Raw genomic sequence first — 88,850 nt, forward strand, 5'->3', positions numbered from 1 at the left:
AAGAACTACGGCGCGATTGTGCGTCCAATGTACTTCTGGAACGACGTTCACTCCACCTGGCTGGAAGCGGGCTATCAGCGCGTAGATTACGACAACGGCGGGGATAACCACGGCTGGAAACTGACGCTGTCGCAGAACATGTCGATCGCCATGGGACCGGAGTTCCGCCCGATGTTGCGCTTCTACGTCACCGGCGGCAAGGTGGATAACGATCGCACCGCGCGGGTCAACGGCACGCAGGATGAAACGCTGGACGACTTTAACCTTGGTGCCATGTGGGAAGCATGGTTCTGATTAGTGAGTCGTGAAGTGCCGGATACGGCGAGAACGCCTTATCCGGCGAACAACACCGAGATTATTGCATACCTTTTATGCGAACTTTCGCTGCCACCAAAAGCGCCGTCAGCAGCATCAGGCTGCCGGAAAGCATCAGGGGCGACAGCAGTCCGAGGGTATCGAGCGCATAGCCTCCCACCGCTGCCCCGCAGGTATTGGCAAGCTGGATCACGGCGACCTGGACGGATCCGGCTTTTTCTGCCTGATCGGCAAGCGAACGGGTGATCCACGTCGACCAGCCGACCGGTACCAGCGCAAACAACAGCCCCCAAATAATCGCAATACCCGCCGCGACCACTTTGTCGCTGCCCCACAGGATCAGGACCAGCGCACTGAGCGCCAGCACCAGTGGCGCACCGGCTAACGCCAGTTTGACCGAACGCTTCAAAATCATCGACGAGAACGACGTACCAACGAAACTGGCAATACCGAAGCTCAGCAGCACCAGCGTCAGGCCATCAACGTCAAAGCCCGCCAGATTCATATAGATCGGGCGAATATAGGTAAAGAAGGCGAACTGACCAGCAAAGGACATGAAGATGGCAATCATCCCGGCCATCACCCCTGGACGCTGCAACAAGCTGAACATGTTTTGTTTCTGATGCGAAGGTTCACCAGGCAGCGAAGGCAACGCTCTCACCACCCAAATCGTGCACAGCACGCCCATTACCGCCGCCGCATTAAACACGTTACGCCAGCCGATAATGCCGCCCAAAAAGCTCCCCAGCGGCGCGGCAATTACCAGCGCGATGGAGACCGCGCCAAAAATAACCGACAGCGCTTTCGGCACCGTACGTGCAGGAACCAGACGCATGGTCAGCGACGCCGACATCGCCCAGAAGCCGCCAAGCGCCAGACCGAGGCAGGCGCGGCCAACGAGCAGCAGCGAAAAAGAATTGGCAAAGGAAACCAGCAGACAAGAAAGCGTCAGTAGCACCGAAAACAGAATCACCACGTAGCGACGATCGGTCGCCTGAATAATTTGCGTCACAAACAGGCTGGCGAACATGGCGACAAATGCCGTCACGGTCACCGATTGCCCGGCCACGCCTTCAGAAATCCCCAAATCCTGCGCCATCGGCGTTAACAGGCTAACGGGGAGAAATTCAACGGTTATCAGGCAGGCAACGCAGAACGCCACGGCAAATACCGCCGACCAGTTAGGTCGGGAATTTGCCTCAGCGCGGGATTTTTGTTCAACAGCTTCACTCATTTTGTTACCTGCGTGGGGTTATTGTAGAAAAGTTACGCAGTGTAACATTAAATTTGTGACGTAATTAACGTTTTGACAACTATTCACCAGAGATCGGCTGCGCCTTATCCGGCCCAGGACAGAGAGCCCTTTCTGGCTCAATTAAGCGTCACGCGCAGCCCGGGCCAGGCCGGTTATCCACTCCTGGTGACCGTTGATCATCGGATTGGGCAGCGTACGTGCCAGTTCTTGTGCCGGAACGCCAATTTGTGATTCCTGGGTCAGAATACGTACGCGCCCGCCGGGTAAATCCTCAAAGAGCCAGGCGTGGATCACATCCAGACGTGTAGTGGCATCGCCTTCCGCCCAGCCATGCCAGGCAACACGCGCGGCCTGGCCGTCAACCGGCGGCACATACTCGGTGATTTGCGCTTCGATGGGGAAACCAAAAGTCGTAAAACGAAAACGGGCATCCATGCTTAACAATAGACCGGAACCGTCGTGAAAACGGATATCCGCCACGTTGCTGTAATACGTCGGCCAGCGCGTTGTGTCATTAAGCTGTGCCCAGACGGCACGGGCGCTCAGTCCGGCAACGATAATTTCATTTGAGGCAAAGTTATCAGTCGTCCCCGGCAGATACGCTGCAGGCCAGATAATTGCACGTTGTTGAGTCGCTTGATTCATGATGTACCTCGTCGTGTGAGTTAACGAGGTACATCATGCTTTCGCGTAAGATATAAAGATAATGACGATTCAAAATAGTCGTCATCATAAATTTTGATATCAGTGCAGCCAGTGCACGCCATCCTCGGGCTGGAAAAAGGCGTTATAGCGCATCTGGAACGCATTAAGCTCCTGCATATCCGGCTCCATCTCGCGCAGAAAACCGAGCGCCAGACGCACCTGCGCGTCGGTAATCGGTGCAGCCAGCCGGGCTTTTTGCAGCCAGCGGTGCCATTGCAACAAGTTCTGCTCACTGCCGTCGACAATAACGATTTGCCAGATCAACAGCACCTGGGCAGCATTTTGTAGATGCGATTCATCAGGACGGTGGAGGTACTGTAAAAAAGCCTCACCCTGTACTTTTCCCATCTGATCGATCATCGATTCTACCGGCACGACATCAATGTTCAGCCGCTCGCTCAGACGGCGAATTGCCCGCCGCGACCCGGACGTTAGCACCCGAAATCCCACCACAAAAACAACCACCAGCGTGGCCAGCATTATCCAAATCATGCGCACATCCATTACCAGACAGGACACCCATCATAGCGGCAAATTCACCTCTGTCGACGACTGAACGTGTCATAATGTGACTTATCGAACTCGCAGGCAGACATCATGAAATCTGATATCAGAACGCTGGATCTCAATCTGTTAAAAACGCTGGATGCCCTGCTGGATGAACGCAGCGTAACCCGGGCGGCACAGCGGCTGTCGCTCACCCAGCCTGCAGTAAGCGGTATGCTCAACCGCCTGCGCGACTATTTTGACGATCCGCTGTTTAGTCGCACACCGCATGGCATTGTTCCGACGCTGCGTGCCCAACAGTTGGCCGCCCCGGTCAAACAGATCCTCAGCGATATCGATATCCTGCTTAAACCGACACAATTTGACCCGCTCACCGCAGCTCTCACCTTTACCGTCGCCGCTACGGATTACGCGCTCAAAGCGGTTATCGTGCCATTTATTGCCGCGCTTCGCGTGCGCGCACCGGGCATTCGTGTACGAGTGATCCCGGTTGAGCCAGTGCTGCTCACCACACAGTTTGAGCAGGGGAAAATCGACCTGGCATTGCTGACGCCGGATTCCACGCCCGACAACCTGCATAGCCGGGCGTTATATGATGAAGAGTACGTTTGTCTCATGCGTCATGCGCATCCTGATGCGGGGCAACCGCTGACGCTCGATCGCTTCTGCGCGCTGGAGCATGTGCTGGTTTCTTATGAGGGTGAAAGTTTCTGGGGCGTCACCGATGAGGCACTGGCAAGCGTCGGACGCCAACGGCAGATTGGTTTGTCGGTTAGCAGCTTCCTGGTATTGCCGGACATCCTCGCTATCAGCGATATGATTGCCGTTGTTCCTGCCCGTCTGGCGTATGACGACACCCGTATGCACGTTTTACCGCCCCCGCTGCCCATAACCGGTTTTACAAAAAGCATGGCCTGGCATGAACGCACGCACCGCGATGCCGCTCATCAGTGGCTGCGCAATCTGGTACATGAAACCAGCCAGTTTAGAGTATAAAAAAGCCCGCCATTAAGGCGGGCAAAAGTTACCAATGCACACTTAACTTAAGCTACTTTCAATTGTTGAATCTTTTTCTCGCGGCGAATTTTACGTTCTTCAAACACAGCCACGATGGCCATCAAACAGATACAACCGATAGCGGCAGCATCCAGCGCGGCGAAAGTGCCTGCCCAGCCGGTCAGCCCGAAAATCGGCGTGCCGTCGGCAATCATCCCCAAACCGAGCTTGGCGAAGCTGTCACCAATCAGATAAGCGAAAGTGCCTTTAATCCCATCGGCTGCGCCGATCGCTTTTTTCGGCACAAACCCGACTGCCGCAACGCCGATTAACAGCTGTGGGCCAAACACCAGGAAGCCCAGCGCAAACAGCGAAGTCAGATAAACGTACTGGTTGCTGGCGTGCTGATAAACGCCCAGAGTGGCGATAATCAACGCCAGCGCTACACAGGCCACCAGCGCACGACGACCGTTAGCCAGGTCGGAGAGCCAACCCCACATCAGCGTGCCAACCAGCGCGCCCACTTCAAACAGGGTAAAGCCCTGAATCGCCACTTCTTTGGAGAGCTTCAGCTCCTGGAAAGCGTAGACGGTGGACCACTGGTCGATACCGATACGCACTACGTACAGGAAGATGTTCGAGAAACATAACAGCCAGATCACTTTGTTTTTCAGCACGTACTCAACAAAGATCTGCCATTTGGTCATCTCGTTTTCTTCGGTTTCTTTGTCTTCTTCGCTGATCTCCTCACCGAACAGCTCTTCGGCTTTACCGAGGCCATAAGATTCCGGGGAGTCGCTGCCGTAGCGCAGGCCGATAAAGCCAACAATCAGAGCAATAATCGACGGGAAGATAAACATACCGATGACGTGACCGTCGAACAGATAGTTAGCGCCAAACAGCGCCACGCCCGCCGCACCCGCACCGCCGAGGTTGTGGGAGATATTCCACATGCCGAGGTAGGAACCCCGCTTGCGACGCGGCGTCCATTTAGTAATGGTGGAATAGCTACATGAGCCGCCAGTACTCTGGAAGAAACCGCTCAGCGCGTAGAAAGCGATCATCAAAAACAGGCTGGTTGAACCCGCGCCCATGCTGGCGCTGAAGCCGAGCATACAGATGGCGGAGAGGATCAGCATAAACGGCAGGAACTGCTTGGTGTTTTTACCGTCCGCGTAGTAGGAAACCAGCGTTTTACCCACGCCGTAGGTGATGGAGAAGCCCAGGCCAATCATCCCCAGCTGCGTCATGCTCAGCCCGTAGGTGGAGATCATGTCGTTCTGCGCGATGTTGAAGTTTTTGCGGATCAGGTACATGGTCAGGTAGCCGATAAAGACCACCAGATAGGACTGCATGAACGGTTTGAACCACATTTTGCGCCGCACATCGAGCGGCAGAACCAGGGTCGGCTTGCGCACCTGGTTTAGAAAGGCCAGCATTTGACACTCCCGAGCTAATTTTTATACCTGCGAATGGCAGGCATTGTAAAAATCAGCCGGAAGACGCGCCTGAGACAGCGTCCAGGTGAAACCGGGAAAATTTCTTAGTTTTGCTCCACTCGGGGCAAAAAGGTGAGGTACATCACGCTTCGTTGAGTTCGCGCGGAGCCTGGGCGTTTAAAAACGGCAGCAGCAGTAGCGCGGAAATTCCCGCCGCAATAGCGATCACCACAAAGAATCCGGTCCAGTGCCAGACCTCCATCACCTTCGCCAGCGGCCAGCCGGAGAGCGATGCCCCCAGATAAGCAAACAGCCCGACAAATCCGGTTGCCGCGCCCGCCGCCTCTTTGTGCGAACACTCCGCCGCCGCCATGCCGATCAGCATCTGCGGGCCGAAGACGAAGAATCCGGTGGTGAAGAAGCACGCGGCCTGCATCACATAGCTGGCGAACGGCATTAGCCACAGCGAGCCAACGGAGAGCAAAATTCCGGCGGCGAAAATCAGGTTCATTGGACCGCGGTTGCCGTTAAACAGCTTGTCCGAGCCCCAGCCCGCGACCAACGCGCCGATGAAGCCGCCCAGTTCGAACATGGTCACGGCGGTATTGGCGGTCACCAGATCCACGCCGAGCGTCTCCGACATGTACAGATTGCCCCAGTCGTTAATCGCGGCACGGACCACGTACACCAGCACATAACACAGTGACAGCAGCCAGATATAAGGATTCAGTAGCACATAACGGGTGAGGATCTCTTTGCGGCTCAGCCCAGCACCTTCCTGCTGTTGGGCAATTTCCAGTTCATCATGCCGCCAGTCGCCAATTGGCGGCAGACCAATCGCCTGCGGCCTGTCTCGCAGCCGCCAGCAGAGAAAAACCCCCACCACAATCGCCAGCAGCCCGGCGATCATCATCCCGGCGCGCCAGCCGTAGTGCAGCGCTGTCGCCGCCATCACGATAGGGATCAGCGCCCCGCCGACGTTGTGCGCGGTGTTCCACAGCGCCCACCAGCCGCCGCGTTCAGTACGCGAATACCACGCGGTCAATAAACGCGCGCAGACCGGCGATCCCCAGCCCTGGAAAAAGGCGTTCAGCGCCCACAGCACCGCAAAGGCCCATAGCGAGGTGGAGAATCCAAACAGAATGTTTACCACGCCGGTGGCAATCAGTCCGATGCCCATAAAATAGCGAGCGTTGGATCGATCGCTGACGATACCGGAAACAAACTTCGACAGGCCGTAGGTGATGTAAAACAGCGTCGCCAGCAGCCCAATGTCGCTGCGAGTCAGCACGCCGCTGGTGAGGATATCCGGTACGGCAGCATTGAAGCTCTTGCGTGTGAAATAGAACAGCGCGTAGCCGAGCCAGATGGTGGTCAGGATATGCCGCCGCCAGTAGCGGTAGAGGGCATCCACTTCACGCTTATCAGTAATGAGCGGCGCACTGGCCGGAGCTTTTAAAAACGAAAACATGACCGCGCCTTACACATATCGCTGGGGTAACGACACGCTGACCCGCGTGCCATGCGTACAGGAAATCGAGAGCGATCCGCCGAGGGCGCTAATCCGTTCACGCATCCCAGTGAGGCCAAATCCCTGTTGATTCGACCCTGGCGGCAGGCCGCTGCCGTCATCCTCAATTACCAGCATTAGCCGTTCATCCTGTTGCCAGCCCTGAAGCGTCACCGCGCTGGCGTTGGCGTGCTTAACGATGTTGTTCAGCCCTTCCTGACAGACGCGAAACAGCGTCACCCGCTGGCTTTCGCTAAGTGCAGATTCATCAATTCGCCAGTCGAGATGGCTGACGATACCGCGACTTTCCAGCTCCATTTCGCGCATCAGTGAGCGGATGGCCTGCTCCAGCGTGAGATCGTCCAGTTGACGTGGTCGCAGACGGCCTAACAGGCGACGCACCGAATCGTACACGCCGAGAGAAAGTTGTTCGATGTGCGCCCCGCTGCGCTTCACCCCTGCGTTTTCCGGCGCCAGCCGCTGGACAATGCCCGCCTGGGTGCGAATGGCGGTGATGGTCTGGCCGATATCATCGTGCAGTTCGCGCGCCACATCCCGGCGCACGCTCTCCTCGGTCTCCAGCAGGCGTTCCGCCAGACGATGGTTGCGTGCTAATTCATTTTGCAGCGACTGGTTAAGTTCGCGCAGACGCTGAATACCCGCACCGAGCAGCAGCCCGGTCAGGCTTTGCACCAGCAGCGAGAGCAACAGGTCAACGGGATGATCGTGCCAGGTCTGGCTGGCAATCAGCGCGATGGCGTTCATCAGCGTCGCAATCAGCGCCCCCTGCCAGCCGTAGTGCCAGGCCAGCGCAATGATCGGCAACGCGAGGCAAAACGGCGTGAAGCGCGAAAGCTCGGCGGGTAAACCGAGCTGTAGCCACAGGCTGACGCTAAACAGCAGCAGGTACCAGACCAGATGCCGCCCGCGCCAGTTCACCGGCTGCGACACCACCGCCGGGCCCAGCGGCAGCCAGGTCGTGCTGGTCAGATAGTGCCAGAACACCAGGCAGATCGGCGCCAGCGTTAATCCGCCGGTGAGCGTCAGCAGCAGCGCGTTCCACGCCTCTTCACCTTGCCCAAGCCAGGGCAGCGATTGCAGCAACGCCGCCGCCGTGAGCGCCGCGCCCTGCAACAGCAGCGTGCGCCAGTCGCGCTGATGGCGGTATCGCGAAATCAACATCACCGGGAGTAACGTGAGGAAGCTGCCGATCATCAAAAGTGGTAAATGGACCAGCGCCACTTCCTGCGCCAGCCAGAAAAGAAGCAGCCATTCCGCGCCCAGCAGCACCGGCCAGTAGCCGCGCGGACATTGCAGCATCAGTCCCAGACGCAGGCCAAACGGAAACAGCAGTACCGCTAGCTCCGGGCGCTCAACCAGATGCAGGCTGATGCTCCACAGGCAAAACCACGCGGCAGAGAAGATAAAGAAGCAGGCAACAACGGTGATTAACCGGGAACAGAACGTGTTCATTGCCAGCCGTCAAACATCCGGCGGGCCAGTTCGACGTCGTTGCTGACCCCCAGCTTTTCCATCAGGTTGGCGCGATGCACGTGCACCGTTTTCGGCGACAGACCCAGTTCAGCGGCAATCTCTTTGACCGCCATACCTTGCGCCAGTTTTTCCGCCACCTGACGTTCGCGTTTGGTGAGCGGATCCTGACGACCGGCCGCCAGTTTGACGGCGATGTCCGGCGTCAGGTAACAGCCGCCAGTCGCTACGGTATGCACCGCCGCGATCAGCTCATCCGGGCTACAACGTTTAGAAAGGAAACCACGCGCGCCCGCGTTGAGCGCCTGCTCCACCAGCGCCGGGCTGTCGTGGACAGAGAGCATGATAATCGCCATTCCTTTTGGCAACTGGCTTAACAGTTCAAGACCGGAGATATCAGGCATCGAGATGTCGCAGATACACACCTGCACGCCGCGCCCCGGTAATCCCGCCAGCGCCTCACTGCCTGAGCCAAACTCAGCGACCACCTGCAAATCAGGTTCCAGCCCCAGCAGTTGGGCAAAGCCGGAGCGGACGATGAGGTGGTCGTCAATAAGGGCAACGGTAATCATGGGTTCATCCTGGCGCTAAGGCATGCCTGATGGCGCTACGCTTATCAGGCCTACGGGCGGGTGCCGTTGTAGGCCTGATAAGGCATTAATGCCGCCATCCGGCAAAAGCGCTTACCTTAACGATAAGTGCTTTGGTGTTCAAGCCTTGAGCGATCAGGCTATGCCAGTTGTGACTGTAAATGTCCGGGTGTGCTGCGGTTCTATTTCAATCAAGGTGCCATTGCGTTGTGCTGCCAGGAATCCTTCAGGTCGACAGGTTGCAGGCAAGGCGAATGCCGCAACCTGTTGATCGCCGTTATAGAGGATCCAACGCGTCACATAATTCAGCTCCGTGCTGGAGAAACGCGTAACGAACGTGGTGCCATCAGGCGCGATCATGCTAAATTCTGGCTTATCGGTGTACCTGTCCAGTTGGTCAGCAAAGAAGACAATTTCCGGATCGTAAAAATGCGGTTCATTGAGCCGCGCCATAGAAGCCTCGCCCTGAACAATCCGCTGATTAAACGCCAGCCACTGCTCAGTCGGCTTAACATGCGCGGGTATCGACTCACGCAGCTTCATGGCCTCATCCGGAATATTCTGGCTGAAGGTAGCTTCCGGTACGTAGGCATAGTTCATATGGCACATGTACTGCAACGGCATTGCCACTGAGGCGAGGTTGGTAACCGCCATCTGAATATCAAACAGCGCGCTCGCTCTGTGCATTACCACCGCAGGATGCGCCTGATAATGATGACCGAACCCCATCACATACTCATAGCGTCCAGCCACGCGCAAATTCTCACCCTCCAGCTCCAGCCAGGCTTCATCCATCGTGGCACAAGCCATTTCACCGTGCAAAGGATGTGAATCCTCTGGTGATGGGCAGCCATTTGCCAACAGACCTGAGTGGAAGGCAAAACAGCCGTAGGTCGCCACCACTTCCGCCGCCGGTTTCGGCTGACTGAACATGTTACGCATGGTCAGGTCATGGCCATCAAACTGAGCATCCCAGATCATCTGCCCCATCCAGGGCAGAATAACCAGATGTCCACGACTGTTTTCTACCTTCAGCCCTTCCACTCCGCTGGCGTAACGAAATGCGGTAACTGTGAAGTCGTTATTCTTCAGTAAGATTCGCGGATGCTCTGCAAAGAGTTCTCGCCACAGCGTTATACGTGTTGTCATGATCGCTCTCCTCAGGAAACTGTCGCTTCAGCCAGGTTGTTGCGCACTTTGCTTTCACGCCAGAAGTAGATACCGACGTACACGAAGCACAGCATGGAAACCAGGAACGAAAGTTGCAATGAATGGAACATATCGGCCACATAGCCCTGAATCGCCGGAACCACCGCCGCGCCGACAATCGCCATGACAATGACGGCACCCGCCATTTCGGTATGCTCGTTATCCACGGTATCAAGCGTACCCGCATAGATTGTCGCCCAGCAGGGTCCAAACAGGACACTCACCAGCACTGCGACATACACAGCGCTGAAGCTTGGCGCCAGTGCAACATAGACGAGGAACAGCGCACCAATAATGGAATAGAGAATCAGCACTTTTTCCGGATTGAAGCGCGTCATCAAAATGTTGGCGATAAACTTGCCGATAAAGAAGCAGGCGAAGCTATAGACCATGAAGGTTGAGGCGTCGCGCTCGTTGATATCACCTAATTCCAGTGCCAGACGGATGGTGAATGACCATACCGCGACCTGCATCCCCACATAAAGAAATTGCGCCACAATTCCACGACGGAAACGGGCATTGCTGGCCAGATAACGCAGTGTATCCATCGCTGACGGGCGTTTATGACTCGTGGTTTGCGCGACTTTACAGGTCGGGAAGCGAGTCAGCAGGAATAACACCATCACCACAACCAGTACCATAATCATGTACTTGTATGGCTCAAGGGTATTTTCCAGCATCAACACTTTAAAGTTATGGATCTGCTCAGCGTTCATCCCGGCCATCTGTTTTTCCAGGCTTTCACCTTCAGAGAAGACCAGATATTTACCCAGCAGAATGCCAGCAGCCGCACCAATAGGATAAAAAGTCTGACTGATGTTCAGGCGTAAAGTGGCATACGCTTTTGGGCCGATCATTGAGCTGTAGGTGTTGGCTGCTGTTTCCAGAAAGCTCAGACCAATCGCAATCGCGAAAATCGCCGCAAGGAACATGGTGTAGGTGGCCATGTGCGATGCCGGGAAAAAGAGCGTACACCCAACGATATAAAGGGTCAGCCCCATTAAGATGGCGACTTTATAACTGGTCTTTTTAATCACCAGAGATGCTGGAATCGCAATTAAAAAATAACCGCCATAAAAGGCACTCTGAACTAATGCCGAGGCAAAGTTGCTGAGTGAAAATACGCTTTTAAATTGCGTAATCAGAATATCATTTAATGCGGCTGCGCATCCCCATAACGGGAATAAACAGGATAACAAAATAAACTGGAACAGAGGGGTCTTATTCAAATAGCCGTCAGGCATCTGAATGATGTTTTTATCGTTCATAGTGCTACCTTTTACAGTGCAGGAGTATTATTCGTTTAAGGTAAGAAACTCATTAAATTGTTCGATGCTTGGATAAGATGATTGAGTGCCTTTCCCGGTAACGCTGAAAGCAGCGAAGAGAGCGGCTTTTTTCATGGCGGCTTCCACATCACCGCTTTGAACGTAATAGTGAGCAAAACAACCGATGAAAGCGTCGCCTGCGCCACTGGTATCGACAGCGTTCACTTTAAACGCTGGAACATGGACTTCCTGGTCACGCGTCATCCACAGCGCACCTTTCTCACCCATGGTGACGATAATATTGTTCAGACCTTTATCAACCAGAGAACGTGCCGCTGCGCGAATATGGTCATAAGTATCTACTGGCATACCGGTTAATATTTCCAGCTCGGTTTCATTCGGCACAAAAAAATCACATTTACAGGCATAAGACATATCTAATTCCCGTAATGCAGGGGCGGGATTCAGTAACACTTCAATACCGTATTTTTTGCCAAATTCAATCGCGTGATAAACGGTTTCCAGCTGCACCTCCAGTTGCAGGACAATAAGCTGACATTTTTTCAGATCTTCCGCCGCACGATCGATATCTTCCGGGGAGAGAAATTTGTTCGCTCCTTTAATAATCAGAATACTGTTGCTGGAGTTGGCATTAACAAAGATCGGTGCGACACCGCTGCTGGTGCAGGGTACCTTTTCGACATAGGTAGTATTAATTCCCCAGGATTCGAGATTGCGAATAGTGTTATCCGCAAAAATATCATCACCGACTTTTGTCAGCATCAGCACTTTGGAATTGAGCTTAGCGGCCGCAACGGCCTGATTTGCGCCTTTGCCCCCACAGCCAATTTTGAACGCCGGTGCTTCCAGCGTTTCCCCTTCTTTGGGCATCTGGTTGATGTAGGTGATGAGATCCACCATGTTGGAGCCAATAACCGCGATATCCATTTTACTACCTCTCAGAAACAATCACACAATAATGATATTAAAATAACATTATCATGTTACTTTCGTATCATTTGTGACTAGGATCGCGATTGGAAGATCATTTTATTGTTTATTTATTGCACTAAATGTTACACCCACATCACAATACAAATGATAAAGTTGCTTACAATTGACTGAAAATTAACTGGATATAATCAATAAAACGTGAAAAAACACGCTTTTATTTCCGGATAGTCAGACGTATAGTAATGCGGCAATGTCATGTTCTCAGAAACACAAAAATGTTACTGAAGGAACATGGGAACATGATTCGTGGAGAAGCACATGGAAACTAAGCAAAAAGAACGTATTCGACGTCTGATGGAATTGTTGAAGAAGACCGACCGAATCCATCTGAAAGAGGCGGCACGAATGCTGGAAGTTTCCGTGATGACTATTCGTCGGGATCTCAGTCAGGATGACGAACCGTTACCACTCACGCTGCTCGGTGGTTACATTGTGATGGTGAACAAACCTGCTGCCATCGTTAACGCGCCACTCCCCGCACAAAAACAGTATCACCGCGACGATTTACCGGTTGCCATTCTGGCTGCGGGACTGGTGAGTGAAAATGATCTGGTCTTTTTTGATAATGGTGCGGAAATGCCGTTGGTGGTCAGCATGATCCCGGACGATATTTCCTTTACCGGGATTTGCTACTCGCACCGGGTGTTCGTAGCGCTAAATGAAAAGCCCAACGCCACAGCGATTCTTTGCGGGGGGACCTACCGGGCGAAAAGTGACGCCTTTTACGACACCAGCAATCCCTCCCCGCTGGATGCACTCAACCCACGGAAAGTCTTTATCTCCGCCAGCGGAGTCCATGAGCATTTCGGCGTTAGCTGGTTCAATCCGGACGATCTGGCCACAAAACGCAAAGCGATGGAACGCGGATTACGCAAAATTCTGCTGACGCGCCACGCCCTGTTCGATGAGGTCGCCCCCGCCAGCATTGGTCCACTCTCCACCTTTGACGTACTGATAAGCGACCGTCCGTTACCGGCAGATTACGCAACCCACTGCCGGAACGGCTCTGTCAAAGTGATCACCCCGGATTCAGACGGCGACTAACTCACTCAAAGAACACGGTAATTTTGTTAAACATCGACGGATCGGACTGGTTGCGGGCCACTTTCACCACATCTTCCAGCTTGTCGATCTGGCTTATCATCTGCTCAAGACGTTGATCGTCGTTGACCAGTAGCCAGATGCGGCTCTTATCGCTGTCCTGAATCGGTAGACAGAGAATGCCTTCTACGTTGAACGCGCGGCGGGCGAACAGCCCGCAAACGTGAGTCATTACGCCCGGATGGTTGCGTACGGTGAGTTCCAGGATTACGTTGTCATGAGTCTGCTGTTGCATGGCTTATTCCCCCACCATTTCTGTGTTTGCCGCACCCGGCGGCACCATCGGGTACACTTTTTGTTCGGCATCGATGCGCACGTGGATCAGCGCAGGCCCAGGACGATTAATAATCTCCTGCAACGCTGCCTGTGGGTCCGCTTCGTTATTCAGATCGCAGGTTTCGAGACCAAACCCGGCGGCTATCTGCATAAAGTTAATCATCCCCGGATAGGTCGCGGCAAAAACACCCTGCTTATAGAACAGACTCTGCTGCTGATACACCAGACCCAACGCTTCGTTATTCATCAGGATGATTTTAATATCCAGCTGATTTTCGCTGGCTGTCGCCATTTCCTGAATATTCATCATCAGGCTGCCGTCGCCGGAGAAGCACAGCACTTTCTTGTCTGGATTGGCCAGCGCCGCGCCAATTGCCGCTGGCAGGCCAAAGCCCATAGTTCCCAGACCGCCGGAGGTCAGCCACTGACGCGGACGATTCAGCGGATAAGCCTGTGCCGCCCACATCTGATGCTGGCCTACGTCGGTGGTGATAATGGCGCTATCGTCTACGCAGGCAGCCACGGCGTTGATCAATCCATAGTGGCTGAGCGGGTCGCTTTCCTGCGGAATAGTGCAAGGGAATTCACGTTGTAAATCGGCCACCGTCTGATGCCACGACTCTCGCGGCTGCGCGTCAATTAATGGGATCAATTGCGCCAGAACCTCATCGACATCCGCCTGAATCGCCACGTGCGGTTGTTTGATTTTACCCAGCTCCGCGCGGTCGATATCTACGTGAATGATTTTGGCGTTCGGGCAGAACTGCTCCGTTTTACCAATCGCCCGGTCATCAAAACGTGCGCCCAGAACAATCAATAAATCCGCTTCTTGCAGAATAAAGTTAGTGCTACGCGCGCCGTGCATGCCCAGCATGCCTAACGACAGCGGATGGGCTTTCGGCAACATACCGAGCGCCATTAAGGTCATAGTGGTGGGCAGCATCGCTTTTTCCGCCAGTTCACGCACGCGCTCAGGTGCGTTAATCACGCCGCCGCCGAGGTACAGCACCGGACGCTGTGCGGCGTTAATCATGGCTGCGGCATCGCGAATGCTGTCCTGACTGAACGCTGGTGCCTCCATTTTCTGTGCAGGCTCCGGCATCTCTTCAATGTCAAAAACGGCGGTTTGAATATCCTTAGGAATGTCTATCCACACCGGGCCTGGACGTCCGGACTGCGCAATGCGGAACGCATCGCTCATGACCTGCGGTAATTCACTGATATGGCGGACCAGATAGTTGTGCTTAGTGATGGGGATAGAGATGCCGTAGGTGTCGACTTCCTGGAAGGCGTCGGTGCCTATCATTGAGGCCGGAACCTGCCCGGTGATACACACCAGCGGGATGGAATCCAGACGCGCATCAGCAATGGCGGTCACCAGATTGGTTGCGCCCGGTCCGCTGCAGGCCATACAGACGGCGGGTTTGCCATCGGTTCTCGCCATTCCCTGCGCGATAAACCCTGCTCCTTGCTCGTGGCGCGCCAGGATATGACGGATTTGCGTGCTTTGACTTAAGGCGTCATAGACGGGAAGAATCGATCCGCCGGGAATACCGGTAACAACCTGAATTCCCTGGCGTTCCAGGAAATGAACGATGAATTCTGCGCCCGTAAAACGCGTACGCTTGGATGTTATGCCCGAACTTGCCATGCTCCAGTCCTTTTATTCTGGGCCTTTGCTCCGGGCAGGTCTCTGAAACGAAAAACCCCGCCCGGTTTGCGCCGGCGGGGTTTTGGAATCGTGTGTTGATTCGGACCCTACGGCGCATTGCCGACGACCACCACCACACGCACGACGACCGCTGCGCGAGATGGCGCAGTTTTTAGTAGGGTCGCAGTCAGCATGGAAGGGTTCATTAGGGACCTGTCTGTTTGTTGATTAACTGGATTTATACAAACACAGGTTTTTCAGCGTGACAATGGAAAAATTTTCATCTGCATAAAAATGCGTCAACGATCACATTTCGTTGTGCATTGCTGAAAAACAAAAACCCCGCCGGAGCGAGGTTTTTTTCAGTGCTGTGCGGTTGGTAGCCGCCGAACACACTGTGTTATGTCAACGAAAAAAGTATACGCGTTCTGCGAAGAACACGCAATTTCGGCACGAATTTTGATGGTTTTGAGTATGGAACATGAATAGCGTAACGTCTATAAAATACTGTTAATTTATACAGTATTTATCTATAATGTCTCGGTACGCAATGTGTTATGCGGGGGCCGCATCGTAAACCGGCGCATCAAAGTCCTGGCTGAAACGGGTGGTGCCGTCAGCGCCTTAACCCCCGTGTGAGCACACTGTGTTATGTCAACAAAGGTGCTGGCAACAGGCAGCGGCGAGGTACGTCAGCACCGTGCTCCTTGTACCAAAAGGAGAGCGTATGAGCCTCGTGGATATCGCTATTCTTATCCTCAAACTCATTGTTGCAGCACTGCAACTACTTGATGCCGTTCTGAAATACGTTAAGTAATTCGGATTCAAGTCGCACCTAAGGGGGGCGGGTAACACTCCGCTCCCCTTTCACCTTCTCCCTGGTGCTTGTGTCGCGCCAATATGTTACGTTTTTATGACATTCTCAGGGAAGAATTCCACCATGACGCTTTCTGTTTTCTGCATTTTGCTGTTCGCCGCGCTGCTGCATGCCAGCTGGAATGCCATTGTTAAAGCTGGAAACGATAAACTGTACTCAGCGATCGGTGTCAGCGGTTCTGCTGCAATTATGGCATTGATTTTCTTACCCTTTGCGCCGCAACCTTCCGCCGCCAGCCTGCCTTTTTTAGCCGTCTCAACTGCGTTGCAAATTGTATATACCGTCCTGGTCGCCAAAACCTATCAGGTTTCGGATATGAGCCAGACCTATCCGTTAATGCGCGGCACAGCGCCGCTGCTGGTCGCAATTATCAGCGTCCTGTTTCTTGGCGATAGCCTCTCTGTTCTAGCCTGGGTGGGGATTGCCACGATCTGTCTGGCGATCCTCGGCATGGCGTTTAACGGACGCAGCAGCTCGCAACGCGGGATCGTGCTGGCGCTCATTAACGCCTGCTTTATCGCCGGATATACGCTGGTTGATGGCACCGGCGTACGTTTATCAGAAACCGCGCTGGGTTATACGCTGTGGACCTTCTTTCTGAACGGCTCCTGCCTGCTGGGCTGGGCGATGATTGCCCGACGCCGGGAAGCGTCGCGCTATCTGGTACAGCAGTGGAAGAAAGGTATTCTTGGCGGGATTGGCACAATGGGTTCTTACGGTCTGGCGCTGTGGGCCATGACTCAGGCTCCGTTGGCGGTAGTCGCTGCGCTGCGTGAAACTTCCATCCTGTTTGGCGCGCTGCTCGCGTGGCTGCTACTGAAAGAGAAGGTTGCCGGAATACGTCTTGTTGCGGCTGGAGGCATTGCCATAGGCGCAGTTTTGCTACGCTTATCATGACCTCTGTAAACCCGATGCAATCCGGCAACATTTGTTGCCGCTTTTTGTTTACATTTCCTGCCGTTCATCGTTTAAACATTCCAGCCCACTATCTGGCCTTCTTTTTCTGTTGTGGTAGATTCCACGCGCATTTACGGGAAAGTGCAGCACCTTATTCTTATTTTTTCACTTTTTGAAAAGTAATCAGCGAAATGAAAAGGCATAGAAGCGTCAATTTGTTGTTGATGTTGGTATTACTGGTGGCGGTAGGTCAGATGGCGCAAACCATTTATATCCCCGCGATTGCTGATATGGCGCGTGAACTGAACGTTCGCGAAGGGGCGGTGCAAAGCGTGATGGCCGCCTATCTGTTGACCTACGGCCTGTCACAACTGATTTACGGCCCACTTTCCGATCGCGTTGGCCGCCGCCCGGTGATCCTCGCCGGGATGTCCATTTTTATGCTGGCTACGCTGGTCGCCATAACCACCCACAGCCTGACGGTATTGATTATCGCCAGCGCAATACAGGGGATGGGAACGGGCGTCGGCGGTGTGATGGCGCGAACGTTACCGCGCGATTTGTATGAAGGCACGCAGTTACGCCACGCTAATAGCCTGTTAAACATGGGGATTCTGGTCAGCCCACTGCTGGCACCATTGATTGGCGGTATGCTGGATACCCTGTGGAACTGGCGTGCCTGTTACATCTTCCTGCTGGTGCTGTGCGCAGGCGTCACGTTTAGCATAGCGCGCTGGATGCCGGAAACGCGCCCCGCAGGTGCGCCGCGTCCACGGCTTATCGCCAGCTACAAAACGCTGTTTGGCAACAGCTCTTTCACCTGTTACGTGCTGATGCTGATCGGCGGCCTGGCGGGCGTTGCGGTCTTCGAAGCCTGTTCCGGGGTGTTGTTAGGCGCGCGTCTCGGCTTAAGCAGCATGGTGGTCAGTATCCTGTTTATTCTGCCCATTCCGGCGGCGTTTTTTGGTGCCTGGTTCGCCGGTCGCCCGAATAAGCGTTTCTCGACGCTAATGTGGCAGTCAGTTATCTGCTGTCTGGTCGCCGGTTTGATGATGTGGATCCCTGGTCTGTTCGACGTGATGAACGTCTGGACGCTGCTGGTTCCCGCCGCACTGTTTTTCTTCGGCGCCGGGATGCTGTTTCCGCTGGCAACCAGCGGCGCAATGGAGCCTTTCCCGTTCCTGGCCGGTACTGCTGGTGCGCTGGTTGGTGGATTACAGAACATTGGTTCCGGCGTGCTGGCGTGGTTCTCTGCCATGCTGCCGCAGACCGGGCAAGCCAGTCTGGGCCTGCTGATGACCCTTATGGGGCTGTTGATTTTTGTTTGCTGGCTTCCGCTGGCGTCACGCGTGTCGCATCAGGGACAGGCGGTTTAAGCGTATGATGGCCCGGCTTCTCGCCGGGCTTTTCACACTCAGGGGCAATCATGGTATTCAACAACGGCTCCAGCGCCGGTCTCCATGCACCTTCCTCACCATCATAGAACTGCGTATCCGCATTGATAGCATAGGGAATTTTCGCTTTCTTCAGCTCGCAAGCCATAAAGCGGGCAAACGCCATTTGCGAGGCAGAAGGCGCATTCCTGATGGTTTCTCCCGGCGACCAGCCTCCTACCCAACTAACATGACCGGTTTTCTGCTGCCAGTGAATGGCAGTATTGATACGGGCACGAATGGCGGCCTTTTCTGCCGCTGTCCCTGAGGTCCACGGGTATTTACCGTTATTTTTCAGCGGCCCCCACGGGAAAATATGCCATTGGGCCAGCACGGTATTCTGACTTTGCGGCGGCAATTTTAGGTTGGGCAAATCTTCCGGAGCGGCATGCAGTTTCGGCGCGATAAATATCATTCGCTGTGGATCGATGGCATGGATGGTACGGATGGTTTTGTCATACACCCTATTGAGCGACGCCTGATTATGGTTGAGCTTATCGGCAGGTTCATAAATCAGGTCGAAACCCAGCAACGGCGAACTTTGACCAAAGTAATGCGCCACTGCCACCCACCAGTTAACCACCTCTTTTTCGTTACTGGCACTGGGGTCTTTTTTATACTCGTCAGCCTGATAGGCGATTATCGGGATCACGCCATACTGCTCGCAGGCTTCCACCAGCTTGCGCAGATGAATGAGCCGCGCCTCCGTAGGCTCACCCGCCACGCGAATGCGCACGTGGGTCAACCCTTTCGCCTTATAATCCCTCACCACCAGCGGATCGAATTCACGGATGCCCCGATCGGTACGCGCCCAATCTACGTCCATCCCAACCCCAAGCTGCTGCACATACTGCGCCGCCGTCAACGCAGGTTGCGCGGCACACACGGTGGCGCTGGCCAACAGTAAAAGGGAAACAATCGGCTTTAACACGGTCGTCCTTACGCAAATCATCAGGAGTGATATCACGTATTTAGCACGCTTTTTCACTTTCAGTGTAGAGCGAAAGCGTAAAAAATATTCGCGACCCGCTTATTTAACCTGCTCCTGTAGCCAGCCAATAAACGCCTCGATTTTCGGCCACTGCCTGCCGGGCAGCGTGGTGATGTAGTAATGCTGATGACATTTCAGCGCCATATCGCCAAAAGGCGCAATCAACTCTCCGCTGTCGAGGCGTTTTTGCACCAGCCGTTTTCGGCCCATCGCCACGCCGATATGGTTCATTGCCGCAATTACTGCTAAATCCGAACGATCAAAACCAATCCCCGACGATGTCGGCAAATTCGCCGCAAAATGCTGCGCCCAACTGTGCCACTCATCGGTCCCGGAATCGTTACTCCACGCCTGTCTGTCGTGCAGCAACGTACAGTGCGGCAAATTCACCAGCGAACCGGTAAGGTCATGGCGGCGGGCGTAGTCCGGGCTGCACACCGGCAGGATCTCTTCATCCATCAGGAAGTGATGCGTGAGTTGCGCGGAGGGTGCATCGTCAAAATAGATGGCGAGATCGATACCCGCACGCTGTAGATTGACGTTGTCGTTCCCGGTCAACATGGTTAGCGAAATTGACGGGTAGCGACGGGTAAAGTCGCCGAGCGCCGGAACCAGCCAGCACTGGGCGATAGAAGGTCGTGAGTAGACGGTGAGCGTCCCCGAGAGCTCCTGATTCTTAATATCAAGAATCTCCTGGTTGAGCGTGTCCAGTGACGACTTCAGCGCCCAAAATACCCGTTTGCCCTCATGAGTGAGTTCCACTTTGCGATGAGAACGAACAAATAATTGGATACCAAGCTCATCTTCAAGCTGATTTATGCGATGGCTGACGGCACTGGGGCTCAATGACAGCTCGTCTGCCGCCAGCGCAAAAGACTGATGCCGGGCCGCCACTTCAAAAGTATACAGCTTTGACAACTGCCAGCCGTTGAGCAGCCGGTTTCTGACTTCGCGTAGGGGATCCATTCTCACCTCCTTTCCTTCTGATTCATGCGCTGGAGTGTAAAAAAGTTCGCTGCAAAAATCAGCTCAAAGGTGAATCAGAGTGAACCATATCGCATAAACAAAGCGCAATTAGACATAAATCACTCATTTGATGCAATCTGGCTCATGTGAAGGGGGATTTATATCGTTTGTCAGACCATGCCTTATTTTTGTCCAATAACCCTATATTAATCACAGGGCAAGGTGAGTTATGCACTCTCAAATCTGGGTTGTGAGCACGCTGCTGATAAGCATCGTGTTAATCGTTTTGACCATCGTGAAGTTCAAATTCCACCCGTTTCTGGCGCTGCTGTTAGCCAGCTTCTTCGTGGGTACGATGATGGGCATGGGGCCGTTGGATATGGTCAATGCCATTGAGAGTGGCATCGGCGGTACGCTGGGCTTCCTCGCCGCGGTTATCGGCCTTGGGACCATTCTGGGCAAAATGATGGAAGTGTCCGGCGCAGCCGAACGCATTGGCCTGACGCTGCAGCGCTGCCGCTGGCTATCCGCCGACGTCATTATGGTTCTGGTTGGGCTGATTTGCGGGATCACGCTGTTTGTTGAAGTCGGCGTGGTGCTGTTGATTCCACTGGCCTTTTCAATTGCCAAGAAAACCAATACTTCATTACTGAAGCTGGCGATTCCGCTGTGTACGGCGCTGATGGCGGTGCACTGCGTGGTACCACCGCATCCGGCTGCCCTGTTCGTGGCGAACAAGCTGGGCGCAGACATTGGCACCGTGATTGTCTACGGCTTACTGGTCGGCTTGATGGCCTCGCTGATCGGTGGTCCTCTGTACCTGAAATTCCTGGGTAACCGTCTGCCGTTTAAACCGGTTCCGGCTGAGTTTTCTGACCTTAAAGTACGTGACGAAAGTACGCTACCGTCGCTGGGTGCTACGCTGTTTACCGTTCTGCTACCGATTGGCCTGATGCTGGTAAAAACCGTCGCTGAGCTGAACATGGCGAAAGGCAGCACGGTATATACGCTGCTGGAGTTTATTGGTAACCCGATCACCGCGATGTTTATTGCCGTTTTCGTTGCCTATTACATTCTCGGCCTGCGTCAGCACATCGGTATGGGTACGTTGCTGACCCACACTGAAAACGGTTTTGGCTCCATCGCTAACATTCTGTTGATTATCGGCGCAGGCGGCGCATTCAACGCTATCCTCAAGAGCAGTGGGCTGGCGGATACTCTTGCGCTGATCCTCTCGAACATGCATATGCACCCGATTCTGCTGGCGTGGCTGGTGGCGTTAATCCTGCATGCTGCGGTGGGTTCCGCCACGGTGGCAATGATGGGCGCCACGGCAATCGTTGCACCGATGCTGCCGCTCTATCCCAACGTCAGCCCGGAGATCATCGCCATTGCTATCGGTTCCGGCGCTATTGGCTGCACGATCGTTACCGATTCCCTCTTCTGGCTGGTGAAGCAATACTGCGGTGCCACCCTGAATGAAACGTTTAAATACTATACGACCGCGACATTTATCGCGTCCGTGATTGCACTGGCTTGCACATTCCTGCTTTCCTTTATTATCTAAGCGCAAAGAGACTGACTATGGAAAACATTCAAACACTTATCGCCCAGTATCCTTTAGTGGAAGATCTGGTTGCTCTCAAGGAGACAACCTGGTTTAACCCTGGCACCACCTCTCTTGCGGAAGGTTTACCGTATGTTGGCCTGACTGAGCACGATGTTCAGGATGCTCACGCCCGTCTGACGCGCTTTGCGCCGTACCTGGCAAAGGCATTCCCGGAAACCGCGGCCACCGGCGGCATTATTGAATCTGAGCTGGCCGCGATTCCGGCCATGCAAAAGCGGCTGGAGAAAGAGTACGGGCAGCGCATCAATGGCGAAATTCTGCTGAAGAAAGACAGTCACCTGCCAATTTCTGGCTCGATTAAAGCCCGTGGTGGCATTTATGAAGTACTGACCCACGCGGAAAAACTGGCGCTGGAAGCCGGTCTGCTGACCACACAAGACGATTACAGCGTTCTGCTTTCGCCCGAATTCAAACAGTTCTTTAGCCAGTACAGCATCGCGGTAGGCTCCACCGGTAACCTCGGCATGTCGATCGGTATAATGAGCGCCCGTATCGGCTTTAAGGTGACGGTGCATATGTCGGCCGACGCCCGCGCATGGAAAAAAGCCAAACTGCGCAGTCACGGTGTGACGGTCGTGGAGTATGAAGAAGATTACGGCGTGGCGGTTGAACAGGGCCGTAAGGCGGCGGAGTCCGATCCAAACTGCTTCTTTATCGATGATGAAAACTCGCGCACGCTGTTTTTAGGCTATGCGGTGGCCGGACAGCGCTTAAAGGCGCAGTTTGCCCAGCAGGGGCGCGTGGTGGATGCAGACCATCCACTGTTTGTTTACCTGCCATGCGGCGTCGGCGGTGGCCCTGGCGGCGTGGCGTTTGGCCTGAAGCTGGCGTTTGGCGATAACGTGCACTGCTTCTTCGCAGAACCAACCCATTCACCGTGCATGCTGCTGGGGATTTATACCGGGCTGCACGATACGATTTCCGTGCAGGATATTGGCATCGACAACCTGACTGCGGCTGATGGGCTGGCTGTCGGCCGTGCGTCTGGCTTTGTTGGCCGGGCAATGGAACGTCTGCTCGACGGTCTGTACACCCTGGACGATCAGACGATGTACGATATGCTGGGCTGGCTGGCGCAGGAAGAAGGTATTCGCCTCGAACCGTCAGCGCTGGCAGGGATGGCCGGTCCGCAACACGTTTGCGCCTCTGCTGACTATCAGCACATGCACGGCTTCAGCGCGGATCAGCTCAATAACGCCACCCACCTGGTGTGGGCGACCGGCGGTGGAATGGTCCCGGAAGATGAAATGGCGCAGTATCTGGCCAAAGGACGTTAAATACCGCTGAGCTTAACGCAGCATCGCCATCAGCTCCATCGGTGAGCGATGCTGCTTAAGCAGGTCACGCATCACGCGCATATGCGGTGCGGTGTGGCTGAAGAAAGCCTGATAGCCTGCACACAGCACGCCCTTTCCATTTTCCTCGCAGTACGCAGGACAATCACCATGGTAATATTGAAACAATGAGCATGTCTGGCAACGCGTATTCATTGATGACATGGTCTGTCGTTCAATCTGTGCCGTCAGACCACACCACTGGCGAAGCGTTTTATCGAAAAGCTGGATAGATATCTGATTAATATCTTCACGTACCCAGATATCAAATATCGTAATTAAAAATCGGCCCCATGCCTCAGACGTAACCGATTCGTCTGTCAGATGACCTGAACCATCGTGCTTAACCAGCGGAATAAACTGTACCAGGCGAACATTTCCTTGTTGCAAACCACGGTACACTTCAACCGGTTGTAAACACTTCTGATGGTCAATCACCACGTTTAAAACATCATCACTAACATCCATGTTCTCACATCCTGTCATGCAAAATTCCCGATAAATACGATAAGTTGGCGAACATGCGTTACAGCAAACAGCATTGCGAGGGATAACACCGCGAGGGAGATCATAAATTTGTCACGCACCGCGCGAGATTCAGAAAAATCGCTATGACTCACATCCATCAGATTACGGCTGCGAGTGTAGCGCCAGAGGATAATCGCCACTATCGCCAGCACAACTACCGATATCCAGAACAACGCTCCCGCCTGGTGCCAGTTGTGCTTAATCGCCAGCGCCATTAACGCGCCATAGCCCAACAACGTGCGAAACCAGGCCAGTGAAGTCCGCTCCGGTTGTAACCCTGGGTCAGCGATGCGTCGGGATTTGCGGCTATCCGGCATACAGCACCAGCGTCATGACAATCACCGCCACAATAGTCAGCATGACGCTGATAATCAGCAGGCTGTGGGTGTAGGGCAAGTCCTCTTTCAGTCGCATCGCCTTTTCGTTACGTAGCCAGCGCAGGTAGCCGTAGATCGCCAGACCGCCGGCAAACAGACACAGCAACAAGGCAAGTGCCTCACGGATGACCGGCGTGGCAAAATCCGGGGCCAGTTGATCAAGGCCAACCCCCGCCGCCAGAAATCCGAGCGCGGTGCGGATCCACGCCAGAAAAGTACGCTCATTTGCCAGTGAGAAGCGATAATCCGGTGCTTCTCCAAGGCGAGAAATCTTCATGACAGCTCCTTAAATATTGTTGTCTGGTCGTTATACCGGAACAGTTAAGGAGTATGAACCTGATTCTCAAACGAGAGGGCGAGTCGGGTGATGAGACAATGGGAAAGAGAGAGGGTGTTTGTAATGCCGGATGGTGAGTTGCGTTTTATCCGGCCTACAGGAGATGCAGGCCGGATACGTCAGTTTTAACCTAATCCCCAGAAGAGCACCGCCAGCAGTTGCGGGGTGATAATCCTCAAGAACATGACCAGCGGATAAACGGTCGCGTAGGAGAGCGCTGCTGCCCCGCTGGTGGCATGCAGGTTATTAGCAAACGCCAGAGCCGGGGGATCGGTCATTGAGCCAGCCAACATGCCGCACAGCGTCAGATAGTTCATTTTGGCAAAGATTCGCGCCAGCAAGCCCACGGTAATGAGCGGAATCGCGGTAATGAAAATACCGTAACCCACCCAGCTCAGGCCATCTCCCTGTGTTAGGGTATCGACAAAATCACCGCCTGACTTCAGACCCACCACCGCAAGAAACAGCACGATACCCAACTCTCGCAACGCCAGGTTAGCGCTGGGAGGCATAAACCAGTACAGCTTACCGATGCTACCAATACGCCCCAGGATCAGGGCCATAATCAGCGGCCCGCCGGCCAACCCCAGTTTCAACGCCACCGGGAACCCCGGGATGAACAGCGGGATTGAACCCAGTAGAACACCCAGCCCGATACCGATAAATACCGGCAGCATCTGCACCTGCTGCAGTTTTTGCTGCGCGTTACCCACAACATTGGCAACGGCATCAATGGACGCGGGACGCCCCACCAGATTGAGGATATCCCCGAATTGCAGGCTGGCGTCACTGCTGGCTACCAGCTCAACACCCGCACGGTTCAGGCGGGAAATCACCACGTCGTAACGTTCTTTAAAGTGCAGGTCGCGGATACGTTTACCCAGCACCTGTTCGTTGGTCACCACCACGCGTTCGACGCGTAAATCGGTACCTCGCGTAGACAGCGATGTGTCTACCTCCTGCCCAATCACCACCTGCGCGTTATGCAGGTCAGCAGGCTGTCCGACCAGGTGTAGCAGGTCGCCCATCTGGATAACAGTCCCTGGCGACGGCACCATCAATGTCTCGTCACGTTTCAGACGCGAGCAGATGATTTTGTCGCTGTTCAGAATCGGGACATCCTGAATCGCCATATTGTTGATGTTTGGGTTTTCCACGCGGATGTTCATCGTCTGAATCAGTGCGTGCCCGTTGGTCAGCGTGGATTCATGCTGCTGGGCTTCAGCATCGACGTTAACGCGGAAAATAAGGCGCATCAGCCACATGGTCAGTAAAATTCCGCAGATGCCGAAAGGATAAGCCATGGCATAGCTCATCCCCATCTGGTCAACTACGTCGCCAGGCGTACCTAAATCTCGCAGAATTTGCTGCCCCGCACCTAACGCCGGGGTATTGGTGACCGCTCCAGAGAATATTCCCAGCACCACAGGGAGAGGAATGGCAAAAATCTTATGCAGGATCGCGGTGACCAGGCCACCCATGATGACAATCAGCACAGCAAACAGATTCAGCCGCAGGCCCGAAACGCGCAGAGAAGCAAAAAAGCCCGGCCCCACCTGAATACCAATGGTGTAGACGAAAAGAATCAGGCCAAATTCCTGAATAAAATGCAGCATGTCGCCGCTCAGGGTCATCCCTGCCTGATCGACAAAATGCCCGACGATAATACCGCCGAACAGCACGCCTCCAATGCCAAAACCCACACCACGTATTTTTATGTTGCCGATCCATAACCCGACAACTGCCACCAATGCCAGAACGCTGACCGTCAATGCTATATCACTCATATCCTGTTCCCTGTGAATAACATCATTAAGTAAATGGATTCTCGCAGAGTACAGTCGCAATGTATGGGTGGTAAAGCACAAAAAAGCCCCGTCATTTCTGGCGGGGCAAAGGCATGGAGCTATTTAACTATCTAATGCAGGACGTTCGCTGATGGCGATACGTTGTGGAGCAATGGTTTCAGGTTCATTCCGGGTCAAATCAATATGCAGCAAGCCGTTAGTGAAGCTTGCGCCGGAGACCTCCATATTTTCAGCCAGCGTAAAGCTCAGGCTGAACGGCTGAGTGACCAGCCCCTGATGCAACCATTTGGTCTCTTTTTCCGGCTGCTGCGGCGTACCTTTCACGGTCAGGCGCGTGCCTTCCAGTTGAATATCCAGATCTTCCTGGCGGAAACCGGCTAACGCAAGGGTAATGCGGTAGTGGTTATCATCGCTCTTTTCGATGTTATAAGGCGGGAAGCTCTGGCTTTCACCGGTGTTTTGCAAGGCATTGGCCAGTTTGTCAAAACCGATCCATTGACGCAGCAGTGGGGATAAATCGTAGTTACGCATAATAATCTCCTTCTAAGAAGCGAGTAGGTACCTTTCGGCTCCCTGACGGCAAGCCGATGACTTAGCAAGGCCGCCTGAAGCGGCCTACAGAATTAGTTGATTTCGATGCGGCGCGGTTTGTTCGCTTCAGGAATCACGCGCTCAAGATCGATATACAGCAGACCATTTACCAGGTTTGCGCCGCGAACATGAATGTTCTCCGCTAACTGGAACTTGCGTTCAAAGTTGCGCTCGGCAATACCCTGATACAGGTAAGTACGTTCTTTTTGATCGTCCGCATGGGCGCCTTTTACCACCAGCAGATTGTCCTGGGCAGTAATTTCCAGTTCGCTTTCAGCAAAACCGGCAACGGCAATTGCAATGCGGTAATGGTTTTCGTCTACCAGCTCAACGTTGTACGGAGGGTAGCCGCCATTGCTCTGGCCCTGATTGTTTTCCAGCAGGTTAAACAGACGGTCAAAACCAATAGCAGAACGGTACAGCGGGGATAAATCAAAGTTACGCATAATCAATAGCTCCTGAAATCAGCGAGAATAATTGACCTTCCATCATGGACAGGTCAGGTAGCCAGGACACCCATCAGGCATGCCCTTCATTTGTCTACACTCTAAAAATGGGTCTTAATACAAACTTTTCAAGCGTATTCATCTGACTTTTTTTGCAGTTTGTTGTCTATTGCATACACTGGGGGAGCAGTTGTTCTCGTTAAATCGCGATGGCCGCCACAGTGCGACGAAATGGTGATGTTATTTTCGCAACGGATCGCTTTAACTCACCATGCAAACACGATAAATACAGATGAATAAATGATGATTAAAAAAATGTTGGTAACACTGACGATGTGTAGTGGGATGGCGTTTGTAAGCGGTTGTTCCAGCATCATGTCGCATACAGGTGGCAAAGAAGGGACGTATCCTGGCACGCGAGCCAGTGCCACAATGATTAGCGAAAGTGATACAAACTGGGGAACCAAGTCGCTGGCGATTCTGGATATGCCTTTTACCGCGGTGCTCGATACGGTATTGCTACCTTGGGATCTCTTTCGCAAAGATAACTCGGTGAGATCCCGCGTAGAAAAAAGCGAGGAGAGAACTCAGGCCACGAACGCCGTTATTCCCCCGGCAGAAATGTCTGCTCCATAAATTAACGCCCGGTTTCAGTCACCCACAGCTGGCGGAAACCCTCGACGTCTTCCATCCACGCAACCTGTCGACCATCAGGGGAGAAGACGATCGCATCGGCCGACGGCGGGTTATCATGACGTTCCGTTAAAAAATAAATCTCGCCCGTTTGAACATCACAACAGGCAATTCTGTTCTCCAGTACAAATCCCAGCCATTTCCCCGATGGGTGCCAGTTAAAGGCTGACTGAATATTCGTAGCGCACTGGGTAAGCTGACGCAGCGATCCACCCTGTGGGGAAATCAGCCATAGCTGTACAATACCGTTGTCATCACGCATTAAAAACGCAATCTCAGATGCCTTTGGATTACTGCGTACCCAGTGGCGAGGCTGATTCACCAGCCCCGGGAAGGCGCGCTCATGGGTAAACGTCAGACGGCGTTGGCGAATACCGGATGGTGGCGCAGGCATGGTCATGTCAGTCCCCTCCAGAGGCGCGTCCCCCGGCTGTTTCCAGCCGCTTTCATCCTGTGGCAAATCAACAATAAACAGCTCCGGTACTTTCTCGCCAGTGGCTGATAGCGTATCACCGATAAACGCCAGCCTGTTTTCTCCAACCCAGCCCTCTTCATAGGCGCGGTTAATCTCATCGCTACCCGGTTTTGGCGTTGGTGTCGTCTGGCTCACCAGCACGCACCAATGGCTGCCACTGTATTCACGCGGATGCTGCGCGGAGACCTTCACCGGACCATACGGTGCAGCCACACCGACGTTGCGTAAATCGAGCGCCGGAGAGCGCTCATGCAGAACATGGTCGTTATAGGTGAAACTGACAAACTCACCGTTCGGGCTAAAAACATGCACATGACTCCCGCCGCGCAGCGCACCTGGCGTATAGGGCACAGTAATATCCATTGCATCCAGATTCTCCACCCCAGCCTGCGTAACAATCACCCCACGACGATGATGGAAGTCGTAATGCCATGTTTCATCAGGATTTTCAGGCCCGTGAATGAATACATATTTTTCCAACTTTGGATGAACGGTCACCACGCCAACGTGCGATCCCTGAGTAGCCCGGTAAATCACCTCCAGCTCGCCAGTATGGATATTGACGCGCTCAATTGTTTCACCGGTAAAGGAAGCGCCGGAAGGGCGCACATCAAAGACCAGCCACTGGCTGTCCGATGTCCAGGTGTTGATATTGGTAAGCTGATGATTACGCGGCGTAAAGGTGATTTGCTTCATGAGATGCCCTGATACAAGACGATTAAAACAATCATACTTCACAAGCACTTCACTTTCAGGCTTTAGCGTATCGCCATCTTCATTTTTGCGGACAGAAAGATGGAACATTTTGACGTAGCGATTATCGGTTTAGGTCCGGCAGGCGCAGCGCTGGCGCGACAGTTGAGCGGAAAAATGCGCATGATTGCGTTGGATAAAAAACGCCAGTGCGGCAACGAAGGTTTCACTAAACCCTGCGGCGGTCTGCTGGCCCCGGACGCCCAGCGTTCGTTTATCCGCGACGGGATAACCTTACCCGTTGATGTCATCGCCAACCCGCAGATTTTTAGCGTTAAAACGGTTGATGTTGCCGCTTCTTTGACGCGTAACTACCAGCGCAACTACATTAATATCAACCGCCATGCTTTTGATTTATGGCTTAAATCTCTCATCCCTGATGATGTGCAGGTGTATCACGACAGCCTGTGCCGGAAAATCTGGCGCGAGGGCGATAAATGGCATGTTATCTTCCGCTCCGACGGTTGGGAACAGCAGATAACTGCACGTTATCTGGTGGGGGCAGACGGTGCGAACTCACTGGTGCGCCGTCATCTCTATCCACAGCACCAAATCCGTAAATATGTCGCTATTCAACAATGGTTTGCGGAAAAGCATCCCGTGCCGTTCTATTCCTGTATTTTTGATAACGATGCAACTGACTGTTATTCCTGGAGTATCAGCAAAGATGGCTATTTTATCTTTGGTGGCGCCTACCCCATGAAGGACGGACAGGCACGCTTTGACGCGCTGAAAGAGAAGCTGGAAGCGTTCCATTTCCAGTTCGGCAAACCGGTGAAAAGTGAAAAATGTACGGTGCTATTCCCCTCACGCTGGAAAGACTTCGTCTGCGGCGAGGACAACGCATTTTTGATTGGTGAAGCGGCCGGTTTTATCAGCGCCAGCTCGCTGGAAGGGATTAGCTATGCGCTGGACAGCGCGGAGATCCTCAAATCGGTACTGCTGCGGGATACGCCAGATATGAATCACGCTTACCGTAAAGCCACCCACAAGTTACGTCTCAAACTGTATGGCAAAATCCTGAAAAGCCGGGCCCTGACGTCGGCATTTTCCCGTAAATGGATTATGCGTAGCGGCGTTGCGCATATTCCCTTGGCAAAATCTGAAAGTCACCCGCCAGCGAAAGAAAAACGTGAGAGAAAACGTAGTAAGGCAATGACATTGTGGCGCGTTTTCTTAAGGGACTGAGTTCACCTCGCTGTCACGGCATTGTGCCACTGTAGCCAGCGCGGGAAAGTTGGCGGCGGTGTACCAGGAACCAGGCGTAGGCAGTCGCTCCATTGTACGGCCAGGCCAAAGTTCGAGTTGTGCCAACGCATCAAGGGAATATTCTCGCCAGTGATGTGGCAACATCAGTCTCAATGGCGAGGCTTGTTCACCCGGTACCGACGTCGGTAAACGCGAGTCACTCACATCATAGTTTCTGTGCAGAACCAAATATTTCTCTGGTACCCGACGCTGGCTGTTCCACCATTTGCCATCCAGCATATCAAACTGAAAGCGTGTGATTTTTTCCGGTTTTGCCCCCAATTGCATCAACGCCTGGCGCAGCGCGTTGTTCATCGCCGCATCGTACATTTCCGTTGTTGCCAGTTGCCCATTGAGGATCAGCGATACCGCAATTCTGGCACCCAACAAATTTGAGTAGAGATCTTCCGGGGAAAATGCAGAAACCTCCTCTGAAAATCCAGGGACGGACTCAAAACCATACCATTGCGCAATTTCATGCCAGGCAGCGAGCTGAAACGCCAGATGCGCGGCCATCCATGCCGCCAGCGCGTAACGATCAGCAGGCTCTGTGGGGGGGGTGAAAGCGTTAAATACGACATGCCGTTGCGCAAGCTCATCATCCAGACGCAGCGTAAATGATTGACCAAGCCGTGGAAGAAGATGGCTAAAGAGCCAGGCCGTCATGTCTGCGGTATCACGGACATGTGCGGTATCAATGAAGCCACCGCGAGCGGTATACACTATGCCGTTATTCTCATGCCCGATCCCTGCCAGATTCGCTAGCCCTAACAGTAGGCTATCGTTATAGCGGTGCTCGCCGATGCTATCGATCGTGACAACATTATCAAGTTCATAAAATGGCACCGGCATATGCAGTACCTGTGCGTGCAGGTCGTAGCCAAACGCGCAGCACGGACGTAATCCCTGAGGTGCAGGGAGGGGCAAAACTACCGGCCAGGCAGTACCCTGGGCCTTATCCTCTGCAGAAACAAGCTGCAAAGTTACAGGTATTGCCGCACGGGCTATCGCCGTTGCCAGCCATAAGAGCGCTATTAACACCACCTTATTGATCAAAATGCCTCTCCAACCTGAAAATAAAAACCGCTGCTCCCTTTGCCAATCCCATAATCAAGACGCACATTCACCCGGGGCTTAAATTCAAAGCGGTAGCCCACACCGGCGGACGGTAACCAGCGTCCATCGTCCAGCGCATGAAAAGAGGGTCCCATCGTGCCCGCACCGAGCCAACCAACCACACCATGCCGCCAGTCAAGTTTCCGCCGATACTCCAGTTGCCCGCTGACGGCGTTTTTATCCCGGTAGCGCCCTTCGTAATAACCGCGCATACGCTGATTGCTGCCAAGCAGCGGCATCATGCTCCACGGCACATCGCCCTGGGTAAACGCGCCGTCCATCTCCCAGGCAAGCACATTGTTCTCGTCCAGCGAGTGATAGCGGCTGTAGTGCAGTTGATATTCATCAAATCGCGTATCGCTTCCCACCTCTGGTGTGAATCGGGTATAGCGCACATCGGCATACTGTCCTTTACGCGGATTGGGAACGAAATCACGATCGTCCCAGCTGAGTTCGACACTACTTCCGGAGCTGAGAACCGACGCCCCCTGCCCGGTATGCTCAATGTTGGGCGGATCGTTATCGTCCATTTGGGTAGCGTGCTGGGCGTTCAGCGACCAGCCAAGCCCCAGATAAACATTGGGTGCCAACTGGCGATACAACGTTGGACGCAACTCCAGAACCTGAGCGGTGTATTGCTGTTTTTGGTTATCTTTATCCCCAGCGCTAAAACCTTGCCCCCAGTAGTAGGTTGGAGTATCCGTTAATGCGCCATTGAGAAAAAATCGCCACCGATCGTCGGCAAAAAATGCGTAATTTTGCATCGTGATACCGAATGCGCCAGTTGAGCTAAAATAGCCGCTGAGCGTCAGCGTCGAGTTTTGGCTTACCGTATCATTCGGGTCAGGGCGATACATCCCCACCACCGCTGTACCGATCCCGAACCCCAGCTCCGGGGTATAAAACGGTCCCGGCATTACGCCCCAGTCAATGCCTTTGCTGGCGTCAAAGCTATCACTGGCACCCAACTTATTTAGCCAACCGTCAACTTCGCCTCGACTCGGCAACGCTGCCCGCACTGTACAGGAGAGCAGGTTGAACAGCAGGAAGAGGGTAAGACGGCTCAAAAGCGATACTCTCCCGCCATGAAGAAACTGTTACGTTCAGCAAAGCCGATTTCGGTCGTGACGTTGAAGTTCCGGGTAATTTCATACTGTGCGCCCACCAGCACGTTCCAGGGGGATTGCAGATGCTGTTTAACGTCAAAGCGACCATTGCCGTCTTTGTTGGCAATATCAACGAGTCTTTGCAGCGTTTCAGACGGCATGGTGAGGTCGTTAAGGCTACCGCTAAATTCTTGCTGCACGTCCTGGTACATACTGCCAACCCATAGATTCAACTTTCCGGATGGCAGGTGCAGCGCATCCACACTGGGGGTGGTAAAGCGATATCCGATGCGCGGAGAAAGAGTTAAGGCGTCAATACTCCCATCCAGAATATCGAACCGCGTCTGGGTGTAGTTGGCATCAAAAGCAGTAAACCAGTTGCCTATACCGCCGACCAACGTCGTCCCTACGCCGTAGGTGGTGCCTTTAAAATCGAGCTGAAACGCCAGATTCTGCAAACTGCTTGGTGTGCGGTCTTTAAGGGGGCCTTTTATCCCGACGCCTATTTGCGAAACGGAGTGGCCATCGGTATAGCCAATCAGGCCATAGACGTTCATAAACGGCAGCAGCCAGGCATCCAGCTTCAGCGTTTCGGTTTTACTGCGTTCACGCGTATTGCCGACGCTAATTTTAAACGCGTTATCCAGTGAGCGGCCACCGAGGGAAAGACCGTTGAAGTTAATACTATCAACATTAATATTTTGTCGGATATTCATGTAGTTAATATTCACGCCAAATGGTGCCGGTAGTTCATATCCGCGCTTACGCGCTTCATCGCCTAAAAAGGGCAAAATGGTGTGGTTTTCGGCAGGTTTAACCGTCGTTTTTTCCGGTACAGGCGCAGACAGACCGTCATCCTGATAGCCAAAGAGAGGTGTAATAGTTGAGCTGGAATCCGTCGCGGCACTGGCATGAAAAACCAGACAGGAAGACGTTATCAACACCACGCGGATGCTTGTGTTTGTCATAAGAAAGTTTAGTAGCAGGCAAGAATTGCCCAGATATAAAAGAAGAAGGGAGAGTATAGAAGTTACGTACTATGTGGAGGTGTTAATGTGCGGTTTCACATCTGATAATATAAATATATGTTTTATAACATTTTAATGTTAATGCCCAGCCGAGACCAGGCATAACACGCATCAGGAAAGGACGTATTTCTCTATCGCCCAGGCGACGCCATCTTCAAGGTTAGATTTCGTCACAAAGTTGGCGATTTCTTTGACTGACGGAATAGCGTTATCCATGGCAACGCCCACCCCTGCGTATTCAATCATCGCAATGTCGTTTTCCTGATCGCCAATCGCCATCACCTCTTCGGCTTTAATGCCTAACGCATCGGCCAGCGATTTAACGCCCGTCCCTTTATTGACGCGTTTATCGAGGATTTCGAGGAAATACGGCGCACTTTTCAGCACGGTGTACTTCTCTTTTACTTCCGCAGGTAGACGAGAGATAGCTTTATCGAGGATCTCCGGCTCGTCAATCATCATCACTTTCAGGAACTGGGTTGCGGGATCCATTTTCTCGGCTTCACAGAACACCAGCGGGATGGTCGCGACAAACGATTCGTGCACCGTGTAGTAGCTGATATCACGGTTCGCGGTATACAGCGTATTGCGATCGAGGGCGTGGAAATGCGAGCCAACTTCCCGGGAAAGCTGCTCCAGGTAGCGATAATCATCATAGCTCAGCGCGGTTTGCGCCACGGTACTGCCATCCCCTGCTTTCTGCACCAGCGCACCGTTGTAGGTAATGCAGTAGTCACCGGGTTGTTCCATATGTAGTTCTTTCAGATAGCTGTGAACGCCGGCATACGGGCGTCCCGTGGTCAGCACCACATTCACGCCACGCGCGCGTGCCGCGGCAATCGCCGTTTTGACCGCTGGTGAAATGGTGTGATCGGGCAGCAGAAGTGTGCCATCCATGTCGATAGCAATAAGTTTGATAGCCATGAGTTCCCCGGATTAAATGAGTCCGTCCTCATGCTAACGCGATTCCGCTCAAAAAACAGCTACGAAAAGGGGGATAGAAAGGGGAATCGAGATTCCCCTTTTTGTAGATTGGTTGTCGTTTGAAGGCCTGATAAGCAACGCGCCATCAGGCACAATACAACGTCTTGCCGGATGGCGGCGTAAACCGCCTTATCCGGCCTACAGATTGGCTTAAATATCGATGTTCGCCGCTTTCAGGGCGTTCTCTTCGATAAATGCGCGACGCGGTTCAACGGCATCGCCCATCAGCGTGGTGAACAGCTGGTCGGCAGCAATCGCATCCTTCACGGTAACGCGCAGCATACGACGGCTTTCCGGATCCATGGTGGTTTCCCACAGCTGTTCCGGGTTCATCTCGCCCAGACCTTTATAACGCTGGATAGCGAGGCCACGACGAGACTCTTTCTGCAGCCATTCCAGCGCCTGCTCAAAGCTGGCAACCGGCTGGCGACGCTCGCCACGTTCGATAAACGCATCGTCTTCGATCAGCCCACGCAGCTTCTCGCCAAGCGTACAAATACGACGGTATTCGCCACCGGTCACAAACTCGTGGTCCAGAACGTAGTCGGTATCCACACCGTGAGTACGGACGCGCACAATCGGTTCAAACAGGTTCTGCTCTGCGTTGTGGTGGATATCAAACTTCCACAGGCTACCGTGCTGTTCTTTTTCGTTCAGCTCGGTAATCAGTGCATTCACCCAGCGGGTAACGGCCTGTTCATTTGCCAAATCAGCTTCTGGCAGCGTCGGTTGATAAACCAGCTCTTTCAGCAGCGCTTTCGGGAAACGACGTTCCATACGGCCAATCATTTTCTGTGTCGCGTTGTATTCAGAAACCAGTTTCTCTAACGACTCACCGGAAAGGGCCGGTGCGCTGGCGTTGGTGTGCAGCGTAGCACCATCCAGAGCGATAGAGATCTGATACTGATCCATCGCTTCGTCATCTTTAATGTACTGTTCCTGCTTGCCTTTTTTCACTTTGTACAGCGGTGGCTGTGCAATGTAAACGTGGCCGCGTTCAACGATTTCCGGCATCTGACGATAGAAGAAGGTCAACAGTAGCGTACGAATGTGCGAGCCGTCGACGTCGGCATCGGTCATGATGATGATGCTGTGATAACGCAGTTTGTCCGGGTTGTACTCGTCACGACCGATGCCACAGCCGAGCGCGGTGATCAGCGTCGCGACTTCCTGAGAGGAGAGCATCTTGTCAAAGCGCGCTTTCTCGACGTTGAGGATTTTACCCTTCAGCGGCAGAATCGCCTGGTTTTTACGGTTACGGCCCTGCTTCGCAGAACCGCCCGCGGAGTCCCCTTCCACAAGGTACAGTTCGGACAGCGCCGGGTCACGTTCCTGACAATCCGCCAGCTTGCCCGGCAGACCGGCTAAGTCGAGCGCGCCTTTACGACGGGTCATTTCACGCGCACGACGTGCAGCTTCACGAGCACGTGCAGCATCAATAATTTTGCCAACAACGATTTTCGCGTCAGACGGGTTTTCCAGCAGATATTCGCTCAGCAGTTCGTTCATCTGCTGTTCTACCGCCGATTTCACCTCAGAGGAGACCAGCTTGTCTTTGGTCTGTGAGGAGAACTTCGGATCCGGTACTTTCACGGAAACAACGGCAATCAGACCTTCACGGGCATCGTCACCAGTAGCGCTGACTTTCGCTTTTTTGCTGTAGCCTTCTTTGTCCATGTAGGCGTTCAGGGTACGGGTCATCGCCGCACGGAAGCCTGCAAGGTGAGTACCGCCGTCACGCTGTGGAATGTTGTTGGTGAAGCAGTAGATGTTTTCCTGGAAACCATCGTTCCACTGCAGCGCAACTTCAACGCCGATACCGTCTTTTTCGGTGGAGAAGTAGAAGATATTCGGGTGGATCGGCGTTTTGTTTTTGTTGAGATATTCAACAAACGCCTTGATGCCACCTTCGTAGTGGAAATGGTCTTCTTTGCCGTCGCGCTTGTCGCGCAGACGAATAGAGACGCCGGAGTTCAGGAATGACAGCTCACGCAGACGTTTCGCCAGAATGTCGTATTCAAATTCAACAACATTGGTAAAGGTTTCGTGGCTTGGCCAGAAACGGACCTGAGTCCCGGTCAATTCTGTTTCGCCGGTTACTGCCAGCGGCGCCTGCGGCACACCGTGCACGTAAGTTTGCTGATGCACTTTGCCTTCACGACGAATCACCAGTTCCAGCTTCTGTGACAGGGCGTTAACGACGGAAACACCCACGCCGTGCAGACCGCCGGAAACTTTATAGGAGTTATCATCGAATTTACCGCCTGCGTGCAAAACGGTCATGATAACTTCCGCTGCCGAAACGCCCTCTTCCGGGTGAATACCGGTTGGGATACCACGGCCATCATCGGTAACGGACACGGAGTTGTCAGCGTGAATCGTTACCACGATATCTTTACAGTGACCCGCGAGCGCTTCGTCGATAGCGTTATCTACCACCTCGAATACCATGTGGTGCAGACCAGTGCCGTCATCCGTGTCGCCGATATACATACCCGGGCGCTTACGCACCGCATCCAGTCCTTTCAGGACTTTGATACTGGAGGAGTCATAAGAATTCGACATCAACGTTTCTCGCTCATTTTATCTTGGGTTAATCCGTTATTTTACCCTTTTCCACGGTAAACATCTTCGAATTTTCATCGGACATGTCTATAACGTGTTCAGCGCTGATTGCGCTGACAAAGACCTGAGATTGCGTGGCTTTTAAGCGGCTGGCCAGCAGTCCGCGACGCGCGTCATCCAGTTCAGAGGCAAAATCATCTATCAGGTACAGGCAGCGCCGCCCGCTTTCACGGGTCAGGAACTCCCCTTGCGCCAGACGTAAGGCGCACATCAGCAGCTTTAGCTGCCCACGCGACAACGTATCTTCCACCGGCGCACCGTCGGCGCGAATGCGGAAATCCGCCTTATGCGGGCCGTGCGCAGTGTAGGTCAACATGCGATCGCGTTCAAAACTGCGTTCCAGCACTTCGGCATAATCAGTCTCTTTCTCCCAGCCGCGCTGGAATGAGAAGGAGAGCGAAAACTCGGGAAGAAACTGCTGGCAGGTATCCGCCATATCCTGCGCGATACCGGCGCTGTACTCCGCGCGCCAGGTGCTGATTTGTTCCGCCAGCGGGATAAGTTCTCTATCCCACGGGCGCAGTTGCTCATAACGACTCACCTGGCGCAGTGCCGCATTACGCTGCTTGAGCAGTCGCTTCAGGTTGCTCCAGGCGGTGAAAAATCCGGCTTCATTGTGAAAGCATCCCCAGTCAAGAAATGCTCTTCTGTATTTGGGGCCGCCGTTGAGTAAAGTAAACCCCTCTGGCGTGATCAGCTGCATCGGCATCAGGTGCGCCAGTTCTGCGACCTTGTGCCCGTCAGTGCCGTCAATGCGCACTTTGCTGTCGCCCAGTTTGTCTTTCGTCAGGCCAATCGACGTCTCACGTTCTTCACCCTGCAAACGCCCGTGTAAAACAAACGACTCCTGCTCGTGGCGAATCACGCGGCCAATCTGCAAACTGCGAAACGCCCGACCGTGGCCGAGCGTATAGATAGCTTCCAGTACGCTGGTTTTGCCGCTGCCGTTCGCGCCAACCAGGAAGTTAAAGCCGGGGGATAAAGCGAGATCCGCATTTTCAATATTGCGGAAATCTTTAATCAGGAGTCGGGATATCGACATATCAACTCATAACCAGGGCGTTATCGTCGCAGTTAGTCTGGTTACGGCCAGCGCACAGCAACCGGAGCGTACTGAAGTACGTGAGGATTGCGAGCACTGCCCGGAGCCAGAATAACAAGTAAGATAGCCCGATATTCTTTACAAGCGCATAGGCATGACGACATAGGCTGCAGATTGTGATGCGGCATCTTCAATCTGTACGCTCGATACGGAATCGGTCAGCAGAATACGCACGTTCTCGCACTTCAGCGCGTTCAGAACGTCCAGCACGTAGCTCACGTTAAAGCCGATTTCCAGTTCTGTACCAGGATAGGAGACATCCAGAATTTCTTCTGCTTCTTCCTGCTCCGGGTTGTTGGCGGTGATTTTGAGCTGATTTTCGCTGACATACAGACGCACGCCGCGGAATTTCTCGTTCGAGAGGATCGCCGCACGCGCAAACGCCTGTTTGAGGATATCGCAACCGGCTTCCAGATGTTTGTCCGGATTCTTCGGCAATACGCGGCGATAATCCGGGAAACGGCCATCAACCAGCTTAGAGGTGAAGATGAAGTCACCAACGTGCGCACGAATGTTGTTGCTGCCAATCTGCACGCGCAGCGGGTTATCGCCGCCGTCGAGCATACGCATCAGTTCAATCACACCTTTACGCGGTACGATCACCGAATGGCTTGGCAACGGCTGACCAACAGGCATTGAACAAACCGCCAGGCGGTGACCGTCGGTCGCCACGGTACGCAGCTCTTCCCCTTCGGTTTCAAACAGCATGCCGTTTAAGTAGTAACGTACGTCCTGATGCGCCATCGAAAACTGCGTGGCTTCAATCAGGCGCTTCATCGTCGCCTGCGGCAGGGTGAATTCGACTTCGCTCTGCCAGTCGTCCAGATTCGGGAAGTCGGCAGCAGGCAGCGTAGACAGCGAGAAACGGCTGCGGCCAGAACGCACCAGCATACGGTCGCCTTCCAGTTGAACGGCAATTTCCGCACCTTCCGGCAATCCACGGCAAATATCGAAGAATTTACGCGCCGGAACGGTGGTCGCACCAGGTTCATGAGGCTGGATCAGTGCCACGCGCGCCACCATCTCCATTTCGAGATCGGTACCGGTCAGCGAAAGCGTGCCGTCAGCAACCTGCAGCAGCAGGTTTCCGAGAATAGGCAGTGTAGGACGTCCACCCAGCGGGCCGCTGACCTGCTGAAGCGGTTTTAATAAATGTTCACGTTCAACGGTAAATTTCATAGCGTCACGAAGATAATGTTCTGATTAAATTGGAGAAATCTTCTTTAATATCATGGCTTTCTTCACGCAACTGCTCAATCTTGCGGCAGGCATGAAGCACGGTAGTATGGTCACGCCCACCAAACGCGTCGCCAATTTCCGGCAGACTGTGGTTAGTGAGCTCTTTTGCCAGCGCCATCGCCATCTGGCGCGGGCGAGCTACCGAGCGAGATCGACGCTTAGAAAGCAGATCCGCAATTTTGATTTTGTAATACTCCGCCACCGTCTTCTGGATATTGTCGATGGTGACCAGCTTTTCCTGCAAAGCCAGCAGATCGCGCAGCGCTTCACGCACGAAATCGATAGTAATCGCCCGGCCGGTAAAATTGGCGTTGGCGATCACGCGGTTCAGTGCGCCTTCCAGCTCACGTACGTTAGAGCGTAGACGCTTGGCAATAAAGAACGCTACTTCACCCGGCAGACGAATGTCGTTTTCGTCGGCTTTTTTCATCAGGATCGCAACACGCGTTTCCAGTTCAGGCGGTTCGATCGCGACAGTCAGTCCCCAGCCAAAGCGGGATTTCAGACGATCTTCAACGCCGTTGATCTCCTTCGGATAGCGATCCGAGGTCAGGATGATCTGCTGATTGCCTTCCAGCAGGGCGTTAAAGGTGTGGAAAAACTCTTCCTGCGATCGCTCTTTATTCGCGAAGAATTGGATATCGTCAATCAGCAGCGCGTCAACGGAACGGTAGTAGCGTTTAAACTCTTCGATCGCGTTGTTTTGCAGGGCTTTGACCATGTCCTGCACAAAACGCTCGGAGTGCATATACACCACTTTGGCGTTTGGCTTACGCGCCATAATGCCGTTACCGACAGCGTGCAACAGGTGGGTTTTACCCAGACCCGTACCGCCATAAAGGAATAACGGATTGTAGGCGCCGCCAGGATTGTCCGCCACCTGACGTGCCGCCGCGCGCGCCAGTTGGTTAGATTTACCTTCAACGAAGTTATCAAACGTGTGTTTGACGTTGACGTTAGAACGATAGGTAGGTTCTGCCGGAGCCGGGACGTTATCCCAGCCTGGACGCGCCGCCGGAGCAGCACGTTGCGGTTGCACTTGCTGAGCCACGTGGGCGGGCGCAACAACATTGTTGACCGGCGTTTTCAGCGTTTGCGTGACGGGTTTAGTACCGACCTCAAAGCGCAGCTGTGGGGCATCCGCTCCACAGAAATTATTGAGTAATCCATTAATATTATTAAGGTATTTATCCCTTACCCAATCGAGCACGAAACGGTTTGGCGCATACAAAGCCAGCGTGTTATCGCTCAGTTCCGCCTGCAACGGGCGTATCCACATACTGAACTCTGTGGCTGGTAACTCATCCTGCAATCGGGCAAGACACTGCTGCCAAAGCGAAAGTGACACGGCGGACTCCACTCGAACAAAAGTCGATAAATGACAAAGGCTGAAACATTCATGATTGTTGACGCACATCGACAAGACCCTATGCAAAGGGTGACGTGCGAATTGCTATCTGCAATTTTTACCCGATCAGGATCCATTGAAACGATCAGGACCGCGGATCATAGCGTAAACTGAGAAAGAGATCTTCTGTTTCTCACAGATTCTTCCCGATTTATCCACAGGATGATCCAGAATCGGCTAAGTGTAAACGATCCTGGAGAAGTGCTGCAGGTTTTAGCGCGCATATTGAAAAAATTAATGAGTAAAGATGCTTTACTGCTTAAACGATCTAATAAAGATCCCGTGCGATCCTTGCGCTTTATCCACCAGCCCGTATAATTCTTACCCCCAGCGAGTAACGGTCGCCTTACGGCGTCAACGCTGCCTGTTTTTTACGCGAAACCATGCGGAAAAAAGCGGGAAATAAGGAAAGAGAATTGACTCTGGAGTGTACAATTATTACAATCCGGCCTCTTTAATCACCCACACTGTGGCGTAAGTCGTTCGAAATTCGTTCGGGTATACGCAAAAGTCAGTGAATTTATTCAAGTTTAGGTAGAAATCGCCATGAAACGCACTTTTCAACCGTCTGTACTGAAGCGCAACCGTTCTCACGGCTTCCGTGCTCGTATGGCTAATAAAAATGGTCGTCAGGTTCTGGCACGTCGTCGTGCTAAAGGCCGTTCTCGTCTGACCGTTTCTAAGTAATAAAAGCTAGCCCCTGAGTGGTTAAGCTCGCATTTCCCAGGGAGTTACGTTTGTTAACTCCCACTCATTTCACATTCGTCTTCCAGCAGCCACAACGGGCTGGCACGCCGCAAATCACCATCCTCGGCCGCCTGAATTCGCTGGGGCATCCCCGTATCGGTCTTACAGTCGCCAAGAAAAATGTTAAACGTGCGCATGAACGCAATCGGATTAAACGTCTGACGCGTGAAAGCTTCCGTTTACGTCAGCACGAGCTTCCAGCAATGGATTTCGTGGTGGTGGCGAAAAAAGGGGTTGCTGACCTCGATAACCGTGCTCTCTCGGAAGCGTTGGAAAAATTATGGCGTCGCCATTGTCGCCTGGCTCGCGGGTCCTGATAGCCCTCATTCGGGTCTATCAACGCCTGATCAGTCCGCTGCTTGGGCCGCATTGCCGTTTCACTCCAACCTGTTCGAGCTACGGAATTGAGGCATTGCGCAGGTTTGGAGTGATAAAAGGCAGTTGGTTGACGGTGAAACGCGTATTAAAATGCCACCCTTTACACCCTGGTGGTGACGATCCCGTCCCGCCCGGACCATTTGATACCAGAGAACACTAACGATGGATTCGCAACGCAATCTTTTAGTCATCGCTTTGCTGTTCGTGTCTTTCATGATCTGGCAAGCCTGGGAGCAGGATAAAAACCCGCAACCTCAGGCCCAACAGACCACGCAGACAACGACCACCGCAGCGGGTAGCGCCGCAGACCAGGGCGTACCGGCCAGTGGCCAGGGGAAACTGATTACGGTTAAAACTGACGTGCTTGATCTGACCATCAACACCCGTGGTGGTGATGTGGAACAGGCTTCACTGCCAGCTTACCCGAAAGAACTCGGTTCTACCGAACCGTTCCAGTTACTGGAAACCACGCCACAGTTCATCTACCAGGCACAGAGTGGCCTGACAGGTCGTGACGGCCCGGATAACCCGGCTAACGGCCCACGTCCGCTGTACAACGTCGATAAAGACGCGTTTGTACTGGCTGACGGTCAGAACGAACTGCAGATCCCGATGACCTATACTGACGCAGCGGGTAACACATTCACTAAAACGTTTGTTCTTAAGCGTGGTGAATATGCTGTCAACGTTAACTACAGCGTGCAGAACGCCGGCGAAAAACCGCTGGAAATCTCCACCTTTGGTCAGCTGAAGCAATCCATCAATCTGCCATCTCATCGCGACACCGGTAGCAGCAACTTTGCGCTGCACACCTTCCGTGGCGCGGCGTACTCCACGCCGGATGAGAAGTATGAGAAATACAAATTCGACACCATTGCTGAAAACGAAAACCTGAACGTCAATGCTAAAGACGGCTGGGTCGCAATGCTGCAACAGTATTTCGCAACGGCATGGGTTCCGCGTAACGACGGCACCAACAACTTCTATACCGCTAACCTGGGTAACGGCATTGCCGCTATCGGCTATAAATCACAGCCGGTACTGGTACAGCCTGGCCAGACTGGCGCGATGACCAGCACCCTGTGGGTCGGCCCGGAAATTCAGGATAAAATGGCGGCCGTTGCACCGCACCTGGATCTGACCGTGGATTACGGCTGGTTGTGGTTCATTTCTCAGCCGCTGTTTAAACTGCTGAAGTGGATCCATAGCTTCCTGGGTAACTGGGGCTTCTCCATCATCGTTATCACCTTTATCGTTCGTGGCATCATGTACCCGCTGACCAAAGCGCAGTACACCTCCATGGCGAAGATGCGTATGCTGCAGCCGAAGATTCAGGCTATGCGTGAACGTCTGGGCGATGACAAACAGCGTCAGAGCCAGGAAATGATGGCCCTGTACAAAGCTGAGAAGGTAAACCCGCTGGGCGGCTGCTTCCCGCTGATCATCCAGATGCCAATCTTCCTGGCGTTGTACTACATGCTGATGGGCTCCATTGAACTGCGTCATGCGCCGTTCGCCCTGTGGATCCATGACCTGTCTGCACAGGACCCGTACTACATCCTGCCGATTCTGATGGGCGTGACGATGTTCTTCATTCAGAAGATGTCTCCGACCACCGTAACCGACCCGATGCAGCAGAAGATCATGACCTTCATGCCGGTCATCTTCACCGTGTTCTTCCTGTGGTTCCCGTCAGGTCTGGTGCTGTACTATATCGTCAGCAACCTGGTAACCATTATTCAGCAGCAGCTGATTTACCGTGGTCTGGAGAAACGTGGCCTGCATAGCCGCGAGAAGAAAAACTCCTGATTCGGTGTAGGCCGGATTAGGCGAAGCCGCCATCCGGCAAACGGAACATAAAGTAAAGGGCGGTCATTAGACCGCCTTTTTTATTGCATTAAGAAGAGACAAACCATGAGCCATAACGACACCATCGTCGCTCAGGCCACCCCACCGGGACGTGGTGGCGTGGGTATCCTGCGTATCTCCGGCCTGAAAGCGCGTGAGGTCGCAGAAACCGTACTTGGGAAACTGCCCAAACCGCGTTATGCCGATTATCTGCCGTTCAAAGACGCGGATGGCAGCGCGCTGGATCAGGGGATTGCCTTGTGGTTCCCCGGCCCAAACTCCTTTACCGGCGAAGACGTTTTAGAGCTTCAGGGCCACGGCGGTCCAGTGATTCTTGACCTGCTGCTCAAACGTATTCTGACCATTCCCGGGCTGCGCATTGCCAGACCGGGTGAATTCTCCGAGCGAGCGTTTCTCAATGATAAGCTCGATTTAGCCCAGGCCGAGGCGATTGCCGACCTGATCGATGCCAGCTCAGAGCAAGCCGCTCGCTCGGCGCTGAACTCGTTGCAGGGCGCATTTTCCGCACGGGTAAATCATCTTGTGGAAGCGCTCACTCACCTGCGCATCTATGTTGAAGCAGCGATCGACTTCCCGGATGAAGAAATCGACTTCCTGTCTGACGGCAAGATTGAAGCGCAACTCAACAGCGTTATCAGCGATCTTGATGCCGTGCGTGCGGAAGCGCGTCAGGGCAGCCTGCTGCGCGAAGGGATGAAGGTGGTGATTGCCGGTCGGCCAAACGCCGGGAAATCAAGCCTGCTGAACGCGCTGGCTGGCCGTGAGGCGGCCATTGTCACCGATATCGCCGGGACTACTCGCGACGTGCTGCGTGAGCATATTCACATCGACGGCATGCCGCTACACATCATCGACACCGCCGGTTTGCGCGATGCCAGCGACGAAGTTGAACGCATCGGTATCGAACGTGCCTGGCAGGAAATTGAACAGGCCGACCGTGTACTGTTTATGGTTGATGGCACCACCACCGACGCCGTGGACCCGGCAGATATCTGGCCAGACTTTATTGCCCGTCTGCCAGCCAAACTGCCGATCACCGTGGTGCGTAACAAAGCGGATATTACCGGTGAGACGCTGGGCCTTAGCGAAGTAAATGGCCACTCACTGGTTCGCCTCTCTGCGCGTACCGGTGAAGGCGTTGACGTACTGCGTAATCATCTCAAACAGAGCATGGGCTTTGAAACCAATATGGAAGGCGGCTTCCTGGCCCGTCGTCGTCACCTGCAGGCGCTGGCAGAAGCGGCGGAGCATCTCGAGCAGGGTAAAGCCCAACTGCTCGGAGCATGGGCCGGAGAATTGCTGGCTGAGGAGCTACGCCTGGCGCAGCAGAACCTCAGTGAGATCACAGGAGAGTTTACCTCCGACGATCTGCTGGGACGGATTTTCTCCAGCTTCTGTATTGGTAAGTAACGTTGTGTTGCCCGGTGGCGCGATGCTAACCGGGCCTACAGGCCCCGTAGGCCGGATAAGGCGTTTACGCCGCCATCCGGCAACAACTATTTCCCATGTGGAAATCACTGTTGTCCAAATGGCAACTCGTGCAGTTGACTCTCTGACCGTATGCTTAGCGCCACATTTCTTATGAGGTCGCTATGACACGCTTTCTAATCTGCAGTTTCGCCCTGGTTCTTCTTTATCCTGCCGGTATTGATATGTATCTGGTGGGGCTGCCCCGTATTGCTGCCGATTTACAGGCCAGCGAGGCGCAACTGCATATCGCGTTTTCGGTTTATCTGGCAGGAATGGCGACGGCGATGCTGTTCGCCGGTAAAATTGCCGACCAGTCAGGTCGCAAACCGGTCGCCATAGTCGGCGCACTCATCTTTATTTTCGCCTCTGCGCTATGTTCTTTCGCCGAAAGCGGTACGCCATTCCTCATAGGTCGTTTTATTCAGGGCGTAGGTGCGGGCTGTTGCTACGTGGTGGCTTTCGCTATCCTGCGCGATACGCTCGACGATCGCCGCCGGGCGAAGGTGCTGTCGTTGTTGAACGGTATTACCTGTATTGTGCCGGTGTTGGCTCCAGTGATGGGGCATCTGATCATGCTCAAATACCCGTGGCAGAGCCTGTTCTACACGATGATGGGAATGGGTGTGGCTGTTTGCCTGCTATCGGTGTTTGTGCTGCGAGAATCGCGCCCAGCAACGCTTATGGCGACGACGGAAAAGAACCACACGACCGAATCACTGGTAAACCGCTTTTTCTTAAGCCGTCTGGCCATTACCACCCTCAGCGTGTCGGTGATCCTGACCTTCGTGAATACGTCTCCGGTGCTGCTGATGGAAGTGATGGGCTTCGACCGTGGTGAGTATGCCACCACGATGGCCATGACCGCAGGCATCAGTATGGCGGTCTCTTTCTCTACGCCATTTGCTCTGAGCGTATTTAAGCCCCGCGTTCTGATGCTGACCTCACAGGTGCTGTTTCTGTGTGCCGGCGTGGTGTTAACCCTTGCCACTTCACACGCAGTAACGCTTTTCGGGCTGACGTTAATCTGCGCCGGATTCTCGGTCGGCTTCGGTGTTGCGATGAGCCAGGCGCTTGGGCCGTTCTCGCTGCGCGCGGGCGTCGCCAGCTCGGCATTAGGTATTGCCCAGGTTTGCGGTTCCTCGCTGTGGATTTGGCTGGCGGCGGTTCTTGGCCTTGATGCGCTGAATATGCTGATCGGGATTCTGATTGGCTGTAGCATAGTGAGTATCATGCTGATTATCACTGTTGCACCTAACCGGTCCGCGCCAACTCATGAAGAAATCCCTCAGCAGTCTCGATCTTAATTTATTGCTCTGCCTGCAGCTGTTGATGCAGGAACGCAGCGTCACTAAAACCGCCAAACGGATGAACGTCACACCGTCGGCGGTCAGTAAGTCGCTGTCGAAGCTGCGGACCTGGTTTGACGATCCCTTGTTTGTGAACACCCCGCTGGGGCTATCACCGACGCCGCTGATGGTCAGCATGGAGCAGAGCCTTGCTGAATGGATGCAGATGGGCAATCAGTTGCTCGATAAGCCGCACCATGAGTCTCCACGCGGGCTGAAGTTTGATCTGGCGGCCGAAACGCCGTTAGTGATGATCATGTTCAATGCGCTCTCCCAGCAGATTTATCAGCGCTATCCCCAGGCAACAATCAAAATACGCAACTGGGACTATGACTCGCTGGATGCCATTATTCGCGGTGAAGTGGATATTGGCTTTACCGGGCGCGAAAGCCATCCGCGTTCGCGCGAACTGCTGAGTTTGTTGCCATTGTCGATCGACCATGAAGTGCTGTTTTCCGATCTGCCCTGCGTCTGGCTACGTGAAGATCATCCCGCACTGCAGGAAGAGTGGAATCTGGACACCTTTCTGCGCTATCCGCACATCAGCATTAGCTGGGAGCAAAGCGATACATGGGCGCTGGATGAAGTCCTGCAAGAAATGGGACGCGCACGCAATATCGCGTTATGTCTGCCCGGTTTTGAGCAATCGCTGTTTATGGCCGCGCAGCCGGATCACGCGCTGATAGCCACCGCACCGGTCTATTGCCAGCGTTATAACCAACTCCACCAGCTTCCACTCGTTGCACGGCCAATGCCATTTGATACGGCGCAACTGGAAAAAATGCGCGTACCGTTCACTCTTCTTTGGCATAAACGCAACAGCCACAATCCTAAGATCGTCTGGCTAAAAGACACGATCAAGGCGCTTTATCGCGATATCTCCTGAAGATCCTTCATTTTGGTGTTGCTAAATCGACCATTCTGGCAACAGAAATGTAAATATCGCGTAATGTCTCCCATTTTCGCTTAGTTTTTGGGCAGCAAAGCCTGCCCGGAAGCCGTGTAAATGTTACTCTGGTAATAATCACGGACCATTAATCACGGAGCGACAAATGGCGACACATTTTGCCAGAGGGATTCTTACGGAGGGACACCTGGTTTCAGCTCGCCTCCCTTCTCCATGTCATATCGAAGCAAGAGATCTACCCGCTCATCGCCGGACACGTTTCCTGGCTTCCCGAAGTCTTCTCGCTGAACTGATGTTTATGCTTTACGGCACCAGCACGCTGCCCGAAATTGTTACTCAGGCCAAAGGTAAGCCCGTTTTTCGCGATAAGAACCTGCCGGGTTTTTCGATTTCCTATGCCGGGAATATCGTCGGCGTTGTGCTAACAACTGAAGGAACGTGCGGCCTGGATATGGAACTTCAGCGGGCCACCCGCGGGTTTCACAATCCAAATTCAGCGGAAACGTGGCGCTTCTCCAGTAACGAAAACCTGTGGATCAATAACCAAAACGACCCCAACGAAGCACGCGCGCAGCTCATTACATTGCGCCAGAGCGTACTCAAACTCACTGGCGATGTGTGCAATGACGATCCGCGCGAGCTCCAGCTTTTACCCGGCGCAGGGCGCCTGAAATGTGCCCATGTGGCGCAGGTTGAAGCCATTTGCGATGCGGAAGATGTACTGGTGTGGTCAGTTGCAGTTACGCCAACCATTGAAAAACTCAAGGTTTGGGAGTTTGATGGTAAACAGGACTGGAAAAGTTTGCCTGATATCCAGACTCGCGCCAATGAGCCAACGGGTCGTCTGATCCGGTTCTCTCAATTATGTGCAGCGAAGAGCCATACGCTTTGATTTAACCTTCATGATGAAACAGGAGTCGCCATGTCTGAAACATTGAATGTTGTTACGTTACTGGGAAGTCTGCGCAAAGGTTCGTTTAATGGAATGGTTGCCCGTACGCTGCCCAAGATTGCTCCAGCGGGAATGGAAGTGAACGCGCTGCCGTCGATTGGTGATATCCCTCTGTACGATGCCGACCTCCAACAGGAAGAAGGTTTTCCGGCCAGCGTAGAAGCGCTGGCTGAGCAAATCAGAAAGGCTGACGGTGTCGTCATCGTAACACCTGAATATAACTATTCTGTTCCGGGCGGACTGAAGAACGCCATCGACTGGCTGTCCCGCCTGCCCGATCAGCCATTATCGGGTAAGCCGGTGCTGATCCAGACCAGTTCTATGGGTGCTATTGGCGGCGCGCGCTGCCAGTATCATCTGCGTCAGATCCTGGTATTCCTCGACGCCATGGTAATGAACAAGCCGGAATTTATGGGCGGCGTCATTCAGAACAAAGTAGACCCGCAGACAGGTGAAGTGATCGACCAAAGCACGCTGGACCATCTGACCGGTCAATTGACCGCATTTGGCGACTACATTCAGCGCGTGAAAGCGTAAAAGAAAAAGCCCGGCGATATGCCGGGCTTGTTGATATATGGGCAAATAAACAGCGATTAGTGCGCGTCGATAAACACAATCTTCAGCACAAACAGCAGCGCGACAATGATGACGCACGGGCTGAGATCGCGGAAACGTCCGGTACCAATCTTCATCACGCAGTAAGAAATAAAGCCCAGCGCAATACCTTCGGTAATTGAGAAGCTAAATGGCATCATCACGGCGGTAATAAACGCCGGAACCGCTTCTGTCAGGTCATCCCACTTCACGCGCGACAGGCTTGATGTCATCAGGACGCCAACGTAAATCAGCGCACCAGCGGCCGCATAACCCGGTACCATCCCCGCCAGCGGCGACAGGAAGATAACCAGCAGGAACAGCAGGCCAACGACCACGGCGGTCAGACCGGTACGTCCACCGACCGAAACCCCGGAAGAAGATTCGATATACGCAGTAACGGAAGAAGTCCCGATAAACGCCCCGGTAACCGACGACACGCTATCCACATACAGCGCTTGCTTCATGCGCGGGAACTTGCCCTTCGCATCCGCCAGACCGGCTTTATCCGTAACGCCAATCAGCGTACCGGAGGAGTCGAACAGGTTAACCAGCATGAACGAGAAAATCACACCCGCCAGGCCAATGTTAAACGAACCGGCCAGGTCGACATGTCCGATAACAGACATCACGCTCGGTGGCGCAGAAACGATACCGTTGTAATGAACATCGCCCAGCATCCAGCCCAGCAGCGTGGTTACGATGATAGAAATCAGCACCGCCGCGTGAATGTTACGGGACGCCAGAATCGCGATGATAAAGAAGCCCAGGATACCGAGCAGTACGCTGTGGGACGTCAGGTTACCGATAGACACCAGCGTGTCTTTGTTGGCGACGATAACACCGGCGTTTTTCAGCCCCATCATGCCGATGAACAGACCAATACCGCTGGTGATCCCCACACGCAGGCTAACCGGGATATTGGCAATCATCCAGTAACGAACGCGGAAAATCGTCAGCAGCAGCAGACCAACAGCGCCCCAGAAGATAGCGCCCATACCAATCTGCCATGACAGCCCCATCGCACCAACGACCACGAAAGCGAAGAATGCGTTCAGGCCCATAGCAGGCGCAAGTGCGACCGGCAGGTTGGCAAACAGGCCCATCAGGATGCTACCAAATGCAGCAATAAGGCAGGTGGTAACAAAGACAGCGCTGGTATCCATGCCAGCCACGCCAAGAATTTGCGGGTTAACAAAAACGATATACACCATCGTCAGGAAGGTCGTTAAACCGGCGATCACTTCGGTCCGTGCCGTCGTGCCATGTTCGCGCAGTTTGAACACGCGTTCCAGCATCCCCTGGCCAGAAGCCTGGGTTGTGTGTTGTTGACTCATTATCAATTTCCGAACAAGGAGGGAAAATTCGTCGCTATCCTATACCAAAATGCGACAATAGGGTTGGGTTATGAGCAACTTTTTTCATTGATTTTGCTTATACGGCAACGATTGCGTCGCCCAATAATGCATTACGAAAACGTTAAACTTGTTAAAACGGAAATGACATGTCCCAGATAGAAGCCGTATTTTTTGACTGTGACGGTACCCTTGTCGACAGTGAAGTGATTTGTTCTCGCGCGTATGTCAGCATGTTCCAGGCGTTTGGCATTACGCTCGATCTTGAAGAAATTTTCAAACGCTTCAAGGGGGTAAAGCTGTACGAGATCATCGACATTATCAACGAAGAGCACGGTGTCGAACTGGCAAAAGCCGATTTAGAACCGGTTTACCGCGCTGAGGTCGCACGTCTGTTCGATACGGAACTGGAGGTGATTGCCGGTGCCAATGCTCTACTGGACAGCATGGCCGTACCAATGTGTGTGGTCTCTAACGGTCCAGTCAGCAAAATGCAGCATTCGCTGGGTAAGCTGGGCATGTTGCACCATTTCCCTGATTTACTGTTCAGCGGCTACGATATTCAGCGTTGGAAGCCCGATCCGGCCCTGATGTTCCATGCGGCGAAAGCGATGGACGTTAACGTTGAGAACTGCATTCTGGTTGATGATTCCAGCGCAGGTGCGCAGGCGGGGATTGCCGCCGGGATGGAAGTGTTCTACTTCTGCGCCGATCCGCATAACAAACCGATCGATCATCCAAAAGTCACGACGTTTACCGATCTGGCACAGTTGCCGGAATTGTGGAAGGCGCGGGGTTGGGATATTACCCGTTAATTTTTTGTAGGCCCGGTAAGCTTGCGCCACCGGGCAATTGCCGGATGGCGCTGACGCTTATCCGGCCTACTTTCTGGGTTTTTATCACTCTTTCGGATCTTTGCCCGCCAGCAGCTTATCCAACTCATCGCCGCCCACGTGACGGAAGTCTTGTCCCTTCACGAAGTAGAAGATGTATTCGCAGATATTCTGGCAACGGTCGCCGATACGCTCGATAGAACGCGCGCAGAACAGCGCGGTCAGCACGCTTGGAATGGTACGCGGGTCTTCCATCATATAGGTCATCAGCTGACGCACGATGCCTTCATATTCCTGGTCAACTTTCTTATCTTCGCGATAAATACGTACCGCTTCGTCGAGATCCATACGCGCAAACGCATCCAGCACGTCATGCAGCATTTGTACGGTGTGGCGGCCCAGTGATTCCAGACTTACCAGCAGCGGCTGATGCTGTTGCGAGAATTTCTCCAGCGCGGTGCGGCAGATTTTATCCGCCACGTCGCCAATACGTTCCAGCTCTGCGATGGTTTTGATAATCGCCATCACCAGGCGCAGGTCGCTGGCGGTTGGCTGACGCTTGGCGATGATACGCACACAGGCTTCATCAATCGCCACTTCCATCATGTTGACGTTCTTATCGCCTTCAATGACGCGCTTCGCCAGCTCGCTGTCCTGGTTATGCATGGCGGTAATCGCATCAGAAAGCTGCTGCTCGACCATGCCGCCCATGGTCATCACCTGGGTACGGATGCTTTCCAGCTCTGCATTGAACTGGCCGGAAATATGTTTATTAAGGTTAAGGTTATCCACAACAAGCTCCTGAATCAGCCGTAACGACCGGTGATGTAGTCTTCAGTTTGTTTCTTCGCGGGCTTGGTGAACAGATCGTCCGTGTTGCTGAACTCAATCAACTCGCCCAGGTACATAAACGCCGTGTGATCGGAACAACGTGCAGCCTGCTGCATGTTGTGGGTTACGATAACAACGGTGTAATCCTCTTTCAGCTCGGTGATCAGCTCTTCGATACGCCCGGTAGAAATGGGGTCGAGCGCTGAACACGGCTCATCAAGCAGCAGCACTTCCGGACGAATGGCGATACCACGCGCAATACACAGACGCTGCTGCTGACCACCGGAGAGAGAGTACCCGCTCTGGTGTAATTTATCTTTGGTTTCGTTCCACAGTGCGGCCTTGGTCAATGCCCACTGCACACGTTCGTCCATATCGGCACGCGAGAGTTTCTCAAACAGACGCACACCAAAAGCGATGTTGTCGTAGATGGACATCGGGAACGGCGTCGGCTTCTGGAATACCATGCCCACTTTGGCACGCAGCAAAGCGATATCCTGGGTGTTGGTGAGAATATTGTCGCCATCCAGCAGAATTTCACCTTCCGCACGCTGCTCCGGGTACAGTTCAAACATTTTGTTGAACGTACGCAGCAGCGTCGATTTACCACAGCCTGACGGCCCGATAAACGCCGTTACCTGGTTTTTAGCTATATCCAGGTTGATGTTCTTCAGGGCATGGAATTTGCCATAGTAGAAGTTCAAATCACGAACCTGAATCTTACCCGGGGCAGTATCAACCATACTCATTTCAATCTCTTCCTCATCCGGCGCCGCATCAGCCACGCCGTAAAAATTAACCGTGTTTCTTCTTCGCGAAAATGACGCGCGCCAGAATGTTCAGCAGCAGTACGCACAAGGTAATAATCAGTACCCCGGCCCAGGCCAGTTGCTGCCACTCAGCAAACGGGCTCATAGCAAACTTAAAGATAGTGACCGGCAGGTTGGCGATAGGCTGCATCATGTCGGTGCTCCAGAACTGATTGGAGAGCGACGTAAACAGCAGCGGAGCCGTTTCACCTGCGATACGAGCAATCGCTAACAGAACACCTGTAATGATCCCCGAGACAGACGCCTTCAGGGTGATTGCAGAAATCATCTTCCATTTCGGCGTACCCAGTGCATAGGCAGCTTCACGCAGGCTATCCGGCACCAGCTTGAGCATGTTCTCCGTGGTACGAATAACAATGGGCACCTGCAGCAGCGCCAGCGCGATAACGCCCGCCCAGCCAGAGAAGTGTTCCATTTTTGCTACCACAATGGTGTAAACGAACAGACCGACTACGATTGATGGCGCAGACAGCAGAATGTCATTGATAAAGCGGATAACCTCAGCCAGCCAGGACTTACGTCCGTACTCTGCCAGGTAGATACCCGCCATAATGCCAAGCGGTGTACCAAACACGGTCGCCCACAGAATTAACAGTCCGCTACCGGCCAGGGCGTTCGCCAGACCACCACCCGCTGTATTCGGCGGAGGCGTCATTTCGGTGAACAGCGCCAGCGACATACCGTCAATACCACGGGTGATCGTGGACATCAGGATCCAAATGAGCCAGAACAGACCGAACGCCATGGTCGCCATAGAGAGCGTCAGCGCGATGCGGTTCTTCAGACGGCGACGTGCCTGCATTTTACGGCGGGACTCCGCCAGCGCAGTGGTGTTTTGCATTTCAAGCGTAGCCATTAGCGTGCCCCCTCGTTCTTCGCAAGGCGCATGATCATGAACTTAGACGCCGCCAGTACGATGAAGGTGATCACAAACAGAATCAGACCCAGTTCCATCAACGCAGCAACGTGCAGGCCAGATTCCGCTTCGGCAAATTCATTCGCCAGCGCAGAGGTAATACTGTTGCCCGGCATGTACAGCGAGGCACTATCGAGCTGGTAGGTGTTACCAATGATAAAGGTGACCGCCATGGTTTCACCCAGCGCGCGGCCCAGACCCAGCATCACACCGCCGATCACACCATTTTTGGTGAACGGCAGGACGATACGCCAGATAACTTCCCAGGTGGTACAGCCGATACCGTAGGCTGACTCTTTCATAAGCACCGGCGTTTGTTCGAACACATCACGCATAACCGCAGCAATGTACGGAATGATCATGATAGCGAGGATCACACCAGCCGCCAGAATACCGATACCAAACGCCGGGCCAGCGAACAGTGCACCAACAAACGGAATGTTGGAAAGGATGTTTCCGACCGGCTCCTGGAAGTACGTCGCAAACAGCGGGGCAAAGATAAACAGGCCCCACATGCCGTATACGATACTCGGAATTGCTGCCAGCAGTTCAATAGCGATACCCAGCGGACGACGCAGCCAACCGGGTGCAAGTTCAGTCAGGAACAGCGCAATGCCGAAACTCACCGGAACGGCAATCAGCAATGCAATAAACGAGGTGACCAGCGTACCGTAAATCGGTACCAGCGCGCCGTAGATATCGTTCGGCGCATCCCAGTCTTTGGTCCACAAAAAGGAGAAACCAAATTTCTGTATGCTTGGCCAGGAGGAGATAACCAGAGAGACAATAATGCCACCCAACATCAATAGCACAATCAGCGCAGCCAGTTTTACCAGCGCGCTGAATATCATGTCACCCTTTTTACCCGGTGGGTTAAAAGCAGGCTTGGTTGCAGCCATAAATCACTCTTTAAGTTAAACGCGTTTACGAAATTGCCCTGCCGGATGGCGCTACGCTTATCCGGCCTACAAATTGGGCCTACAGTCGGAACTGTAGGGCGGATAAGCGTAGCGCCATCCGCCAACTCGTTAAAGATATTCTATTAGTACAGCGCTTTACCGTTGCTGTCTTTCACGTTGGTCTTCCACGCAGCACGAATCTGCTCAACCACGCTGTCCGGCAGGCTGGCGTAATCCAGGTCATTAGCCTGTTTGCCACCATTTTTGTATGCCCAGTCGAAGAATTTCAGCACTTCAACGCCCTGCTCAGGCTTCTTCTGCTCTTTATGGACCAGGATGAAGGTGGTGGAAGTGATTGGCCACGCATCGTCACCTTTCTGGTTAGTCAGATCCTGAGCGAAGGTTTTGCTCCAGTCAGCGCCTTTAGCGGCGTTGGCAAAGTTTTCTTCGGTCGGGCTTACCGGTTTACCATCAGCAGAGACCAGCTTGGTGTACGCCAGGTTGTTCTGCTTAGCGTAAGCGTACTCAACGTAACCGATAGAACCCGGCAGACGCTGTACGAATGCGGCGATACCGTCGTTACCTTTACCGCCCAGACCGGTCGGCCAGTTAACGGTAGAGCCGGAACCAATTTTAGATTTCCACTCTTCGTTCACTTTCGCCAGGTAGCTAGTGAAGACGAAGGAAGTACCAGAACCATCAGCGCGACGCACAACGGCGATATTTTGCGAAGGCAGCTTCAGACCTGGGTTCAGTTTGGTGATGGCTTCGTCATCCCACTTCTTAATTTTACCGAGGTAGATGTCGCCCAGCGTTTTACCGTCAAGCACCAGCTCGCCGGATTTCAGTCCAGGGATATTCACCGCCAGCACCACACCGCCGATAACGGTCGGGAACTGGAACAGGCCTTCTTGTGCCAGTTTCTCGTCAGACAGCGGGGCATCAGAAGCGCCGAAATCAACGGTATTGGCCGTAATTTGTTTTACACCACCGGAGGAGCCGATACCCTGGTAGTTTACTTTGCTACCGGTCTCTTTCTGATAGGTATCTGCCCATTTGGCATACACTGGCGCAGGGAAGGTTGCACCTGCACCTGTCAGGCTCGCTGCTGCAAACGCAGAGAACGCGCTCATGGATAAGGTCGCGGCGACAACAGTTGCGACAGTGGTACGCATAACTTTCATAATGTCTCCTGCACGGTTTTCGTAAATCGTTGTTTGAGTTGCTACTGTGAGCAAAATAGGACAAACAGGTGACAGTTAAATGTACGAAATATGACAGTTTTATGACAACGAAAAATACGGGAAGTTATTTATCTAAAAATTCATTTAAAACAAAATGTTATCTATTACCATGACAATAACATTTCGCTAAAATTTTCTTTTTATGACACTGCAAACAGTAGCTGAAGATGACGGTTTGTCACATAAAACAGGCGGGATAATTGATTAAAAACAGAACAAGTTTAAAAAAATGCCCCGCTCATAGCAGGGCATTTTTCAGTTCAGTTAGGTACGGATTACTCTACGGTAACCGACTTCGCCAGGTTACGCGGCTGATCCACGTCGGTGCCTTTAATCAGTGCCACATGATACGCCAGCAGCTGCAGCGGAACGGTATAGAAGATCGGTGCAATCACCTCTTCCACATGCGGCATCTCAATGATGTGCATGTTTTCGCTGCTGGTAAAGCCAGCATCCTGGTCAGCAAAGACGTACAGCTGACCACCACGGGCGCGAACTTCTTCAATGTTGGACTTCAGTTTTTCCAGCAGTTCGTTGTTCGGCGCAACCACGATAACCGGCATATCGGCATCAATCAGCGCCAGCGGACCGTGTTTCAGTTCGCCTGCGGCATATGCTTCAGCGTGAATATACGAGATCTCTTTCAGCTTCAGCGCGCCTTCCAGCGCAATCGGGTACTGATCGCCACGGCCCAGGAACAGCGCATGGTGTTTATCAGAGAAACCTTCAGCCAGAGCGGCAATGCGTTTGTCCTGAGACAGCATCTGCTCAATACGGCTCGGCAGCGCCTGCAGACCGTGAACGATTTCCTGCTCAATAGCCACATCCAGGCCTTTCAGACGAGACAGTTTCGCCACCAGCATCAGCAGAACGGTCAGCTGAGTGGTAAATGCTTTCGTGGAGGCCACGCCGATTTCGGTACCGGCATTGGTCATCATCGCCAGGTCGGATTCGCGCACCAGAGAAGAGCCCGGTACGTTACAAATAGCCAGCGAACCCAGATAGCCCAACTCTTTGGATAAGCGCAGACCCGCCAGGGTATCTGCCGTTTCACCAGACTGGGAAAGGGTGATCATCAGGCTGTTACGACGCACGGCGGATTTGCGATAGCGGAATTCGGAAGCAATTTCGACATCACAAGGAATGCCAGCCAGCGATTCAAACCAGTAGCGGGACACCATACCGGAGTTGTACGACGTACCGCAGGCGATAATCTGGATATGCTCAACCTGAGACAGCAGCTCGTTGGCATGCGAACCCAGCTCGCTTAAATCCACTTCACCGTGGCTGATACGGCCGGTCAGCGTGTTTTTAATTGCGTTCGGTTGTTCGTAAATCTCTTTCTGCATGTAGTGGCGATAAATACCTTTTTCGCCCGCATCATATTGCAGATTAGATTCGATATCCTGACGTTTAACTTCCGCGCCAGACTTGTCGAAAATTGAGACCGAACGACGGGTTACTTCCGCGATGTCGCCCTCTTCCAGGAAGATGAAGCGACGGGTTACCGGCAGCAGTGCCAGCTGATCGGAAGCGATAAAGTTCTCACCCATACCCAGACCAATCACCAGCGGGCTGCCAGAACGGGCCGCCAGCAGGGTTTCTGGGTTACGGGTATCCATGATCACCGTGCCGTAGGCACCGCGCAGCTGCGGAATAGTACGCAGCACGGCTTCACGTAACGTACCCCCCTGTTCCAGCTCCCAGTGCACCAGGTGAGCAATCACTTCAGTGTCGGTTTCAGAAACAAAGGTGTAGCCACGCGTTTTCAACAGCTCACGCAGTGGTTCATGGTTTTCAATGATGCCGTTATGCACCACAACAATGTGTTCAGAAACATGGGGATGCGCGTTCGCTTCTGAAGGTTCACCGTGTGTCGCCCAGCGGGTGTGAGCAATACCAGTACCACCATGCAGCGGATGTTCTTCCGCAGCAGCAGTCAGCATCTGCACTTTACCCAGACGACGCAGACGGGTCATGTTGCCTTCAGCATCGACAACGGCCAGACCAGCAGAGTCATAACCACGATATTCCAGACGACGTAAACCTTCGAGAAGGATTTCAGCTACATCACGCTGCGCGATAGCGCCAACAATTCCACACATATTTTTTGATTCCGAATTTAGGCATTGTGCCTGTCGTTGTCGGTCAACCTGATACCCGTATTTCGGGCGCCCCGAGCCTTGTAGAGAGTGGGGTTATTTTTATAGGTACTGCTTGTTGAGCGGAGGATTATATTATCCCCTCATCTCTTGTCTGCCTGATGGCGCTCACGCTTATCAGGCCTACAGAACGTCACCGCACGTAGGCCGCCATCCGGCAAAAATAAATTACTTCTTCTTCACCGGACGCTGCCAGCCCTGTTTATGGACCTGAGGTACACGGCTTAATACCAATTCGTTATCGGCGACATTACGCGTTACGGTGGTTCCTGCGGCAATCGTCGCACCTTTACCCACGGTGACAGGTGCCACCAGCTGAGTATCAGAACCCACAAACACATCATCACCAATAATGGTTTTAAACTTATTGGCACCATCGTAGTTGCAGGTGATCGTACCCGCGCCGATATTCACGTTATCGCCAATTTCCGCATCGCCCAGATAGGTCAAATGACCAGCTTTAGAGCCTTTACCCAGACGCGCTTTTTTCATTTCGACGAAGTTACCCACGTGTGCGCCTTCCTGCAGCTCAGCACCCGGGCGCAGACGCGCGAATGGACCGATGGTGCAAGCGGCTTCCAGATGGGCATCTTCCACCACACTGTACGGGCTAAGCTCACAACCCTCACCAATCACGCTGTTTTTGATGATGCAGCCAGCACCAATCTTGACGCGATCTCCAACGGTTACGTTACCTTCAATGATAACGTTAGTATCAATTTCAACATCGCGCCCGTGAATCAGCGTACCGCGAAGATCAAAACGTGCAGGATCGCGCAGCATCACGCCCGCCAGCAGCAGTTTTTCTGCCTGCTCGGACTGATACACACGTTCCAGACGGGATAACTGAAGGCGGTTATTTACCCCTTCCGTTTCACTGATTCGTGCCGGATGTACTGCCGCAATTTCACGTCCTTCCTGATACGCCATCGCGATGATATCGGTGATATAGTATTCACCCTGCACGTTGTTGTTGGTCAGTTTAGACAGCCAACGCTTCATGTCAGCGCCGTTGGCAATCAGAATGCCAGTGTTGATTTCCTGGATTTGACGCTGCTCGTCGGTTGCATCTTTATGCTCAACAATGCCAGTAACTTTGCCGTTATCACGGGTAATACGCCCATAGCCGGATGGGTCGTCCAGTTTTACCGTTAACAAACCGATACCACCCTGCGGTTTGGCTTCACGCAGGCGACGTAAGGTATCGGTAGAGATCAGCGGCACATCTCCATAGAGCATTAAAATGTCTTCGTCATCACTAAAGAATGGCGCCGCCTGCTGCATTGCATGGCCGGTACCCAACTGCTCAGCCTGCAGAACCCAATTCAGATTGCCATCTTTCAGCGTTTGCTTAAGCAGATCGCCACCGTGTCCGTAGACAAGGTGTACATGAGTCGCACCTAATTCATTAGCTGCATCAATGACATGCTGAACCATCGGCTTTCCTGCGAGGGTGTGCAGCACTTTAGGAAGATCGGAATACATACGCGTGCCTTTGCCTGCGGCAAGGATCACAACGCTCATAGCATTATTCAACATACACGTCCTGACTGTAATTTGAGAACGAATTTATACCGTTTCACATTGAAAATACTACATTTTTTTCAGCGTGAAATGGACCGAAGATAAAACGTTCAACAGGGGGGATTCCCCATCTGATAACTCACTATTTTCGTCTATATCTGCGTCTTTTGTCTCCCAAAAACCAGGAGTCTGCTCTTATTAAAGCCTTAGGTTAATGTTTTTGCTATTTTTTTACCGCATGAATAAAGCATTACATCAGCATAGAACGATTTTATTTATGTGATTCAGTGAGAAGCAGAAAAATGGGTTGGGAAAATTGAGGGGAGGAATGATAGAGAACAAATGATACAGCGAAGGAGGGGGGATTTAATAACGATGGCGCTAGCTGATAAACCGCATTAAGCTTCGCGCCACAGAGCTGGCGGGGAAAGACTAAAAACTCATATTGCTGAACAGGGCGATGATTTTGTTGATCAATTTCATGTTGGTATCTCTTTTTTTATCTGAGTTCATTATGTGACATACATCACACAAAAAAAGAGTCTACGCCTCATTTTTTAACCAATCAATATTTTTATGATCTAAATCACGAAACAATAAAACTGCTTTTTATTTACATATTTCCTGTAACCAAGCCATAAAAAAAGCCAGCCTGGAAACCAGACTGGCCTTTGTGCTTTTCAAGCCGGTGTTACATCGCTTTTTTGGTCAACTCGATAACGCGCAGTTTCGCGATCGCTTTGGCCAGTTCCGCAGATGCCTGAGCGTAATCCACGTCACCATGAGAGCTCTTGATATGCTCTTCAGCCTTACGCTTCGCTTCCAGGGCTCTCGCTTCATCGAGATCCTGTCCGCGAATCGCGGTATCAGCCAGTACGGTCACGCTGCCAGGCTGCACTTCAAGAATGCCGCCGGACAGATAGATAAACTCTTCATGACCGAACTGTTTAACGATGCGGATCATACCAGGCTTAATGGCGGTGAGCAGCGGGGCGTGACCCGGGAAAATACCCAGTTCACCTTCACTACCCGTTACCTGGATTTTCTCGACCAGACCAGAGAACATTTGTTGCTCTGCGCTGACGACGTCCAGGTGGTAAGTCATTGCCATATCACCCTCCGATTAAGGCGTTAAAGTTTTTTGGCTTTTTCCACGGCTTCGTCGATAGAACCAACCATGTAGAACGCCTGCTCTGGCAGGTGGTCGTATTCGCCTTCCATGATGCCTTTAAAGCCACGGATGGTGTCTTTCAGGGAAACGTATTTACCCGGAGAACCGGTGAATACTTCCGCAACGAAGAACGGCTGGGACAGGAAGCGCTGGATCTTACGCGCACGTGCTACCACCAGTTTATCTTCTTCAGACAGTTCATCCATACCCAGGATGGCGATGATGTCTTTCAGTTCCTGATAACGCTGCAGCAGGGACTGTACGCCACGCGCGGTGTCGTAGTGTTCCTGGCCAACAACCAGCGGATCCAACTGACGGCTGGTGGAGTCCAGCGGGTCAACTGCCGGGTAGATACCCAGAGAAGCGATCTGACGGCTCAGTACCACGGTTGCATCCAGGTGAGCAAAGGTGGTTGCTGGGGATGGGTCAGTCAAGTCATCCGCAGGTACGTATACCGCCTGAACGGAGGTGATAGAACCGGTTTTGGTAGAGGTGATACGTTCCTGAAGAACACCCATCTCTTCCGCCAGGGTCGGCTGGTAGCCTACCGCTGATGGCATACGACCCAGCAGTGCAGATACTTCTGTACCGGCCAGGGTGTAACGGTAGATGTTATCAACGAACAGCAGAACGTCACGACCTTCGTCACGGAACTTCTCAGCCATGGTCAGACCGGTCAGTGCAACGCGCAGACGGTTTCCCGGCGGCTCGTTCATCTGGCCATATACCAGGGACACTTTGTCCAGTACGTTGGAGTCGGTCATTTCGTGGTAGAAGTCGTTACCCTCACGAGTACGTTCACCTACGCCCGCAAACACGGAGTAACCGGAGTGTTCGATCGCGATGTTACGGATCAGCTCCATCATGTTTACGGTTTTACCTACACCCGCACCACCGAACAGACCGACTTTACCGCCCTTAGCGAACGGACACATCAGGTCGATAACTTTGATGCCGGTTTCCAGCAGTTCCTGAGAGCTGGACAGCTCTTCGTAGGAAGGTGCTGCGCGGTGGATAGCCCAACGCTCTTCTTCACCGATATCGCCTTTCATGTCGATCGGGTGACCCAGGACGTTCATGATACGACCCAGGGTTGCTTTACCTACCGGGACTTCGATCGGGTGTTCGAGGTCTTTAACTTCCAGACCACGACGCAGACCGTCGGAAGAACCCATGGCGATGGTACGTACGATACCGCCGCCGAGCTGCTGCTGAACTTCCAGCACCAGGCTCTCTTTACCATTCATAACCTCAAGAGCATCGTACACGCGCGGTACGGCATCCTGAGGGAATTCGACGTCAACCACGGCGCCGATTACCTGGACAATTTTTCCAGTAGCCATCTTGAATCCTCTACGAATTAACCTGGTTATACCGCGGATGCACCACCGACGATTTCGGTGAGTTCCTGAGTAATGCTGGCCTGACGAGCTTTGTTGTATACCAACTGCAGCTCTTTAATCAGGCTGCCGCCATTGTCGGTCGCGGCTTTCATCGCCACCATACGTGCGGCCTGCTCGCTGGCCAGGTTTTCTACCACGCCCTGATAAACCTGAGACTCGACATAACGACGCAGCAAGGTATCCAGCAGCGCTTTCGGGTCTGGCTCATACAGGTAATCCCAGGATTTACGCTTCAATTCATCATCATCTGATGCCGGCAGAGGCAGCAGTTGAGTGATGGTTGGCGTCTGAGACATGGTGTTAATAAATTTGTTGCTGACAACGTACAGTTTGTCCAGACGACCTTCATCGTAGGCCTGCAGCATCACTTTAACCGGACCGATCAGTTCGGACAGGGAAGGGTTATCCCCCATGCCGGTTACCTGAGCGATCACGTTTCCGCCAACGGAGTTAAAGAAAGACACGCCCTTAGAGCCGATCATTGCGATATCGCACTGAACGCCTTTATCGGACCATGTTTTCATATCCGCCAGCAGCTTTTTGAACAGGTTAATGTTCAAGCCACCGCACAGACCACGGTCGGTCGACACCACCAGGTAGCCCACGCGTTTAACGTCGCGTTCTTCCAGGTAAGGGTGCTTATATTCCAGATTACCATTCGCAAGGTGACCAATCACTTTGCGCATGGTCTCTGCATAAGGACGGCTGGCCGCCATGCGATCCTGCGATTTACGCATTTTGGAAGCGGCGACCATCTCCATCGCTTTAGTGATCTTCTGCGTGTTCTGGACGCTTGCGATCTTACTACGTATCTCTTTTGCGCCGGCCATGAGCTTCTCCTCAATGCCTTGCGGTCCGCCCTAAAGCAGACCGCCAGACGTTACCAGGACTGGGTTGCCTTGAAGGAATCGAGGATAGCTTTCAGCTTGCCTTCGATTTCATCGTTATAGCCACCGGACTGGTTGATCTCTTGCATCAGCGGAGCGTGGTCACGGTCAACGTAAGCCAGCAGAGCGGCTTCGAAGCTACCGATTTTCGCCAGTTCCACATCTTCGAGGTAACCGCGTTCAGCCGCAAACAGCACCACACCCTGCTGTGCAACAGACATTGGCGCATACTGTTTCTGCTTCAGCAGTTCAGTTACTTTCTGACCATGGCTCAGCTGCTTACGAGTAGCTTCATCCAGGTCGGAAGCGAACTGAGAAAACGCTGCCAGTTCACGATACTGTGCCAGAGCGGTACGAATACCACCGGACAGTTTCTTGATGATCTTGGTCTGCGCTGCACCACCAACACGAGATACGGAGATACCCGGGTTAACTGCCGGACGAATACCGGAGTTAAACAGGTTGGTTTCCAGGAAGATCTGACCATCGGTAATTGAAATTACGTTGGTCGGAACGAACGCAGAAACGTCACCCGCCTGGGTTTCGATAATCGGCAGAGCGGTCAGGGAGCCGGTTTTACCTTTAACTTCACCATTGGTGAACTTCTCAACGTATTCCGCGTTTACGCGGGATGCGCGTTCCAGCAGACGGGAGTGGAGGTAAAATACGTCGCCCGGGAATGCTTCACGTCCTGGCGGACGACGCAGCAGCAGGGAAACCTGACGGTAAGCAACAGCCTGTTTAGACAGGTCATCGTAAACGATCAGTGCATCTTCACCGCGGTCACGGAAGTATTCGCCCATTGCGCAACCGGCATATGGTGCCAGGTATTGCAGTGCAGCAGATTCAGACGCGGTCGCCACAACAACGATGGTGTTGGACAGTGCGCCGTGTTCTTCCAGTTTACGAACCACGTTGGAAATGGTGGACGCTTTCTGGCCGATAGCCACGTACACACATTTGATGCCTGAATCACGCTGGTTGATGATGGCATCGATTGCCATCGCAGTTTTACCTGTCTGACGGTCACCGATGATCAGCTCACGCTGGCCACGACCGATTGGGATCATGGCATCAACAGATTTATAACCGGTCTGTACTGGCTGGTCGACGGACTGACGTTCGATTACGCCTGGTGCGATAACTTCGATTGGCGAGAAGCCATCGTTATCAACCGGACCTTTACCGTCAATCGGGGAACCCAGAGTGTTCACCACACGACCCAGCAGGCCACGGCCAACCGGAACTTCCAGAATACGACCCGTACACTTAACCTTCATGCCTTCGGCGAGGTCAGCGTATGGACCCATCACAACTGCACCTACGGAGTCGCGCTCCAAGTTCAGTGCGATAGCGTAACGGTTACCCGGCAGGGAAATCATCTCACCCTGCATACAATCGGCCAGGCCGTGAATGCGGATAACACCGTCACTTACAGAAACAATAGTACCTTCGTTATGAGCTTCGCTCACAACACTGAACTGAGCAATGCGCTGCTTGATCAGTTCGCTGATTTCGGTGGAATTCAGTTGCATGCTCCAGTCCCCTTAAGACTGCAAGACGTCTGCAAGGCGCTCAAGACGGCCGCGTACGCTGCCATCAATGACCATATCACCCGCTCGGATGATTACGCCTGCCATTACAGACTTATCGATTTTGCAATTCAGCTTAACTTTGCGTGACAGACGTTTTTCCATCGCAGCACTAATCTTCGTAAGCTGTTCATCACTCAGTGCATTGGCAGAAGTGACTTCTACCTCAGAGATAGCCTCACTGGCTGCACGCAGGTGAATAAACTGCTCAAGAACATCCGGGAGCGCATTCAGACGGTTATTTTCAGCCATAACCCTAATCAGGTTTTGGCCGCTTTCGTCCAGCTGCTCACCGCACACGGCGATAAACGACTCAGCGAGCGTTTCCGGCGCCAGCGCGCCAGAGAGAAGCTCTGCCATTTGTTCGTTTTTTGTCACCTCAGCGGCGAACGTCAACATATCCTGCCAACGGTCAATGCTTTGGTGCTCAACGGCAAAGTCAAAAGCTGCTTTGGCGTAGGGGCGAGCTACCGTAATAAATTCAGACATCAGCCCCTCCCTCCTTACAGTTCAGCGACAAGTTTGTCCACGATGTCGCTATTAGCAGCTTCATCCACGGAACGTTCGATGATCTTCTCGGCGCCAGCAACAGCCAGGATAGCAACTTGCTTACGCAGCTCTTCGCGAGCACGTTTACGCTCGGCGTCAATTTCCGCCTGCGCCTGTGCCACGATTTTAGTACGTTCCTGCTCTGCTTCAGTTTTAGCTTCGTCCAGGATCTGAGCACGGCGTTTGTTCGCCTGCTCGATGATTACCTGAGCTTCCGCCTTCGCTTTTTTCAGCTGGTCGGTCGCGCTGGCCTTTGCAAGGTCAAGATCCTTATGTGCTCGTTCTGCAGAAGCAAGGCCGTCAGCAATTTCTTTTTGACGTTTTTCGATGGCAGCCATTAATGGCGGCCATACGTACTTCATGCAGAACAGAACGAACAGGACAAACGCGATGGCCTGGCCGAGGATTGTTGCGTTAAGATTCACAGCACAATGCCTCTATCTAGTTAACGTTCTGATATTGCTCTTAATTCAAGCAACGCTTACTACGCGACAGCAAACATCACGTACAGACCCAGACCTACAGCGATCATTGGGATTGCATCCACCAGACCCATAACGATAAAGAACTGAGTACGCAGCAGAGGAATCAGATCCGGTTGACGCGCTGCGCCTTCCAGGAATTTACCCCCGAGGATGCCGATACCGATCGCAGCACCGATTGCCGCCAGACCCATCATCACAGCGGCAGCAATGTACAGCAGATCCATATTCAGGTTTTCCATGACAGTCTCCAGTTTGTTTCAGTTAAAACGTAGTAGTGTTGGTAAATTAATGCTCTTCAGATGCCATCGACAGATAGACAATCGTCAGAACCATAAATATGAAGGCTTGCAGCGTGATAATCAGTATGTGGAAAATGGCCCAAGGCACATTCAGGATCCACTGTGACCACCACGGCAACAGACCAGCAATCAGAATGAAAATCAGCTCACCGGCATACATGTTGCCGAACAGTCGCAGACCAAGAGAGATTGGTTTGGACAGCAGGCTTACCCCTTCAAGGATTAAGTTGACAGGGATGAACGCCCAGTGATTGAACGGCTGCAGCGTCAACTCTTTCGCGAAGCCACCGATGCCTTTCATTTTGATGCTGTAGAACAGAATGAGGATAAATACGCCCAGCGCCATCGACAGGGTGATGTTCACGTCAGCAGACGGAACCACACGCAGAGCCGGTAGGCCAAAGATATGCTCACCGATGTACGGCAGCAGGTCGATAGGCAGCAAATCCATCAAGTTCATCAGGAATACCCAGACGAAAATCGTCAGGGCCAGCGGAGCAATCAGCTTGCTTTTTCCATGGTACATGTCTTTCACGCTACCATGCACAAAGCCGATTACCAGCTCAATCGCGGTCTGAAATTTACCTGGTACGCCGCTGGTCGCCTTTTTGGCTACGCTACGGAACATAAGCAGGAACAACAGACCCAGAACCACCGAGAAGAAAATGGAGTCAATATTGAGCGTCCAGAAGGTGGCTGGGGGGTTGTGCGGATCCACCAGCGAGAATGTACGTAGGTCCAACTGAAGGTTATTCAGATGGTGTCCTATGTAATCCTGCGGCGTCATATTTTCTGAAGCCATGATGCCTTTACCCTTTGTTGTTAATTACAGCCGGCGCCAGTATCTGAACCACCAGCACCAAAACCCACGTAACGATCAGCGGCATGAATACCGCTTTCAAAACAGCCAACGCCACCACCAACAACACCAGCATAGCTAATACCTTGAAGGCTTCGCCGAAAGCGAACGACCAGGCTACTCGGCCCTTCGCTGGTGTATGTACCTGGTGACGCCAGGCAAATATCATAAACAACACATTAGGCAGTAACACTGCCAATCCTCCACACAACGCGGAGATGCCCCAGAAAGGGTCTTTGAGGCTAAACAGCAATCCACTTGCTATTACAACCAGAAGCTGTGTGAGCAAAAGCTTACGAGCAACGTTTCGACTCAAGAGCGACATAGACATCACGTTTTTACTCCTGCTCCCTTCGAGGTATGCCGCGTGTCGTATAAAACGTTCTTTATGGCTTAGAGTCAAGCATCAAAAAGCGGACAAATTATACGGTGCGCCTTCGTGATTTCAAACAATAAGTAGCTAAAAAGTGAATAAATGTTTAAATATTTTTCGCTGCCCCACATTTATTACTTTTAGGCAAACTGTGAACGATCATGCAAAACTGCAAATGCCGCGAAAACACTGGCGTCAAAGCGTGCACCAGATCACATATTGAACATATTCACCTTCGCATAATTTATTTACGTGGCAATTGATGCCTTTTCATCTTTTTGATATTTAAGCGTAAAAATAGCCACTATTTCAAAAACAACGCCTAACAACAAAAAAACCGCTCATTGACATTTATAATAAAAAATTAACACGAACAGTGATTCTTACGTTCTATTTTTAGCAGACTGATATTTTCACAGCTGACTTGTTTCGCTTTTAACAAAAAACGGTACGTTATAGTTATGATGCAAAACCGTAAGGCACTAGTGAAATGTAACGACATTTAACCACACTATTACCTATGACTTTTAACACCTGAAAAGCCGTTTTTTCTCTATTTTTTTTGATAAAAATTAAATTTTGTTTGGCTTAATAACCACCAAATGACGTTCACCATCCAACTGCGGAACGCGTAATTTTTCGACGGACTCAACGCTGAATTCTGCTGGCAGCGAATCAATTTCATCTGCAGGCAACTGCCCTTTTAGCGCATAAAAACGCCCATTCTGGCCCGGCAAATGGTGACACCAGCTCACCATATCATTGAGTGAAGCGAAAGCACGGCTAATCACCCCATCAAACGGGGGTTCTGAAGGAAATTCTTCAACCCGACTTTGCACAGGAGTGATGTTAGTAAGCGCAAGCTCATGCTGCACCTGACGCAAGAAACGAACGCGTTTTCCCAGGCTATCGAGCAGTGTGAAATGCGCTTCAGGGCGCACGATAGAAAGCGGAATTCCCGGCAGGCCCGGTCCCGTACCTACATCGATAAAACGCTCACCCTTCAGATACGGTGCAACGACAATGCTGTCCAGAATATGGCGTACCAGCATTTCGTTTGGATCCCGCACCGACGTCAGGTTGTAGGCTTTGTTCCATTTGTGCAGCATATCGACATACGCAATCAGCTGATTTTTCTGGTGATCGGTAAGAGAAATACCGGCATCAGCCAGCAGACGAGAGAGTTTGTTGAGCACGGTCGTTACCTGTTAATAATCAAATGCCCGATGCGCTTTCGCTTATCGGGCCTACAAATTTGTACGGCGGGCAAGCGAAGCGCCCCCGCCAAAATAGTGTTATCAAGCGCTGCGGCGCAGCATACCTTGTTTTTTCAGCCATACCAGCAGAATGGAGATGGCGGCAGGCGTTATGCCAGAAATACGCGATGCCTGACCGATCGAAACGGGTTTGTGATCGTTCAGCTTAGCGATAACTTCATTCGACAAGCCAGAGACCTGACGATAATCCAGCGTTGCAGGCAACAGGGTGTTTTCATTGCGCTGTTGTCTTTCAATTTCTTCCAGCTGACGGGCAATATACCCTTCGTATTTCACCTGAATCTCAACCTGTTCTGCGGCCTGAGCATCATCAAGCGCGGGTGCGAACGCAGATAAAGAGGTCAACTGAGCATAGGTCATATCCGGGCGACGCAGCAGATCTTCACCGCTCGCTTCACGTGACAGAGGTGTAGCCAGGTGAGCATTCACTTCTGCTGCGGACTCCGCTAACGGATTCACCCAGGTTGATTTAAGACGTTGGCGTTCCTGTTCGATACGCTCCAGTTTCTCGTTGAAGCGAGCCCAGCGCTCATCGTCCACCAGACCCAGTTCACGACCAATTTCGGTCAGACGCAGGTCGGCGTTATCTTCACGCAGCATCAGACGGTATTCAGCGCGAGATGTGAACATTCGGTACGGTTCTTTGGTGCCCAGCGTACACAGGTCGTCCACCAGCACGCCAAGATAAGCCTGATCGCGACGCGGTGCCCATCCCTCTTTTTCAGCAGACAAACGTGCGGCGTTCAGACCAGCCAGCATGCCTTGTGCGGCAGCTTCTTCATAACCGGTTGTACCGTTAATCTGGCCCGCAAAGAACAGACCCTGGATGAATTTGCTTTCCAGAGTAGGTTTCAGGTCACGCGGATCGAAGAAATCATACTCAATCGCGTAGCCTGGGCGGACGATTCTGGCATTTTCCATCCCCTGCATGGAGCGGACAATTTGCATCTGCACATCGAACGGCAGGCTGGTGGAGATGCCATTCGGGTAAATTTCGTTAGAGGTCAGTCCTTCCGGTTCGAGGAAGATCTGATGCTGGTTACGATCGGCAAAGCGCATCACTTTGTCTTCGATCGACGGGCAGTAGCGTGGGCCGATACCTTCGATCACGCCAGCGTACATTGGGCTACGATCGAGGTTATTGCGGATCACGTCATGGGTTTTCTCATTGGTATGCGTGATGTAACACGGCATCTGGCGTGGATGCTGAGAAGCATCGCCCAGGAATGAGAAGACCGGCATCGGGTTATCGCTGTTTTGCTGGCCGAGCACGCTGAAATCAATCGTGCGCGCATCGATACGCGGCGGTGTACCGGTTTTCAGGCGGCTGACGCGCAGCGGCAGTTCACGCAGACGGCGTGACAGCGGGATGGACGGCGGATCGCCAGCGCGGCCACCGCTGTAGTTATCCAGACCAATATGAATTTTGCCGTCGAGGAAAGTCCCCACGGTTAATACGACCGCTTTGGCACGGAACTTCAGTCCCATTTGGGTTACTGCTCCCACAACGCGATCGTTTTCGACAATCAGATCTTCAACCGCCTGCTGGAAGATCATCAGGTTGGGTTGATTCTCCAGCGCAGTGCGTACCGCCTGGCGATAGAGCACACGATCGGCCTGAGCTCGGGTAGCGCGAACGGCTGGCCCTTTGCTTGCGTTTAGTATCCTAAACTGAATACCGGCATGGTCGATCGCTTTTGCCATCAATCCACCAAGCGCATCCACTTCTTTTACCAGGTGTCCCTTCCCAATACCGCCGATCGCCGGGTTGCAGCTCATTTGCCCCAGAGTGTCGATATTGTGTGTCAAAAGCAGAGTCTGTTGACCCATTCGCGCCGCGGCCATTGCGGCCTCGGTGCCTGCATGACCCCCGCCAATGATGATGACGTCAAAAGGATCCTGATAAAACATGGTGATTGCCTCGCATAACGCGGTGTGAAAATGGATTGAAGCCCGGGCCGTGGATTCTACTCAACTTTAGTCGATCGAGAAAGACCTGGGATCCTGGGTATTAAAAAGAAGATCTTTTTATTTAGAGATCTGTTTTATTGTGATCTCTTATTAGGATCGCACCTTTCTGTGGATAAGGACGATCCTTTAAGTAAGATCAACAGGTTGCTGAGGATCATTAGCTGTGAATGATCGGTGATCCTGGTCCGTATAAGCTGGGATCAGAATGAAGGGTTATACACAACTCAAAAACTGAACAACGGTTGTTCTTGGGATAACTACCGGTTGATCCAAGCTTTTAACCAGAGTTATCCACATAAAAAAGTACGATCTTTACAAATCTCTGAGCAACGGATGCCACGATCCCAGCCAAATTTCAGCCGGATCTTCCGGAATTTCATGTTCCAGCACGTTGATCCTGAGTGTTTCGCCGATCTGTTTTGCCCCACAGGCCTTCAATTCGGCTTCCAGCTTGTCGATTGCGCCGCAAAAGGTGTCATATTCACGACTGCCGATCCCGATTGCACCAAAGCGCACTTGTGACAGGTCCGGCTTTTGCTCGCGTAACGCATCATATAAAGGCTGCAGGTTGTCAGGAATATCTCCCGCACCGTGCGTGGAGCTGATAATCAGCCAGATCCCGTCAGTCGGAACCTCTTCAAGCATTGGCCCATGCAGTATTTCGCTGGAAAAACCGGCGTCGTCCAGCTTTTCAGCCAGATGCTCTGCTACATATTCCGCACTGCCAAGCGTACTACCGCTGATAAGAGTGATGTCTGCCATGATCGCCCACCTTTATAAAGAGGGCGTATTGTACGCTGTGAGCGAGCTGGGATCTACCTGTGGAAAAATAGGGGATTAAAAAAAGCGATCATGGCTTGATGGTGCGCATGATCGGGTTTTGCAGGACGATCAGCGTTTCCGTGGACTGAATTTCGTCAATTGTTTGGATCTTGTTGATAAGTACCTGCTGCAATGCGTCGATCGACTTGCACATCACCTTAATAAAGATGCTGTAGTGCCCGGTGGTGTAATACGCTTCGGTCACTTCATCGAGGCTTTCCAGTCTGGCCAGCGCTGACGGATAGTCTTTCGCACTTTTCAGGATTATGCCGATAAAGCAGCCGACGTCATAACCCAATTGTTTGGGACTAACATCAATCCGCGCGCCGGTAATAATCCCAGCCTGCTTCATCTTTTCTACGCGAACGTGAATTGTTCCTGGGCTGACGCCGAACTGTTTGGCTAATTCTGCGTAGGCGGTACGAGCATTTTCCATTAAGGCGTCAAGAATGCCGCGGTCCAGATTGTCGATCTGATAATTTTCCATAGGTTTTTCTTATGTAGATTAATGATTCACTCTATTTTAGACGTAATTTTTAACGAATCAAAATCGAAGTCGGCTTTTTGTTTGTTGATTATTGAATATTACCTCCATTCTGTTGCTTAATCATAGGCAACAGGACACAGGAGTACACATAATGAAAACCGCTTACATTGCCAAACAACGTCAAATTAGCTTCGTAAAATCTCATTTTTCTCGCCAGCTGGAAGAGCGTTTAGGCCTGATCGAAGTTCAGGCGCCGATCCTCAGTCGCGTTGGAGATGGCACGCAGGATAACTTGTCGGGCTGCGAAAAAGCGGTGCAGGTGAAGGTTAAAGCATTGCCAGACGCTCAATTCGAAGTGGTTCATTCACTGGCGAAGTGGAAGCGTCAAACGTTAGGACAACACGACTTTAGCGCAGGCGAGGGGCTGTACACGCACATGAAAGCCCTGCGTCCCGATGAAGATCGCCTCTCCCCGCTGCACTCAGTGTACGTTGACCAGTGGGACTGGGAGCGCGTGATGGGCGACGGTGAGCGTCAATTCTCCACTCTGAAAAGCACGGTAGAGGCTATCTGGGCGGGAATTAAGGCCACCGAAGCTGCGGTTAGCAAAGAGTTTGGTCTGGCACCGTTCCTGCCAGAGCAGATCCACTTTGTTCATAGCCAGGAGCTTTTATCTCGTTATCCGGATCTTGATGCAAAAGGTCGTGAACGTGCGATCGCTAAAGAGCTGGGTGCGGTATTCCTGGTGGGGATCGGCGGTAAGCTCAGTGACGGTCACCGTCATGACGTACGTGCGCCCGATTATGATGACTGGAGTTCAGCGTCCGAGCTGGGTCATGCCGGTCTGAACGGTGATATTCTGGTCTGGAACCCGGTTCTGGAAGATGCGTTTGAGCTGTCTTCTATGGGGATCCGTGTGGATGCTGACGCCCTGAAACACCAGCTGTCTCTGACCGGTGATGAAGATCGCCTGAGTCTGGAGTGGCACCAGGCGCTGCTGCGCGGTGAAATGCCTCAGACAATTGGTGGCGGCATTGGGCAGTCGCGTCTGACCATGCTGTTGCTGCAATTACCGCACATTGGTCAGGTTCAGTGTGGCGTATGGCCGGCCCAGGTACGTGAAAGCGTCGCATCTCTGCTGTAACAATTAACGCCGCCAGCGTCTGAGCAGGCGGCTTCGCATCCCGGTATCAAAGCGCCAGATATGATCGAAAATGCGCATGATGCCGGGTTTGCCATGTGCTGACATCGCCACCGCGTGAAAACGGTGCTGGTGTACCCGCTGTAATTCCCCTACTTTGCTGACGACCTCATCGGGCAATCGCTGAGCGATAAAATCTGAGATCACCACCGCATCTGCATCAAACCATTCCCGACCCTGCATGCGCTCAATTATGGCGCGAAAACAGCTGGCAATATCAGTGCCGCCACGAAAGCGCTGACTTAAAAAGCGGATCGCCTGTTCGATGCCCTCCGGACCGGAAAGCTCATAGCGCACCACTTCTGTTGAAAACAGCATAATGAAACAGCGCCGGTTATCGGCAAGGGCAACGCGCATTAGCGCCAGGCAAAAGGCTTTCGCACACTGCTCATTAAATCCGCCCATCGATCCCGAGGTATCAACGCAGACGATAAAAGGCCCGCGCGGCTGCTCGTCAAAATCCTGATGCACCACCGGACGTTCCGTTACTTTCTCACGCCATGCTTCGCCGTGCAGGCGGTAGGTGAGCAGTTGCTTTTCCACCAGCCGTCGGTAGAACTCGTATTCCAGTTCGGTAATGCCCAGCGTGGCCAGCTCTGGCGGTAGCAGGCGCAGGATATCGTCACTTTGCTGGATGCCATCCACCTGCTCCGGGACGGTTGCCGGTTCGCGCACCAGGGTACGGAAGGTTTCCATTGGCGCATCTTTACGCGGCACGGATTTCGCCTCTCTGGAACGACCTAACTGCTCGGCCAGGCGCTGGAGTTCGGGTTGTTGCGTCAGAAATTCGCCGTATTTCACCATCAACTGATAATCACCGCGCTTGATTTGGCCCGCGCTCATATCCCACAACCGCCCTGCTGCGTTGTCATTTTCTGCCAGTACAGGTTCCAGTTGCCCGCTGAGGGTCATCCGTTCTTGTACTTCACTGAGCAAATGCTCGCGCTCTTCTTCCAGCAGTTGCTGATTCAGCGTTGTGGTTTGCACTACCAGGCTCAGGCGCCAGCGCTGGAGAAAAAGCGTATGTAGGGCGGGCGTAAAGGTGCTGTTGTCATTGACCAGTTGCTGCGCTTGCCCGGCCCAAGGCGAATGGAGGCGGTGCAATAGCGATAATATTTGCGGTAGCTGAACGATAAACTGCGCATGAGAGAGGAGCTGGCTTTGTTGATAACACATAACCTCCTCCATCAGCTCCGGCGGTACATGGGTATCTTTGAGGCGGCTACGTAATGATTCGCGCCAGCGGGGAATGTCGTCAGTGATCGCTTTTTTAAGGCGAGGAAATTTTTTAAAAAATACCACCATCTTTGGGGAAGCCAGCAGGGCGACGATCATCTCTTCGATCATTGCCTCTTCGCTGACTGCCAGCATGATGTTGAGCGTATCAAGGGTCAGCATTGTTGCGCCTGGCGGATTTGCGCCCCGACATCCTGCAGGCTGGCCTCAATGCGGCCTAACCAGTCGCTATGAATAAACAGGCATTTTTGCTGTTCGCTGAATGCGCTGTGCTGCTGATGCCACTCATTATCGAGCGCTTCAAGCTCCTGTTTTATCTCTGCGGGCATACTCTCTTGCGAAGCACCCGGCAGCGCCAGGCGAGAACCTTGTAAACTGACATCGCGTACAACCAGATGCTGTGCGCTATCGACTTCCATATTCAGCGTTTGGGCAAAGCCGATCCCGTTTAGTTTTCCGCGGATCTCCCCGCCTTTTGTTAGCCACAGTTCCAGCGCGCCACGTTCGAAAGCTATATGGATAACCTCCATATCATGCAGTTTTAAAGGCTTTTGCAGCAGTAATGTCACGACAGAAGACGAGGCTTCTGGCGGTAAATCATAATGAGGACGACGGCTGAACATTCCGCCCTGGCGGATCACCGTGAACGCCGTTTTGTCGCTTTGCTGCTGCTGGAGCTGAATGCGACGTTGCACAATGCTGCCCAGGCGCGTCAGCATGGCTTGCTGTTGCCAGGCGTGTCCGGTCATCAATATTTCAAGCTGTTGTTGCATCAGATTCAGGCTTTGTGCGTCGTACCACAGGCAATCTTTCAGCAGGATCAGGTCGATAGGTACTACCGCATCGCGTCCGCTAAAGAAAGCGCTGGCCTGGAGTAAGCGGATCGCTTTTTTCCAGCGACGATCGGACACATAAGGTGCATTCGGTAACACATCCAACTGTTGGCGCAGCGTGAAAATGAGCTCAAACACGCGATCGGGAAGCTTGATGGCACCAATGTCTTTTTGCCACTGGTGATACTCTTCATCCGTCACCTGCAATGATGCCGGGACCGGATTGTCGCTTTCATCCTGCTGACTTAACAGCATGGAGCGGAAATTAGCCTTGTCCTGAACTTTATCCAGCCACAGACGAATCAGCATACGGTCGTACAGCGCTTCCAGGCTGCTGTCGGCTTCAGGCAGTTCGTTGGAAGCCGCCACCAGCAGACGCATCGGAATTTTTTCTTCATACGCGCCGTTACGGAAGTGACGTTCGTTAATGGCGGTCAACAGGGTGTTAAGGATTGCCGGGCCTGCTTTCCAGATTTCATCGAGAAAAACGATTTCAGCTTCAGGAAGATAGCCCGCCGTTAAGCGTTCATAGCGACCTTCATCTTTTAATGCCTGAATGGACAGCGGACCAAACACCTCTTCGGGCGTAGAGAAGCGCGTCATCAGGTATTCAAAGGCGCGTGCGTTTTGGAAGGCAAACTTCAGTCGGCGGGCAATTAAGCTTTTTGCGATCCCCGGGGGGCCTAATAAGAAAACGCTCTCGCCGCTGAGTGCTGCCAGCAGACACAGACGAATGGCGTGGCTACGTTCATAAAGTCCCTTTTCCAGCGCATTGCTCAGACGGGAAATTCTTTCCGCTAATAAATGTGGGTGAGCCATAATGAAGTGGCGTCCTTTCGCCAAATGTACTGCATAAACTGCGAGTATAGATGCTTCACACCATTGCAGTAATAGACTGAAGGTGCGCTTATTTTTCTTTGAGCCAGATTAATCTGGTCTCATTTAGGGGTACGATTTTGTGATTAATCGTGCATACTGTGCGCCTTTTTGTGGGCCAAGGGACGACGCACACATTTCTTATATATACACCAAATCAATCAAGCTGCACCAAGGCGGCAATGGAGTTTTCTTCTGGGATGGGGGGAATAACGAATGCAGCCCACACGGAGTGGCTTGAAAGATGATGTGTATAAACGAAAGACGAGTCTATGAGCACTGATAATAAACAATCATTGTCTGCGATTACCCTTGCGGCCATTGGGGTTGTCTACGGTGATATTGGTACCAGCCCACTTTATACGCTTCGTGAATGTTTGTCCGGCCAGTTTGGTTTTGGCGTTGAACGTGATGCCGTATTTGGTTTTCTCTCGCTGATTTTCTGGCTGCTGATCTTTGTTGTCTCCATTAAATACCTGACGTTTGTCATGCGCGCAGATAACGCCGGAGAAGGCGGGATCCTGACGCTGATGTCATTGGCCGGGCGTAATACCTCGGCGCGAACAACCTCCATGCTGGTCATTATGGGATTGATAGGCGGCAGCTTCTTCTATGGTGAAGTGGTGATTACGCCAGCCATTTCGGTGATGTCTGCAATTGAAGGTCTGGAGATAGTTGCCCCGCAACTGGATACCTGGATTGTTCCGCTCTCAATAATTGTGCTGACCCTGCTGTTTTTGATTCAAAAACACGGTACCGGCATGGTCGGTAAGCTGTTCGCGCCGATTATGCTGCTATGGTTCCTGACGCTCGCGGTATTAGGTGTGCGCAGTATTATTGGCAATCCGGAAGTGCTGCAGGCGCTCAATCCGTATTGGGCGGTGCATTTCTTCCTCGAATTCAAAACGCTGTCCTTTATCGCGCTGGGTGCGGTGGTGCTGTCGATTACCGGTGTTGAAGCGCTGTATGCGGATATGGGCCACTTCGGTAAATTGCCGATTCGTCTGGCATGGTTCTCCGTGGTATTGCCTTCACTGGTGCTGAACTATTTTGGGCAGGGCGCGTTGCTGTTAAAGCATCCTGAAGCGATCAAAAACCCGTTTTTCCTGCTGGCGCCGGACTGGGCATTAATTCCATTGTTGATCCTCGCCGCGCTGGCAACGGTCATCGCCTCTCAGGCGGTTATCTCCGGCGTCTTCTCGCTGACGCGTCAGGCCGTACGTCTGGGGTATTTATCGCCGATGCGTATCATCCATACCTCGGAAATGGAATCGGGCCAGATTTACATTCCTTTCGTTAACTGGATGCTCTATTTTGCGGTAGTTATCGTGATTGTGAGCTTTGAACACTCCAGTAATCTGGCCGCGGCGTACGGGATTGCGGTAACGGGGACAATGGTACTGACATCTATTCTGTCTACCACCGTGGCGCGCAAAAACTGGCACTGGAATAAATACTTCGTCTTCCTGATCCTGGTGGCGTTCTTGTGCGTCGATGTTCCGCTGTTCTCCGCGAACCTCGATAAGCTTATTTCTGGCGGTTGGCTGCCTCTGACGCTGGGTCTGGTGATGTTCACCATCATGACCACCTGGAAAAGCGAACGCTTCCGTCTGCTGCGTCGCATGCATGAGCACGGTAACTCTCTGGAGGCGATGATTGCTTCTCTGGAGAAATCGCCACCGGTACGCGTGCCGGGAACGGCGGTGTATATGTCCCGCGCACTGAACGTCATCCCGTTTGCGCTTCTGCATAACCTCAAGCATAACAAGGTGCTGCATGAGCGCGTTATTCTGCTGACGCTGCGTACGGAAGATGCACCCTATGTTCACAACGTGCGTAGGGTGCAGATTGAGCAGTTATCGCCCACCTTCTGGCGCGTGGTGGCCAGCTACGGTTGGCGCGAAACGCCGAACGTGGAGGAAGTGTTCCATCGCTGCGGTCTGGAAGGCTTAAGCTGTAGGATGATGGAAACGTCCTTCTTCATGTCGCATGAGTCGTTGATTGTAGGCAAGCGGCCATGGTACCTGCGTCTGCGCGGCAAGCTGTATCTGCTGCTACAGCGCAACGCGCTGCGCGCGCCGGACCAGTTTGAAATCCCACCGAACCGGGTTATTGAGCTTGGTACTCAGGTAGAGATTTAATCTCATCGACGCCCTCTTTCATCGCGAAAGGGGGCGTTTTGTTTTGCCCCTCTCAGTTTTCATTTCATCAAATGATAATCCTTGCGAAACGTTTCGATGGCGATCACATTTTCGTAACGTCGCGGTGGTTTTCTGTCCACTCTTCGCACTACACTTATCTCCAGCGAAACGTTTCGCTAGTGGGGAAAGAAAATGAAGAAAGGCACGGTACTCAACTCTGAAATTTCAACGGTGATCTCCCGTCTGGGGCATACCGATACGCTGGTGGTGTGTGATGCAGGTTTACCCATCCCGAACAGCACAACGCGTATTGATATGGCATTAACCCAGGGCGTACCTTCTTTTATGCAGGTACTGGATGTGGTCACACGTGAAATGCAGGTCGAGGCAGCCATTCTCGCGTCGGAAATTAAACAACATAATCCGCAACTCCACGAAACGTTGCTCAGCCACATTGAGCAACTGCAACAACACCAGGGAAACACCATAGAAATTCGTTACACCACGCATGAACAATTCAAAAAACAAACCGCAGACAGTCAGGCGGTAATTCGCAGCGGAGAATGTTCTCCGTATGCGAATATCATTCTCTGTGCTGGCGTCACGTTCTGAGGCCATCATGAACGCATTACTGCAACTCAAAGGGATCGATAAAGCGTTCCCGGGCGTAAAAGCGCTATCCGGCGCCGCGCTGAATGTCTACCCTGGCCGCGTAATGGCGCTGGTGGGCGAAAACGGCGCGGGCAAATCCACCATGATGAAAGTGCTGACCGGGATCTATACCCGTGATGCTGGTTCTTTATTGTGGCTGGGGAAAGAGACCACCTTTAACGGCCCTAAATCCTCCCAGGAAGCCGGAATCGGTATCATCCACCAGGAGCTGAACCTGATCCCGCAACTCACTATCGCCGAGAACATTTTTCTTGGCCGTGAGTTTGTGAATCGCTTTGGCAAAATTGACTGGAAGAAGATGTACGCCGAAGCCGATCTGCTGCTCGCCAAACTGAATCTGCGCTTTAAAAGCGACAGACTGGTTGGTGAGCTGTCGATTGGCGATCAGCAGATGGTCGAAATTGCCAAAGTGCTGAGCTTTGAATCGAAGGTCATCATTATGGATGAACCGACGGATGCCCTCACCGACACTGAAACCGAATCCCTGTTCCGCGTCATCCGCGAACTGAAATCCCAGGGACGCGGCATTGTCTATATTTCTCACCGTATGAAAGAGATCTTCGAGATTTGCGACGACGTAACCGTCTTCCGCGATGGGCAGTTTATTGCCGAACGTGAAGTTGCCTCGCTGACTGAAGACTCGCTGATTGAAATGATGGTGGGACGTAAGCTGGAAGATCAGTACCCGCGCCTGGAAAAAGCGCCGGGTGATATTCGCCTGAAGGTCGATAACCTGTGCGGTCCTGGCGTAAACGATGTTTCGTTCACGCTGCGTAAAGGCGAGATCCTTGGCGTATCCGGGCTGATGGGGGCCGGACGTACCGAACTGATGAAAGTGTTGTACGGCGCATTGCCGCGCACCAGCGGTTACGTCACGCTTGATGGCCATGAAGTGGTTACCCGTTCGCCGCAGGATGGGTTGGCTAACGGCATCGTCTATATTTCTGAAGACCGTAAACGCGATGGCTTAGTGCTGGGCATGTCGGTGAAAGAGAACATGTCACTGACCGCGCTGCGTTATTTCAGCCGCGCCGGTGGAAGCCTGAAACATAAAGATGAGCAGCAGGCGGTGGGTGATTTTATTCGTCTGTTCAATGTTAAAACACCATCAATGGAACAGGCTATCGGCCTGCTTTCCGGTGGTAACCAGCAGAAAGTGGCGATTGCGCGCGGTCTGATGACCCGGCCAAAAGTGCTGATCCTTGATGAACCAACGCGCGGCGTTGACGTTGGAGCCAAGAAAGAAATCTATCAGCTTATCAACCAGTTTAAGGCTGACGGGCTGAGCATCATTCTGGTCTCCTCTGAGATGCCAGAAGTATTGGGCATGAGCGATCGAATTATCGTTATGCATGAAGGGCATCTCGGCGGTGAGTTCACTCGCGAGCAGGCCACTCAGGAAGTATTAATGGCTGCCGCTGTGGGCAAGCTTAATCGCGTGAATCAGGAGTAAAAAAGATGACTACCCAGGCTGTTTCTGGTCGCCGTTATTTCACTAAAGCATGGCTTCTGGAGCAAAAGTCGCTCATCGCTCTGTTAGTGCTGATCGCGATTGTTTCCACCATGAGCCCTAACTTTTTTACCGTTAATAACCTGTTCAACATTCTCCAGCAAACGTCGGTGAACGCCATCATGGCCGTTGGCATGACGCTGGTCATCCTGACGTCGGGTATCGATCTGTCCGTCGGTTCCTTGCTGGCGCTTACCGGCGCGGTTGCGGCTTCAATTGTAGGGATTGAGGTCAATGCGCTGGTGGCTGTTGCTGCGGCCCTGGCGCTCGGCGCTGCCATTGGCGCAGTCACCGGGGTGATTGTTGCGAAAGGCCGGGTGCAGGCGTTTATTGCAACGCTGGTGATGATGCTGTTGCTGCGCGGCGTGACCATGGTGTACACCAACGGCAGTCCGGTTAATACCGGATTTACTGACAATGCCGATCTGTTTGGCTGGTTTGGTATTGGTCGTCCGTTAGGCATCCCTACGCCAGTGTGGATCATGGGGATTGTCTTCCTCGCGGCGTGGTACATGCTGCACCACACTCGTCTGGGCCGTTATATCTACGCGCTGGGCGGTAACGAAGCGGCAACGCGTTTGTCCGGTATCAGCGTCAGTAAAATCAAAATTATCGTTTACTCACTGTGCGGTCTGCTGGCATCGCTGGCGGGCATCATTGAGGTCGCACGACTCTCCTCCGCACAACCGACGGCAGGTACTGGCTATGAGCTGGATGCTATCGCAGCGGTGGTGTTAGGCGGTACCAGCCTGGCGGGTGGTAAAGGACGTATTGTTGGGACGCTGATCGGCGCATTGATTCTTGGTTTCCTCAATAATGGTTTGAATTTGTTAGGTGTATCCTCCTATTACCAGATGATCGTCAAAGCGGTGGTGATTTTGCTGGCGGTACTGGTAGACAACAAAAAGCAGTAACAACGATTACAGGACATCTTAAATATGAACATGAAAAAACTGGCTACCCTGGTTTCTGCTGTTGCGCTGAGCGCCACCGTGAGCGCGAATGCGATGGCGAAAGATACCATTGCGCTGGTGGTCTCCACCCTCAACAACCCGTTCTTTGTTTCTCTGAAGGATGGGGCGCAAAAAGAGGCGGATAAGCTGGGTTACAACCTGGTGATTCTGGACTCGCAGAACAATCCGGCGAAAGAGCTGGCTAACGTTCAGGACTTAACGGTTCGTGGAACTAAAATTCTGCTGATCAACCCGACTGACTCTGATGCCGTTGGTAATGCTGTGAAGATGGCTAACCAGGCAAAAATTCCGGTTATTACCCTTGACCGTGTTGCCTCCAAAGGCGAAGTGGTAAGCCACATCGCGTCTGATAACGTGTTGGGTGGCAAAATTGCGGGTGATTACATCGCGAAGAAAGCAGGTGAAGGCGCGAAAGTTATCGAACTGCAAGGGATTGCCGGAACTTCAGCGGCGCGTGAGCGTGGCGAAGGTTTCCAGCAGGCCGTTGCGGCACACAAATTTAACGTACTGGCCAGCCAGCCGGCAGACTTCGACCGCACCAAAGGTCTGAACGTCATGCAGAACCTGCTGACCGCGCATCCTGATGTGCAGGCCGTATTTGCCCAGAACGATGAAATGGCGCTGGGTGCGCTGCGCGCACTGCAAACCGCGGGTAAATCTGATGTGATGGTGGTTGGATTTGACGGCACTCCAGATGGCGAAAAAGCAGTAAATGATGGCAAACTGGCTGCGACCATTGCTCAGTTGCCGGATCAGATCGGCGCGAAAGGCGTTGAGACTGCAGATAAAGTCCTGAAAGGCGAGAAGGTTCAGGCTAAATATCCGGTTGACCTGAAGCTGGTCATCAAGCAGTAATACCGATTCAGGTCGCTCGCGGCCTGATGGAGACATAAATACGCCATCCCCGTATCTGATTTTGGGGATGAAAGCGTAAAAAGAAAAGCAGGGCACGCGCCACCCTAACCCGGTGGCGCACTTTGACTTGGAACACCAAATATGAAAACCGCAGGCAACCTCGTTGTTCTTGGCAGTATCAATGCCGATCACATCCTTAACCTTAACTCTTTCCCGACACCTGGTGAAACCGTAACTGGTAGCCATTATCAGGTCGCATTTGGCGGTAAAGGCGCGAATCAGGCTGTTGCTGCGGGTCGTAGTGGCGCGAATATCGCATTCATTGCCTGTACGGGCGATGATGATATTGGCGAAAGTGTGCGTAAACAGTTAGCCAAAGACAACATCGATATCGCGCCGATTAGCGTGATTTCGGGGGAATCGACCGGAGTGGCGTTGATTTTTGTGAATGGTGAAGGTGAGAACGTTATCGGCATTCATGCCGGAGCGAACGCAGCTCTTTCGCCAGCGTTGGTGGAAGCACAGCATGAGCGTATTGCTCAGGCGTCCGCCTTACTTATGCAGTTAGAATCGCCGATCGAAAGCGTACTGACTGCAGCAAAGATTGCACATCAAAATAAGACCATGGTCGCCCTGAACCCGGCACCGGCACGTGAACTTTCTGATGAACTGCTGGCGCTGGTGGATATTATTACCCCGAATGAAACCGAGGCTGAAAAGCTGACGGGGATCCGGGTCGAAAATGATGAAGACGCGGCCAAAGCGGCGCAGGCATTGCACGCTAAAGGTATCCATACTGTACTGATTACTTTAGGTAGTCGCGGTGTGTGGGCCAGTGTTAATGGCGAAGGACAGCGTGTGCCCGGTTTTAAAGTGGAAGCCGTTGATACTATTGCCGCTGGAGACACCTTTAATGGCGCGTTAATTACGGCGTTGCTGGAAGAGACTCCGCTGCCTGAAGCGATCCGTTTTGCGCATGCCGCTGCGGCGATTGCGGTTACCCGTAAAGGCGCACAGCCTTCCGTTCCGTGGCGCGAAGAAATAGAAGCGTTTTTAAGTCAACAGAGGTAACGCTTGGCTACAATGAAGGACGTCGCCCGCCTGGCGGGTGTTTCCACGTCGACGGTTTCTCACGTCATTAATAAAGATCGCTTTGTCAGTGAGTCCGTCACTGACAAAGTAGAAGCTGCAATTAAAGCGCTTAACTACGCGCCCTCCGCGCTGGCGCGTAGCCTCAAGTTAAACCAGACCCGCACGATTGGCATGTTAATCACTGCCAGTACCAATCCCTTCTATTCTGAACTAGTGCGCGGCGTTGAACGTAGCTGTTTTGAGCGCGGCTACAGCCTGGTGCTGTGCAATACCGAAGGCGATGAACAGCGCATGAACCGTAACCTGGAAACTCTGATGCAAAAACGTGTGGACGGCTTGTTGCTGCTCTGCACCGAAACACATCAGCCTTCCAGAGAGATAATGCAGCGTTATCCTTCTATACCGACCGTGATGATGGACTGGTCGCCTTTTGATGGTGAAAGCGATCTGATTCAGGATAACTCCTTGCTGGGCGGGGATTTAGCCACGCAACATCTTATCGAAAAAGGGTTTACGCGCATTGCCTGCATCACCGGGCCGCTGGATAAAACCCCGGCGCGTTTGCGTCTGGAAGGATATCGGGCAGCAATGAAGCGGGCGGGGTTGTCTGTCCCGGAAGGCTACGAGATTACCGGTGACTTTGAGTTCGGCGGCGGCTTTGAAGCTATGAAAACGTTGCTGTCGCATAAACAGCGACCGCAGGCTGTTTTTACCGGCAATGATGCAATGGCAGTTGGCGCGTATCAGGCTCTGTACCAGTCAGGATTGCGCATTCCGCAGGATATGGCTGTGGTGGGTTACGATGATATCGAGCTGGCGCGCTATATGACGCCGCCCCTGACGACCATCCACCAACCAAAAGATGAATTGGGCGAACTGGCCATCGATGTATTAATTCACCGGATGGCGCAGCCCGCATTACAGCAACAGCGTTTGCAGCTTACTCCTGTTCTGATGGAGCGGGGGTCGGTTTAGGTTTGTGCCGATCTTTGATCAGGTTACGTCCATCTTTGGCTTTTAGCAGCATGAACATCAGCGCGGATATTACCGTGATAGCGCCCATCGTCATAAAGGTATAGTGGAACTGTTCGACCGTATTGGTTCCTTCCATACCTTCATAGATACGCAGAACGGCGGCGCTGATGGCAACCCCTAAACTGATTGATAACTGCTGAGTAACGGCCAATACGCTGTTGCCGCTGCTGGCGTTTTCATCGGTCAGATCCGCCAGAGTGATGGTATTCATTGAAGTAAACTGGGTGGACATCGCCATACCTAAAATGAACAACGGCAGGATTAGCATCCAGATCGGCATGGCAGGAGATTGCAAAGCGAACTGCGCAATCATCAGGCCGATAAATACCGTAACACCCACCAATGTGGTCCTGTAGCCGAGTTTGCGCAGAACCTGCGTCACCATGGATTTTGCCAGAATTGAACCCAACGCTGTTGGCGCCATCATGCAGCCGGCTATCAGAGCCGGATATCCAAATCCTACCTGCAACATCAGCGGCATTAAGAAGGGCACGCAGCCTGTGCCCAGGCGAGTGGCGAGGTTTCCGGCGATCCCAACAGAAAAGGTCCGAGTCTTAAATATCGGAAGCGATATCAGCGGCGTTGGGTGGCGACGCGCATGGCGAATATAGGCGAGTAGTAACAACACACTGGCAAGAATAATACCGAGTGCGACCCAGGTCTCGACAAGCTTCTCACCGAACAATTCAACGCCGCTGGAAAACAACACCAGGCTCAAACCAAACAGAAAGAAACCGGTCATATCAAAACCGCGGCGTGGCGTGGTGAAGTTCGGCATATATTTGCGGGCATAGAAGATACCGGCAATGCCAATTGGAATATTAATCAGGAAGATCCAGTGCCAACTGGCCCATGTAACCAGTACACCGCCCAATACCGGACCTAAAATCGGCCCCACAAGTCCTGGCATGGTGACGAAGTTAAGCACGGGAAGCAGTTCGCTGCGGGGGTAAGCACGCAATAACGCCAGACGGGCAACGGGCATCATCATGGCGCCACCGATCCCCTGAATGACACGGAAAATCACCAGCTCGCTTAAGGAACTGGACAGCGCGCAGGCCAGCGATCCCAACGTAAACAGGCTAACGGCAATCATAAAGACGCGTCGGGTACCAAATCGGTCTGCCAGCCAACCACTTACCGGGATCAGCATCGCGACAGTCAGGGTATAGCTGATAATGGCCGACTGCATGGCGAGTGGAGAGCGGTTAAGACTATGTGCTATTGCGGGTAGGGCGGTATTGAGGATCGTGGCGTCTAGTGCCTGCATAAAAAAGGCCATGGCTGCTATCCACGGTAGCCCGGCCATACTGCGTGATTTCTTTTCTGACATATTATTTATCCGGTAGCACGTTCGGTGCTATCAGCAATGCCTGACAGGCAGCAAAGGCGCGATCGCCATCGTTATCATCTATTGCATCGACAATGGCCTGGTGCAAATCCAGTTTCACCACATCGTTATAGGTAATAGAGGTAAAGTAGGTCTGGTAAACCGAATGGAACAGAGATGAAAAGGATATAAGGAACGGATTCGCACTCATTTCATAGATGTGCTCATGCCAGGCGATATCAACCTCAATCCAGCGTTCGCGTCTGAAGTTTCTTTTCAGCTCGACCATCTCTTCCATCAGCGTGTTGAGGTGCGCTTTCTGTTCAGCCGTACCTATAGTCGCTGCCAGTAAGCACGCCTGAGGCTCCAGGCTGATACGCATCACCAGAAAATGTTTAATGACCTGCGGGAAATTATCTTCTGTCATCCACCAGGTGAGCAGCTCCTGGTCAAGGAAGTTCCAGTTTGCTTGCGGCATGACGCGTGTACCAATACGTGGGCGCGGTAATACCATACCTTTTGCCGTTAATGTTTTTACTGCCTCTCTTACCGCGGTGCGACTCACGCCAAACTGATCGCCTAGCTCTATTTCGCCAGGCAATATCGCACCCGGTGCGTATTCACCTTTTAATATTCGCTGAGCCAGCTTTTCGGCCAGAACGTAGGACAAGTTTTTCTGTGCGGCTAGCTGTTGGGCATTTAACGGCATGAATGTTCTTCCTTACTCTTTTTCTTATTCATTAGTATGCCACCTGGAAGTGTGATTGCGGCTGCAAAAACGGCAATTTGCTTATTTTATGGCATGTTAATGGTTGTTTTGGTGAAAAAACACGCACTCGGAGAGTTATTTTAAATTTCCCCTTGTCAGCCTGAAATAACTCCCTATAATGCGCCTCCACTGACACGGAACAACGGATTACAAGCCGCCGGGTCAGCGGAGTTCCACTGAGAACTCCGGCGAAGAAAGCGAAATTAAATGCTTGACTTCGTAGCGGGGTGGCGTAATATGCACACCCCGCGCCGCTGAGAAAAAGCGAAGCGGCACTGCTCTTTAACAATTTATCAGACAATCTGTGTGGGCACTCGAAGATACGGATTCTTAACGTCGCAAGACGAAAAATGAATACCAAGTCTCAACGAGTGAACACGTAATTCATTACGAAGTTTAATTCATTGAGCATCAAACTTTTAAATTGAAGAGTTTGATCATGGCTCAGATTGAACGCTGGCGGCAGGCCTAACACATGCAAGTCGAACGGTAGCACAGAGGAGCTTGCTCCTTGGGTGACGAGTGGCGGACGGGTGAGTAATGTCTGGGAAACTGCCCGATGGAGGGGGATAACTACTGGAAACGGTAGCTAATACCGCATAACGTCGCAAGACCAAAGAGGGGGACCTTCGGGCCTCTTGCCATCGGATGTGCCCAGATGGGATTAGCTAGTAGGTGGGGTAACGGCTCACCTAGGCGACGATCCCTAGCTGGTCTGAGAGGATGACCAGCCACACTGGAACTGAGACACGGTCCAGACTCCTACGGGAGGCAGCAGTGGGGAATATTGCACAATGGGCGCAAGCCTGATGCAGCCATGCCGCGTGTATGAAGAAGGCCTTCGGGTTGTAAAGTACTTTCAGCGAGGAGGAAGGCGTTGTGGTTAATAACCGCAGCGATTGACGTTACTCGCAGAAGAAGCACCGGCTAACTCCGTGCCAGCAGCCGCGGTAATACGGAGGGTGCAAGCGTTAATCGGAATTACTGGGCGTAAAGCGCACGCAGGCGGTCTGTCAAGTCGGATGTGAAATCCCCGGGCTCAACCTGGGAACTGCATCCGAAACTGGCAGGCTAGAGTCTTGTAGAGGGGGGTAGAATTCCAGGTGTAGCGGTGAAATGCGTAGAGATCTGGAGGAATACCGGTGGCGAAGGCGGCCCCCTGGACAAAGACTGACGCTCAGGTGCGAAAGCGTGGGGAGCAAACAGGATTAGATACCCTGGTAGTCCACGCCGTAAACGATGTCGACTTGGAGGTTGTGCCCTTGAGGCGTGGCTTCCGGAGCTAACGCGTTAAGTCGACCGCCTGGGGAGTACGGCCGCAAGGTTAAAACTCAAATGAATTGACGGGGGCCCGCACAAGCGGTGGAGCATGTGGTTTAATTCGATGCAACGCGAAGAACCTTACCTACTCTTGACATCCAGAGAACTTAGCAGAGATGCTTCGGTGCCTTCGGGAACTCTGAGACAGGTGCTGCATGGCTGTCGTCAGCTCGTGTTGTGAAATGTTGGGTTAAGTCCCGCAACGAGCGCAACCCTTATCCTTTGTTGCCAGCGGTTCGGCCGGGAACTCAAAGGAGACTGCCAGTGATAAACTGGAGGAAGGTGGGGATGACGTCAAGTCATCATGGCCCTTACGAGTAGGGCTACACACGTGCTACAATGGCATATACAAAGAGAAGCGACCTCGCGAGAGCAAGCGGACCTCATAAAGTATGTCGTAGTCCGGATTGGAGTCTGCAACTCGACTCCATGAAGTCGGAATCGCTAGTAATCGTGGATCAGAATGCCACGGTGAATACGTTCCCGGGCCTTGTACACACCGCCCGTCACACCATGGGAGTGGGTTGCAAAAGAAGTAGGTAGCTTAACCTTCGGGAGGGCGCTTACCACTTTGTGATTCATGACTGGGGTGAAGTCGTAACAAGGTAACCGTAGGGGAACCTGCGGTTGGATCACCTCCTTACCTTAAAGAACC

84 protein-coding genes, 1 rRNA gene and 1 other annotated feature (1 of these 86 only partly in view) are annotated in these 88,850 nt (G+C 52.7%); of the genes, 30 read left to right on the top strand and 55 right to left on the bottom strand.

The features are described 5' to 3' along the window. On the top strand, positions 1-294 hold the final stretch of the coding sequence (locus OGY67_RS23260) for a carbohydrate porin (protein WP_008786515.1). Its footprint begins 1,086 nt before the window's first position; 294 of the gene's 1,380 nt are visible here — the last part of the coding sequence; its start codon lies beyond the left edge, outside the window; the stop codon is at positions 292-294. A 61-nt stretch (positions 295-355) separates the two neighbouring features. Here OGY67_RS23260 and nepI read toward each other — a convergent pair whose 3' ends face one another. From nepI to OGY67_RS23275, 3 genes are all read right to left on the bottom strand, one after another. Beyond that, positions 356-1,549 (bottom strand): purine ribonucleoside efflux pump NepI, encoded by a 1,194-nt coding sequence (nepI, locus tag OGY67_RS23265; protein ID WP_008786516.1) that lies wholly within the window; start codon positions 1,547-1,549, stop codon positions 356-358. Positions 1,550-1,690: 141 nt separating this feature from the next. Further along, a complete protein-coding gene (locus OGY67_RS23270; RefSeq protein WP_286574599.1) occupies positions 1,691-2,215 on the bottom strand; it encodes an SRPBCC domain-containing protein in 525 nt (174 codons plus the stop codon). A gap of 99 nt (positions 2,216-2,314) precedes the next feature. Next, entirely contained in the window at positions 2,315-2,767 is a 453-nt protein-coding gene (locus OGY67_RS23275; RefSeq protein WP_003827141.1) for a DUF1198 family protein, read from the bottom strand. A 105-nt stretch (positions 2,768-2,872) separates the two neighbouring features. On the opposite strand from OGY67_RS23275, the gene OGY67_RS23280 reads away from it, so the two are divergent. Next, positions 2,873-3,778 carry a LysR family transcriptional regulator gene (locus OGY67_RS23280; RefSeq protein WP_048215250.1) on the top strand — a complete coding sequence of 302 codons (906 nt, stop codon included), beginning with the start codon at positions 2,873-2,875 and terminating at the stop codon, positions 3,776-3,778. 47 nt (positions 3,779-3,825) lie between these two features. Here OGY67_RS23280 and uhpT read toward each other — a convergent pair whose 3' ends face one another. From uhpT to rbsK (OGY67_RS23315), 7 genes are all read right to left on the bottom strand, one after another. Then, the gene (gene uhpT, locus OGY67_RS23285; protein WP_286574601.1) at positions 3,826-5,217 is read right to left on the bottom strand and encodes a hexose-6-phosphate:phosphate antiporter UhpT; all 1,392 of its coding nucleotides are present in this window, start codon (positions 5,215-5,217) and stop codon (positions 3,826-3,828) included. Between the two features lie 142 nt (positions 5,218-5,359). Beyond that, positions 5,360-6,688, bottom strand: a complete 1,329-nt coding sequence (locus tag OGY67_RS23290) for an MFS transporter (protein WP_267454386.1) — start codon at positions 6,686-6,688, stop codon at positions 5,360-5,362. Positions 6,689-6,697: 9 nt separating this feature from the next. Beyond that, entirely contained in the window at positions 6,698-8,200 is a 1,503-nt protein-coding gene (gene uhpB / locus OGY67_RS23295) for a signal transduction histidine-protein kinase/phosphatase UhpB (RefSeq protein ID WP_048215248.1), read from the bottom strand. Further along, a complete protein-coding gene (uhpA, locus tag OGY67_RS23300) occupies positions 8,197-8,790 on the bottom strand; it encodes a response regulator transcription factor UhpA (protein ID WP_003023923.1) in 594 nt (197 codons plus the stop codon). The genes uhpB and uhpA overlap by 4 nt, the downstream gene beginning before the upstream one ends. Before the next feature lie 153 nt (positions 8,791-8,943). Next, positions 8,944-9,957: an aldose 1-epimerase family protein gene (locus tag OGY67_RS23305; RefSeq protein ID WP_286574604.1), complete on the bottom strand. Its 1,014-nt coding sequence runs from the start codon at positions 9,955-9,957 to the stop codon at positions 8,944-8,946. A gap of 11 nt (positions 9,958-9,968) precedes the next feature. Then, positions 9,969-11,285 carry an L-fucose:H+ symporter permease gene (fucP, locus tag OGY67_RS23310; RefSeq protein WP_003827126.1) on the bottom strand — a complete coding sequence of 439 codons (1,317 nt, stop codon included), beginning with the start codon at positions 11,283-11,285 and terminating at the stop codon, positions 9,969-9,971. Between the two features lie 27 nt (positions 11,286-11,312). After that, positions 11,313-12,233 (bottom strand): ribokinase, encoded by a 921-nt coding sequence (rbsK, locus tag OGY67_RS23315; protein ID WP_048227354.1) that lies wholly within the window; start codon positions 12,231-12,233, stop codon positions 11,313-11,315. 324 nt (positions 12,234-12,557) lie between these two features. Between rbsK (OGY67_RS23315) and OGY67_RS23320 the strand changes: the two genes are divergently transcribed. Continuing rightward, on the top strand, positions 12,558-13,343 hold the full coding sequence (locus OGY67_RS23320; protein ID WP_003827122.1) for a DeoR family transcriptional regulator: 786 nt from the start codon (positions 12,558-12,560) through the stop codon (positions 13,341-13,343). 1 nt (position 13,344) lies between these two features. Here the strand turns inward: OGY67_RS23320 and ilvN are convergent, their stop codons facing one another. The 3 genes from ilvN to ivbL all read right to left on the bottom strand — a co-directional run bounded on the left by ilvN (position 13,345) and on the right by ivbL (position 15,533). After that, positions 13,345-13,635, bottom strand: a complete 291-nt coding sequence (ilvN, locus tag OGY67_RS23325) for an acetolactate synthase small subunit (RefSeq protein WP_003023914.1) — start codon at positions 13,633-13,635, stop codon at positions 13,345-13,347. A 3-nt stretch (positions 13,636-13,638) separates the two neighbouring features. Next, positions 13,639-15,327: an acetolactate synthase large subunit gene (gene ilvB, locus OGY67_RS23330; RefSeq protein ID WP_032945438.1), complete on the bottom strand. Its 1,689-nt coding sequence runs from the start codon at positions 15,325-15,327 to the stop codon at positions 13,639-13,641. 107 nt (positions 15,328-15,434) lie between these two features. After that, positions 15,435-15,533 (bottom strand): ilvB operon leader peptide IvbL, encoded by a 99-nt coding sequence (ivbL, locus tag OGY67_RS23335; RefSeq protein ID WP_003827118.1) that lies wholly within the window; start codon positions 15,531-15,533, stop codon positions 15,435-15,437. A 521-nt stretch (positions 15,534-16,054) separates the two neighbouring features. Here ivbL and tisB point away from each other — a divergent pair. The 3 genes from tisB to emrD all read left to right on the top strand — a co-directional run bounded on the left by tisB (position 16,055) and on the right by emrD (position 18,477). Continuing rightward, positions 16,055-16,144: a type I toxin-antitoxin system toxin TisB gene (gene tisB / locus OGY67_RS23340; protein WP_003023909.1), complete on the top strand. Its 90-nt coding sequence runs from the start codon at positions 16,055-16,057 to the stop codon at positions 16,142-16,144. Between the two features lie 123 nt (positions 16,145-16,267). Beyond that, entirely contained in the window at positions 16,268-17,101 is an 834-nt protein-coding gene (locus OGY67_RS23345) for an EamA family transporter (RefSeq protein WP_079934375.1), read from the top strand. Between the two features lie 191 nt (positions 17,102-17,292). Then, the gene (gene emrD, locus OGY67_RS23350) at positions 17,293-18,477 is read left to right on the top strand and encodes a multidrug efflux MFS transporter EmrD (RefSeq protein ID WP_286574607.1); all 1,185 of its coding nucleotides are present in this window, start codon (positions 17,293-17,295) and stop codon (positions 18,475-18,477) included. On the opposite strand, the gene OGY67_RS23355 is transcribed toward emrD, so the two are convergent. After that, positions 18,404-19,486: a cellulase family glycosylhydrolase gene (locus OGY67_RS23355; protein ID WP_032945440.1), complete on the bottom strand. Its 1,083-nt coding sequence runs from the start codon at positions 19,484-19,486 to the stop codon at positions 18,404-18,406. The two genes, emrD and OGY67_RS23355, sit on opposite strands and share 74 nt — an antisense overlap. 78 nt (positions 19,487-19,564) lie before the next feature. Continuing rightward, entirely contained in the window at positions 19,565-20,491 is a 927-nt protein-coding gene (gene dsdC, locus OGY67_RS23360; protein ID WP_003827110.1) for a DNA-binding transcriptional regulator DsdC, read from the bottom strand. 229 nt (positions 20,492-20,720) lie between these two features. Here dsdC and dsdX point away from each other — a divergent pair, with 229 nt between their 5' ends. Then, complete coding sequence (gene dsdX, locus OGY67_RS23365; protein ID WP_003827107.1) at positions 20,721-22,058, top strand: D-serine transporter DsdX; 1,338 nt, start codon at positions 20,721-20,723, stop codon at positions 22,056-22,058. Positions 22,059-22,075: 17 nt separating this feature from the next. Further along, positions 22,076-23,398, top strand: a complete 1,323-nt coding sequence (gene dsdA, locus OGY67_RS23370; protein ID WP_003827105.1) for a D-serine ammonia-lyase — start codon at positions 22,076-22,078, stop codon at positions 23,396-23,398. Positions 23,399-23,410: 12 nt separating this feature from the next. On the opposite strand, the gene OGY67_RS23375 is transcribed toward dsdA, so the two are convergent. The 6 genes from OGY67_RS23375 to ibpA form a co-directional block, all read right to left on the bottom strand. Beyond that, entirely contained in the window at positions 23,411-23,923 is a 513-nt protein-coding gene (locus OGY67_RS23375; RefSeq protein WP_003827104.1) for a radical SAM protein, read from the bottom strand. A 14-nt stretch (positions 23,924-23,937) separates the two neighbouring features. Further along, positions 23,938-24,300 carry a DUF202 domain-containing protein gene (locus OGY67_RS23380; RefSeq protein ID WP_032945444.1) on the bottom strand — a complete coding sequence of 121 codons (363 nt, stop codon included), beginning with the start codon at positions 24,298-24,300 and terminating at the stop codon, positions 23,938-23,940. Beyond that, on the bottom strand, positions 24,290-24,637 hold the full coding sequence (locus OGY67_RS23385; RefSeq protein WP_003023888.1) for a YidH family protein: 348 nt from the start codon (positions 24,635-24,637) through the stop codon (positions 24,290-24,292). The genes OGY67_RS23380 and OGY67_RS23385 overlap by 11 nt, the downstream gene beginning before the upstream one ends. A 185-nt stretch (positions 24,638-24,822) precedes the next feature. After that, positions 24,823-26,484, bottom strand: a complete 1,662-nt coding sequence (locus OGY67_RS23390) for a putative transporter (protein WP_048227364.1) — start codon at positions 26,482-26,484, stop codon at positions 24,823-24,825. Positions 26,485-26,607: 123 nt separating this feature from the next. Beyond that, entirely contained in the window at positions 26,608-27,036 is a 429-nt protein-coding gene (gene ibpB, locus OGY67_RS23395; protein ID WP_003827096.1) for a small heat shock chaperone IbpB, read from the bottom strand. Between the two features lie 92 nt (positions 27,037-27,128). Then, on the bottom strand, positions 27,129-27,542 hold the full coding sequence (ibpA, locus tag OGY67_RS23400; protein WP_003023882.1) for a small heat shock chaperone IbpA: 414 nt from the start codon (positions 27,540-27,542) through the stop codon (positions 27,129-27,131). Continuing rightward, positions 27,536-27,608: a sequence feature (ROSE (Repression Of Heat Shock gene Expression) occurs in the 5'-region of heat shock genes and acts as an RNA thermometer to modulate expression.), on the bottom strand. (Overlaps the previous gene by 7 nt.) A 237-nt stretch (positions 27,609-27,845) precedes the next feature. Here ibpA and OGY67_RS23405 point away from each other — a divergent pair. Continuing rightward, a complete protein-coding gene (locus OGY67_RS23405; protein WP_003023879.1) occupies positions 27,846-28,178 on the top strand; it encodes a YceK/YidQ family lipoprotein in 333 nt (110 codons plus the stop codon). A gap of 1 nt (position 28,179) precedes the next feature. Here OGY67_RS23405 and OGY67_RS23410 read toward each other — a convergent pair whose 3' ends face one another. Continuing rightward, entirely contained in the window at positions 28,180-29,406 is a 1,227-nt protein-coding gene (locus tag OGY67_RS23410) for a YidR family protein (RefSeq protein ID WP_284878896.1), read from the bottom strand. Between the two features lie 99 nt (positions 29,407-29,505). On the opposite strand from OGY67_RS23410, the gene cbrA reads away from it, so the two are divergent. Next, complete coding sequence (cbrA, locus tag OGY67_RS23415; protein ID WP_286574614.1) at positions 29,506-30,651, top strand: colicin M resistance lipid reductase CbrA; 1,146 nt, start codon at positions 29,506-29,508, stop codon at positions 30,649-30,651. Here cbrA and OGY67_RS23420 read toward each other — a convergent pair. The 8 genes from OGY67_RS23420 to dnaA all read right to left on the bottom strand — a co-directional run bounded on the left by OGY67_RS23420 (position 30,640) and on the right by dnaA (position 41,259). Then, positions 30,640-31,767, bottom strand: coding sequence for a DUF4056 domain-containing protein (locus OGY67_RS23420; RefSeq protein WP_286574615.1), 1,128 nt, complete (start codon positions 31,765-31,767; stop codon positions 30,640-30,642). The two genes, cbrA and OGY67_RS23420, sit on opposite strands and share 12 nt — an antisense overlap. Further along, positions 31,764-32,894, bottom strand: a complete 1,131-nt coding sequence (locus tag OGY67_RS23425) for a BamA/TamA family outer membrane protein (RefSeq protein ID WP_462562373.1) — start codon at positions 32,892-32,894, stop codon at positions 31,764-31,766. The genes OGY67_RS23420 and OGY67_RS23425 overlap by 4 nt, the downstream gene beginning before the upstream one ends. Beyond that, entirely contained in the window at positions 32,891-33,901 is a 1,011-nt protein-coding gene (locus OGY67_RS23430) for a hypothetical protein (protein WP_284878893.1), read from the bottom strand. The genes OGY67_RS23425 and OGY67_RS23430 overlap by 4 nt, the downstream gene beginning before the upstream one ends. A gap of 171 nt (positions 33,902-34,072) precedes the next feature. After that, positions 34,073-34,885, bottom strand: a complete 813-nt coding sequence (yidA, locus tag OGY67_RS23435) for a sugar-phosphatase (protein WP_008786541.1) — start codon at positions 34,883-34,885, stop codon at positions 34,073-34,075. Between the two features lie 210 nt (positions 34,886-35,095). Further along, positions 35,096-37,510 (bottom strand): DNA topoisomerase (ATP-hydrolyzing) subunit B, encoded by a 2,415-nt coding sequence (gyrB, locus tag OGY67_RS23440; RefSeq protein WP_256433710.1) that lies wholly within the window; start codon positions 37,508-37,510, stop codon positions 35,096-35,098. A 28-nt stretch (positions 37,511-37,538) separates the two neighbouring features. After that, positions 37,539-38,612 carry a DNA replication/repair protein RecF gene (recF, locus tag OGY67_RS23445; protein ID WP_286574619.1) on the bottom strand — a complete coding sequence of 358 codons (1,074 nt, stop codon included), beginning with the start codon at positions 38,610-38,612 and terminating at the stop codon, positions 37,539-37,541. 138 nt (positions 38,613-38,750) lie between these two features. Continuing rightward, the gene (dnaN, locus tag OGY67_RS23450) at positions 38,751-39,851 is read right to left on the bottom strand and encodes a DNA polymerase III subunit beta (protein ID WP_003023863.1); all 1,101 of its coding nucleotides are present in this window, start codon (positions 39,849-39,851) and stop codon (positions 38,751-38,753) included. Between the two features lie 4 nt (positions 39,852-39,855). Further along, on the bottom strand, positions 39,856-41,259 hold the full coding sequence (dnaA, locus tag OGY67_RS23455; protein ID WP_003827078.1) for a chromosomal replication initiator protein DnaA: 1,404 nt from the start codon (positions 41,257-41,259) through the stop codon (positions 39,856-39,858). A gap of 297 nt (positions 41,260-41,556) precedes the next feature. Between dnaA and OGY67_RS23820 the strand changes: the two genes are divergently transcribed. From OGY67_RS23820 to OGY67_RS23500, 10 genes are all read left to right on the top strand, one after another. Then, positions 41,557-41,637, top strand: coding sequence for a hypothetical protein (locus OGY67_RS23820; protein WP_418221920.1), 81 nt, complete (start codon positions 41,557-41,559; stop codon positions 41,635-41,637). Positions 41,638-41,865: 228 nt separating this feature from the next. Next, positions 41,866-42,006 carry a 50S ribosomal protein L34 gene (rpmH, locus tag OGY67_RS23460; protein WP_003023858.1) on the top strand — a complete coding sequence of 47 codons (141 nt, stop codon included), beginning with the start codon at positions 41,866-41,868 and terminating at the stop codon, positions 42,004-42,006. 17 nt (positions 42,007-42,023) lie between these two features. Then, positions 42,024-42,383 (top strand): ribonuclease P protein component, encoded by a 360-nt coding sequence (gene rnpA, locus OGY67_RS23465; protein ID WP_003844432.1) that lies wholly within the window; start codon positions 42,024-42,026, stop codon positions 42,381-42,383. Further along, positions 42,347-42,604 (top strand): membrane protein insertion efficiency factor YidD, encoded by a 258-nt coding sequence (gene yidD / locus OGY67_RS23470; protein ID WP_003023846.1) that lies wholly within the window; start codon positions 42,347-42,349, stop codon positions 42,602-42,604. Before rnpA ends, yidD begins: the two co-directional genes overlap by 37 nt. Positions 42,605-42,606: 2 nt before the next feature. Further along, positions 42,607-44,253, top strand: a complete 1,647-nt coding sequence (yidC, locus tag OGY67_RS23475; RefSeq protein WP_003827058.1) for a membrane protein insertase YidC — start codon at positions 42,607-42,609, stop codon at positions 44,251-44,253. A 105-nt stretch (positions 44,254-44,358) separates the two neighbouring features. Then, the gene (gene mnmE, locus OGY67_RS23480) at positions 44,359-45,723 is read left to right on the top strand and encodes a tRNA uridine-5-carboxymethylaminomethyl(34) synthesis GTPase MnmE (protein ID WP_032945460.1); all 1,365 of its coding nucleotides are present in this window, start codon (positions 44,359-44,361) and stop codon (positions 45,721-45,723) included. A 182-nt stretch (positions 45,724-45,905) separates the two neighbouring features. Then, complete coding sequence (locus tag OGY67_RS23485; protein WP_032945462.1) at positions 45,906-47,087, top strand: MFS transporter; 1,182 nt, start codon at positions 45,906-45,908, stop codon at positions 47,085-47,087. Further along, complete coding sequence (gene yidZ / locus OGY67_RS23490; protein ID WP_003827051.1) at positions 47,056-48,015, top strand: HTH-type transcriptional regulator YidZ; 960 nt, start codon at positions 47,056-47,058, stop codon at positions 48,013-48,015. The genes OGY67_RS23485 and yidZ overlap by 32 nt, the downstream gene beginning before the upstream one ends. A 166-nt stretch (positions 48,016-48,181) precedes the next feature. Further along, a complete protein-coding gene (locus OGY67_RS23495; RefSeq protein ID WP_003827048.1) occupies positions 48,182-48,928 on the top strand; it encodes a 4'-phosphopantetheinyl transferase family protein in 747 nt (248 codons plus the stop codon). Between the two features lie 30 nt (positions 48,929-48,958). Further along, a complete protein-coding gene (locus tag OGY67_RS23500) occupies positions 48,959-49,525 on the top strand; it encodes an NADPH-dependent FMN reductase (protein ID WP_003827046.1) in 567 nt (188 codons plus the stop codon). 56 nt (positions 49,526-49,581) lie between these two features. Here OGY67_RS23500 and adeP read toward each other — a convergent pair whose 3' ends face one another. Continuing rightward, positions 49,582-50,919, bottom strand: coding sequence for an adenine permease AdeP (adeP, locus tag OGY67_RS23505; protein ID WP_003827042.1), 1,338 nt, complete (start codon positions 50,917-50,919; stop codon positions 49,582-49,584). Positions 50,920-51,086: 167 nt separating this feature from the next. Between adeP and yieH the strand changes: the two genes are divergently transcribed. Further along, complete coding sequence (gene yieH / locus OGY67_RS23510; RefSeq protein WP_079938823.1) at positions 51,087-51,752, top strand: 6-phosphogluconate phosphatase; 666 nt, start codon at positions 51,087-51,089, stop codon at positions 51,750-51,752. A gap of 84 nt (positions 51,753-51,836) precedes the next feature. Here the strand turns inward: yieH and phoU are convergent, their stop codons facing one another. From phoU to asnC, 20 genes are all read right to left on the bottom strand, one after another. Next, the gene (phoU, locus tag OGY67_RS23515; protein ID WP_003023824.1) at positions 51,837-52,562 is read right to left on the bottom strand and encodes a phosphate signaling complex protein PhoU; all 726 of its coding nucleotides are present in this window, start codon (positions 52,560-52,562) and stop codon (positions 51,837-51,839) included. Positions 52,563-52,576: 14 nt separating this feature from the next. Beyond that, the gene (pstB, locus tag OGY67_RS23520) at positions 52,577-53,350 is read right to left on the bottom strand and encodes a phosphate ABC transporter ATP-binding protein PstB (protein WP_003023821.1); all 774 of its coding nucleotides are present in this window, start codon (positions 53,348-53,350) and stop codon (positions 52,577-52,579) included. A 46-nt stretch (positions 53,351-53,396) separates the two neighbouring features. After that, the gene (pstA, locus tag OGY67_RS23525; protein ID WP_003827037.1) at positions 53,397-54,287 is read right to left on the bottom strand and encodes a phosphate ABC transporter permease PstA; all 891 of its coding nucleotides are present in this window, start codon (positions 54,285-54,287) and stop codon (positions 53,397-53,399) included. Continuing rightward, positions 54,287-55,246, bottom strand: a complete 960-nt coding sequence (gene pstC / locus OGY67_RS23530; protein ID WP_008786549.1) for a phosphate ABC transporter permease PstC — start codon at positions 55,244-55,246, stop codon at positions 54,287-54,289. The genes pstA and pstC overlap by 1 nt, the downstream gene beginning before the upstream one ends. A 143-nt stretch (positions 55,247-55,389) precedes the next feature. Further along, positions 55,390-56,430: a phosphate ABC transporter substrate-binding protein PstS gene (pstS, locus tag OGY67_RS23535; protein ID WP_286574620.1), complete on the bottom strand. Its 1,041-nt coding sequence runs from the start codon at positions 56,428-56,430 to the stop codon at positions 55,390-55,392. Positions 56,431-56,765: 335 nt separating this feature from the next. Further along, positions 56,766-58,595, bottom strand: a complete 1,830-nt coding sequence (gene glmS, locus OGY67_RS23540) for a glutamine--fructose-6-phosphate transaminase (isomerizing) (RefSeq protein WP_003827031.1) — start codon at positions 58,593-58,595, stop codon at positions 56,766-56,768. A gap of 225 nt (positions 58,596-58,820) precedes the next feature. After that, the gene (gene glmU / locus OGY67_RS23545; protein ID WP_008786550.1) at positions 58,821-60,191 is read right to left on the bottom strand and encodes a bifunctional UDP-N-acetylglucosamine diphosphorylase/glucosamine-1-phosphate N-acetyltransferase GlmU; all 1,371 of its coding nucleotides are present in this window, start codon (positions 60,189-60,191) and stop codon (positions 58,821-58,823) included. Between the two features lie 676 nt (positions 60,192-60,867). Next, positions 60,868-61,287, bottom strand: a complete 420-nt coding sequence (locus tag OGY67_RS23550; protein WP_003023809.1) for a F0F1 ATP synthase subunit epsilon — start codon at positions 61,285-61,287, stop codon at positions 60,868-60,870. A 20-nt stretch (positions 61,288-61,307) separates the two neighbouring features. Beyond that, the gene (gene atpD, locus OGY67_RS23555) at positions 61,308-62,690 is read right to left on the bottom strand and encodes a F0F1 ATP synthase subunit beta (protein ID WP_003023806.1); all 1,383 of its coding nucleotides are present in this window, start codon (positions 62,688-62,690) and stop codon (positions 61,308-61,310) included. A 26-nt stretch (positions 62,691-62,716) separates the two neighbouring features. Beyond that, positions 62,717-63,580, bottom strand: coding sequence for a F0F1 ATP synthase subunit gamma (atpG, locus tag OGY67_RS23560; RefSeq protein WP_006687765.1), 864 nt, complete (start codon positions 63,578-63,580; stop codon positions 62,717-62,719). A 50-nt stretch (positions 63,581-63,630) separates the two neighbouring features. Continuing rightward, positions 63,631-65,172: a F0F1 ATP synthase subunit alpha gene (gene atpA, locus OGY67_RS23565; RefSeq protein WP_003827026.1), complete on the bottom strand. Its 1,542-nt coding sequence runs from the start codon at positions 65,170-65,172 to the stop codon at positions 63,631-63,633. Between the two features lie 12 nt (positions 65,173-65,184). Further along, entirely contained in the window at positions 65,185-65,718 is a 534-nt protein-coding gene (atpH, locus tag OGY67_RS23570; RefSeq protein WP_003827024.1) for a F0F1 ATP synthase subunit delta, read from the bottom strand. 14 nt (positions 65,719-65,732) lie between these two features. After that, a complete protein-coding gene (gene atpF, locus OGY67_RS23575) occupies positions 65,733-66,203 on the bottom strand; it encodes a F0F1 ATP synthase subunit B (RefSeq protein WP_003827022.1) in 471 nt (156 codons plus the stop codon). Positions 66,204-66,262: 59 nt separating this feature from the next. Further along, on the bottom strand, positions 66,263-66,502 hold the full coding sequence (gene atpE / locus OGY67_RS23580; protein ID WP_003023794.1) for a F0F1 ATP synthase subunit C: 240 nt from the start codon (positions 66,500-66,502) through the stop codon (positions 66,263-66,265). Between the two features lie 46 nt (positions 66,503-66,548). Further along, complete coding sequence (gene atpB / locus OGY67_RS23585) at positions 66,549-67,364, bottom strand: F0F1 ATP synthase subunit A (RefSeq protein ID WP_003023792.1); 816 nt, start codon at positions 67,362-67,364, stop codon at positions 66,549-66,551. 7 nt (positions 67,365-67,371) lie between these two features. Next, entirely contained in the window at positions 67,372-67,752 is a 381-nt protein-coding gene (atpI, locus tag OGY67_RS23590; RefSeq protein ID WP_003827019.1) for a F0F1 ATP synthase subunit I, read from the bottom strand. 614 nt (positions 67,753-68,366) lie between these two features. Continuing rightward, entirely contained in the window at positions 68,367-68,990 is a 624-nt protein-coding gene (gene rsmG, locus OGY67_RS23595) for a 16S rRNA (guanine(527)-N(7))-methyltransferase RsmG (protein WP_003827017.1), read from the bottom strand. Positions 68,991-69,092: 102 nt separating this feature from the next. Next, positions 69,093-70,982 carry a tRNA uridine-5-carboxymethylaminomethyl(34) synthesis enzyme MnmG gene (gene mnmG / locus OGY67_RS23600; protein ID WP_003827014.1) on the bottom strand — a complete coding sequence of 630 codons (1,890 nt, stop codon included), beginning with the start codon at positions 70,980-70,982 and terminating at the stop codon, positions 69,093-69,095. A gap of 372 nt (positions 70,983-71,354) precedes the next feature. Further along, positions 71,355-71,804 (bottom strand): FMN-binding protein MioC, encoded by a 450-nt coding sequence (mioC, locus tag OGY67_RS23605; protein WP_003827013.1) that lies wholly within the window; start codon positions 71,802-71,804, stop codon positions 71,355-71,357. Between the two features lie 88 nt (positions 71,805-71,892). Next, a complete protein-coding gene (gene asnC / locus OGY67_RS23610; RefSeq protein ID WP_003023780.1) occupies positions 71,893-72,351 on the bottom strand; it encodes a transcriptional regulator AsnC in 459 nt (152 codons plus the stop codon). Between the two features lie 151 nt (positions 72,352-72,502). Here asnC and asnA point away from each other — a divergent pair, with 151 nt between their 5' ends. Continuing rightward, entirely contained in the window at positions 72,503-73,495 is a 993-nt protein-coding gene (gene asnA / locus OGY67_RS23615) for an aspartate--ammonia ligase (protein ID WP_003827009.1), read from the top strand. Between the two features lie 3 nt (positions 73,496-73,498). Here asnA and viaA read toward each other — a convergent pair whose 3' ends face one another. Together viaA and ravA are read right to left on the bottom strand one after the other, a co-directional pair. Then, positions 73,499-74,950 carry an ATPase RavA stimulator ViaA gene (gene viaA, locus OGY67_RS23620; RefSeq protein ID WP_003827006.1) on the bottom strand — a complete coding sequence of 484 codons (1,452 nt, stop codon included), beginning with the start codon at positions 74,948-74,950 and terminating at the stop codon, positions 73,499-73,501. Beyond that, a complete protein-coding gene (ravA, locus tag OGY67_RS23625; protein ID WP_020996042.1) occupies positions 74,944-76,440 on the bottom strand; it encodes an ATPase RavA in 1,497 nt (498 codons plus the stop codon). The genes viaA and ravA overlap by 7 nt, the downstream gene beginning before the upstream one ends. Before the next feature lie 329 nt (positions 76,441-76,769). On the opposite strand from ravA, the gene kup reads away from it, so the two are divergent. The 7 genes from kup (at position 76,770) to rbsR (ending at position 84,716) form a co-directional block, all read left to right on the top strand. Further along, positions 76,770-78,638: a low affinity potassium transporter Kup gene (gene kup, locus OGY67_RS23630; RefSeq protein ID WP_003827003.1), complete on the top strand. Its 1,869-nt coding sequence runs from the start codon at positions 76,770-76,772 to the stop codon at positions 78,636-78,638. 192 nt (positions 78,639-78,830) lie between these two features. Next, positions 78,831-79,250, top strand: coding sequence for a D-ribose pyranase (rbsD, locus tag OGY67_RS23635; RefSeq protein ID WP_003827001.1), 420 nt, complete (start codon positions 78,831-78,833; stop codon positions 79,248-79,250). Positions 79,251-79,257: 7 nt separating this feature from the next. Continuing rightward, positions 79,258-80,763 carry a ribose ABC transporter ATP-binding protein RbsA gene (gene rbsA / locus OGY67_RS23640; RefSeq protein ID WP_003023764.1) on the top strand — a complete coding sequence of 502 codons (1,506 nt, stop codon included), beginning with the start codon at positions 79,258-79,260 and terminating at the stop codon, positions 80,761-80,763. Positions 80,764-80,768: 5 nt separating this feature from the next. Continuing rightward, entirely contained in the window at positions 80,769-81,734 is a 966-nt protein-coding gene (gene rbsC / locus OGY67_RS23645) for a ribose ABC transporter permease (protein WP_003826999.1), read from the top strand. Positions 81,735-81,758: 24 nt separating this feature from the next. After that, positions 81,759-82,649: a ribose ABC transporter substrate-binding protein RbsB gene (gene rbsB, locus OGY67_RS23650; protein WP_003023760.1), complete on the top strand. Its 891-nt coding sequence runs from the start codon at positions 81,759-81,761 to the stop codon at positions 82,647-82,649. 141 nt (positions 82,650-82,790) lie between these two features. After that, positions 82,791-83,720 carry a ribokinase gene (rbsK, locus tag OGY67_RS23655; RefSeq protein WP_003826997.1) on the top strand — a complete coding sequence of 310 codons (930 nt, stop codon included), beginning with the start codon at positions 82,791-82,793 and terminating at the stop codon, positions 83,718-83,720. Between the two features lie 3 nt (positions 83,721-83,723). Next, positions 83,724-84,716, top strand: coding sequence for a ribose operon transcriptional repressor RbsR (rbsR, locus tag OGY67_RS23660; protein ID WP_218658818.1), 993 nt, complete (start codon positions 83,724-83,726; stop codon positions 84,714-84,716). On the opposite strand, the gene mdtD is transcribed toward rbsR, so the two are convergent. Both mdtD and OGY67_RS23670 read right to left on the bottom strand, forming a co-directional pair. Continuing rightward, positions 84,682-86,109: a multidrug transporter subunit MdtD gene (mdtD, locus tag OGY67_RS23665; RefSeq protein ID WP_008786557.1), complete on the bottom strand. Its 1,428-nt coding sequence runs from the start codon at positions 86,107-86,109 to the stop codon at positions 84,682-84,684. The two genes, rbsR and mdtD, sit on opposite strands and share 35 nt — an antisense overlap. Position 86,110: 1 nt before the next feature. Further along, positions 86,111-86,815 carry a FadR/GntR family transcriptional regulator gene (locus tag OGY67_RS23670; RefSeq protein WP_286574622.1) on the bottom strand — a complete coding sequence of 235 codons (705 nt, stop codon included), beginning with the start codon at positions 86,813-86,815 and terminating at the stop codon, positions 86,111-86,113. A gap of 481 nt (positions 86,816-87,296) precedes the next feature. On the opposite strand from OGY67_RS23670, the gene OGY67_RS23675 reads away from it, so the two are divergent. Continuing rightward, positions 87,297-88,838, top strand: a 16S ribosomal RNA gene (locus OGY67_RS23675). Positions 88,839-88,850 lie beyond the last annotated feature (12 nt).

The organism is Citrobacter sp. Cpo015 (genome assembly GCF_030333035.1).
Lineage (GTDB): Bacteria > Pseudomonadota > Gammaproteobacteria > Enterobacterales > Enterobacteriaceae > Citrobacter > Citrobacter portucalensis.

Coding starts and splice junctions, on each gene's coding strand:
- nepI (WP_008786516.1), bottom strand. CDS start 1,549: ATGAGTGAAGCTGTTGAACAAAAATCCCGCGCTGAGGCAAATTCCCGA.
- OGY67_RS23270 (WP_286574599.1), bottom strand. CDS start 2,215: ATGAATCAAGCGACTCAACAACGTGCAATTATCTGGCCTGCAGCGTAT.
- OGY67_RS23275 (WP_003827141.1), bottom strand. CDS start 2,767: ATGATTTGGATAATGCTGGCCACGCTGGTGGTTGTTTTTGTGGTGGGA.
- OGY67_RS23280 (WP_048215250.1), top strand. CDS start 2,873: ATGAAATCTGATATCAGAACGCTGGATCTCAATCTGTTAAAAACGCTG.
- uhpT (WP_286574601.1), bottom strand. CDS start 5,217: ATGCTGGCCTTTCTAAACCAGGTGCGCAAGCCGACCCTGGTTCTGCCG.
- OGY67_RS23290 (WP_267454386.1), bottom strand. CDS start 6,688: ATGTTTTCGTTTTTAAAAGCTCCGGCCAGTGCGCCGCTCATTACTGAT.
- uhpB (WP_048215248.1), bottom strand. CDS start 8,200: ATGAACACGTTCTGTTCCCGGTTAATCACCGTTGTTGCCTGCTTCTTT.
- uhpA (WP_003023923.1), bottom strand. CDS start 8,790: ATGATTACCGTTGCCCTTATTGACGACCACCTCATCGTCCGCTCCGGC.
- OGY67_RS23305 (WP_286574604.1), bottom strand. CDS start 9,957: ATGACAACACGTATAACGCTGTGGCGAGAACTCTTTGCAGAGCATCCG.
- fucP (WP_003827126.1), bottom strand. CDS start 11,285: ATGAACGATAAAAACATCATTCAGATGCCTGACGGCTATTTGAATAAG.
- rbsK (WP_048227354.1), bottom strand. CDS start 12,233: ATGGATATCGCGGTTATTGGCTCCAACATGGTGGATCTCATCACCTAC.
- OGY67_RS23320 (WP_003827122.1), top strand. CDS start 12,558: ATGGAAACTAAGCAAAAAGAACGTATTCGACGTCTGATGGAATTGTTG.
- ilvN (WP_003023914.1), bottom strand. CDS start 13,635: ATGCAACAGCAGACTCATGACAACGTAATCCTGGAACTCACCGTACGC.
- ilvB (WP_032945438.1), bottom strand. CDS start 15,327: ATGGCAAGTTCGGGCATAACATCCAAGCGTACGCGTTTTACGGGCGCA.
- ivbL (WP_003827118.1), bottom strand. CDS start 15,533: ATGAACCCTTCCATGCTGACTGCGACCCTACTAAAAACTGCGCCATCT.
- tisB (WP_003023909.1), top strand. CDS start 16,055: ATGAGCCTCGTGGATATCGCTATTCTTATCCTCAAACTCATTGTTGCA.
- OGY67_RS23345 (WP_079934375.1), top strand. CDS start 16,268: ATGACGCTTTCTGTTTTCTGCATTTTGCTGTTCGCCGCGCTGCTGCAT.
- emrD (WP_286574607.1), top strand. CDS start 17,293: ATGAAAAGGCATAGAAGCGTCAATTTGTTGTTGATGTTGGTATTACTG.
- OGY67_RS23355 (WP_032945440.1), bottom strand. CDS start 19,486: ATGATTTGCGTAAGGACGACCGTGTTAAAGCCGATTGTTTCCCTTTTA.
- dsdC (WP_003827110.1), bottom strand. CDS start 20,491: ATGGATCCCCTACGCGAAGTCAGAAACCGGCTGCTCAACGGCTGGCAG.
- dsdX (WP_003827107.1), top strand. CDS start 20,721: ATGCACTCTCAAATCTGGGTTGTGAGCACGCTGCTGATAAGCATCGTG.
- dsdA (WP_003827105.1), top strand. CDS start 22,076: ATGGAAAACATTCAAACACTTATCGCCCAGTATCCTTTAGTGGAAGAT.
- OGY67_RS23375 (WP_003827104.1), bottom strand. CDS start 23,923: ATGGATGTTAGTGATGATGTTTTAAACGTGGTGATTGACCATCAGAAG.
- OGY67_RS23380 (WP_032945444.1), bottom strand. CDS start 24,300: ATGCCGGATAGCCGCAAATCCCGACGCATCGCTGACCCAGGGTTACAA.
- OGY67_RS23385 (WP_003023888.1), bottom strand. CDS start 24,637: ATGAAGATTTCTCGCCTTGGAGAAGCACCGGATTATCGCTTCTCACTG.
- OGY67_RS23390 (WP_048227364.1), bottom strand. CDS start 26,484: ATGAGTGATATAGCATTGACGGTCAGCGTTCTGGCATTGGTGGCAGTT.
- ibpB (WP_003827096.1), bottom strand. CDS start 27,036: ATGCGTAACTACGATTTATCCCCACTGCTGCGTCAATGGATCGGTTTT.
- ibpA (WP_003023882.1), bottom strand. CDS start 27,542: ATGCGTAACTTTGATTTATCCCCGCTGTACCGTTCTGCTATTGGTTTT.
- OGY67_RS23405 (WP_003023879.1), top strand. CDS start 27,846: ATGATTAAAAAAATGTTGGTAACACTGACGATGTGTAGTGGGATGGCG.
- OGY67_RS23410 (WP_284878896.1), bottom strand. CDS start 29,406: ATGAAGCAAATCACCTTTACGCCGCGTAATCATCAGCTTACCAATATC.
- cbrA (WP_286574614.1), top strand. CDS start 29,506: ATGGAACATTTTGACGTAGCGATTATCGGTTTAGGTCCGGCAGGCGCA.
- OGY67_RS23430 (WP_284878893.1), bottom strand. CDS start 33,901: ATGACAAACACAAGCATCCGCGTGGTGTTGATAACGTCTTCCTGTCTG.
- yidA (WP_008786541.1), bottom strand. CDS start 34,885: ATGGCTATCAAACTTATTGCTATCGACATGGATGGCACACTTCTGCTG.
- gyrB (WP_256433710.1), bottom strand. CDS start 37,510: ATGTCGAATTCTTATGACTCCTCCAGTATCAAAGTCCTGAAAGGACTG.
- recF (WP_286574619.1), bottom strand. CDS start 38,612: ATGTCGATATCCCGACTCCTGATTAAAGATTTCCGCAATATTGAAAAT.
- dnaN (WP_003023863.1), bottom strand. CDS start 39,851: ATGAAATTTACCGTTGAACGTGAACATTTATTAAAACCGCTTCAGCAG.
- OGY67_RS23820 (WP_418221920.1), top strand. CDS start 41,557: ATGAGTAAAGATGCTTTACTGCTTAAACGATCTAATAAAGATCCCGTG.
- rpmH (WP_003023858.1), top strand. CDS start 41,866: ATGAAACGCACTTTTCAACCGTCTGTACTGAAGCGCAACCGTTCTCAC.
- yidD (WP_003023846.1), top strand. CDS start 42,347: ATGGCGTCGCCATTGTCGCCTGGCTCGCGGGTCCTGATAGCCCTCATT.
- yidC (WP_003827058.1), top strand. CDS start 42,607: ATGGATTCGCAACGCAATCTTTTAGTCATCGCTTTGCTGTTCGTGTCT.
- mnmE (WP_032945460.1), top strand. CDS start 44,359: ATGAGCCATAACGACACCATCGTCGCTCAGGCCACCCCACCGGGACGT.
- OGY67_RS23485 (WP_032945462.1), top strand. CDS start 45,906: ATGACACGCTTTCTAATCTGCAGTTTCGCCCTGGTTCTTCTTTATCCT.
- yidZ (WP_003827051.1), top strand. CDS start 47,056: ATGAAGAAATCCCTCAGCAGTCTCGATCTTAATTTATTGCTCTGCCTG.
- OGY67_RS23495 (WP_003827048.1), top strand. CDS start 48,182: ATGGCGACACATTTTGCCAGAGGGATTCTTACGGAGGGACACCTGGTT.
- OGY67_RS23500 (WP_003827046.1), top strand. CDS start 48,959: ATGTCTGAAACATTGAATGTTGTTACGTTACTGGGAAGTCTGCGCAAA.
- adeP (WP_003827042.1), bottom strand. CDS start 50,919: ATGAGTCAACAACACACAACCCAGGCTTCTGGCCAGGGGATGCTGGAA.
- yieH (WP_079938823.1), top strand. CDS start 51,087: ATGTCCCAGATAGAAGCCGTATTTTTTGACTGTGACGGTACCCTTGTC.
- pstB (WP_003023821.1), bottom strand. CDS start 53,350: ATGAGTATGGTTGATACTGCCCCGGGTAAGATTCAGGTTCGTGATTTG.
- pstA (WP_003827037.1), bottom strand. CDS start 54,287: ATGGCTACGCTTGAAATGCAAAACACCACTGCGCTGGCGGAGTCCCGC.
- pstC (WP_008786549.1), bottom strand. CDS start 55,246: ATGGCTGCAACCAAGCCTGCTTTTAACCCACCGGGTAAAAAGGGTGAC.
- pstS (WP_286574620.1), bottom strand. CDS start 56,430: ATGAAAGTTATGCGTACCACTGTCGCAACTGTTGTCGCCGCGACCTTA.
- glmS (WP_003827031.1), bottom strand. CDS start 58,595: ATGTGTGGAATTGTTGGCGCTATCGCGCAGCGTGATGTAGCTGAAATC.
- glmU (WP_008786550.1), bottom strand. CDS start 60,191: ATGTTGAATAATGCTATGAGCGTTGTGATCCTTGCCGCAGGCAAAGGC.
- OGY67_RS23550 (WP_003023809.1), bottom strand. CDS start 61,287: ATGGCAATGACTTACCACCTGGACGTCGTCAGCGCAGAGCAACAAATG.
- atpD (WP_003023806.1), bottom strand. CDS start 62,690: ATGGCTACTGGAAAAATTGTCCAGGTAATCGGCGCCGTGGTTGACGTC.
- atpG (WP_006687765.1), bottom strand. CDS start 63,580: ATGGCCGGCGCAAAAGAGATACGTAGTAAGATCGCAAGCGTCCAGAAC.
- atpA (WP_003827026.1), bottom strand. CDS start 65,172: ATGCAACTGAATTCCACCGAAATCAGCGAACTGATCAAGCAGCGCATT.
- atpH (WP_003827024.1), bottom strand. CDS start 65,718: ATGTCTGAATTTATTACGGTAGCTCGCCCCTACGCCAAAGCAGCTTTT.
- atpE (WP_003023794.1), bottom strand. CDS start 66,502: ATGGAAAACCTGAATATGGATCTGCTGTACATTGCTGCCGCTGTGATG.
- atpB (WP_003023792.1), bottom strand. CDS start 67,364: ATGGCTTCAGAAAATATGACGCCGCAGGATTACATAGGACACCATCTG.
- atpI (WP_003827019.1), bottom strand. CDS start 67,752: ATGTCTATGTCGCTCTTGAGTCGAAACGTTGCTCGTAAGCTTTTGCTC.
- mnmG (WP_003827014.1), bottom strand. CDS start 70,982: ATGTTTTATCAGGATCCTTTTGACGTCATCATCATTGGCGGGGGTCAT.
- mioC (WP_003827013.1), bottom strand. CDS start 71,804: ATGGCAGACATCACTCTTATCAGCGGTAGTACGCTTGGCAGTGCGGAA.
- asnC (WP_003023780.1), bottom strand. CDS start 72,351: ATGGAAAATTATCAGATCGACAATCTGGACCGCGGCATTCTTGACGCC.
- asnA (WP_003827009.1), top strand. CDS start 72,503: ATGAAAACCGCTTACATTGCCAAACAACGTCAAATTAGCTTCGTAAAA.
- viaA (WP_003827006.1), bottom strand. CDS start 74,950: ATGCTGACCCTTGATACGCTCAACATCATGCTGGCAGTCAGCGAAGAG.
- ravA (WP_020996042.1), bottom strand. CDS start 76,440: ATGGCTCACCCACATTTATTAGCGGAAAGAATTTCCCGTCTGAGCAAT.
- kup (WP_003827003.1), top strand. CDS start 76,770: ATGAGCACTGATAATAAACAATCATTGTCTGCGATTACCCTTGCGGCC.
- rbsD (WP_003827001.1), top strand. CDS start 78,831: ATGAAGAAAGGCACGGTACTCAACTCTGAAATTTCAACGGTGATCTCC.
- rbsA (WP_003023764.1), top strand. CDS start 79,258: ATGAACGCATTACTGCAACTCAAAGGGATCGATAAAGCGTTCCCGGGC.
- rbsC (WP_003826999.1), top strand. CDS start 80,769: ATGACTACCCAGGCTGTTTCTGGTCGCCGTTATTTCACTAAAGCATGG.
- rbsB (WP_003023760.1), top strand. CDS start 81,759: ATGAACATGAAAAAACTGGCTACCCTGGTTTCTGCTGTTGCGCTGAGC.
- rbsK (WP_003826997.1), top strand. CDS start 82,791: ATGAAAACCGCAGGCAACCTCGTTGTTCTTGGCAGTATCAATGCCGAT.
- mdtD (WP_008786557.1), bottom strand. CDS start 86,109: ATGTCAGAAAAGAAATCACGCAGTATGGCCGGGCTACCGTGGATAGCA.
- OGY67_RS23670 (WP_286574622.1), bottom strand. CDS start 86,815: ATGCCGTTAAATGCCCAACAGCTAGCCGCACAGAAAAACTTGTCCTAC.